Genomic DNA, 110243 nt, shown 5'->3' with positions numbered 1-110243 from the left:
TCAAAGGCGAGGGTTTTTCGAGGCGTCCAGCTTGTCGATCGCCTTGGCCTGTACGAGCCGCTCGCGGAACAGCCACACCGTGGTCGCATCGGGCACCCGGCCATCGAGCCCCAGTCCGAGGAACCGCTGGAACGACAGCCGGTCCTTGATCTGGAACTCGGTCGCCTCGTCTGACAGAGAGTAGAGCGCCTGAAGCACCAGGATTTTGAACATCATCACCGGATCGAACGGCGGCCGGCCGCCTTTGCCCAGATCGCTCCGCCTGAGCGCCACGATCAATGGCCCGCGGAACACCTCGAAATCGACCACCGCCGTCAACCGCTCCAGCGGATCACCCGCCGCACTCAGCGCCGCATACCGGTCCGACAGATCAAAGAAACCAGGCTGGCCAATCATCTTCGCCTCCGATCATCCGCAAAGGCAGTGAATCAGATCAACGCCTCAAAGGCGAGGGTTTTTCGAGGCGTCCAGTTTGCCGGGGTCACACTGCAGATCGTGCGCGACTGGGTCCTGCGCTTCAACGCGGACGGCCCTGAGGGTCTTGCGACCCGCAAAGCACCAGGGCGCGCATCGGTCCTGAACGAAGAGCAACGTGCCCGTCTGGCCGAAGTCGTCGAGACAGGGCCGATCCCTGCGGCGCATGGCGTGGTGCGCTGGCGGCTTGCCGAACTTGCCCAGTGGGTATGGGACGAGTTCTCGGTATCGATTACACGTCACACTCTGGGCCGCGAGCTGCGGGCAATGGGCTATCGCAAGCTCTCCGCGCGCCCGCGCCACCGCGGGCAGAAGGGCGACGATATAGCCATTTTTAAAAAGGCTTCGCCGCCCGTCTGGCGCAAATCCGCAAAGGCCTCCCCGAAGGAACGCCCATAGAGCTGTGGTGGCAGGATGAAGCCCGGATCGGCCAGCAGACCAAGCTCACCCGGCGCTGGGCCAAGCGCGGCACGCGTCCCTCGGCTCCTCGCGATCAGCGGCGGCGATCCTCGGCGTGGATCTTTGGTGCGATCTGTCCTGCCCAAGGCAAGGCTGCCGGTATCGTCATGCCCCGCTGCAACAGCGAGGCGATGAGCATGCATCTCGAAGAGATCGCCTTCCACGTGGCGCCCGGTGCCCATGCTGTCGTCATACTTGATCAGGCCGGATGGCACGGTTCTGCCGAACTGGTCGTGCCATCCAACATCACTCTGTTGCCGCTGCCGCCGCGATGCCCCGAACTCAACCCGGTCGAGAATGTCTGGCAGTTCATGCGCGATAACTGGCTGTCGAACAGGATCTTCAAATCCTACGACGACATCGTCGACCACTGCTGCTTCGCCTGGAACAACCTCGTCAATCAGCCGTGGCGTATCATGTCCATCGGCATGCGCCAGTGGGCGCATGGGTCATGATCAATGCGCATTGGTATTAGTCAGGGGCTTGGCTGGCCCAGGTGACGCAGGCGAGCACCCGCTCGGTCCATTCCGCGCGGCAGATCAGCAGATCGGGCATGAAGGTGTCAGCCCGGTTATAGACCAGCGGCGATCCGTCGATGCGCGAGCAATGCAACCCGTGGGCTGCGGCGACGGCGACGGGCGCGCAGCTGTCCCATTCATGCTGGCCGCCGGAGTGGAGGTAGACCTCGGCTTCTCCGCGCACCACAGCCATCGCCTTGGCGCCGGCGCTGCCCATCGGCACCAGCGTTCCGCCGAGCGCCTGCGCTACCGCCTGCGCTTCGGCAGCGGGGCGCGAGCGGCTGACGAGGAAGCGCGGGCTTTCTGCCATCGCGGGCAACGGCTTTGGACGATCGGAGCGCAGCACGACTCCGCCAGCAAGGCCCGGCAGTGCGACCGCGCCAACCACGGGAGCACCATCGACCGCCAGCGCTATATGCACCGCCCAGTCGCTGCGCCCTTCGCTGTATTCGCGGGTGCCATCGACCGGATCGATGATCCACACCCGCGACTTGGCGAGGCGCGCGGGATTGTCCTTTTCCTCTTCGGACAGCAGGCCATCATCGGGCCGCGCGGCGCGGATTGCTTCGCACAGGAAGCGGTTGGCATCGCTATCGCCCTTGTCGCCCAGCGCCTTGCCTGCAAGGCCCGATTCCTCGCGTGCAGCAGTCAACAGCCGCCCGGCTTCAAGCGCCAGCCTTGCGGCAAGCGCGGCATCATCAAGCGAGGAAAGGTTCATTTGAGCGGCAGAATCCTGTCAATGATCAAGCGTGCCGCCTGTTCGGAGGACATGTCCACCGTGTTGACCCGGATTTCCGCATTTTCGGGCGGCTCATAGGGGCTGTCGATCCCGGTTAAGTTCTTGAGCTTGCCCTCGCGCGCCTTGCGGTAGAGCCCCTTCACGTCGCGCGCTTCGGCCACATCAAGCGGCGTGTCGACGAAGATTTCGATGAACTCGCCCTCCGGCAGCATCTTGCGCACCATCTCGCGCTCGGCACGGAACGGGCTGATGAATGCGGTAAGCACAATGAGGCCAGCGTCCGCCATCAGCTTGGCGACCTCGCCGACCCGGCGGATGTTCTCGATCCGGTCGGCCTCGGTAAAGCCCAGATCGCGGTTGAGGCCGTGGCGGACATTGTCGCCATCCAGCAGAAAGGTGTGGCGGTTCATCATGAACAGCTGCTTTTCGACCTCGTTGGCGATGGTCGACTTGCCCGAGCCCGACAGGCCCGTGAACCACAGCACCCGCGCCTTCTGGTTCTTCATCGCCGCATGATCGTCACGCGTGATCGCGAGCGGCTGCCAGTGGACGTTCTCGGCCCGGCGCAGACTGAAGGCGATCATGCCCGCCGCCACCGTGGCATTGGTGTATTTGTCGATCAGGATGAACCCGCCGAGCTGCCGGTTGGCTTCATAGGACCCGAAGGTGATTGGCCGGTCGGTCGCAAACTCGGCGACGCCGATGCTGTTGAGGCTGAGCGTCTTGGCCGCAAGGTGCTCGCGGCTGTTGACGTCGATCTCGTATTTGGGCGGCTGGATCGTTGCGGTGACGGTCTGCGTGCCGAGTTTGAGCCAATAGCCGCGACCGGGCTTTAGCGCCTCTTCGTCCATCCACACCAAGGTGGCACAAAACTGGTCCGAGGCCTGCGGCGGATCGCCTGCGGCCGCGATTACATCGCCGCGGCTGCAATCGACTTCATCCGTCAGGCTGAGGGTGACCGATTGGCCCGCGACGGCCTCATCGAGCTCGCCATCGAAGGTTGTGATCGACTTGATCGTGCTGGTTTTGCCCGAGGGCACGATCCGCACCGGATCGCCGACCCGCACCGTACCGCTGGCAATCAGCCCGGCAAAGCCGCGGAAGTCGAGATTGGGACGATTGACCCACTGCACCGGCATCCGGAACGGTGCGGCTTGCGCGGCCGCATTGTCGACATCGACGGCCTCGAGGTGCTGGATCAGCGCCGGCCCGTCATACCACGGGGTATTCGCGGAAGGGGCGGCGGTGATATTGTCGCCCTTGAAGCCCGAAATCGGGATCGCGGTGAAATCGGTGATGCCGATCCCTTCCGCAAAGGCGCGGTAATCGGCAACGATCGCATCGAAAGTCGCCTTGTCATAGCCGACGAGATCCATCTTGTTCACCGCCAGCACCACGTGGCGGATGCCGATCAGGTGGACGAGCCAGGAATGGCGGCGGGTCTGCTGCAACACTCCCTTCCTCGCATCGACGAGGATGACGGCGAGATCTGCGGTCGAGGCGCCGGTCACCATGTTGCGGGTATATTGTTCGTGACCGGGCGTATCGGCGACGATGAACTTGCGCTTTTCCGTCGTGAAGAAGCGGTAGGCGACGTCGATCGTGATGCCTTGCTCGCGCTCGGCCGCGAGGCCATCCACCAGCAGCGCAAAGTCGATTTCCTCGCCTTGCGTGCCGTGCTTGATGCTGTCGCTTTCCAGCGCGGCCAACTGATCCTCGAAGATCATCTTGGAATCGTAGAGCAGCCGCCCGATCAGGGTGGACTTGCCGTCATCCACACTGCCGCAGGTGATGAAGCGCAGCAGGCTCTTGTGCTGGTGCGCGTGCAGATAGGCGTCGATATCCTCTGCGATCAGCGTATCGGTCTGGAAGGAAGATGGGGTGTTCATCAGAAATACCCCTCCTGCTTCTTGTCTTCCATCGACGCCAATTGTCCCTTGTCGATGGCGCGGCCCTGCCGTTCGGAGCTGGTGGCGAGCAGCATTTCCTGAATGATGTCGCTCATCGCGGTCGCCTCGCTCTCGGTGGCGCCAGTGAGCGGATAGCAGCCGAGCGTGCGGAACCGGACCGAACGCACCGCCGGCTCTTCGCCCGGTTCGAGGCGGAAGCGGTCATCGTCGACCACCAGGATCATCCCGTCGCGCTCCACGGTCGGGCGCGGCTGGGCGAAATAGAGTGGCACGATGTCGATATTCTCGAGCGCGATATACTGCCAGATGTCGAGCTCGGTCCAGTTGGAGAGCGGGAACACCCGGATGCTCTCTCCCTTGGCCTTCTTGGCGTTGTAGAGGTTCCACAACTCGGGCCGCTGGTTCTTGGGGTCCCAGCGATGCGCGGCGGTGCGGAAGCTGAAGATGCGCTCCTTGGCGCGGGCCTTCTCCTCGTCGCGCCGGCCACCGCCGAAGGCCGCGTCAAAACCATACGCGGTCAGCGCGCGCTTCAAAGGATCGGTGAGCTGGGCCTGACTATACAGTGCGCTGCCGGTATCGAAGGGGTTGATCCCCTGTTCTTCGGCCAGCTCGTTTTCGGCAATGATGAGCTTCAGTCCGTACTCGCGCACGGTCTTGTCGCGGTGGGCGATGAGATCGGCGAAATCCCAGCCGCTGGCCACATGCAGCATCGGGAAAGGCGGCGGCGCGGGATAAAAGGCCTTGCGCGCCAGATGCAGCATGACCGAGGAATCCTTGCCGACCGAATAGAGCATCACCGGATTTTCCGCCTCGGCGACAACCTCGCGGAAGATGTGGATGCTTTCGGCTTCGAGCCGTTCAAGATGGGTAAGAGATCGCATGGGCGTGCAGCTATACGCTGGCAACCGCGCGACAAGCAATTTTGCCTTTGCGCCGCGATGGTGTGGCTTGGGCAGCAGCGCAGGGGGACTGGCAATCTCGGGGCTTGCCCTTGGCATGGAGGCGCGCCAGACACTCCGCCAAAGGGAGAGATATATGAACCAGCCATCAGGGCCGCTGTCCGGCCTCCGGGTGATCGAATTCAGCGGCATCGGCCCGGGGCCGCACGTCGCAATGCTGCTCGCCGATCTGGGCGCCGAAGTGGTGCGGATCGACCGACCCGGCGCAGGGGTTTCCAATCCCGTGGTCGAACGGGCGCGCCACCGGCTGGCGCTCGATCTCAAGAGCGAGGAGGGCAAGGCCCTGTGCCGCGAAGCCGCGAGCAAGGCCGACGTTCTGATCGAAGGTTTCCGCCCGGGCGTGATGGAGCGGTTGGGGTTGGGGCCGGAAGAGCTGCTCACGCTCAACCCCGGCCTCGTCTATGCCCGCATGACCGGCTGGGGGCAGGACGGCCCGCTGGCCCACGCCGCAGGGCACGACATCAACTACATCGCCATCACCGGCGCGCTTGCGTCGGTCGGGAAGCGCGGCGAGACGGCGACCCCCCCGCAGAACCTGGTCGGCGATTTCGGCGGCGGGTCGATGTATTGCGCCTTCGGGATCCTCGCCGCGCTTTACGAGCGCGAGCGTTCGGGACGCGGGCAGGTCGTCGATGCTGCGATCGTCGATGGGGCAACCAGCCTGATGAGCTTCTTCTTCGGCGTGCGCCACCTGCCGCATCTGTCCACCGCGCGTGGGCGCGGCATGCTCGGCGGGGCGGCACATTTCTACCGCTGCTTTACCTGCGCAGACGGCAAGGAAATCTCGCTGGGTTCGATCGAGCCGCAGTTCTACGCCGAGTTGCTGGCCAAGAGCGGCGCGCCCGAAGAACTGGCGCAGGGCCAGATGAACCCTGCCAACTGGGACGATTACGCCGCAAAGCTGGCCGCCCTGTTCCTCAGGAAAACCCAGGCCGAATGGTGCGAACTGCTCGAAGGTTCAGACGCCTGTTTTGCCCCCGTGCTCGATCTGGAGGAAGCGCGCGAGCATCCGCACATGAAGGCGCGCGGCGCCTATGTCGAACACGACGGCGCCTGGCACACCGCTCCGGCACCGCGCTTCAGCCGCACGCCGGGGGCTGTGCGCTCCAGCACGGATGACGGCGCGGATGTGGTGGCGCGTTGGGCGGCAGGCGCCTGATGGCCGGTCGTTTCTTCGACGAATGGCAGGTGGGTGACCGGATCGAACACGAGATCCGGCGGACCGTCACCGAGACCGACAATCTGCTGTTCTCGACCATGACCCACAATCCGCAGCCCCTCCACCTTGATGTCGAGGCAGCCAAGGCGAGCGGCTTCGGGCAAATCCTCGTCAATTCGACCTTCACTTTCAGCCTGCTGGTCGGGCTGTCGGTGGGAGACACGACGCTGGGAACGCTGGTCGCCAATCTCGGCTTCGATAAGGTGGTGACCCCCAAGCCGGTGTTCATCGGTGACACCCTTCGGGCGGTAAGCGAGGTGAAGGAATTGCGTGCCAGCAATTCGCGGCCCGATGCGGGGATCGTCACCTTTATCCACGAGATGTGGAACCAGCGCGGGGAAGTGGTGTGCCGCTGCGAGCGGTCCGCCCTGCTTCAGCGCAAGTCACCGGCTTGACGAAGGCGCCGTGCTCCGCGCACAGTTCGAAGCGGGAGATTTAGGGAGGGCATCCATGCGCAAGACATGGACTGGGCTGGCTGCGGCGAGCCTGATGACGATTACAGCGGCAGGTTGCGGCGGCGAAATGACGCGCGATCCGGCGAAGACCGGTAATGGCGAAAACACGATCAAGCTCGCCGAATTTCCGGACAGGCCCTACTGGGGCGATACCCATCTCCACACCGACAACTCGGTCGATGCCTTTGGTTTTGGCGTGAGGCTCGGGCCGGAAGACGCGCTGCGCTTTGCCCGCGGCGAGGAAGTCACGGCGACGACCGGCGGCAAGGCGAAGCTTGAGCGGCCCCTCGATTTCCTCGTGATTGCCGACCATTCCGACGGCCTCGGTGCCACCCGGCGGCTGTTTGATGCCCCGCGCTGGTATGTGAAGTGGGTGATCGGCGACGAGACTGTGCTGCGCTGGTACGACATGATGCACGAAGGCCCGGAAGGCTCGCAGCGCGCTATGGCCGAACTGATCACCGCAGCGGCCAACAAGAGCCTGCCCGCAGCCTTCAGCGACCCCGAACAAGCCAAGAAGGCGACCGAGGACCTCTGGAACACACAGCTTGGCCTGCTCGATCGCTACAACGAACCCGGCGTGTTTTCGGCGATTGCCGGCTTTGAATGGACCCTCATGCCGGACGGCAACAATCTCCACCGCGTGGTGATGTTCCGCGATGGCAGCGATAAGACTGGCAAGACCCAGCCGATTCCCGGGATCGACACCACGGTGGAGCAGCTGTGGGACTACATGGACGCCTACGAGAAGAATACCGGCGGCAAGGTGCTTGCGATCCCGCATAATTCCAATCTCTCGAACGGCCTGATGTTCGAGATGACCATGGCGGATGGCTCGCCCATGACGGCGGCCTATGCCAAGCGCCGTGCGGCGGCCGAACCGGTGGTCGAAGCGACCCAGATCAAGGGTGACAGCGAAACCCACCCGTTCCTCTCGCCTAACGACGAGATGGCGGGCTTCGGGGTCAAGGGCTGGGAGCTGGGCAACCTGCCGCTCACCTCCCCGAGCACGCCCGACATGTATGGCGGCAACTACGTGCGCTCGGCCCTGCTGCGCGGTCTTTCGCTGGAGCAGCGCTTGGGTGTGAACCCCTATGCCTTCGGCCTGATCGGATCGACCGACAGCCATACCGGCCTCGCCACCGGGGACGAGGACAACTTCTTCGGCAAGCACACCGGCAACGAGCCGTCCTACAAGGACCGCGCCATGCAGCCGCAGAACCTCGGCACAAGGCAGGGGCGGTTCGGCTGGCATTACCTCGCCGGTGGCTATGCTGCAGCCTGGGCACGGGGCAATACCCGGGCCGAAATCTTCGATGCCTTCCGCCGCCGCGAGGTCTATGCCACCACCGGGCCGCGCATGACCGTGCGGATCTTCGGCGGGTTCGATTTCAGCTCTGCCGACTGGCAAGGTGACTGGGTGCGGGCTGGATATAGCCGCGGCGTGCCGATGGGCGGCGAACTGGCCGACAAGGGCAGCGCCCCCACCTTCCTGATCAGCGCGCTGAAGGACCCCGACGGCGCCAATCTTGACCGGGTGCAGGTGATCAAGGGCTGGGTCGACGCCAGCGGTGCGATGCAAGAGAAGGTCTATGACGTGGTGTGGAGCGACATGGACAAGCGCCCGCGCACTGCGAGGGGCCTGACCCCGGTTGGCGATACCGTGAACCGCAAGGACGCGACCTACACCAACACCATCGGCGCGGGCGAACTGCGCACCACCTGGACCGATCCCGATTACGCCAAGGGTCAGCGCGCGTTCTATTACGTGCGCGTGCTCGAAATTCCGACCCCACGCTGGACGCTGTTCGATGCGGTGCGCTTCGGGTTCGAACTGACGGGCGATGCGTTGAAGGATGCGGTCGCGCAGGAGCGGGCCTATACCTCGCCGATCTGGCTCAAGCCGCAAGGTAAGGGGACGACGTGACGCTTGCCGGCTGGACCCGCGAGCCGCTGGTCCATTTTCTCGGCCTTGGTGCGCTGCTCTATGTCGTGCTCACTTGGGGTGGGGCGCCACCTGATCCCGCTTCCCGGGTGATCAAGGTCGATGCAGCCCAGAAAGCGCAGCTGGCACTCGGGTTCGAGCGGGTGATGGGCCGCGCGCCGACCGATGCCGAACTCGACGAGCGGATCACGCGCTATGTGCGCGAGGAAGTGCTTTATCGCGAGGCGTTGCGGCTGGGGCTCGATCAGGACGATGCAGTGGTGCGCCAGCGCATGGTCGCCAAGATGGACCTCACCGCAGGCGGAGCAGCCGAGCTGGCCGAGCCTGACGAGGCAGCCTTGCAGGCTTTCTACAAGGCCAATCAGGCGCGCTATGCCAGAACCCCGCTGGTTAGCTTCGAGCAGAGGCTGTTTTCCGGCGAGGCGGCAGCGCGGGCTGCGCTTTCGGGCGCGGGCGGCACTGGCCAGCCGAGCAGCCTGCCCGCCAGCATGAACGAGACGTCGATGCCCGAGATCGCGGTGCGCTTCGGCCAGCAATTCGCCCAGGGGCTGGTGTCGCTTCCTGCGGACGGCGCATGGAAGGGCCCGATCCCCTCGGGCTTCGGCTGGCATATTGTCCGCGTGTCCGGGCGGGCCTCGGCCGAGCCCGATTTCGAAGCGCTGCGCCCGCGCCTCGCCAATGACTGGCGCGCGGACCAGATCGCGCAGCGCAAGCAACGGGCTTACGAGATCCTGCGCAGCGCCTACCGGGTCGACATTTCGCGGTGAGCCGACTTGTGCGCAGCCTGCTGGCGCTTTGCCTTGCATTGCTGGCCGCGCCGCTCAGCGCCGACGAGCTGCGCCCTGCGGTGATCGAGCTGATCGAGCGCGAGGGCGGGGTGTGGGTGATCGAATGGAAGCTGCCGGTCGCCGCATTGCGCGCGCAGGACGCGGTGCTGCTGGCTGAGCCGCTCCTCCCGGCCGTTTGCACCGCATCTGGCGCGCCGGTGCGCCGCGCCGCGCCGCTGGCTTTGCTGGGCCAGCAGGAATTGCGCTGCCGGGGCAACATGGCCGGACAAAGCTTCGGCCTTTCCGCATTGGCAGGGGGCACTGACGCGATCGCGCGTCTGATCCCGCGTGGAAAGCCGGCGCAGACCTTTCGCCTCACTCCCGAAGCGCCGACCGCGGTGATCGCCGCCGAGCCTTCTGCCATGCAGGTGCTGCGCGACTATCTGGTGATCGGCGCAGAGCACATCCTGTTCGGGTGGGATCACCTGCTGTTCGTGATCGCGCTGGTGCTACTGGTGCGCAGGCCATGGGCGGTGGTGAAGGCCGCCACCGCCTTTACCGTGGCGCATTCGCTGACGCTGGTGGCGACCAGCCTCGGCTATGCCGGGTTGCCAAGCCGCCCGGTCGAGGCGCTGATTGCGCTGTCGATCGTGTTCCTCGCGGTCGAGGTGGCGCTGGTGCTGCGCTCGCCCGAGCCCCGCACCTTTACCCGGCGCTTTCCCTGGGCGGTGGCCTTTGCCTTCGGGCTGTTCCACGGCTTCGGGTTTGCCGGAGCGCTGGCCGATATTGGCTTGCCGCAGGGGGAGGTCGTCACTGCCTTGCTCGCCTTCAACCTCGGGGTCGAGGCAGGACAGTTGTTGGTGATCGCCGGCGTGATCGCGCTGCTGGCAGCGATGATGCGCTTTGCGCCGCGGTTCGAGCGTCCCGTGCTCGGCGGCTCCACCTATGCAATCGGAGCGATCGGCAGTTTCTGGCTGATCGAGCGCGTGATCGGCTAGCGGCCCGCCGCGTCGCCGCCAAGCGCCCGCCACAGCACGACTCGCGCGCGCGATGCACGGCCGAGGGCTGCCGCCGCGCGTTCTCCACTGGCATCGGCTGCACGGCGGGCTTCGAGCACTTCGAGGAAGCTTGCAAGGCCGGCCCGATAGCGCGTTTCGGCAAGTCCGGCGGCACGCGCCAGCTGATCGCGCTCGGCCACGGAAAGCTTTGCCTCCGCATCCGCTGCGGCGACCACGCCATAGGCCGCCTCGGCATCGCCCAGTGCCTGGAACACCGCACCGCGATAGGCGGCAAAGGCGGCGCGCTTGTCTGCCGCTGCAGCGTCGATTCCTGCGCCCACCCGCCCGAAATCGAGCAGCGGTCCGGCGATCCCGGCAGTGAGCGATCCGACCAGCGAGTCCGTGTCGAGGAAATCGCCCGGGTTGAAGGCCAGCAGGCCGAGCACGCCTGACAGGGTAATGCGCGGGAAGCGGGCGCGGGCGGCGGCGGCAAGTTTGGCATCGCTGGCGGCAAGATTGGCAGCGGCCGCGGCGACATCGGGCCGGTTGACGAGCAGATCGGATGGCAGCCCGGCTGGAGCGGTAGCAGGTGCGAGGGCCGGCGCGGCCGTCGAAAGGGCAGAGCGAACAGTGGCTGCATCCTGTCCGGTCAGCGTCACGAGCCGTCCGATCAGGCGCGCCCGCTCGCTTTCAAGCGAGGCAAGGCGCACGGCCGAGGAACTGGCGGTCGCCTCGGCCCGCACGCGGTCAAAACCCGGCGCGATCCCGGCAACCTCCCGCGCCTTTGCGAGGCCTGCAAGTTGTGTTGCAGCGGCGGCATCGGCGCTGATGGCGGCGGCTCTCGCATCGAGCACGCGCCAGTCGGTAATGCTTGCGGCAATCTCGGACAGTAGCGCCAACCGCACGCCCTGCGCCTGCGCACTGGCGGCATCGATCCGGGCGAGCGCGGCGCGTTCCTGCGCTTTGAGGCGCCCGAAAATGTCGGGATCCCAGCTCGCGGTGATGTTCGCGCCGTAGGAGGTCTGTTCTTCGGGAATGAATCCCTGCTGGCCCGCTTGCCCGAACTGCGCAGGGTTGATGCGGTTGCGCCGGACGCTGCCATCGGCGGTGATGTTGGGCAGGCGTTCCGCACCGGCGCCGCGCGCTCCGGCGCGGGCGGCATCGATCCGCGCCATTGCCTCGGCAAGGTTCGGAGCGGCTGCAATCGCGGCCTGCGACAGCGCGCGATAGGCCGGATCATTCTCCGGCATCAGCGCGGCAAGGCCCGTCTTTGTCGCACCATCGGGCGCGAAGAAGAAGGCTTCGGGCAGGTCCGGGGTCGGCGTCGCGATTTCGGGCGCGGGCTGCATGGCGCAGGCGGCAAGCGCCAGCGGCATGAGCGCGGCCGCAGCGAGGAGCGGGCGGCGCATCGCCTCAGTCCCCCTTTTCGGCGGCGGCGGCCTTGGCCGGGATGAAGGCATCGATCTGCTGCCCCACGCGGAAGGCATCGCTCTTGGGCAGGGCGTAGATCAGCTGGAGCACGCGCACATCGACCCGCTCGGCCGCCGAATTGGTGAGCGAGCGCTTGGGAACCACTTGCGGTTCGGCGCGAACGAAGGTGGCCGAGACGTGCAGTTCGGCTGCGCCGCGCGGCGAGATGATCGCCGGCTTGCCCAGCGCCACACGCCCGACCTCGTTTTCGTCGACATCGACGCGCACATGCAGCGGATCGGTCTGACCCATCTGTATGAAGGGCTGGGCATTGCCGCCGCCCTGGGTGGCGACGAACTCGCCCGGGCGGATGTTGACCGCGAGAATTTCCCCCGCGATCGGGGCGCGCACGTTGAGGCGCTCGATCTCGGTACGTGCAGCTCCGGCGGCGGCCTGGGCTGCGGCAAGGCGGGCACGGGCGAGGCCGAGGCGGGTGCTGGCGGCGGCTTCCTCGCCCTCGGCGCGGATCACCTCGGCACGGCTGACTGCGGCGGGATCGGACAGCTGGCGATAGAGCGCGAGCTGTTCGCGCGCGGTCTTCTGCGCGGCTCCGGCCTCGGCGATGGCGGCGCGTGCTTCCTGAATTGCGGCGTCGGCCTGATCAAGCTGCGCCCTCGCGGCGCGGGCATCGACCGTGAAAAGCACCGCGCCCTTGGCCACGCGGTCACCCGGACGCACCAGCACATTGGTGACCAGCCCTGAGAGGGCCGAGCCGATGTCGATCACTTCGCTCGCCGGCTCGACAATCCCTGCGCCTGCCACGCGCGGTGCATCGGCGAGGTCGCCGACGGCCTTGGGCGGCTGCTCGGCCGGCTCCGAGGTCGAGCGATCGGGCAGGCCGACGACAATCAGATAGGCGGCAATCGCCACCCCGATCAGGGCTGCGATCGGCAGGATCTGGCGGGCAAAGCTCACATTACGAAGCATGGCGTCCTCGGGCGGTTCGAACAGAAGAAGGAGGGGAGGGCGGCATCAGTGATCATCGGGCATTTCCTTGCCGTCATGAGTGATGCGTCCGTCCTCGAGCACAATGATCCGGTCAGCCAGATCGAAGATGCGGTTGTCGTGGGTGACGATGATGCAGGCGCGATCGGGCGCGACCGCGACTTCGCGCAGCAGATCCATCACCCGCCGCCCCGAGCGCGCATCGAGCGCGGCGGTCGGCTCGTCGCAGACCACCAGACGCGGCTCGTGCACCAGTGCACGGGCGATGGCGACGCGCTGCTGCTGTCCGCCCGAAAGCTGGCGCGGAAGCTTGTCGGCCTGATTGCCGATGTTGAGCTTGTCGAGCAGCACCTTGGCCCGCTCGCGCGCTTCGTCGACCGGCATGCCCTTGGCGATCAGCGGCACGGCGGCGTTGGCGGCAGCGTCGATCGAGGGGATCAGGTTGTACTGCTGGAAGATGAAGCCGATGTTGTTGAGGCGGAAATTGACCAGTTCGGTGTCCGACAGCTTGTAGATGTCCGTGCCGAACACTTTCACCTCACCTTCCGTCGGCCACAGGATGCCGCACATGATCGAGATCAGGGTTGTCTTGCCCGAGCCGCTTTCGCCCACGACATAGGTCATCTCGCCGGGGCGGATGTCGGTGTCGATCCCGTGGAGCACACGGATGGTCGTTTGCCCGGCCTCGAAATCGCGCACGATGCCACGCGCGCAGATTGCCGCTTCGGGTGCGCAGCCGCCGATGGCTGTTGTGTCCATGATCTGCCCCTTGCTCACCGGAACACCGAGGCTGGCTCGGTATTGAGCACGCTGCGGATTGCGATCAGCCCGGTGATCGCAAGGATGATGATCACAGCCACCAGACTGATCAGCGGGATCTGCCAGGGGATGTAGAAGCCCTTGAAGAAGGGATTGGAGCTGAACCCGTAGATGAAGGCGACGGTGCCGATCACGCCGAGCGCATAGCCGATCATCCCGACGAGGCCGGCTTGCGCAGCGACCATGCGCACGATCTTTCCATTGGTCACGCCGATCGCCTTCAATGCACCGAACTGCTTGATGTTGTCGCGGATGAACAGGCTGAAGGTCAGGCCGACGATCGCCACGCCGACGACGAAGCCGAGGAACACGGTGATCCCGAAATTGGTCGGGATGCCGGTGTTCTCGATGATGAAGTTGACGCCGGCGCGGGCGAATTCCTTGCGGGTTTCCGCCTTGAGGCCGGTCTCCTTCTCGATCCGCGCTGCTACCGCGTCCGGACTCTGTCCCTCGCGCACGCCGACCAGCACGAAACTCAGGCGATTGCGCGTGCCGGGCACGAAGTTGAGCGCGTTCGAATAGCGGGTGTAGAGCACCACCGTGCTGGTGAAGCTCGGGATCGCATCGGAAATGCCGCGGATGACAGCGCGCTGATCATTGAGCTCCAGCCGCTCGCCCAGCGGGCTTGCTCCATTGGAGAAGAGGCGGGTCACGCCGACATCGTCGATCACCACGCTATCGGGGGCGAACAGCACCGACTTGTCGCCCGTCGCCATGCGCTTGGGCAGGCCGATCAAGGTCGCATCGTCGACGCCGACCACACCCACGCCTTCCAGATCGCCGTCCTTGGTGCGGACATTGGCGACAGCGCGCAGATGCGGCGCGGCCCATTCCACGCCGGGAACCGCGCGCACCTTGTCGAGGGCGGTGGAGGGCATGGCGTAGCTGACATCGGTGGTGCGGCTCACCGGATCCATCACCCAGACATCGGCTTCGGGCGCATTGTAAACGCCGCTTGCCCCGCGTTCGACCAGATTGACGAAGATCGTCATCTGCTGGGTGATCAGCAGGGTCGAGAATGCAATGCCGAACAGCAGCCCGTAGAACTTCTGGGCATCACCGGTGAGCATTCTGATCGCGATCCAGAGCACGGGGAGGGGACCTTTGCGCGCAGGGAGGGTTGCAACGACAGCCGAATCGAACCATTATTGAACGGTCGCGTTTAACTGAACGGAGCCGTTCATTTTGTCAACATGCGGTTCAATTGCCGCTGAAAATTGTTCCGGCCCCCGCAAGGCGGGTCGCCCCCTCGACGCGGCAAAGCGCCGCGCGATTGTCGATACGGCGGCACATCTGTTCTTCCATCACGGATATGCGGCGACCTCGATCGAGCAGGTGGCGGCCGCTGCCGGGGTCTCCAAGGTCACGATCTACAACCAGTTCGGCGAGAAGCGCGCGCTGTTTGCCGCGGCAGTGGAATGCGAATGCGAGAAGATGCGCGGGCATTTCTCGCTCGACGCCATGCCTGCGGGCACCATCCGCGAACGCCTGACCGCGATCGGCGAGGCGGTGTTCGACTTTCTGTTCCGTCCGGAAATGATCCAGTTCGAACGCCGCATCGCCGCTGAAACCGAGCATGATCCGGCGATCGGCTCGGCCTTTCTTGAAGCCGGGCCGCGGCGGATGAAGCACGGTTTTGCTGCCTGGCTGCGCCACGCCGAGAGCGCGGGCGATCTGCGCATCCCGGATGCCGAACTCGCAGCTGAGCAATTCGTGTCGATGTGCAAGGGCATGGGCGATCTGGAGCGGCGCTTCGGCGCCGAGGTGTCCGCAGAGGACCGTCATGCCCGGATCACCGGCGCGGTAGAGGTGTTCCTCGCGGCCTATGGAGCGGACGCCGACCATCGATAATCCGCATCATCGGTTTCGAAAAACGCTTCGGCGTCCCGGTATGTGCGTTATCTTGCCATTCACCGCCTGCATCCTACATTGGACAGGACGAAAGGAATCCAGCCGATGAGCGATAACGATCCCCAGCAGCAGCCGGACGGACCCAACCCTTGGGTCAGGCAGTTGATGATCTGGGGCGGCATTTTCCTTGCGTTGCTGCTGGTGGTGACGCTGTTCCAGGGTGCCGGGCAAACGCCTGGCACCGCGATCCGCTATTCCGATTTCCGCGACGCCGTGGCCGAAGGTCAGGTGCAGGATGTCCAGCTTGGCGAGGAACTGATCACCGGCACGCTCAAGAACGGCGATGCCTTCTCCACCGTGCCGGTTCCCAATGATATCGAGATCACCCGCCTGATGGAGCAGAACGGCGTGCGCTTCAGCGGCAAGCCGCGCGAACAGCAGTCGATGATCCTCTTCATCCTGCTCAATTCGCTGCCCTTCCTGTTGATCCTCGGGATTGCCTTCTTCGCTCTGCGCCAGATGCAGAAGGGCGGCGGCGGCGGCGCGATGGGCTTCGGCAAATCGAAGGCCAAGCTGCTGACCGAGCGTTCGGGGCGGGTCACCTTTGACGATGTCGCCGGCATTGATGAAGCGCGCGAGGAATTGCAGGAAATCGTCGAATTCCTGCGCGATCCGCAACGCTTCTCGAAGCTTGGCGGCCAGATTCCCAAGGGCGCGCTCCTGGTCGGCAGCCCCGGCACCGGCAAGACCCTGCTGGCTCGCGCCATCGCGGGCGAGGCGGGCGTGCCGTTCTTCACCATTTCGGGTTCGGACTTTGTCGAAATGTTCGTCGGCGTCGGCGCGAGCCGCGTGCGCGACATGTTCGAACAGGCCAAGAAGAACGCGCCCTGCATCGTCTTCATCGACGAAATCGACGCGGTCGGCCGTTCGCGCGGCAATGGCCTCGGCAATTCGAATGACGAGCGCGAGCAGACGCTGAACCAGCTGCTGGTCGAGATGGACGGCTTCGAAGCCAATGAAGGCATCATCATCATCGCGGCGACCAACCGCCCCGATGTGCTCGATCCGGCGCTGCTGCGTCCAGGCCGGTTCGACCGGCAGGTGGTGGTCCCCGTGCCCGATATCGACGGGCGCGAGAAGATCCTCGGCGTGCACATGAAGAAGGTGCCGCTGGCCCCCGACGTGAACCCCCGCGTCATCGCGCGCGGCACCCCGGGCTTTTCGGGCGCCGATCTTGCCAACCTCGTCAACGAAGCCGCCCTGCTGGCCGCACGCCGCAACAAGCGGCTGGTGGCGATGCAGGAATTCGAGGACGCCAAGGACAAGGTGATGATGGGCGCGGAACGCCGCTCGATGGTGATGACCGACGACGAGAAGAAGATGACCGCCTATCATGAGGCTGGCCACGCAATCGTCTCGGTGCACGAAGCTGCCTCCGATCCGATCCACAAGGCGACGATCATCCCGCGCGGCCGTGCGCTGGGCATGGTGATGCGCCTGCCGGAGCGGGACTCCTATTCCTATCACCGCGACAAGATGCACGCGAACCTCTCGGTCAGCATGGGCGGGCGCGTGGCGGAAGAGATCATCTTCGGCCACGACAAGGTCAGCTCGGGCGCATCGTCGGACATCCAGTATGCGACCGATCTGGCGCGCAACATGGTGACCCGTTGGGGCATGTCCGAAAAGCTTGGGCCCCTGCAGTACGAATCCAGCCAGGACGGCTATCTCGGCATGGGCCAGACGATGCGCACCATGGCTTCGGACGAGACCAACAAGCTGATCGATGCCGAGATCAAGTCGCTGGTCGAAGGTGCCCATGCCCGTGCCACCGACCTCCTCAAGACCCACGAGGACGAACTCCACCTGCTCGCCCAGGCGCTGCTCGAATACGAAACGCTGACCGGCGAGGAGATCAAGTCGCTGCTCGAAAATGGCAAGATCGATCGCCCTGATACCCCGCGCGGACCGGCTATTCCTGCCCCAGTGCGCGGTTCGGCCATTCCCAAGGCGGGCAAGCGCTTCGGCGGCACCAATGGCGAGGCACCGCAAGGCGCCTGAGCCGCCATGGCGGTGTGACAGCAATCAAATCACCAAGGGGGCGCCGGAAGCAATTCCGGCGCCCTTTTCAATGCCCTCCAACCGGCGCCGGCATGCTTGCCGTTTCCGCGATCAGGTCGAGCTTGCGCTCGATCCCACTCCACAGCCGCATGAAGGCCAGTGCCGCTGGCGAGCGCGGCGCGAAGGTGCCGACTGGACGGCGTTGCACGGCGCATTGTTCAAGGCTGCTGACCATCGGTATTGCCGGCCACGCGGGGTTGGCGGCCAGTGCCTCAAGGTGCAGCGAGCGGCGCCGGTCGATCATCGAATAGACCGGCAGGATCGGCGGCGGCCGCTTGGTGTGGCGGCGGATTTCCTCGACCACGTGGCCCAGCGCGCGGGCCGATAGCGGTGAGGGCGGCAGCGGCACGATCACCAGCGTGGCGGCGCGCATCACCTGGGCGCTGAGCTCGTTGAGCACCGGCGGGCAATCGAGAATCAGCCGGTCATAATTGCGCGCGAGTTGCTTGCTCAGCGCGGCGATGCGGTGCCTCTGGCCCATCCGCAGCAGCATCGAGTCAAGCTCGCGCAGGCTGCTGTCGGCGGGCAGCAGATCGAGCCCGGCAACCCCGGTCGGCTCGATCAGCGCATGGGCTGCAACGTCGCCCGCGAACAGGCTGCGCGCCTGCCGCTTGCGCTGCGCCTCGAGCGCGAACATGAAACCGGCACCGTCCGCCGGATCGAGATCCCACAGCAGCGTGCGCCGCGCCGAAAGCTCGGCCGCGCACCACCCCAGATTGGAGGCGATGGTCGTCTTCCCGACGCCGCCTTTCGAGCTGTAAACTGCCACGACTGCCATAGTTATGATGATACGCGCGAGACGCCGGATTTATTCCAAGTCGGCTTACGCCAGCCTCAGAAAGTGCCCAGAACGCCGAGAACCAGCAGGAACAGGGTGAGCACGATCTGGATCGCCATGAACAGCACACAGAACCGCCAGAAGGCGGAAAAGCGGGACAGGCCATAGGCATAGCGCAGCTGCTTGTAGAGATGCAGCGGCGCGCCGATCATGAACAGACCTATCGCCCATCCTGTTCCGCCCGGGATGGTCGAGAGGATCGACATGGCGATGAACAGCAACGACATGAAGCTCAGCGAATAGGTCACGAAAATGGCGTGATCATAGGCCTTGAACTGCCGTCGCCACGCGAACATCAGCCACATGAAGGGGAGCGACAGCGGGATCAGCAACCAGCTGAATTTGTAGCCGTTCGACTGGAGCTTGTAGAGCATCAGTCCCGGGTTCTTCTTCCATTTGTCCAGCAGGGTCTTGTCGAGCCAGCTGCTCCCGGTGTTGACGCTCATCTTTTCGCGTTGGGGCGCTTCCTTCTGCGCCTTGTCGAGCACGAGATTGAGGCCCTTCAGCTGCCGGTCGATCTCGGCCTTCCGGGCACTGCCCGAAGGCAGGCTGGTGCGCTCCTCTTCGAGCGTGTTGATCTCCTCGCGCAGCTTGTCCTCGAAGGGATTGTCCTCGCTGGTGGAGACGATCCCGGCGGGCAGATCGGTAGGCGCGGAGATGCCGACCATCTGGAACACCGCGAACATGGCAAAGACCGTGAACAGGAACATGGCCATCGGGCTGACGAACTTGGCCCGCTCGCCCGCGATGTAGCGGCGGGTGAGCTCGCCGGGCTTGAAGGTCAGCAGCGGCAAGGTCGCCCACAGCTTGCCGTCGAAGTGCAGCACGGCGTGCATGATGTCGTGGCCGATTTCGGCGAGGCTGCGGTGGATATGCGCCTTCTGGCCGCATTGGGGGCAGAAATGGCCGCGGAAGGTGGTGCCGCAATTGGCGCAGGTGACCGTTTCGGCATGGTCCAGCGCGGCTTCTCCGGCACCCGGTTCCACCGCCCGGCCGATGAGGCCGCCCTCGATCACTGTTCCGATGCTGTCGCCGAAATCGCCCATGGCTGCGCCCCTGTCTTGCGCCGGGTTATAGGCAGGAATGCCGCACGCGCAAAAGCGCCTATTTTTGCGCGAGTTTCCGCTCGATCGCGGTCCACAGCTGGGCAATCGCCCGGGCCGCCGGCGAGCGCGGAGCGAAGGCGCCGACGGGTTTGCGCTCCACCGCGCATTGCTCCACCGCGCTGGCGAGGGGGATTGCGGGCCATTTGGAGTTCGCCTCGCGCGCTTCCTTGTGCAAGGATCGGCGCAGGTCGACCATTGATAAGACAGGCAAAATCGGCGGATGACCCTTGCCGCTGCCGCGCACTTCATCGACCACCACCTCGAAGGCGCGGGCCGAGAGGGGGGAGGGGGGCAGGGGCACGATCACCAGATCGGCAGCGCGCATCACCTGGGCGCTCACCTCGTTGAGCACCGGGGGGCAATCGAAGATGATCCGGTCGTAATGCTTGGCCAGACCCTCGACCAGCTTCGCCAGCCGTTTCTTCTTGCCGATCCGGTCAAGCTGGCGGTCGAGCGTGCGGATGCTTTCATCGGCGGGCAGCAGATCGAGGTTGGCATAGCCCGTTGCCTGCACCAGCCGCAGCGGTTCGCTGCCATCGGCAAAGACACTGTCTGCGCTACGTTTTTTGCGCGGATCAACCCCGAGCAGAAAGCCCGAACCGTTCGATGCATCCAGATCCCACAGCAGCGTCTTGCGGCGCGAGATCGTGGCGGAGCACCACGCGAGGTTAACCGCCAGCGTCGTTTTGCCGACCCCGCCCTTGACGCTGTAGACCGCAATCGATGCCATGGTGAGGGCCGCCTGTCCGCTGTCCGACCGCTTTGATACGGTATTCCACGGATAGCGCGGCAAGCCCCGCTGGCAAGCGCCACTTCTGACCGGTCAAGAAGCGGTCAAGAAGTGGTCAACTGCGTGCCAACTGGGGGTCAAATCGAGGCTAAAGGGGGTCTAAAAACCCCTGAAAAACCCGTAAGTTACTGAAATTAAACGATCAGCCGTCGTAATCGCCGCCAAGCGACGTGGTCCGCGCCGGCGCCGAGGCGGTGATCCGCAGCGCTTCGGCCGACTGGCTGAGCGAGCCGATCTCGTCGGCCTCGTCCTCGTCATCGGGGAGGATCTTCTGGAGGCTCACCACCACGGCTTCGTGCAGATCGCGCGGCACGATGGTTTCCTCGGCGATTTCGCGCAGGGCGACGACCGGGTTCTTGTCGCGATCGCGATCAATGGTCAGCTCGCTACCACCCGAAATCTCGCGCGCACGCTGGGCGGCGAGCAGGACGAGGTCGAACCGGTTGGGAACCTTGTCGACGCAATCTTCAACGGTAACGCGTGCCATAGACGGCCTTTTCTCAGAATCGCGGAAAGTAGAGAAGGGGGCAGCTAGGCAGGAGGGGCCGCGAAGTCAAGAAAATGCAATCACCCGCCCCCTCTGGCCCTCCCGCGCCAAAGCGCTAGACTGTCCTGCATGGATGCCTCCGCGCCCCCACCTGCCACACCCTATGCCGATCCGGCCTCGTTCACGATTGCCGCGCAGGGGCATGAGTTTACCTTTCATCCCGGTGGGCAGGACCGGCTGCGGGCGCTGCTCGATCTGATCGGCACCGCGAAAGCCAGCCTCAGCGTCTTCTATTACCTGTTCGATAGCGACACATCCGGCACGATGGTGCGCGATGCGCTGGTGGCGGCGGCGCGGCGCGGGGTGGTGGTGGAGCTGATCGTCGATGATTTCGGCAATGATGCGGGCGCTGCCTTCTTTGCCCCCCTGGCCGAGGCGGGCGGGCACTTCGCGGTGTTCTCGCCCAAATGGGGCACGCGCTACCTGGTGCGCAACCACCAGAAATTCGCGATTGCCGATGGCGTGCGGGTGATGACCGGGGGCGCCAATGTCTCGGATCATTACTTCGATCCGCCCGCCAAGAACGGTTGGTGCGATCTGGCGGTGGTCATCGAAGGGCCGGTGGTGGAGCACTTCACCCGCTGGTTCGGTCTGCTCAGCAACTGGGTCGAGGGCGAGGCGGCCGGACGCGCGCGGCAGTTGCGCCGCTTGCGTGATATTGTGCGCCAGTGGGACGGGGGGGAGGGGCCGGTGCGCCTGCTCGTCGGCGGGCCGCTGGTCAGGCAGGGGCACTGGGCCTGGGTGTTCCGCCGCGATCTCGTGAGTGCGCGGCGGCTCGACACGGTCTCGGCCTATTTCTCCCCGCCGCGCAGCTTCCGCCGCCAGATCGGGCAGGTGGCGCGCCGCGGGGCTGTGCGGATGGTGATGGCGGGCAAATCCGATATCGACGCCGCGATCGACATGGCGCGGCTGCAATACCGCAAGCTGATGGCATCGGGGGCGGCGATCTTCGAGTTCCAGCCGTGCAAGCTCCACATGAAGCTGCTGGTGGCGGATGATGCGAGCTATGTCGGCAGCGCCAATCTCGACAAGCGGAGCTTGCGCATCAATGTCGAGCTGATGGTGCGGATCGAGGATGCGGAGGTGGCGGCGGCCCTGCGCGGTGTGATCGACCACATGGAGGCGGCGAGCGTGCCGGTGACGCGCGAATGGTATGCGCGTGAGGGCACGCTGATGAACCGGATCCGCTGGCGGCTGGCCTACTGGATGAGCCTTGCCGATTACCGCATCAGCAAGGCGGGCGCGGGTTAGGCGCGCGGAACTCACGCCATTAACGCCGGTTTTACGCGCTTTCCCTAGGATCGCGGGTATGACGGGGGCTTTCCAGACTTTGCGCGCAAGGATCGCGCCGCCCATTCCGGCGGCGATCCGGGATGATTTCACCATTCTGCGCGCCCGCCGGGTCGAGACGCAGACGCCGGTGATGTATGCGATGCTGCTCGCCACCACGCCGACGGCGGCCTGGGCGGGGGCGGCCGATCTCCACTGGGCGATCAAATACGGGATGCCGGTGCTGCTGGCGGTGCTGTGCGTGCTCGGCCTGATCGACAATCGCATCAGCCGCAAGCGCCATCTCAGCCTGCGCCGGGCAACGGTGATCGTGAAGAAGACCGCCGGCGTATCGGGCTGGGTGGGGGCGATGTGCAGCATCTGGGCGGTGGTGAACTGGCTCGCCTCGCCGCCTGACAACCACGCGAGCTTTGCGATGATCATCGCGATGGGCGCGCTGGCGACGGCCTATTGCCTCTCCGCGATCCGCTTTGCCGCGATCCTCAATCTGGTGATCGGGGTGGTGCCGATTTCGGCGCTGATGCTGGCATCGGGCCGCCCGGCGGAAATGGCGGCGGCGACCAGTCTGGTGCTGGCGACCGCGATCCTCGTGCGCTTCATCCTCGAAGGCCATGCGATGCTGGTCGATCTGTTGCAGTTGCAGCAGCAGACCCGCGACCTTGCCCACTCCGATCCGCTTACCGGCCTTGCCAACCGCCGCGCGCTCGACGAGCGCATCGCCGCGCTGCTGCGCAAGGGCAAGGCGGCGGAGCCGTTCCGGCTGGCGCTGGTCGATCTTGACGGGTTCAAGCCGGTGAACGACCGCTTCGGCCACGGTTTTGGCGACAAGCTGCTGTGCGCCGTGGCGCAGCGGCTGCGCGAGACGATTGGCGATGACGGGCTGGTGGTGCGGCAGGGCGGCGACGAGTTTGCCGTGCTGATCCCGCCGGGCTCGCCTCTGATCGCTGCCCCGCTGGGCGAGCGCATCCTGATCGCGCTGGTGCGCCCGCATGTGATCGACGGCATCGCCTTGCAGGTGGGCGCGAGCATCGGCGTGGCGCAGTGGCCCGGGCATGGCGATGATGCCGACGCGCTGTTCGAATTTGCCGACCGCGCGCTCTATCAGGCCAAGGCCGAAGCCCGCGCCGCGCGCGGCGTGGCGGTGCCTGAACCGGTCGCAATCAGCGCCTAGACGAATTCCGGCACAAGCATCGGCGTCGCAATGCCGAGGGCTTGCATATCGAGGAAGCCCGGCGCGGCATTGTCTGCGGCGACGAGGCCAGCGCCCTCCGCCAGTTCGCCCGCGCCTTGGCTCGGCTGGGGGAACCACCCCGCCCAGGTGTCCGGTCCGAAGCCGTTGGCGGTGAGGTAGTCGATTACCTCCTGCTGGCTCTGGTAGTTGGCGTAGCGGATGTTTCCATCGGCGTGCATCAGCGCACGCAGATAGGCCGTGCCATCGGTGAGGGCGAAGTAGACCTCCTGAATGCCGTCACGGTTGTAGTCGTTCGCGCCCAGCACGCGGTTGATGTTCTCGATGAAGAGATCGTTCTGGAAGCGGCGCTGGCTGTCCTGATCGCTTCCCGCGACGACGATGCCCGCTTCCACCAGCGGATCGATATAGATGCCCGCCACCCGCGTCTCGCCCGCCCAGCCGTGGTCATTGAAATAGACCAGGCCGTCCGGCGCGGTCCCGACTGTCGCGAAGCGACCGATGGTGCGGTTCACAAGGATCTGGTCGATATCGCCGTCGCCGTTGACGTCGGCTTGCCCCATCCGCAGCCAGCCGCCGTTTCCGCCGAGCGCATTGCCGTCGAAGTCGCGGATGTCGTTCATCGCGGTCTGGTAGACGGTGCGGTCTGCGGTGTTGAAGTTGACGGTGACGCCGGTGCCGGGGCGCAGGCGGATGGTCTGGTCGTCGAATTGCAGGAACTCGATCGCGGTGAGCGTGTCCGTCCCGTCCGGGCCGGTCACCTGGAACACGCCGGTCGCAGTCTGGGTCACCGTATATTGCGAGCGGGTGCCGCGCACGATGGCGAAATCGACGTTCGATCCGCCGTCGAGCGTATCGTTCCCTATGCCGCCGGTGAGGGTGTCGCCGCCGTCGCCGCCGCGCAGGGTGTCATTGCCTGCCTCGCCGCGCAGATCGTCATTCCCGCCGCGCCCCTCGATCGTGTCATTGTCGCGGCTGCCGTAGAGCCGGTCGTCGCGATCGAGCCCGTAGAGCGTTGCGCCCACGCCCGCCGGGCGGGTCCAGCGGAAGGCCTCCATCGTCGGGGTGCCTTCAACCTCGATCACCAGCTCGCCCTGCGCCGTCATCACCGAGACGACCGTCATCGCGATCGAGAAGATCCCGGCCCCGCCGGATTCGATCCGCCGCGTATATTCGCCGAGGGTGAAATACTGCACGTCGAGCGCGCTCACGTCGATCACATCATTGGCGTTTTCGAAGAAGAACAGGATGTCCGCCCCGCCGCGCCGGGATTCGGCGAACGCATTGTAGACGGAGGTCTGGTTGCCGATGTTCATGTAGATCGTATCGACGCCGAGACCGCCGATGATGGTGTTATTGCCTCCGCCGCCCCGCAGCGTGTTGTTGCCCGCATTGCCGAACAGGATGTTGTCGAATTCGTTGCCGCTGAGGAAGCCGTCGAAGCTGCCTGTCAGCCGTCCGATCTCGACATAGGTCGGCAGGATCAGGCCGAATGCGGTGAGCACCTCGTCGATCCCGCCATCGGCCGTCTCGACAATCAGATCGCCGCTGTTGTCGTGGATGAAAATGTCGTTGCCCGCGCCGCCATAGAGCGTGTCGGCCCCGCCTTCGCCGTCGAGCACATCATTGCCGGTCGAGCCGAACAGCGCATCATTGCCCTCGCCGGCGATGAGAGTGCTGCCGCTGAGCACGGCCATGAGCAGATCATTATTGCCGGTGCCCACCACCATGGCGGACGGGGGCTGGGTGATCACATCGGCGGCGGAAATTGCGCCTGTCACCAGCACTTCGAGCGTGCCCCCCGGCGTGACCGCGCGCAGGATGGTGTTGCCGCCGCTGGGGGTAAGGGTGAAGCTGGTCACGCCCAGTGCGCTGATGTCGATCCGGTCGATGCCCGACTGGAAATCGGTGATCGTGTCGCGCTGGCTGGCGGTGGAATCGCTGGCGCTGCGATAGGAGAAAACGTCCGCGCCGCTGCCGCCGGTCAGCCGGTCGGCCCCGCCGCCCCCTGCGAGCCAGTCCTGCCCGTCATCGCCGGCAAACTGCTCGGCCCCGTCGCCGCCCTGGAAGGCATCATTGCCCGTCCCGCCCGAGACCAGGCCCGACACGGTGCCGCCCGGCGCGCTGCGATAGAAATCATTCCCGCCGCGCAGCGCGATGGTGCCGAGGATCACGCCCGAATTCTCGACCAGATCGGGGGTTTCGAAGGCGAGGGTCCAGTTGCCGTACCACCGCCCGGAATTGGTGATCTGGTTGACCCCGCGATCCAGCTCCAGCGTGCCTTCGATATGGCCGGAGTTGTTGAGGTAGGTCGAGGTCTGGAACCCGTCGAGCGCGATGATCGCCCGGTCGGCCACGATCGTCCCGCTGTTGTTGACGATGTTCGGGCTGTAGATGTTGGTGGAATTGGGGAAGAAGCGGAACCCCACCGAGCGCACCAGCGGCGTATTGGACACGACATGCACCGTGCCGGAATTGTTCACGATATCCGTGCCGCCCGAACGATAGCCGATGATGCCGAACGGATCATTGGGGATGGCCGCAGTATAGCTCGCCCCGCCTTCGACATAGATGAAGCCGGTATTGGTGAAATTGTTGCCCAGAAACTGGAACACGCCGATGGCATCGAAGGTCGAGATCGCCTCGATCAGACCGGTGTTGCGCGACACCCCGTCCCAGCCGCGCGCCGCGCCGGGAAAGCGCTCGCTGTTATATCCGCCGGTGAAGATCGCCGAGGCAACGCCGTGGTTCTCGCCGTAAGCCCCCACCGCCGAAGCGCCCGAGGTCTGAAAGCGCGCGCTGCTGGCGGTGATCCGCCCGAAGTTGAAGGTCTGCCCGAGCGGCGGCGTCGGCGCGACAGCGACCGCGCCCTCGGCGGTATCTCCGGCGACCAGCGAGATCGAGCCTAAATTGGTGAAGGTCCAGCGCGGATCCGTCTCGAAGGACAGCATCTGGCGATAGCCTTCGGCATTGGTGAAGCGGATCAGCCCGTCACGTGCGAGGGTGAAATCCTGCCCGATCTCGACCGGGGCGGTGAGGGTGGTCATCACCTGCCCCGGCTCGTTCACCCCGTTGATCGCGACGTTCACCGCCAGCGTCTGTTCGACCCCGCCCAGCCGGAAGGTGACGACGAAGCGGTCAATCGCCTGATCGCCGGTCGCCAGCAGATCGGTGTCGCGATCATTATTGTCGAGGACATAGGTGTAGGACCCGTCGGCATTGACCTGCAGCGTGCCGAAGATGCCGCGAAAGGCCTGCCCGACATTGCCCGTCTGGCGACCGGCAAAGTTGACGCCGGTCACCTGCATGCCCGCCCGGTTGCCCGTATCGAGCCGTCCGGTGAGCGTGGTGGTCGCGTCAAAATTGCTTTCGGTCAGGGTGCCGAGCCGCGTCGTCATGCCGCCATGTCTCCAGATTTGCCCACCCGCCACGCGTTCGCCAGCGGCAGAAGGGGGCCGGGGAGATAGGTGTAAGTCATTGACCTCGCTTGCACAAGGGCGCGGGTGCAGCGATCAGCCGTAGAACTCCGACTGGATATCCGATGCGGCGAAGACGAGGGAACCGAGATTAACGAGGCCTGGGGTGGCGGTGTCATCGGCAAGCACGAGGCCAGCGTCCGCTGCCAGTTCGCCCGCGCCTTGGCTCGGCTGGGGGAACCACCCCGCCCAGGTGTCCGGCCCGAAGCCGTTGGCGGTGAGGTAGTCGATCACCTCCTGCTGGCTCTGGTAGTTGGCGTAGCGGATGTTTCCATCGGCATGCATCAGGGCGCGCAGGTAGGCCGTGCCGTCGGTCAGCGCGAAATAGACCTCCTGAATCCCGTCGCGGTTGTAGTCGTTGGCGCCCAGCACGCGGTTGATGTTCTCGATCTGGAGATCGTTTTGGAAGCGGCGCTGGCTGTCCTGATCGCTGCCGGGGGCGACGATGCCGGCCTCCACCAGAGGGTCGATGTAAATCCCGGCGACGCGGGTCTCGCCGGCCCAGCCGTGGTCATTGAAATAGACCAGGCCGTCAGGTGCTGTACCCACCGTCGCGAAGCGCCCGATGCTGCGGTTGACGAGGATCTGGTCGATGTCGCCGTCCCCGTTCACATCCGCCTGCCCGATGCGCAGCCAACCGCCATTGCCGCCCAATGCGTTCCCGTCGAAGTCGCGGATGTCGTTCATCGCGGTCTGGTAGACGCTGCGGTCGACGGTGTTGAAATTGACGCTGACCCCGCTGCCCCGCAGCAGGCGGATGGTCTGGTCGTCGAACTGCACGAACTCGACCCCTTCCATGATCGCGCCGATATCCGGCGTGTCGGGGCCAAACGTTGTCCGGCGGATAATGAAGCCCCCGAGCACCGGCTGGAAAATGTCGAAATCGGCACGGTTGCCGAAGATGATCGTCGTATCGACATTCGCGCCGCCGATGAGATTGTCTTCACCCGCGCCGCCGATCAGGATGTCGGCTCCGTCCCCGCCGTCCAGCGTATCGTTGTCGTCCCCGCCAAACAGTTGGTCGTTCCCGCCAAAGCCCTGAAGGTAGTCGACGCCATCATCGCCGAAAAACACATTGTCGATATCGCCGCCAATGATGTGATCATTCCCTGCCCCGCCGCGCAGGTGGGTGTGCAGCGGATTGTCGAGCACGTCGTCGCGGATCGTGCCCAGCCCGGTATCGGCCAGCACCGCCAGATCGAGGTCGCCGATGGTGTAGGCATAGCCGCGATAGAACACGACGCCGTTCATCAGCCCGGTCAGCGGGTCGCTGCTCGTGCCGGGGAAGGCGTTGGTGTTGCCATAATGCGTGTAGTTGCCCCGCGTCAGTTCGAGATCGGTGCCCAGCAGGGCCTGCAAATTGGGCCCGCGCAGGAAATCCTCGCCGCCAATATCCACGCGCCGCAAGTCATAGGTCGTCGCAAAGCTGCCCTGTTCGTTGATGCTGGTGTTCCAGAAGCCGGTGAAGCCCAGCGCATGGCCGATCTCGTGCAGCAGCACGCTCAGGCCATCAGTCCGGTCTGCGGGAATGTCGTTGCGGGTCTGCGGCGTCGGATCGAGAAACATCTCGTTGAGCAGGTAATTGCGGCTTATCCGGATCAGGATGTCGTGCTGGTTGTCGGGCACGTTCTGGCCCGTCTGGAGCTCGCGCGCAGCCGCGCCGACGAGCAGGTTCACTCCGTTGATCCGGCCGATATTGGTGCCGTTGCCCCAGGTCGCCTCGGCGCGCCCGGCGCCGGAGGTTTCGACCAGTTCGATCCGCACCGACAGGTTGGCATTGCCCGCGAGCACGCTGCCCCACATCCGGAAGGCCTCGTCCGCTAGGCCGAGCAGAAGATCGATGGTGCTTTGCGTGATGCCCGCGAGATTGACGACATTATAGGTCGGAATAAGCGCCATCGGCACGCGGCCCCTCTTGGAAATTCAGTCGGCAATTCAGATTAATAACCGACATTTCCGGGTGGGCAAGATGCTTTGCGGCGGAGCTCCCTACTCGAACCCGTCGTCCGAATAGTACATGAACAGCGGCGGGACGTTGCCGGCCGGGCCGCGGCGCTGCGTGCGTTGATCGGCCAGAGCGAAGCCGCTAGCCTGTTTCGCCAGCCCAAGAAGGCGGCTGGTTGCGGGGGCTTCATGCGGGCAGGAATAGTGGTGGTAGGTCTGGCGATGTTCGTCGCCCCGGTCGTGGCACGCGCCGACGAGGGAACTCTGGTGATCGTCGGCGGCGGGCTTGACTGGAGCAACGCCGAGGTCTTTTCGGCCCTGCTGGAAGCGCGCCCAGCCGATGCACCCGCCATCGCCATCATCCCCGCAGCCACGCAAGGTATCGCCGGTTCGACCCGTGCGATGACCGCAGCGCTCGTCCGGCACGGGGCGAGGCCCGAAGATGTCGCCGTGGTGCGCCTTGCCCTTGCCGACGATCCCGCGACGCGCGAGGTGGACGAGAGCACCTGGCGCGGCAATGCGCATGATCCGGCCGAGATCGCGAAGGTCGCCCGCGCCGGTGCGATCTGGTTCGTTGGTGGCGATCAGCAAAACATCACTGCCGTGCTGCGTGAGGCCGATGGGCGCGACACCCCGATGGCCGCCGCGATCCGCCGCCGCCTTGCCGAAGGCGCGGTGGTGGGAGGCACCTCGGCAGGGGGCATGGTGATGGGCGCGGATATGATCATGGAGGGCCAAAGCCTAGGCCCGCCGCTTGTCGCCGGGGGCGGCGATCCGCTTGTGCTGGGGGCGGGGCTCGGTTTTCTCGAGCGCGTCCTGATCCACGTGCATTTTGGCGAGCGAGGGCATCTCGGGTTGCTCGCTGCGGCTGTGACCGATCCCGGTCGGCCGGTCCGTCTCGGGCTCGGGATCGACGAGGACACCGCGCTGGTGGTGAAGCCCGGCAGCGGCACGGCGCGCGTTGTGGGGACCGGCTATGTGACCCTGCTCGATGCCCGCGCGGCGCAGCGCAAGGTGGGGCGGCGCACCGCGATCACCGGCCTTTCCCCTGGCCTCGCCGCAGCCGGTGACAGCATCGATCTTGCCACCTGGCAGGTCACCCCGGCGTCCGCCCGCCGTGCCGTGACCACGCGCGCACCGGAGGAGGCCCCGCTCCTGCCCGGCGGCGGGATGGCCTATGGCGATCAGCGCCTTGCCGCAGTGGCTGGCGAGGCGCTGCTCTAAGGCGGGGTTGCCACAGTCGAGCGCCATTCCTTCGCCGGATCCGAGGGCGTGACCTACCGCTTCACCGCCACCCCCGCGAGCGCCGGCTGGTGGAGCCGCGATGGCCGCGGACGCGGGCGTTACACCATCGCGGGTGTCGGCTTCGATATTCTGCCGATCACGGTCGAGGTTACTCCCGCCGAGTAGTGCCTACTCGAACCCGTAGTCTGAATAGTCCTTGAAGTTGGGCGAGGTGAACTTGGTGATGTCGCTCTGGAAGTGGAGCGGGACATTGCCGGTCGAGCCGTGGCGCTGCTTGGCCACGATCAGCGTCGCCTTGCCCACCAGCGCTTCGTATTTCTCTTCCCAGGCGCGGTATTTTTCCTGCTCGTCGGGGGTGGATGAGCCGTCGGGCGTGTCGGGCTTCACCAGCATGTGGTAATAGTCCGAGCGGAAGATGAACCACACCATGTCCGCGTCCTGCTCGATCGAGCCGGATTCGCGAAGGTCGGAAAGCTGCGGGCGCTTGTCCTCGCGCTGTTCGACCGCGCGGGAGAGCTGCGACAGGGCGATCACCGGAACCTGAAGCTCTTTCGCCAGCGTCTTCAACCCGCGGCTGATTTCCGAGATTTCGTTGACGCGGTTGTCGTTCGCCCGGCCCGAGCCTTGCAGCAGCTGGAGATAGTCGACCACGATCAGGCCGATATCATGCCGCCGCTTCAGCCGCCGCGCGCGGGTGCGCAGTGCGGCGATGGTGAGCGCAGGCGTATCGTCGATATAGAGCGGCAGTTCGGCGAGGCGCTGGCTGGCGAAGGAGAGCTTCTGGAAATCCTCGCGGCTGAGTTTCCCGCTGCGCAGGGCTTCGGAGGAAATCTCCGCCTGTTCGGCAAGGATACGCGTGGCCAGCTGGTCGGCGCTCATTTCGAGGCTGAAGAAGGCGACCGGCGCGCCGTAGTTGAACTCGCCGCCTTCGCGCTGGAAGGCGAGGTGGGCTTCGGCGCAGTTGAAGGCGATGTTGGTGGCAAGCGAGGTCTTGCCCATGCCGGGGCGTCCGGCGAGGATGATGAGGTCGGAATTGTGGAGGCCGGAGGTCTTGCGGTCGATCGAATCGAGGCCCGAGGTCTTGCCCGACAGGCCGCCGCCCGAATTCATCGCCGCTTCGGCCATCTTGATCGCGGTCAGCGCGGCATCGCGGAAGGTCGCTGCCTCGCGCCCGGTCGCCGCGCCCTCGGCCACCTTGAACAGATCGGCTTCGGCCTGGGAGATGCGTTCGAGCGGGGAGGTGTCTTCCGAAGTATCGAGCGCGCCTTCGACGAGACCGCGCCCGACGCTCACCAGCTGGCGCAGCAGGGCAAGGTCATAGATCTGCTGGGACAACTCGCGCGGCAGCAGCAGGCCTGCGCCATTGGCGGTCAGCTGGGCGAGGTAGGAGGTGCCGCCGAGCTCGCGCAGGGCCTCGTCGGCTTCGAAGAAAGGGCGCAGGGTGACGGGCGAGGCCGTGGCATTGCGCTCAATCAGGGTCAGCACGCGCTCGTAGATGCGCTGGTGCAGCGGCTCGAAGAAGTGATCGGGGCGGATCGGAACCTGCAATTCCTCGATCACCCGGTTGTCGATCAGCACTGCGCCCAGAAACGCGGCTTCCGCGTCGAGATTGGACGGCAGCTTGCGCAGCGGCGCATCGGCTGCGGGCAGGGCAGCGTTGATCGGAGTGACTTTTTCAGGTTCGGCCATGGGCGCCTGATGCTCATGTCCGGGCCGTGCGCGCAAGGGGCAGCGGGCCCAATATTTTTTTCCGATGCTGTGGATAGCGGGGAGATTTGATCGAAGTGCTTGAAGTGCGGCCCCTCCATCTGCGAAGGCAGCGGGCATGGCCGATACGCCGCCCGATTCCCTGCCTGTTTCGCCCGCCCCCGGAGGTTCGGGCGCGCATCGCATTGCCCAGGTCACGCTTGATGAAGCCACGATCCTGTGGCGCAATGCCGATGTCGAGCAGGAACGGCGGGTGGCGATCTATGATCTGATCGAGGAAAACACCTTCAAGCCGTTGCGCTCTGTCGAGCGCGGGGCGAAGGGCCCGTTCCACCTCCACCTGTCGGTGACCGACGGGCGGCTGGCGATGGATATCAGCGACGAGGCCGGCCAGCTGCTCGAAACCCTGCTGATCGGCATGGCCCGTTTCCGCCGCCCGATCCGCGAATATTTCGCGATCTGCGATTCCTATTATCAGGCGATCCGCAAGGCGACCCCGGCCGAGATCGAGACGATCGACATGGCCCGCCGCGGGATCCACAACAACGCTGCCGAGCTGCTGCTGGAACGGCTGGAGGGCAAGGTCGATACCGATTTCGCCACCGCCCGCCGCCTGTTCACGCTGATCTGCGTGCTCCACATCAAGGGCTGACGGCATGGCACGCGGTCGCAAGTCATCGGCGCGCCGGGCGCCGCGGCGCTGGATCATGCGCGGGATTGCGCTGGTGGTGCTGGTCGCCATCGCCTTTGCCGGCTGGCTGTGGTGGGACATGCGCGAATGGCGTCCGGACGAGGCGCTCTATCCCGAACAGGGCGCGCTCGTGCCGGCAGAGGGCCCGGCGCCGGTGCGGTTCGAGACGCTGAAGGCGATCGGCGCGCAGTTCGTCTATCTGCCGCTGACCCAGAGCCCCAAGGATTTTGCCGTCCGCTTTGCCGCCGCGCGCGCGGCGGGTCTGAAGGTCGGCGTGATGCTCGATTTCGATCCCTGCCTTGGCGCGGACCGGCAGAGCGGGCTGTTCACCCAGATGGTGCCGCGCGATGCCGCCCTGCTGCCGCCCGCGATCAGCCTCACCCGCCTGTCGGATGGCTGCACCCCCAAGGTCAGCGATGCCGCGACCGAGAGCGAGCTGATGACCCTGATCAACCAGATCGAGATCCATAGCGGCGAGCCGGTGATCCTGCGCCTGTCGCCCGGTTTCGAGGAGCGCCACAACACTGCGACGGCCCTGTCGCGCGATCTGTGGCTGATGCGCGACCGCGCGCGGCCCGACTATGCGCCGCGCCCGTGGCTGCTATGGAGTGCCAACAGTCGGCTCGTCACCGATGCCGCCGAGGAGCCGATCGAATGGGTGGTGGTGCAGAAGTAGTCGCTGCAAACTCCACACCCCGTTCGCCCTGAGCTTGTCGAAGGGCCGTTTTTCTTCTTTTCTGTGGCCACCAAAGCAAGTGCGGTGCTTCGACAAGCTCAGCACGAACGGAGTTTTGATCTTGGACAGGCAGACCGAACAGGCCCTCATCGCCGCCGCCTATGCCGCAGCCGAAAACGCCTATGCGCCCTATTCGGACTATCCGGTGGGCGCGGCGCTGTTGTTCGATGATGGCGCAGTCATCACCGGCTGCAATGTCGAGAATGCGAGCTACGGCCTTGCCCTGTGTGCCGAGACCGTGGCGGTCGCCAAGGCATTGGGCGAAGGCAGGCGCGGGGGCCTTGCGGCGGTGGCCGTGGTGGGCCTCAAGGCGGACAGCGCGCCGATCACGCCTTGCGGACGCTGCCGCCAGGTGCTCAATGAAGTCGCCGCGCTCGGCGATACCGATCCGCTGGTGCTGTGCGTCAGCAAGGATGACGTGCGGCGCGTGACGCTATCCGCGCTGCTGCCGCACGCCTTCGGGCCTTCGCATTTGGGTTAGGCCTCGCGCCCTTCCAGCCACTCGACCAGCGCGGCCATGCATTCGCGGCCCAGCAGCTTGCAGCGCTCCGGTGACCAGCCCTGTTCGGGCTCGGGGAAATCGGCGAGGTCCTTGTAGGGCATCTCCAGCGTCATCGCGACCGCGCCGAAGCGTTCGGCGACCTGATTGGTGCTCATCGACAGGTTGGCCCTTCCGGCTGCCGCCTTGGGATAGCCGAGCTTGGTCTGGAAATCGGGCGTGCGGCGATCGAGGATGCGCTCGTAGCGGTAATAGCCCTCGCCCTGCTCGGTGGTCCACGAAGGGATGCCTTCAAAGCCTGCGAGGAACACCGCCGGGATTGCCTCATCGGCATGGACATCCATCGCGAAGTCGACGCCGGTCTGGTCCATCCGGTTCCGGATCGCCAGCACTTCGGGCGACTTTCCGGGGGTCGGCTCGGCCCATTCGCGGTTAAGATTGGTGCCAACCGCATTGGTTCGCAAATGCCCACGCCGCGAACCATCGGGGTTACAATTGGGCACGATATGGATGCGGCACTTGGCCCTCAGCGCACGCGCCACCGGATCGGCCGGATCGGTCAGGCAGTCGATCGCGCCTTCCATCCACCATTCGGCCTGGGTCTCGCCCGGGTGCTGGCGGGCATAGAGCCACACCTTCGTGGAGCCTTCGCCCATTTCGAGGCAGTCGATCGGCTGGCCGTCCAGCGTGGTGCCGAGCCGGACATAGTCCACGCCCTCGCAGGAGGCGGCATCGGCGACGAGATCGTGGTGCCGCTCCATCGAGTAGGGCGCGAAATAGGCGCACCAGAAGATGTCGGAGGCGGGCAGATAGCGGATCGTCAGCGTGCCGCCGTCCTCGTCCTTGTCATAGCTGGAGGACGCGCGCGTCCAGTAATCGCGGTCTTCGGAAACGCAGGCGTCATAGTCGGGCCAACCGCCGGGATAGGCGCTGGCATTGAGGCCGGTGAGCTTGAGCACGACTTCCTGCCCCGCCGTCGCCGCGACGCGGAAGTGGAACCACTGGAAGAATTCCGAGGCATTGTCGCGCCGGATCGCGAGGCGCGCGGTGGTGCCGTCGATGGCCAGAACTTCGATATTGCCGCTGTCGAACCCGGCATCGATGGAAAGAGAGGTCATTTGTTTCCTTGCAGCTTCTTGACGCTGATTGTCACGGTCTCGCCATTGCCACCCGGAAAGTCCTTGAACAAGCCCGCCGCCAGCGTGCGCGCGCTGACTGCGACCGGGGAATAGGGCGACTTCACTCCAGTGGCGATCTGCGCGCGGCCTTCCCACAAGGTGGTGCCATCCGCGCCGGTGATGCGCACGGAAAGTTCGCTCATCACGCTCGCGCTTTCACGCCCGCCGCCAAGGTTGATGCCGACGCCCATGCCGAAGCCCGATCCGAAGCTGCCGGTCTGCCCGCCGATGCCGACGCTGACCGGGCCGGAGCGGTCTTCGATCGCGGCGATGGGATTGCGGGTGGTGCGGACCGCGGCGACCTGAATGCCTGCGCCTTCCTGCGCCACAATGGTGTAGCCGAGCTTGCGCAGTTCATCCTCGATCGCGGTCTTGAAGGCGGCGCGCGCGACCTGATTGGAAACTTCGTCGGGGAAGTAGACGACAATCGGCCCCTGTCCGAGCCCCGCCGGGTTCTGTGCGACGAAGCGCGTCACCTCGACCGGCCCGGTAAAGGGCGTGGTGGCGCATGCCGACAGCGCGAGGGTGGCAGCGCAAAGCGCGGGGGCGAGCAGGCGGAGGGAAGGCATGAGCGGGGAACTCCTGTGCTGGGTCATGCCGTTATACGGCGCGCGCGCGGCTGTGCACAGGGCCAGCATTGCACCGCACAAGGTTGACGTTTTCTAAGCGGATTTCGTGCTAGGGGCAGGCCCATGACCTTGGACAGCAAACCTTCCGTGCTCGTCACCGGCGGCGCGGGCTATATCGGCAGCCATGCGGTGCTCGCGCTGAAGGACGCGGGCTGGCGCGTGGCGGTGATCGACAATCTCACCACCGGCTTTCGCTTTGCCGTGCCGGACGGCGTGCCGCTTTATGAAGGTGATATCGAGGATGCCGCCCTGCTGGCGCGGATCTTTGCCGAACAGCAGACGCGCGCGATCATGCATTTTGCAGGGTCCATCGTGGTGCCCGAAAGCGTCGCCGATCCGCTCAAATATTATCACAACAACACCGCCAAGACCCGCGCACTGATCGAGGCGGCGGTGAAGGCGGGCGTGCCGCATTTCATCTTCTCCTCCACCGCAGCGACCTATGGCATCCCCGATGTTGCCGCCGTGCGCGAGGATACGCCGCAGCGGCCGATCAATCCCTATGGCTGGTCCAAGCTCATGACCGAGCAGATGCTGGCCGATGTCGCCGCCGCCCATCCGCTGAATTACGGCGTGCTGCGCTATTTCAATGTCGCGGGCGCCGATCCGCTGGCGCGCAGCGGGCAATCGACCGCAGGCGCGACGCATCTCATCAAGGTGGCGATCGAGGCGGCGCTGGGGAGCCGCGAATCGGTGAGCGTGTTCGGCACGGATTACGCCACGCCCGATGGCACCGGCGTGCGCGACTATATCCATGTCAGCGATCTCGCCGCCGCCCATGTGCTGACGCTGGAGGCGCTGATGGCAGAACCCGCTCGCTCGCTCACCATGAACTGCGGTTATGGCCGGGGCTTCTCGGTGAACGAGGTGCTCGACGCGGTCGACCGGGTGACGAATCGCCAGCTCGATCGCCGCATCGAAGGCCGCCGTGCGGGCGATCCCGATTCGCTGATTGCCGATTCGCGCCGCCTTCGCGAAACGCTCGGATGGGTGCCGGCGTACGGCGAACTCGACACGATCATCGCTCATGCCCTGCAATGGGAGCGAAAACTGGCCGGTTTGCGAGGCTCTGCGTGACGCAAGCGCATTGACGGCGCTGCGCGGCGGCGCTAACGGCCCATCCAGATTTCCGCGCGTCGGACCGGTTCCGGCGCGCTTGTCATTTTGAAAGACCAGTCATGAAGATCGTCAACAGCCTCAAGTCGCTGAAGGGCCGCCACCGCGATAACCGCGTGATCCGTCGTCGTGGCCGGACCTACGTCATCAACAAGACCAACCGTCGTTTCAAGGCCCGCCAGGGCTGATCCGGCGCGGCTGCCCGATGGGCGGCTGGTGACATTTGCGGCCCGCCTCCTCACCGGAGCGCGGGCCGAAATCATTTGAGGAGCAAGGCGGCGTGGCGCAGGCGCAAGTGCAAGCGGTGGTGTTCGATATCGGGCGGGTGCTGTTCCACTGGCAGCTTTCCGCGCTGTTCGAAAAGCTGATTGCCGACGAGCAGGAGCTGGCTTGGTTCCTCGAACACGTCGTGACCGAGGAATGGCATTTCGAGCATGATCGCGGGCGCGCGCTGGCCGACATGGTGCCCGAGCGGATTGCGCTCTACCCGCAATACGAAGCCCATATCCGCGCCTATGCGACGCGCTTCAACGAGACCATTCCCGGCCCGGTCGAGGGTTCGCACGAGCTGGTGGCGCGGCTTGCGGAGCGCGGAGTGCCGCTCTACTGCCTCACCAATTTCGGCGACGAGTTCTTCGCCGCCTTCCGCCCGACGAAAGCCGTGTTCGATCACTTTGCCGACATCATCGTCTCAGGGGTGGAGAAGGTCGCCAAGCCCGATGCGCGGATCTACGAGATTGTCGAGCAGCGCAGCGGCCTTTCCGGCGCGCAGCTGTTCTTCACCGACGACAACGCCGCCAACATCGCCGCCGCCCGCGCGCGTGGCTGGAACGCGCATCTGTTCACCGATGCGATGGGGCTTGAGGCCGCGCTAACCGACGCCGGATTGTTGTAAGGGCTATAGCTCCCCATTCCGTTCGCCCTGAGCCTGTCGAAGGGCCGTATTTCTTCGCAGTCTTTGGCGAGCGGTCAAAGTAAAAGCAGCCCTTCGACAGGCTCAGGGCTAGCGGATTTAGAAACAACACCAAAAAACAAAACCCCCGGAGCGCAGCGTCGGGGGGAGACGGCGGTCCGGGGGTCGAGGCTCTGACCAGCTAGAGAGGGTGCCGGTCAGAGAGGGACATCGTGGTCAGCGCCGATCAGGCGTTGCACTTGGCCAGTTCTTCAGCCGGGATCGCCTGGCCGAGCACCTTGAAGGTGGCGACTTCGCCGAACTTGCGATTCAGGCCGCGGCAGATGCGCAGCGGACGGGCGCTGGCCTTGCCCGCGACGCAGGTGCTGCCTTCGCACGACCAGGCCACACCGCCGGCCACTGCGGTCTCGTCACCCGCGGGAGCGGCCAGCGTGGCGCTGTAATAGGGGGTGCCGGCAGCGTTGGCGGGAGCGGTCGAGGTGACCACGCCAAAGGTCATCGCGGTGTAGAGGACCGCCGAAGCGAGGACAGCGAACTTGCCGGTGCGGGGGAGGGAGAGGGTGTTGATCATCGCGATATTCCTTTTTTTATCTCGGTTTGGGAACGGGGCCCATCTACGGTCTCAGTCACATTTTGCAACGCAACATTTCGATTCGAAACCAGTTGCTATTCGCTACCTACATATCTAGGTTGCGAGTTGCAACTGAAAACTGAAATTTTTTGTGACGCTGTGCAAAAGCGGTTACAAACGTCCCGATCTGGGGAAGGAAACACGAATGGGTGATCTGAGAGAGCCGCTGAAGGATCTGATCGAATGCGGCCTGCCGCAGGCGCTCGAAGTGATGGGGGAGCGCTGGTCCTTCATGATCCTGCGGGCGAGCTTCAACGGCCTCAAGCACTTCGAGGAATTCCTCAGCGAACTCGGCATTGCCCGCAATATCCTCTCGAATCGCCTCGCCAAGCTGGTCGAGCACGGCATCCTCAAGCGCGAGCCCTGCGCCGATGATCGCCGCAAGATCGAATACCGCCTGACCGAGAAGGGCTTCGATCTGCTCCCCGCGATGCTGGCCCTGCGCCAGTGGGGCCAGAAATACGGCACCGAACAGGTGGTCGAGGATCCCGTGCTGGTGGACGAGCTTGATCGCCTGCCGATCGGCCCGGTCTCGATCCTGGCCCATGATGGCCGCATCCTTGGTCCGCATGATCTGTGGCTGGTGCGCCCTGCCAACCTCGGCAAGCGCGCCGATGGCACGATTGCCAGCCCCGGCACCGGCCTCGGCCTCGGCGATATCGTCGATCTCGAAGCGGCCAAGCAGGCCATCGCAAGATAAGCCGTCGATAGCCCATCGCGCGCGGGTGCCTTGCTGAGAAACAATCGGCTAGGGCGGCGGCGATGCATGCCCCGCTTGCCCCCGAAATCCATGATATTCTGCGCCGCACCTTCGGCTATGCCGGGTTTCGCGGTCAGCAGGAGGCGGTGATTGCCCGCGTCATGGCCGGCCAGCACGCGCTGGCGCTGATGCCGACAGGGGCGGGCAAGAGCCTGTGCTACCAGATCCCCGCGCTCGCCAGAGCAGGCACGGCGATCGTCATCTCCCCGCTGATCGCGCTGATGCACGACCAGATCCGCTCGGCCGAGGCGGCGGGCATCCGCGCGGCTTCGATGACCTCGGCCGATAGCGACAATGCCGCCACCGCTGCGGCCCTGCGCGAAGGGGCGCTCGACCTCCTCTACGTGGCGCCCGAGCGGGCCTCGACCCCCGGCTTTCAGGCGCTGCTGGAGCGCACGCAGATCTCGCTCTTCGCCATCGACGAGGCGCATTGCGTGTCCGAATGGGGCCATGATTTCCGCCCCGATTACCGCGCCCTTCGTCCGGTTCTCGATCGCTTTGCCGGTGTGCCGCGCCTCGCGCTCACCGCCACCGCCGATCCGGCGACGCGGGCGGATATCCTCAGGCAGCTCGGCATCCCCGAAGAGGGCATGATCATCGCCGGGTTCGACCGGCCCAATATCCGCTACGCCATTGTTCCGCGCGATTCGGGCGCGAAACAGATCATCGAACTGCTGGGGCGGCTGGAGGGGGCGGGGATCGTCTATGCGCCCAGCCGCAAGCAGGCCGAGGACCTCGCCGCCGCCATCACCCGTTCGGGCCGCGAGGCAGCGTTCTATCACGCGGGGCTGGAGCCGGAACGCCGCGCGCGGGTGCAGGCGGAATTCGTCGCTTCGGAAAGCATGGTGATGGTCGCGACCATCGCTTTCGGCATGGGGATCGACAAGCCGGATGTGCGCTTTGTCATTCACGCGGGCCTGCCCAAATCGGTCGAGGCCTATTATCAGGAGACCGGCCGCGCAGGCCGTGACGGCGATCCGGCCGAGGCGCATATGTTCTGGGGCACCAGCGATTTCGCCCGCGCGCGCCAGTGGCTGGCCGAGGTCGAGCCCGATCGGCTCCCGGCAGAACAGGCGCGCCTGAATTCGCTGGCCGCGCTGGTCGAGGCGCCCACCTGCCGCCGTGCGATCCTGCTGCGGCATTTCGGCGAGCACCCGCCCGAGGCCTGCGGCAATTGCGACAACTGCCTCGAACCACCGGGCATGATCGATGCGAGCGAGCTGGCGATGAAGCTCCTCTCGGCGGTCTATCGCACCGGGCAGAGCTACGGCCTTGCCCATATCGAGAAGGTGCTGACCGGCATCAGCGACGAGCGCACCCAATCGCGCGGGCATGACCGGCTCTCGGTGTTCGGCATTGTCGGGCGCGAAGAGGCCGCGCTGCTGCGCCCGCTTGCGCGCACGCTGGTGGCGAGGGGCATGCTGGCGGCGACCGAACATGGCGGGCTGATGCTCGGTCCGGCAGCGCGCCCGGTTCTCAAGGGCGAGGAGGGCGTGACCATCGCCGAGCCGCCCGTCCGCCAGCCGCGCCAGCGTCGCGCGCGCGGCGGCGGCGGGGCGAACTCTGCGCCCAATCCGGTCGGCAATCCGCTGTTCGAGGCGCTGCGGGCCAAGCGCAAGGCGCTCGCCGCCGAGCATGGCCTGCCCGCCTATGTCATCTTCCATGATTCGGTGCTGCGCGACATGGCACACCAATGCCCCGAGACGCTGGCCGAACTCGGCACGATCTCAGGCGTGGGCGCCAAGAAGTGCGAGACCTGGGGGCCGGATTTCCTCGCCGTGGTGAAGGATCACCTGAGGGGTTAGGTGGCCTTGGCGGGGCGTGCGGCCCGCGCTCCAGCTTCAACGCGGCGCGCGGCTTTGCGAGTAGGTGATCCTGATCTGCACCCAGGTGCCGAACTGTTCGCGCCCGCCGAGCCGGGCCGGACGCACGCGGAACTGCCAGGCGGCGGCCATGACCGCGCGGCCAAGCCCTGCGCCCTGCGGACTCTCGCCGAGCAGCACGCAATCCTCGACATAATAGCCCGCCACGGTCCTGCACGCGATCAGCGCCACGCCGGGGCTGGTGGCGGTGGAGAGATAGCCCGCCAGCTCCTGGTGCGTCGGCTCGCGATACCATTTGGCGGCGTAGAGCGGCTCGCCATTGGGCGCGGTGCCGATCGGCTGGCTGTCCATGCTGGAGCGCACCGGACCGCTGTCGGCCGGGCCATAATTGCGATTGGGATTGATCCGCGCGCCGATGGTGGGCGCGGGCTTGGGCGCGCTAGGGGCCGCCTGCGCGGGCGGGGGCGGCGGGGGCGCTGGCGCAGGGTTCGCGGTGATCGGCACGCGCGGCTGTTCGGGCAGATCGAGCGGGCTGGGCCGGTCGGGCACGGGCGGCACATCGACCGGCGGAGTGGTGCTGTCGGGCGGTGTTTCGGGCGCCTCTTCGGCCTCCGGTTCGGCGGCTTCGCTGTAATCGCTCGCAGCGAATTCGGTCACCGTCTCCTTGCCATCCTTGCGGCCCGCGATCCCGAAACTGAGGGTCAACAGCAGCAGCACCAGCAGCGCCTCGATCACGAGTGCGATGACGAGGCTCAGCGCCTTGCGCTGGCGCACACCGCTGAGCAGCGCAGCAAGGCCGCGCGGGGGCAGGTCCGCCAAAGCTGTGGTCTCGTCCGGTGGTGTCACGGCGCCCTTGTTCGCGCCGGGGGGGAGAGAACAGCCGGCCTCGGCGCGCCCCTTAACCTGTCATCAGCCGATAGGATAGCGCCTCGGCAATATGGGCGCGGCCGACAGTCTGTGCGCCGGCGAGATCGGCGATGGTGCGGGCGACCCTGAGCATGCGGGTATAGCCGCGCGCGGAGAGGCGCAGCTTCTCGGCCGCCTGCATCAAGAGCTTGCGCCCGGCTTCGTCGGGAGTGGCGTGCAGTTCCAGCCGCTCGCCCTCAAGCTCGGCATTGGAGCGCACGCCCCTGTCGGTCTGGAGCAGGCGGGCGGCAGCGACGCGGGCGGCGACTTCGGCGCTGCCCTCGGCCGGCGGGGGCAGGGCCATGTCGAGCGCGCTGACCGCGCCGACATGGACGTGGAGATCGATGCGGTCGAGCAAGGGGCCGGACAGCCGCGCCTGATAATCGCCGACGCAGCGCGGATACTTGTTGCAGTTCCTTGCCGGATCGCCCGCATAGCCACATCGGCAGGGGTTCATCGCCGCGACCAGCTGCACCCGCGCGGGGAAGGTGACATGGGCATTGGCGCCGGCAACATCGACTTGCCCCGTCTCCAGCGGCTGGCGCAGCGAATCGAGCACCGGGCGCTGGAATTCGGGCAATTCGTCGAGGAACAGCACGCCCAGATGCGCAAGGCTGACCTCGCCCGGGCGCACCTTGAGCCCGCCGCCTGTGAGCGCGGCCATGCTGGCCGAATGGTGGGGGGCGCGGAAGGGGCGCGCGCGGCTGATTCTCCCGCCTTCCAGCGTCCCGGCGACCGATTGCACCATCGACACTTCGAGCGCCTCGGGCGGGGTCAGATCGGGGAGGATTCCGGGCAGGCAGCTTGCCAGCAGGCTCTTGCCCGAACCCGGCGGGCCGACCATCAGCAGGTTGTGACCGCCGGCGGCCGCGATTTCGAGCGCGCGCTTGGCGGTTTCCTGCCCTTTCACCTGCTTCAGATCATTGCCCGATGCCGCTTCGGCCACGCCGCCGCGCGGAGGTTCGCTGAGCACCAGCGAGCCCTTCAGATGCCCCAGCAGGCTGACCAGATCGCGCGGGGCAAGCACCGGAACGCCGCTCGCCCAGCGCGCTTCGGGGCCTTGCTCTGCGGGGCAGATCAGGCCGGTGCCCACTTCGCTGGCATGGATCGCCGCGATCAGCACCCCGGGGCTGGCGACCACGCGGCCATCGAGCGCGAGTTCGCCCACCGCGATCCAGTCGCCCAGCTGCTCGGCATCGGTCACGTTCATTGCGGCCAGCAGCGCGAGCGCGATCGGCAGGTCGTAATGCGAGCCGTCCTTGGGCAGGTCTGCGGGCGAGAGGTTAATGGTGATCCGCTTGGGCGGGAGCGCCAGACCCATCGCGGCGAGCGCCGATTGCACCCGCTCGCGGCTCTCGCTCACCGCCTTGTCGGGCAGGCCGACCACGGTGAAGCGCGGCATGCCGGGAGCGACCTGGCACTGCACCTCGACGCTGCGTGCCTCCAGCCCGAGATAGGCAACGGTTCTGACCAGTGCGACCATCTGCACCCCCCACATCCGATCCCGATAGCGATTGTGCAGGGTTAAGAGACACTTGTCGAGCACCTTGGGGCAGACGCTAAGGGTTTTTTAAAGCATAAATCTTGGCGATTTCGGAAGGCGTGCGGGCCGATTGTGGCAGGCATGAAACGCGCCCTGTCCCTTCTGCTTGCCGCGCTCGCGCTGGTGCTGCCCGGTCTCCCGGCGCTGGCGCAGGCGACCGGCAGTATGGGCGGCTACCCGGCGGGCCATTCGGGCGCGCGGGTGGTGGCCAAGGTCACCTGGGTCGAGGAATGGGACCCCGCCAGCCAGCAATGGGTGCGCGTCGAGGACAGCCCGGCCAGCATCGCGCCTGCCGCCTACGAGTCCGCGGTTCACGCGCCTGTCGCCTCATCCACCACCGTCTCCGTGGTGGGCGGGGCGACAGTGACCGAAACCGTGATCGAAGAGCCGGTGCGCTTCATCACCCGTCCTGCCGCACTTGTGGCGGGGATGGGGCCGGGGATGGGGGGCGATTCGCAATTCGGCCCGTTCCGCGTGCTGGATGGCAAGCGCGCAGCATTGGTCGGCGCGACCGACGTGACGAGCCCGGCGGCCTTCCGTGCGATGATGGCGGCCTATCCGGGGCTGGAGGTGATCGAGTTCCTCGACGCGCCGGGCACCAGCAACGACATCGCGAATCTCGCTCTGGGCCGGGCGATCCGGGCGGCGGGCCTTGCGACCCATGTGCCCGATGGCGGATCGGCGCGCTCGGGTGCGGTGGAGCTGTTTCTGGCCGGCACCCGCCGCACGGTGGACGCAGGCGCGCTGTTTGCGGTCCATTCGTGGCGCGATGCGCTGGGGCGCGAGCCCGATGATTTCGGCCCCGACGCCCCGGAAAACCGGCTCTATCTCGATTACTATGCCGAGATGGGCATGACGGCCGATGAGGCGCGGGCCTTCTATGCCATGACCAATTCGGTCCCGCACGAGCGGGCGCTGTGGCTGCGTGGCAGTGACATGGCGCAATGGATCGCGCCCGAAGGCGATGCGGCGCGGGAGCGGGTCATCGATGCTTCGCTTGCAGGCGCGCTGCGGCAGGCGCTGCTGCGTTCGGGCAATGTCCTGGCAGAGGCCCTGAAGGCTGCGCCCTGGCGCGCGCCGACGGCGTCTGCGGCGGCACCGCGTCTGGCCTATGCCGACACGGGCGCGGGTTTGCTTGACTCGCCCACCGCTTTCCCATAACGGCCCCGGTCTGTCTTGCGGCTCGCCTTGCGGCGGCCCCGGCCCGTTTGCCGGTCAGCTTTTCGAGGATGATATGAAGCGTACGTTCCAGCCCAGCAATCTCGTGCGTGCCCGTCGCCACGGTTTCTTCGCCCGCAAGGCGACCCCGGGTGGCCGCAAGGTGCTCCGCGCCCGCCGCAACCGCGGCCGCAAGAAGCTCTGCGCGTGATTTTTGGCGCACCCGCCTCCGCGGGTGCGACTTCCTCGCTCACGGGACCTGAAGGTCCCGTCGCTGCGGGCGGCCGGTCGGCCTTGCGGGTCCCCCATCGGGGACCCGATTGCGTTTCCGACCTTGCTGGATAGAATTCCTCGGACCGCATCTGCGGTCCGCAAGCGCGACTGCGCGCCGCGGCTTATGCCGCGAAAGCCAAGGCGGACGGATGTCCGCCGCCCGGCGTTTGAGGGCGCAAACAAATGACTCAGGCGGCCAGCTCCAATTCTCCGTTAAAGACGCTCACCAAGCGCGCCGATTTTCTCAGCGCCAATTCGGGGCTGCGCAATGCGCGCGCCGGGTTTGTGCTGCTGACCCGCCCGAACGAGGGGCAGGGCATCCGCTTCGGGATCACCGTCACCAAGAAGATCGGCAACGCGGTGGTGCGCAATCGCATGAAGCGGCGCTTCCGCGAATTGCTTCGGGCGGCCTTGCCCGCGCAGGGCCTGCCGGACCACGACCATGTGCTGATCGGCCGTGCCGGCGGGATCGAGCGCGATTTCCACCTGATGGCCGAAGAGCTTTCCAAAGCTCTCGCACGCGCGGCACAAGGACAGAGCGATCCATCGGGCGGGCGCCGTCCGCGAAAGGGGAACCGCCGCAAGTGAAGCAGGTCCTGATCCTTATCGCGCGCGGCTGGCAGCTCGGCCCTTCGCGCCTTCTGCCGCCCACCTGCCGCTATGCACCATCGTGCAGCGAATATGCCATTCAGGCGATCGGCAAGTATGGCGCTCTCAAGGGTGGATGGATGGCGTTTAAGCGGCTAATGCGCTGCCACCCATGGGGCGGTCATGGCCATGATCCGGTGCCCTAGGGTTTAAACGGACCGTTCTAATCCTATAATACACCTGACGTCGCATTCTCGGGATACAGACTTGGACAATCGCAATCTTCTGCTCGCTGTCGTGCTTTCGGGCCTGCTCATTCTGGGCTGGGATCTGGGCATGCGCTATTTCTATCCCGAGGCCGATGCGGCGGTGACGGCGACAGCCGCAAAGCCGGCCGCAGCTGCCAGCGGCGCCGCAGCGACGGCGCCCGCGGCAGGGACCGGCGATCTCGGTGCCGATGCAGCGACGCGCAAGGTCGATTTGAAGGCCGCGCTCGCCAGCGGCAGCCGCGTCGCGATCGATACCCCGCGCATCGCCGGGTCGATCAACCTCGTCGGCGCGCGCGTCGATGACATCGTGCTCAAGGATTACCGCGAGACGGTGAAGAAGAATTCCGGCCCGGTCCGCCTGTTCGCGCCGGAAGGCACGCCGGGCCAGTATTTCGCCGAGTTCGGCTTTGTCGCAGGCGGCGTGCGCCAGCCCTCCAATCTGGTGTGGCAGGCCGATGGCGCCAAGCTGACGCCCGAGACCCCTGTCACTCTGAGCCGCACCGATGCCGCGGGGGTCACCTATCGGATCCGCTTCGCGATCGACAAGAATTACATGATCACCGCCGAGCAGACCGCCAGCAATGCCGGCCCGGCTGCTGCGGTCATCCAGCCTTTCGCGCTGATCAAGCGCACCAGCAAGAACGCCACGCTCGATCAGTTTGTTGCCCATGCCGGGCCGGTCGGGGTGTTCGGCGGGACGCTGTGGGACCCCCATTCCTATGACGAGCTGGCCGAGCTGGGCGGCGAACAGCCCGAGGGCGCGGCCAGCTGGCTCGGCTTTACCGACCAGTACTGGCTTGGCGCGCTGGTGCCCGGCAAGGGCACGACCGACAGCGCCGGATTCCGTTCGCTGGGTGACACGCTGTTCCGCACCGATCTGCTCTACGCCGCCGCCACCGTGCCGGCCGGGGGCAAGCTGACCCAGCAGACCCGGCTCTATGCCGGCGCCAAGGACAGCCGCATCCTCGACCAGTACGAAGACAGCGGCATCACCTATTTCGGCAAGGCGATCAGCTGGGGCTGGTTCGAAATCATCGAAAAGCCGATCCTGTGGCTGTTGCGCACGCTCAACGGGGCGGTCGGCAATTTCGGGGTGGCGATCATCCTGCTCACCGTCATCATCCGCGGCATGATGTTCCCGATCGCGCAGAAGCAGTTCGCTTCGATGGCGGCGATGAAGGCCGTGCAGCCGAAGATGAAGGAGATCCAGGAGCGCTTCAAGGACGACAAGCAGCGCCAGCAGCAGGAGATCATGCAGCTCTACAAGGACGAGAAGGTGAACCCGCTCGCGGGCTGTCTGCCGCTCGTCCTCCAGATCCCGATCTTCTTTGCGCTCTACAAGGTGCTGGTGCTGGCGATCGAGATGCGCCACGAGCCCTTCATCCTGTGGATCCGCGACCTTTCGGCCCCCGATCCGGCGCATATCCTCAACCTGTTCGGCCTCTTGCCCTTTGCCGTGCCCGAAGCGAGCTTCCTTGCCATCGGGCCGCTCGCGGTGCTGCTGGGCATCACCATGTGGCTGACCTTCAAGCTCAACCCGACCGCGACCGACCCGGTGCAGGCGCAGATGTTCGCGATCATGCCGTGGATCCTGATGTTCGTGATGGCGCCCTTTGCTGCGGGTCTGCTGCTCTACTGGGTGACCTCGAACCTGCTCACTCTGGCGCAGCAGAGCTATCTCTATTCCAAGCACCCGCAATTGAAGGCGGCGGCGGCGAAGGAGAAGGCCGCCAAGGCCTAGGACGATGACCGATCCAGACATCCAGGCAGCCGCAGAGGAAGCCGCATCGAAGCTCTTTTCCGGGCCGGTCGACTTCCTGCGTTCCGCGCCGCAGCTGCAATTCCTGCCCGAGCCGCTGGTGCCGGAGATCGCCTTCTGCGGGCGCTCGAACGTGGGCAAGTCCTCGCTGCTCAACGCGCTGACGGGGCGCAAGGCGATCGCGCGCGCATCGGTGACGCCCGGGCGCACGCAGGAGCTCAATTTCTTCGATGTCGGGCGGCCTCAGGACGAGGGCGCGCTACCGCTGTTCCGCTTGGTCGACATGCCGGGCTATGGCTTTGCCAAGGCGCCGGTGAAGGTGGTCGAGAAGTGGAAGGCGCTGGTCAACTCATACCTGCGCGGGCGGCAGGTGCTGGCCCGCACACTGGTGCTGGTCGACAGCCGCCACGGCATCAAGGAGGTTGACCGCGAGATGATGACGATGCTGGACAAGGCCGCCGCTTCCTACCGCATCGTCCTCACCAAGACCGACAAGATCAAGGCGAGCGAGCTGGCGGTGGTGGCTGAAAAGACCGCAGCCGAAGCCAAGAAGCATGTCGCCGCGCACCCCGAAATCCACCTTACCAGCAGCGAGAAGGGCATGGGCATCGAGCGCTTGCGCGCTGCCGTGGTGACTGATGCCCTAGGCGAGGGCTGGGCGGGCTGAGGCAGCCCCGCCTGCCTGCCTATTCCTTCGACCGGCGATAGCCTGCCGCGAGCGCTGCACTTTCGGTGCAGAACAGGGCTTCGGGGCGGGTCGCTTCGTAATATTTCTGGCCGGGCAGGTGGTAGATCCACTCGCCCCGGCGGCTGTGATTGCCCTTGATCGCGCAGCCCAGCGCATTGGTGAAGCGCTGCTCGCGCCCCGCGCCCGAGCGGCTGGCCGCAGGGGCGACGCGCGCAGGCTCTGCCCGAGCGACGCGCGCGGGGGCAGCAGAGCGCGGGTTGGCGCGGCGCCAATCGGCAGGGTGCTGGAACTCGCCCGCCCATAGGCCGTGCGCATATTGCCGGGCGATGGCACTGACGGCGGCGTAGTCCTCCGGCGCATCGCTGCTGGGCACAGCCATCCCGCGCCGCACCATCTCGCGCCCGATATCGAACACTGCATTCTGGCAGGTAGCCAGCGTGCGGCCATAGACATCCGTCCCCGTCGCCGTGCAGGTGACATGGCCGTTGGCGATGATCTCGCCGAGGGCAGTGGTCGCCTCGGTCCCGCAGGCCCAGGCTTGTCCGCCGCGCGAGCACGACTGTCCACGTTCGGGCGCGTCGATCCCGAGGATGCGAATGCGGGTGCCGGTCATGTCGATGGTGTCGCCATCGATGACGGTGGCTGGCCCGGTGATGATGTTCGCCTTCGCAGGGGCGCAGACGAACGCCGAGAAGGCCGCAAGCGCGGCGAGGACAGAGGTCTTGTGCATGATCCCGTTCTAGAATCACGACGTTAAGCGAATGTCACTCCCGGCCTTGCCCCTATCACTTCCACCGCTGGGGAAATCTGCGCGGGGCTGGCACTTTTGCATCCGGAGAACAGCACGCAGGGAGAGCGGGGATATGGCAGGCGCACTGGCCGGAAAGGCCGCAATCGTGACCGGCGCGGCACGCGGACAGGGACGGGCGATTGCGCTCGCGCTGGCCGAGGCGGGGGCGGACGTGGCGATCTGCGATGTCGGCGATGCGGCGATGCCGACAGTCGGCTACGCGCTGGGCGGCGCGCTCGACGAGGTGGTCCGCGCGATCGAGGCCCACGGGGTCAGGGCGCTGGCGATGGCCTGCGATGTGCGGGATACCGCGCAGGTCGATGCCTTTGTCGCAGGCGCGCTGGCGGCGTTCGGACGGCTCGACATTCTCGTCAACAATGCGGGCATCCTGACCGGCGGCAAGCCTGCGCATGAACTCGACGAGGCGACCTGGGCCACGATGATCGACATCAACCTCACAGGCGCTTGGCGCATGGTGCGCGCGGTGGTGCCCCATATGATCGCGCGCGGGGAAGGCGGGCGGATTGTCCATGTCGCTTCGGTCGCGGGCCATGTCGGCACGCCCGGCTATGCCCATTACTGTGCTTCCAAGCACGGGATGATGGGACTTACCCGGGCGATGGCGGGGGAGCTTGCCCCGCACCAGATCACCGTCAACGCGCTGTGCCCGGGTCTCGTCGATACCGCGATGGTGAGCCACGCGACCGACGAGGTGGCGGCGGCACACGGGCTTTCGGTGGAAGAAGCCTACGAGCTGCAACTCACCCCGCATCTCATCAAGGAGAAGATCAGCTCCGAACAATCGGCGGCTGCGGTGATGTATCTGGTGAGCGAGGCGGCGCGGGTGGTGACGGGATCGGCCCTGATGATCGATGCCGGCTGGTCGGCCACGTGATTGACCCGATGCCCGAAGGGCTCCATCACACAGCCTGTCATGCCATGGTGATCTCGATGGGGGGAATGTGAAAGTCCTGCGCACTCCGGATGCGGCCTTTGCCGCGATCAGCGACTTTCCCTTCGCTCCGCATTACCGCGAGATCATCGATGCGAAGAGCGGGGCGCGCCTGCGCATCCATTTCATCGACGAAGGCCCGCGCGATGCCCCGGTGGTACTGATGATGCATGGCGAGCCTTCGTGGTCCTATCTCTATCGCCACATGATCGGCCCCGTGGTGGAGGCGGGCTTTCGCGTGATCGCCCCCGATCTTGTCGGCTTCGGCAAGTCCGACAAACCGGCGGCCAAATCGGACTATTCCTACGCCGCCCATGTCCGCTGGATGCGCCAGTGGCTGGAAGCGCTCGATCTGACGCGGATCACGCTCGCTTGTCAGGACTGGGGCTCGCTGGTGGGCCTCAGGCTGGTGGCCGAGATGCCCGAGCGCTTTTCGGGCGTGGTGCTCTCCAATGGCGGCTTGCCAGAAGGCGGCCCGGCGCCGCGCGCCTTTGCGATCTGGCGTGCCTTTTCGAAATGGAGCCCGCTCTTCCCGATCGGCAAGATCATCAGCAAGGGCACCAAGCGCGGTCTCGGTCCGCAAGAGATCGCTGCCTATGACGCGCCCTTCCCCGATGCCAGCTACAAGGCCGGGGCGCGCATCTTCCCGAGCTTCGTGCCGTTTGAAGGCAATGTCGCGGTGCCCGATCAGAAGCGCGCCTGGGAGGTGTTCGATCGCTGGGACAAGCCCTTCCTGTGCGCCTTCAGCGACGGCGATCCGATCACGCGCGGCGGGGAGAGCCGCTGGATCGGCCGGGTGCCGGGCACGGCGGGCCAACCGCATTGCACGCTTCGCGGCGGGCATTTCATTCAGGAGGACGACCCTGAAGGCTTCGTCGCCGCGATCCTTGCGGTGACGGGTTCAGCGCGGGGTTGAAAAGGGGCTAATATCGCTCGCGCCCGGGCGGGCGGCGGTGGCCTCGACAGTTTCGGCATACATCGCGCGGATCACCGGCAGATCGGGATAGATCTCGGTCATGAAGCCCAAGAGCGGGCGGGTGTCGACATAGCAGATCCGGCGGCCCGCAAAGCCGAACTCGCTCACTACCGGATAGCCTTGCGCAACCAGATGATCGCGCGTGCCCTCGTAATCGGCGGCGAAGGTGGCGCAGTGGTGCAGCACCGGCTGGCCGTCAGCGCGAAGCATCTCGTGAAAGGCGGAAGGCGCATCGGAGACGACCTCGATCACCTCGACGTTGATGGTGCCGGTCTGCACGAAGACGCCGCGGATGCGGATCGGGTCGGCAGGCGTGCCGCGATAGACATGGTCTGCCAGCACCCCCTCCGTGCCGCCGAGGAACGGCCCCCAGCCATAGGCGCGATTGAGTGCCTCGCAGCCTTCTTCGAGGCTCGGCACCAGAAAGGCCATCTGGACGAGGGTGACGGGCAGGATGCTCACGCGCGTGCATCCAGCCAAGCGCGCGATGTGCGCGCACATTCGCGGGCGCGTTCGGTCAGATCCGGGAAGTTGTCGCGCAGGGCGGCGGAGCGTTCCTCCACCGCCAGCGGCAGGTGCGCAGGCAGGGCTTCGACCATCGCGGCGAGCGGAAGGCCCCCGGTGCCCAGCGCCATGCGGCGGTTGATCGCATCGTCGATGATCGCATCGAAACTGGCAAGGTCAGGCCCCTGCGCGGGCGCATCGCAGGGCTGGCAATAGGACAGCCACTCGCGCGGGATGCTGGCGAGTTCCTCCGACGTCCCGCCCGAACGCGCCCAGTGCAGCGTATCGACCAGCAGCGCCTTGGCCTCGCCCTCGACAGCTTCGAGCACAGCGCGGGCCACGGCCAGCGTCTTTACCTCGGTGAAAATTCCGAATTCGAGATTGACCCTGACCCCGGTGCCCTTGGCCGCATCGACCATCGCCTGGAACTTGGCGGTGGTGGCGGCCATGTCGGGATCGCTGGAGACGCACAGGAGGTTCCTCGCGCCAAGCTCGGCAGCGATATGGACCAGCTCTGTGAGCCACGGATCGGGCGCGCCCGGCATGATCCACGCGACTTCGAGATCGAGCAGTTCCACACCCGCATCGCGCGCCTGTGCGCGAATGGCGCGCGTGGTGGCTGGGGTCCATGTCTCGCGCTCGGCCCACATGCCGCCGAAGTCGAAATCGGATGCGGCGGCGCATTCGACGAGCTGGGCGGGGGTGGCTTCCGGCATGATCCCGGCAGCGAGCGAGATCAGGCGGCGGGTCACAGCGTTTGGCCGTCGTCGAGCACGAAGTCCGTGCCGGTCACGAACTCCGAAGCGTCGGAGCACAGGAACAGGATCATCGCGTCCAGCCCCTCCTCGCCCATCAACCGGCGCTTGGGGAACTTCGCGATCTGCCGCTGGCCGCCATCGGTATCGAACCACGCGTCGTTGATCGCGGTGCGGATATAGCCGGGCGAGACGGTGTTGACGTTGATCCCGCTGCGCGCCCACTCGCGCGCCAAGGTGCGACCCGCCTGCACCACACCCGCCTTGGAGGCGGCATAGGCGACAAGACCGGGCGAAGGCTCGAAGGCGGTGATCGAGGCGATCAGCACGATCCGCCCCTTCGTGACCCCGTGGGCCATCATCCGCTTGGCGCCTTCGCGCGCGGTCAGGATTGCGCCCTTCAAATTGATCGCCAGCGTCTGCTCGATCTCTTCCTCGGAGATGGTGGTTGCCATCCCTGCGCCGTCCACCCCGGCATTCGCGATCACGGTGTCGATGGGGCCGAAAGCCGCTTCCGCCGCATCGAAACCGGCAATGATGTCGGCCTCGCGCGCGACATCCATCTGCACGGCTGCCGCCGCCGGTCCGATCTCGGCTGCGAGCGCTGCAAGCCGGTCCGCCCGCCGCGCGCCCAAGGCGACCTTTGCCCCGCTCGCGGCGAGAATGCGCCCGAAGCGCGTGCCCAGGCCCGAGGATGCACCGGTGACGAGCGCCTTGCGCCCGGTCAGTTCGAAGGAAAAGCCCATGGCGCCGTTCACTTTGCCGCGGGCAGTTCCCCGTTCACATATTTCATCAGCGTGGTCTGGAAATGGCGCACGCGGCTGTCCTGATAATGGCCCAGCTCCATCATCCCGTCCTTCATCGCCTTCATGCCTTCCTGCACATAGGGAAGGTTGGCCATGTCCTGATCGAACACCTGGGCCAGGCCTGCGCCCATCACGTCGGTCGCCCAGGCGAAGGGTTCGTCATCGGGGATCTTCGTCATCGCCACTGCTCGCGGGCGCGGCTCGCCCTTGGGGGTGGGAAACAGCAGGCGGATTTCCATCGTGCACCAGTCGGGCGTGTCGCCTGGCAGCCAGCGGTACACCAGTGTCGGCAGGAAGCCGATCCACGGCGAGAAATTGGGGAAGATGTTGTAGGTGAAGTTGTCGAGGATCTCGGTGTCCGAGGCGTCCGAGTAGTCATAGCCGTACTGTTCGGCAAAGCCCTTGCGGCCCGCATCGGCCAGCACCTTGCGTGCGCCGAGCGGATCGTCGGCGACATAATCTTCGGTGCCGCCGCTGGCATTGAAGCGGCGGTTGGTGCTGGCATCGCTGCCGCCCGAAAACTCGTTCATCTTTTCGAGAACGTAGTCCGAATTCTTGCCCTTCACGTGCGGGCTGAGCACGCCCGAAGGTGTGATCGCGCGATTGAAGTGATCGCCGATCAGATCGTAGCGGGTGTTGGCGTCGCCAAGGAAGGGCAGCAACTGCGGGTGGGTGGTGATCGAGTGCCAGGCTTCCATGAAGGCCTCGGCGGTCGCCTTCCAGTTGGCCGGAATGCGCTTGTGCACCCACATGCCGGTGTAGCGGTTCTCGAAATCATACTTCTCGTAATGCGAAGCCGCCGGGCCAAGCCAGGTCTTGAAATCGGGCAGGCTATGGTTCTCGGTGATCATCACGAAGCCCTGCCACAGCTCGACGCGCGCCTGCGGCAGTTCCATGTCCTTGCCTTCGAGGTGCTTGAAGTCCCACGAGCAGGGGATTTCCTTCAGCGAGCCGTCATTGCGCCAGGTGAAGCCGTGGAACGGGCAGCGCAGTTGCACCGACTGGCCGCCCTCGGTGCGCAGCTTGCGGCCGCGGTGGAGGCAGGCGTTGTAGAAGGCCTTCACCCCGCCGTCCTTCTGGCGGATCAGCAGGAAGCTCTTGCCGGCGATGTCGAACACCACGGTGTCGCCGGGATCGGGCATCTCGTCCTCGCGCGCGGCGAAGAGCCACACGTTGGGCCACATTGTCTCGCGCTCGAGACGGGCAAATTCTTCCGAGATATAGGGCGCGACCGAAAGCGGCTCGTCCCCCATTTCGATGGTGGTTTCCTCGAACAGGTAATCGGGCGGACGGCGGGTGTCGCCGTTGAGCATGTCGGTGTAGCTGATCCCCGGGCAGCGATCGGCGCGGGCAATATCCTTGATCTCGTTCATCGGGCTTTTCCGGTCCTCATCGGGGCGAACCCCGCCTCTCGTCCTCGCACTTTGTGCAGTGTCTTGAGGACAGAATATCACACAGCTTGGGACAGGGGTCACCCTATCGGATTGGAGAGGAAGATGGGCCTTTCGGGAAAGATCGCCGCGCTGGGCGACATCATGCAGCTGGCCTTCGTGCCGCAGGATTTCGACGCCGCGGTGAAGCACTGGACGCAGGTGATGGGAGTGGGCCCGTTTTACCTTATCGAGGGTATCCACCTCGACGGGATGAAGTATCGCGGCGAGCCGACCGATGCGGTGTTCGACCTCGCGCTGGCCTATTGGGGCGATTTGCAGATCGAGCTGATCCGCCCGCGCGACAATCACCCCTCCGTCTACACCGGCGAATACGGGGCGACCGGCAACGGCCTGCACCATGTGTGCATTCTGGTCGACGACATCGACCATGCGCGCAGCGTTTGCGAGGCCGAAGGCGCCGAGGTGATGATCGAGGGCACCTTTGGCACCAGCAAGGCGATCTATGTCGATGCCGGTGGCGGGCCGGGGACGCTGGTCGAGATTCTCCAGCAGGCCAAGGACGGGCCGGACCTGTTCGGGATGATCAAGGCGGCTGGCGTGGCCTGGGACGGCTCGGAGCCGCTCAGGAGGTTGGGCTAAATAGTTTCGTCATTGCGAGCGAAGCGAAGCAATCCATGGCCAGCTTCGCTTCCTCGCTCCCCTCCCGCAAGCGGGAGGGGATTAAGCGTCAATCAGACGCCCCCAGATACCCCAATTGCCCCGCCTTGAAGATCGTCTGCGCCCGGTTCACCGAGTCCAGCTTCTCGCCCGCGCGGTGGATGTGGTAGCGGATCGTGGCGTGCGACCGGTTGAGGATCATGCTGATCTCCTTGTCGGTCTTGCCGATCGCGGCCCAGCGCAGGCATTCGACTTCGCGCTTGGAGAGCACGCAGTCCGAAGGGATGCGCCGCTTGGTGCGGTTGGCCTGCACATAGCCCGCCACAAAGCGCCGAGCGAGCAGCGCCAGCAGCGTGCCGGATTCGGCGAATTCCTGCGACAGGTCTTCCTTCTGCCGATCGACGCTGGTGAAGCTGTTGGCTGAAATCTGTCCGAACGGCAGGTGCACCGGCACCACAATCGCGGCCTTGCAAAGAGCGCGGCGTTCAAAATCGGCGAGATCGATTTCATCCAGATAGTGGTTGCGCCAGCGGGTGTTGAACCCGTGGCGGTTGACCCAGAAGGGCTCGCTTTCATAGCGACAGGCGCGCGGCAGCGGCGAATGCAGCGCAAGGCGGTGATCTTCCCACCAGCGCACGCCATCATCCAGCCAGCGGAAAATATCGGCATTGAGGATCGTGCCATCGACATCGACCATAGGTTCCTTGGAAGAAATGTCGTCGCACACTCCGATCTGCATCCCGCGCTCCTTGGCTACGCGGGCGAGGTTGACTGCGGCATCGTGAATGTCTTCCAGGCAGGTGATGGTGACCGATTCGAGCAATTGGTCCAGCGATTCGCGACCTTGCGGCGTGCGCAACTCGACAACATTGGTAGCCATTATCCGGCTTGCTCCTCTCTTTGTTCTCCGAGTCGTGAGACTAGCGCAATTTTTGGCGATGTCCTCATTATTTACGTAGGGGAAAGAGATGGGCGCGGGGGCTAGCGAAAATGGCAAAGGGAGTGATGCGCAAATGACCTTCGCGGGTGCGAATTTCGGGATTGTTCTGAAGGCTCTGGCGGCGGCCATTCCGCCCGAACGCCCGGCGCTGGTGCATGGGGAGCGGGTGGTGGGCTGGGGCGAGCTCGACGCGCTGACCGACCGGATCGCGGCGGGCCTTGCCGCGCGTGGCCTCAAGCCCGGCGACATTGCCGGACAGATGCTGCGCAACACGCCCGATTACCTCCTAGCCTATTTCGGCTGCATCAAGGCGGGCGTGGTGCCGGTCAATGTGAACTACCACTACAAGACGCGCGAGCTGGCCGACATCTTTGTCCGCTTCGGGCTGAAGGCGCTGTTCACCGAAAGCGATTTTGTCGCGACCGCGCGCGAAGCCATGCCCCAAGGCACGCTGACAGTGGATGTGGGCGCGGCCGAGTGGGGCGAGCTGTGCGAGACACCCCTTCCGCCAAGCTTTGCCCTGCATGATGACGCACAAGCCCTGTTCCTCACCGCCACCGGCGGCACCACGGGGATGCCCAAGGCGGTGATGTGGCCGATGGATCAGGCTTGGGGCGCCTTCAGCATCGGGGTGTGGCAGCGCGGCCCGGGCACGCCGCCGCTCGTGACCGGCTCGCTGGAGGAGCAGGTGGCCGCCGCGCTCCACAATGGCCCGGACAATCCGGCCAGCAATTCGCCGCTGCTGCTGCTGTCCCCGCTGATGCACGGAGCGGGGCAGTTCACCGGGGTGATCCAGATCCTGAAGGGCGGCACGCTGGCATTGCTCCCCGCGCCCAAGTTCGACGCCGATACCGCGCTCGACGAGATCAAGCGCATCGGCGCACGCGGGGTATTCATCGTTGGCGATGCCTTCGCCCTGCCGCTGGCCGACCGGCTCGATGCGCGGGGCGATGGGGGCGAGGTGCTGGCGAGCCTGCGCAGCATTACCTCCTCAGGCGCGGTGTTCTCGCCCGTATTGAAGCAGCGTCTGATCGCGCATCACCCCTCGCTGATGATCGTCGATGCGCTTGGCTCCTCGGAAAGCTCGGGCACCGGCATCGTCATCACCACCGCGGCGGGCAGCAGCGGCGGGGGCAAGTTCCAGCCGCTACCCGGCCCGGGCCGCGAGACCCGGCTGTTCGACGAAAACTTCCGCGAAATCCCGCCCGGCAGCGATGGTGTGGGCATTGTCGCGCGCACCGGCCCGCTGCCGCTGGGCTATCTCGGCGAGGACGAAAAGAACGCGCAGACCTTCCCCGTGATTGGCGGCAAGCGCTGGCTGATGACCGGCGACCGCGCGCGCTGGGCGGCGGACGGGACGCTCGAATTCATCGGCCGTGACAACATGTGCATCAACACCGGCGGCGAGAAGGTCTTCCCCGAAGAGGTCGAGGCGGTGCTGCTCGAACATCCCGGCGTCAAGGACGTGCGGGTGGTCAGCCTTCCCGATCCGCGCTTCGGGCGCAAGGTGGTGGCGGTGGTGCAGGGCGATGGCGCGCTCGACGAGGCGGCGCTGGATGCCTGCGCGCGCGAGGGATTGGCGGGCTACAAGATCCCGCGGCTCTATGTCTTCACGCAAGGCTCGCTGCGGCTCAACAACGGCAAGCCCGATTACAAGACCGCGCAGGCACTGGCGGACGCGGCGGAAAGCTAGGCTATTTCGCGAAGAGCTTACCGATATCGGCGAAGGCCTTGAATTCGAGCGCATTGCCGGCCGGATCGCGCAGGAACATGGTCGCCTGTTCACCTGGCTGGCCCTTGAAGCGGATGGTCGGCTCGATCACGAAGGGCGTGCCCGCCGCGCGCAGGCGGTCGGCCAACGCCTCCCATTCGGCCATGGACAGCACGAGGCCGAAATGCGGCACCGGCACACCGTGGCCATCGACATGGTTGCTCGCGCGGTCGCCGGCCTGCCCCGGCGCGAGGTGGGCGACGATCTGGTGGCCATGGAAGTCGAAATCGATCCACTCGTCGGACGAACGCCCCTCCGCACAGCCCATCGCCTCGCCGTAGAAACGCCGAGCTGCGGCGAGATCATCGACCGGGAAGGCGAGGTGGAACGGGGGCAGGGACATGGGCGGCTCCTTGACGGGCTGGGGGCGGCTTCGTTCAGCCTCGACAGCACCAGTATGAATATCTAGGGCGAGCGGCAAGCAGTCTTGCAGGTGGAGCAGGCGACCCAATGAAACTCATCATCGGCAACAAGAACTATTCGAGCTGGTCCCTGCGCGGTTGGCTCGCGGTCAAGCAGTCGGGCCTCCATTTCGAGGAGCTCACCGTGCCGATCATGGGCGAGGAATGGGACCGGCTGAAGCAGGATATGGGCGAAGTGCAGCCCTCCAGCGGCAAGGTGCCGATCCTGTGGGATGGCGACGCCGTGGTGTGGGATAGCCTCGCGATCATGGAATACCTTGCCGACAAGGTCGGGCGCGAGCGGTTCTGGCCAAAGGATGACGCTGCGCGCGCGATGGCCCGCGCCATGGTGGCGGAGATGCATTCCTCCTACCAGTCCCTGCGCAAGGAACTGCCGATGAACATCCGCCGCCGCGTGCCGTTGGACGGTGTGAGCGAGCAGACCCGCCACGATATCGTGCGCATTCTCGGGCTGTGGGCCGAAGCGCGGGCGCGCCATGGCAGCGCGGGCCCCTATCTGTTCGGCACCTTCGGCGCGGCGGACATCTTCTACGCGCCGATTGTCACCCGCTTCGTCACCTACGGGGTCGGCGTGCCGGGCTTCGCGCAAGCCTATATGCAGGCGATCCTCGAGCACGAATGGATGCGCGAATGGGCAGGCGCGGCCGAGGAAGAGCAGTGGGTGATTGAACAATACGAGGTGCCCGCGTGATACGTGCGCTTCTTGCCGCGTTTGCCGCTCTGCTGGCGCTGCTGCCAGCGCCGGTGCTGGCGTGGGGCGACTACGCCCACCGCCAGACCGCGCGGGTGGCCGAGGCCAATGTCTCGCCGCAGGTGCGCGCCAGGGTGCGCGCACTGCTCGCCCGCGAGAAGGATCTCGGCACCCCCCGATGCCCTTTGACGACGCTGGAGGGCGCTTCGGTCTGGGCCGATTGCGTGCGCTCGGAAGGCTGGCGCTGGGGCTATACTGCCGCGTGGCATTATCGCACCGCGCCGATTTGCGAGGCCTTCAATGCGCGCGGTAACTGCCCGGGCGGCAATTGCGTCACCGCGCAGATCGCCCGCGCACATCGTATCCTTGCCGACGAGCGTCTGCCTGCGCCTGTGCGACTGGAAGCGCTGGCCTTCATGGTCCACTTTGCGGGCGACGTGCACATGCCGCTCCATTCGGGCGACAACGAGGATCGCGGCGGCAATGATCGTGAGGCCGATTACGGGATCAAGCCCGGCCTCAACCTCCATTCGATCTGGGACGGGCCGCTGGCCGAGCGCGCGATCAGCGATCCTGCGGATCCGGTGGTGCGCCGCTATTCGGCGGCCGAGCGCGCGGACCTTTCCGGCGGCAAGCCCGACGACTGGGGTCGCGAAAGCTGGGAGATTGCGAGGAGCTTCGTCTACCCCACCGCCTTCGACAGCGACAATGTTTGCGCTGCGCCGCTGCCGGAAAAGACCGCGCTGTCGCAGGACGACATTGCCCGCGGTGTGCCGATTGCGCGGCGGCGGGTGGTGCAGGCGGGGCTTCGGATCGCCGATCTGCTGGACAGTGCCTTCGCCCCCGGCCCGCTGGTGCCGGACGAACCCCGCCGCCGCAGAGAGTAGGGTGGCTTGCGCTTGCCCATGGGGCTGCTAACCCTTGCTGCGCCCATGGATGATGTTCTTGATCTTGCCCGCCGCCTGATTGCCGCCCCCAGCGTTACGCCCGCTTGCGGGCCGGTGTTCGACGCGCTCGAAGCGATGCTGGTGCCTCTGGGCTTTGCAGTGCACCGCTTCACGCGCGGCGATGGCCCGGAAGGCTCGGACGAGGCGCCGGTCGAAAACCTCTTCGCCGTTCGCACTGGCCCGGCAGGCTCGCGGCATTTCGCCTTTGCAGGCCACCTCGATGTCGTGCCGCCGGGGGAGGGCTGGGCCTCCGATCCCTTCGATCCGCAAGTGCGCGGCGAATTGCTGCACGGGCGCGGCGCGGTCGACATGAAGGGCGCGATTGCCGCAATGGTTGCAGCTGTCGCTGACGTTCCGGCCGAGGCGGGCACGATCAGCTTCATCATCACCGGCGACGAGGAAGGCCCCGCGCTCCACGGCACCCGCGCGCTGATCGATTTCATGCGCGCGAATGGCCACCAGCCCGATCTGTGTCTGGTGGGCGAGCCGACCTCGGTGCATCGCCTCGGCGACATGGTGAAGATCGGCCGCAGGGGCTCGGTCAATATCTTCATCACTGCCGAGGGCACGCAGGGCCACGTCGCCTATCCGCATCTGGCCGACAATCCGCTGCCGCGGCTGGTGGCGATCCTCGCCGAGCTCGACGCGCTCCAGCTCGATACCGGCACCGCGTGGTTCCAGCCATCGAACCTCGAAATCACCGACATCAATGTCGGCAACCGCGCCCACAACGTGATCCCCGCCGCCGGCAGCGCGCGCATCTCGATCCGCTTCAACGATCTGCACACGGGTCACAGCCTGTCCGAGCGGGTCATGGCGATTGCCGAAAAGCACGGCGGGAAAGCGCGGCCGGTGATTTCGGGCGAGCCTTTCATCACCGAGCCGGGCGCCTTTTCGGCGCTGGTGGCAACAGCGGTGGAGGCCGAGACCGGGATTGCGCCCGAACTCTCGACCACCGGCGGCACGTCGGACGCGCGCTTCCTGCGCGCCGTGTGTCCGGTGATCGAATTCGGGCTGTGCAACGCGACGATGCACAAGCGTGACGAGGCGGTGGCGATCCCCGATCTGGCGGTGCTCGCCCGGATCTATGCGCGGATTGCTGCTGCGGCGCTGGCACTGACGGACGAATAGGGCCGGCTCTCCGGCACAGAGAAAGAACGGGACATGGATCGCAAGCTTACCCTCTACATCCTCCTTGGCATGGTGCTGGGCGTGATTGTCGGCCAGACGCTCAACCAGATGGTGCCGGCCGAGGTGATCAAGGAATCGATCGCCCCGTGGTTCAAGCTGCTCTCCGACATCTTCCTCAATCTCATCAAGATGCTGGTGGCGCCTCTTGTGCTCTCGACTATCGTCGTCGGCATCGCCCATATGGGCGACAGCGCGGCGCTAGGGCGGATCGGTGTGAGAGCGCTCACATGGTTCATCACGGCCAGCCTCGTGTCGATCGGCCTCGGCCTCGTGATGGTCAATCTGTTCCAGCCCGGTGTGGGTGCGCCGATCCCCGATGTCGCCGAAGCCGCCGCTGCGGTGGGCGAGGTCAAGGAATTGAAGGCGACCGAGTTCATCCTGTCGATCTTCCCCAAGAACGCGGTCGATGCGCTGGCGACCAACAACATTCTCCAGATCCTCGTCTTCTCGATCTTCGCAGGCGTGGCCCTGTCGGCCATCGGCAAGCGCGGCGAGGCGCTGGTGAAGGGCGCCGATGCGCTGGCGGAAATGATGCTGCAGGTGACCGGCTACGTGATGCGCTATGCGCCGATCGCGGTGTTCGGCGCGCTCGCCAATGTCGTGTCAGCCAGCGGTCTGGCGATCCTCGGCACCTATCTGGAGCTGCTGATCGAGTTCTATTTCTCGCTGGTGCTGCTGTGGGTGATCCTGCTGTCTGCGGGGGCGGTGTTCCTCGGCGGACGCATATGGCTGCTGATCCGCTATATCCGTCAGCCGCTTATGATCGCTTTCTCGACAGCGTCTTCGGAAGCCGCGCTGCCCAAGCTGTTCGAGCAGCTCGACCGCTTCGGCGTGCCGCGTCGCATCTCGGGCTTCATGCTGCCGCTGGGCTATTCCTTCAATCTCGACGGCTCGATGATGTACATGAGCTTTGCGACGATCTTTATCGCGCAGGCTTACGGAATGGATCTCAGCATCGCGACGCAGGTGATGATCCTGCTGACGCTGATGATCTCGTCCAAGGGCATCGCCGCCGTGCCGCGCGCTTCGCTGGTGGTGATTACCGGCACGCTCGCCATGTTCGGCCTGCCGGTCGAGGGCGTGGCGATCATCCTGGCGATCGACCAGTTCCTCGACATGGGCCGCACCGCCACCAACGTGGTCGGCAATGCGGTGGCGACGGCGGTCATCACCAAGTGGGAAGGGATGCTGGAAGCGCCCGAGCCCGATTTTGTCGAGCACCCCCACGCCCCCGCCCACACCGCCGCCGATGGCCGCGCGGGGCTGGAACTGGATCAGAGCAACTTCGACAAGGAAGGGTGAAGGGTTTTCGCCCTTACTCCTTCGCTCCGCGATCATACTCCACCGGCACGAAGGCGCCGAGACTGCAGCCTGCGCCCTGCCGTGGCATCCCGCCGATATTCTGCAGGGTGTAGATGATCTGCGGCGAGCACAACTGGTCGATCGAGGTGTTGTAGGTGATCGCGCGGTCCATCCCGAGGCCGGGGCAATTGGACTTCAGGACGTTGCGATAGACCTTGCCGCCCTGCATCTCGAAATCGATCACGCGGTCGGAACGCACCACGGTGTTGCGTATCTGCGAGCGGTTGATGCAGCTCTGGGCCTCACCCGTCACCTTGACGGCCGGGGCGCCGGCGGTGGGATTGGCGTCGGTCGGGCGTTCCCGATCGCTCATGCAAGCGCCAAGCGTCATGGGGGCCAGCAGCACAAGTGCCAGCGCGGGAAGCGGGGTGCGGATAGCAGGTCGGATGGTCATGGCGTGGTTCCTCCACTGGCGATCATAGCATTTTCGCCTGCGTGCTTGAACCACGGCTTAATCTGCGGCGGCGGGCGCTTCGGCGCGTCCCTTGGGGGCTTCGAGCACTTTCTTGCGGAAGCTGCACAGGTCAGAAACCTTGCAGCGCCAGCACTCCGGCGTCCGCGCCTTGCAGACATAACGACCATGCAGGATCAGCCAGTGGTGGGCGTGGAGGCGAAAGGGCTGGGGCACGCGCTTTTCCAGCTTGGCTTCGACATGGTCCGGGGTCTTGCCCTTGGCCATGCCGGTGCGGTTGCCGACCCGGAAGATGTGCGTATCGACCGCAAAGGTCTCCTGCCCGAACCAGCAATTGAGCACGACATTGGCGGTCTTGCGACCGACACCGGGCAGGCGGACCAGATCCTCGCGGGTATCGGGCACCTCGCCGCCATATTCGTCCACCAGCAGCTGCGACAGCGCGATGACATTTTTGGCCTTGGAATTGAACAGCCCGATGGTCTTGATGTGCTCGCGCAGGCCCTCTTCCCCGAGATCGAGCATTTCCTGCGGGGTCTTCACCTTGGCGAACAGCGCGCGGGTGGCCTTGTTCACGCCGACATCGGTCGCCTGCGCCGACAGCGCCACGGCGACGACCAGCTGATAGGCATTGCCATATTCCAGCTCGGTCTGCGGCGCGGGGTCATCCTCCGCAAGCCGGCGGAAGAATTCGAAGATCTGGTCTCTGGTCATGTCCCTCGGGTCATTTGTTCGCCGGATGCGCTGCCTTCCACTCCATGGCTCGCAAGGCGCGTTTCTCTACCGAAGGGTGGGTGTAGAACAGCGCCTCTTCGAGCGCGGAGGGGCGCGGGTAGCGGTATTCGGCGGTCTTCACCAGCGCGGTGGCAAGTGCATCGGGTTCGTTCACGGTCATCAGCGAATAGCGGTCGGCCTCGGTCTCACCGATGCGGGTGAGGGTGTTGGTGAGCGGGGTCACCAGCAGGCCGAGCACCGATCCCACCACGGCAAAGACCGGGAGCCCGCGCGGCTCGTCCAGTTTCGCATCGCTCCCCAGCAGGCGCGCGGTCGGCGCGAACAGGCGGTTGAGGAGAAAGAAGAACGCCATCGCCAGCACCGGAAAGATCACAGCGTAGCGCCAGATGTGGCCGAGCTTGTAATGCCCCGCCTCGTGCCCCGTCACCGCGCGAACCTCGGCGATGCTCGCCTGCTTCAGCGCGACATCGGAAATCGCGATCCGCGCGGTCGGGCCGATGCCGGAGACATTGGCGGTAAAGCGATCGGACTGGCGCGAACCGTCATACATGAAGATCCGGTCGTGCGGGATGTCGACATCGTCGGCGATGGCTTCCAGCGCGGTGCGCACTTCGCCCGGCGGCACGGGCTTGTATTCGTTGAACAGCGGTTCGATCAGCGCCGGGCCGATCAGCAGGCCGAGCAGCGTGACGATGCCGGCAAACCCGCCGCTCCACAGCCACCAGCGCTGCCCGGCGCGGCGGATCAGGGCATAGACCCCGGCCAGAAACAGCCCGCCCAGTGTCATGCTGATCGCCTCGCCAATTGCCATCTGGCCGAGGAAATCGCCCAGCGGCTGGCTGGAAAGGCCATAGGCCCGTTCACGGTACCAATCGGTGTAGAGTTCCCAGGGCAGGGCGAGCACGCCGGAAATCAGCAGGAAAGCCGTGCCTACCGTGAAGGACGCAAGGACGCGCCGCTGATCGCCAAAGCGCGCCGCGATCCGGTCCAGTAGCCTGAGGCGTACCATGACCAGCGCCACCAGCAGCGACACGCCGAGGTTGATCAGCAGCACCCAGTGATTGCCGGTGGTGTAGGCCTGTGCCTGTGCCAGTGCATCAGGCCCGAGAGTGTCGACCAGCCGCGCGGCTTCCTGCGCGGGGGTGAGAGTGGCGGTCATGTCGAAGGCTCCCAAGTGTGTTACCTATGCAATACACTGCACTGCATCGCGGTCAACCCAGGCCGAGCACGTCGTTCATGCCGTAGCGGCCCGCAGGCTTGCCGGTGAGCCATTCGGCCGCCTTCACCGCGCCGCGCGCGAAGATCATGCGGTTTTCGGCCGAGTGCGAGAGGGTCAGGCGCTCCTCGCTGCCGGCGAAGATCACCGAATGCTCGCCCGCCACTGTGCCGCCGCGCAAAGTGGCAAAGCCGATAGCACCCTGCGCCCGCGCGCCGGTCATGCCGTGGCGGCCGCTCTCCATATTGTCCGACAGCACGATCCCGCGTCCGGCTGCGGCCGCTTCGCCGAGCAGCTTGGCGGTGCCCGAAGGCGCGTCGACCTTCATGCGGTGATGCATCTCCAGCACCTCGATGTCCCAGTCCGGCCCGAGCCGCTCAGCGGCCTCGCGCACCAGATGGGCCATCAGCGTGACGCCGAGCGAGAAATTGCCCGATTGCAGCACCGGCACGGCGCGCGCGGCTTCGGCAAGCATCACGAAATGCGGCTCTTCGAGGCCCGTGGTGCCGATCACGATCGGCTTGCCCGCCACCCGCGCTGCGCCGATATTGGCGCCAAGCGCGTCAGGCGCGGAGAAATCGATCAGCACATCGCACTGGCTGGCAAAGGGTCCGATGCTCCCGCCGGCATCAACGCCTGCGAAGAGGGTGTGCCCGGCATCGACAATCGCCGCCTCCAGCGCCTGCCCCATGCGGCCCTTGTGCCCGATCACTCCGAATTGCAGCTGTGCCATTGCCTTGCCTCTGCCGAACATGCTTGAAGGTGTCATGGCAGAGTTCGAACGCATCGTCATCCTCACCGGCGCAGGGATTTCAGCCGAGAGCGGCATCGATACCTTCCGCTCCGCTGGAGGCCTGTGGGAGCAGCACCGGGTGGAGGATGTGGCCACGCCTGAAGGCTTTGCCCGCAACCCCAATCTCGTGCTCAATTTCTACGACATGCGCCGCGCCGCACTCGCCAATGTCGCGCCCAATCCGGCGCATATGGCGCTGGCGCGGCTGGAGCGCGAGTTTTCGGGCGAGCTGCTGCTGGTAACGCAGAATGTCGATGACCTGCACGAACGCGGCGGCTGTGCGCGGGTGCTGCATATGCATGGCGAGCTGAAGAGCGCGCTGTGCACCTCCTGCGAGACGCGCTCGCCGTGGCTGGCGACGATGATCGAGCGCCCGCCATGCCCGGTGTGCCGCGCGCCCAGCTTGCGCCCCGATGTCGTGTGGTTCGGCGAGATGCCCTACCAGATGGGCCGGATCTATCAGGCGATCGAGACCTGCGACCTGTTCGTCAGCATCGGCACGAGCGGTGCGGTATACCCAGCTGCAGGCTTCGTGCAGGAGGCGCGGGCGAACGGGGCGCACACGCTCGAACTCAATCTCGAACCCAGCGAAGGCTCGCGCCACTTCCACGAATCGCGGCTCGGCCCGGCGAGCGCGGTCGTGCCGCAATGGGTGGAGGAAGCGCTAGGCGGCTGAGCCGCAGGTCTTGCAGCCGGGGTCCTTGGCGATCCGGATCGTCCGCATGCCGGGCTCCAGTCCGTCGAGGACGTGGAGCTTGCCCCAGCCCGGATCGCCAAGCGCGGCGGTGCCTGCCAGCACGACCTTGATCGCCTGAAGTGCGGCGAAGGAGCCGGTCCATCCCGCCATCGCGCCCAGCATGCCGTCGTCCGCGCAAGTATCGCAGTCCTCGGCATCGAAGGCATCGCCGACGAAACAGCGGTAGCAGGCCTGATCGGGCAAGTGTCCTGCAAAGGCCCCGACCTGCCCCTGAAACCGGCCGACAGCCGCCGAGAGCAGCGGAATGCCTGCCGCCACGCAGGCATCCGAGACCGCGAGGCGGGTCGCGAAATTGTCGGTGCCATCGAGCACCACGTCAGCCCCGGCGATCAGGCTCGGAGCATTCTCGGGCGTGATCCGCGCGTCGGACACGTCGATCACCAGCGAATCGTCGAAATTGGCGAGCCAGCGCCGCGCCGAGACCGCCTTGCCGTGGCCAACATCGCGGGTGGTGAAGATCGTCTGGCGTTGGAGGTTCGACACATCGACCACATCGTCATCGACCAGCGCCAGCTGTCCGATACCGCTCGCAGCGAGATATTGCAGCGCTGGTGACCCAATCCCGCCGAGCCCGATCACCGCCACGCGTGCCTCTGCCAGCCGCACCTGCCCCGCGCCGCCGACTTCTGGCAGCACGATATGGCGGGCAAAACGATCGAGCCGGGCAGACGAAAGACTCATTCGCGCGGCTCCTCGCGCGCGCGCCGCTCCTGCTTGAAGGCGCCGATGCCGTGCCACCACAGAAAGGCGATCACCGCGCCCTTGGTCGGCTGGAGCATTGCCAGCAGCATCGCCACCGCAACCGGCAGAAGGATGGCGAGGGTCAGCCATGCGGACACACCGCCGGAGATCATCGCGATCACCACCGGTGCGAGCAGGTGGCCGACCACGAAGATACCAATGTAAGCCGGAAAATCATCGGCCTGCTGCATCGACCAGTCCTGCTTGCAATGTGCACAGCGCTCAACGGGCTTGAGCCATTTGCGGAACAGGTTTGCCTCGCCGCAACGCGGGCAGCAGCCCTTTGCGCCCCTGACGAGGGCGGGGATCCACCCGCCGGGCAGGTCGATCAGGTCGGGAGAAAGGCGCTGAAAAGGCATGGGCAGGCTGTTTACAGCCTGCGCACAGCCTGTCGACAGGCCTGTGGATGGGCCTGTCGATAGGGCAGTGCAAAGGTGGTGCAGATTGAGTGCGAATTAACTCTCGCGCCGGTCAGCTTTCGAGCTGGCGGAGCAGGCTGCGCACATCGCCGTCCATATCAGCATCGCGCTGGCGCAGATCCTCGATCAGGCGCACGGCATGGATCACGGTCGAGTGATCGCGCCCGCCGAACTTGCGCCCGATTTCGGGGTAGGAACGCGGGGTGAGCACCTTCGAGAGATACATCGCCACCTGCCGCGGACGCACCACCGCACGCGCGCGGCGCTTGGAGCTCATCTCCGCGCGGTCGATGCGGTAGAACTGGCACACCGTGCGCTGGATCTCGTCGATCGTGATGCGGCGGCGGTTGGCGCTCAGGATGTCGGTCAACTGCTCTTCGGCGAGCTGGAGCGAGACATCCTGCCCGGTGAGCTGGGCATAGGCGATCAGCTTGTTGAGGCCGCCGACCAGCTCGCGCACATTGCGGGTGATGGTGCGGGCGAGGAAATCGACCACATCTTCCGGCACCGCGAGCGGCGCGAATCGGGCGAGCTTGGAGACGAGGATCTTCTTGCGCAGCTCGATATCGGCAGGCTGGATGTCCGCGACGAGGCCCATCGACAGGCGGCTGAGCAGGCGCGGCTCGACCCCGTCCAGCGCCTGCGGGGCGCGGTCGGCGGCGAAGACCAGCCGCTTGCCTTCGGCCAGCAGCGCGTCGATCGTGTAGAGCAGTTCTTCCTGTGCGCTCGCCTTGCCGATGATGAACTGGATATCGTCCACCAGCAGCAGATCGAAGGAGCGAAGGCGTGCCTTGAACTCGATCGTCTGGCTCGCCTTCAGCGCCTGCACGAATTCGACCATGAAGCGCTCGGCCGAGCAGTAGAAGATGCGCGCGCGCGGGTGGGCCTGAAGATAGCCGTGGCCGATCGCGTGGAGCAGGTGGGTCTTGCCCTGGCCGGTCGCCGCCTTGAGATAGAGCGGCGAGAACTGCGGCTGTTCAAGTGCGGCCATGCGCTGGGCGGCATTGCAGGCCAGGATATTGGCCTCGCCCGTCACGAAGGCGGCGAAGGTCAGCGACGGATCGAGGCCCACCGAAGAGGTGAAGGTCGAATCCGACATGCTGCCGGCGGCAACCGCAATCGCGCTCGCGCCGTCATTGGCGGGGCGGCGACCATCGTCGAGTCGCAGATCGGGCAGCTGGCGGCGGCCCGGATGGACCATAATGTTGACCTTGCGCACTTCGCTGCGTGCAATCTTCCAGGCCAGCTGCAGCCGGTCGTGGAAGCGGTCGCGAACCCAGTTGGCCGAGAACTCGGTCGGCAGATAGAGATCGAGCGCGCCGGTCTCGCGGTTGAGGCTGCCCAGCTGGATCGGCTTGATCCACTGGCTGTGCAGCTGGTGCCCGAGGTCCTTGCGAAGGCCCTGGCTGATATCAGACCAGTCGGCGGCGAGATTCACGGCTTCGGCGTCTTCCATCAAATCATCATCCGCCGGACGGCGCGGGCTGCGCGCCTTGTCGATCCTGTGCACAAGCGTATCCCCAATTTCCTCAGGCCTGCGGAGCCGTGTCCCGCAGGCGACTTCATCTTATTGCAACAGGCAAAGTCCATCCCACTCCGGAAACGCGTGTTCCCGGGGTGCCCCCCTGTCGACCAGTTTGTTAAAACCCAGGCTGTCCCGCCCCGGGTGAGAGGCGAATAAAGAACTCTCGGAGACTTTGCGCAAGCACGGAGATTTAAAAAAAGTGAAATAATCCTGTTGACTCGCCTCTACCCCGCAGGCTTGCGTTCATCCTGTTGTTTTTCCACAATTATCACCCAAAACAACATGCGAATCGCGGAGAATCCTAGGTTTCGGCGGAATTGCACTGCTCGCAACGGTCACAAACGAAAGAGGCCGCGCTGAAACAGCGCGGCCTCTTTGTGATTCTCGGCTCTGCGCAACCCGGAAACACCCGCTAGGGGATTGTCCGGATCACCAGAAAAACGAATCAGAGCGTGGCGACTCGGCGCGTCAGGCGCGAGAGCTTGCGGGCCACGGTGTTCTTGTGCAGCACGCCGCGAGCGACGCCGCGGGCCATTTCCGGCTGGGCAGCCTTGAGCGCGGCAGCGGCGGCTTCCTTGTCGCCGGCTTCACAGGCCGATTCGACCTTCTTGATGAAGCTGCGGATGCGGCTGATGCGCGCGCCGTTGATTTCGGCACGGGCTGCGTTGCGACGGATGCGCTTCTTGGCTTGCGGCGTATTGGCCATAATTCGTGTCTGTCTCGCGTTTGGTTCAGGCCGCGGTGGGCAGCCGGGAAAACTGTGTCGGGTTGCTCGAAAATGGGCGAGCGGACCCATGGGTCTCCCGCCGGAAAGCAGCGCCCTTAGTAAGAACTGCCCGCAAGGTCAACGATTCTCCCTCACTTCTGGCACACCGGGCAATACCATGTGCTCCGGCCGCCTTGCGCGATGCGGCGAATCTGCCCGCCATCCTTGCGCCGACAGGCCTCGTTCTCGCGCCCGTAGACGTCGAAAGAGCTGGCGAAATAGCCCAGCTCGCCATCGGGCCGCGCATAGTCGCGCAAGGTCGAACCGCCGTCACGGATCGAGGCTTCCAGCACGTCGATGATCGCTGGCACCAGCCGCGCCAGCTGCGGGCCTGTGACCTTGCCAGCGGGTTTGGTCGGGCGGATGCCGGCGCGCCACAAGGCCTCGCAGACATAGATATTGCCGAGGCCTGCAACGATCCGCTGATCGAGCAGGCACAGCTTGATCGACTGGGTCTTGCCCGCCAGCGCCGCCTTGAGGTGCGCTGCGGTGAGACCCGGGCCGAGCGGCTCTGGGCCGAGGGCTGCGAATTGCGGCCATGCTTCCAGCGCGGCCGTCTCCACCAGATCGACCGAGCCAAAGCGTCGCGGATCGCACAGGGCAAAGCGGTTGCTCGCGGTCTCCAGCAGCAGGTGATCGTGCGTGTCGGGCACCTCGGGATCGATCCGCCAGCGCCCGCTCATGCCGAGATGGAAGATCATCGTCGCCCCGCGATCGAGATGCATGAGGCCATATTTCGCCCGCCGCGAGAGCGCGCTGACGGTGGCCCCCGTCATAACCTGCACCAGATCGGCCGGAAAAGGCCGGCGCAGATCGGCGCGGTTCAGTTGGACGCGCGTGATCCGCTCGCCTTCGAGAAAGCGTGCAAGTCCGCGCACGGTGGTTTCGACTTCGGGAAGTTCAGGCATTTCGTTTTGTGTTCGCTTTCGCTCGCGACTGACGCAACAGATGGTGCCTCTAACACCCTTTGCGCCCGGCTCAATTCCCTCTAGGGAACCCGGCATGAGCGAAACTACCGACGAAACCGTGTCCTTCGGCTACGAGCAGGTCACCCCGCAGGAAAAGACCCGCAAGGTAGGCGAGGTCTTCTCCAGCGTCGCACGCAAATACGACATCATGAATGATGCCATGTCGGGCGGGATGCACCGGCTTTGGAAGGACCGCTTCGTGCGCCGCGTGAAGCCGCGCGAAGGGGAGCAGATCCTCGACATGGCCGGCGGCACGGGCGACATCGCCTTCCGCATGGCGGCGCACGGCGCCCACATCACGGTTGCCGACATCAATCAGGACATGCTCGATGTCGGCGCCGAGCGCGCGCTGGAGCGGGGCTTTGCGGAAGAGGACGGCGCGCTCGTCTTCACCTGCCAGAACGCGGAAAGCGTGAGCTTTGCCTCCAACTCCTTTGATGCCTACACCATCGCCTTCGGCATCCGGAACGTGACGCACATCGACCGCGCGCTGAAAGAAGCGCTGCGGGTGCTGCGCCCCGGTGGCCGGTTCTTCTGCCTCGAATTCTCGACGGTCGAATGGTCGGGCCTCAAGGAGGCCTACGATATCTATTCCGAGCACCTCCTGCCGCGCATGGGGCAGGCGATTGCGGGGGACGCGGATTCCTATCGCTACCTTGCCGAATCGATCCGCAAGTTCCCGCCGATGCCCGCCTTCGAGCAGATGATCCGGCAGGCGGGTTTCGCCAATACCAAGGTCGAGCCGATCATGGGCGGGCTGGTGGCGATCCATTCGGGGTGGAAGATCTAGATCAGTGCCCACGCCCGCAACGCATTTGTTCCGCCTCGCCCGCTGGGGCGTGACGCTGGCTCGCCGCCGCGCACTGGTGGGGATCGAGAATGATCCCAACGCGCCAGCCGCCGTACGGCAGCTGGTGCGCATTGCGCGCCTCGCCACGCTGACCGGCAAGCGCGGCAAGCCCGATTACGCGGGCGCCTTCCGCGCCATCGGTCCGGCAGCGATCAAGCTCGGGCAATCGCTCGCCACCCGCCCCGATCTGGTGGGCGAGGAAGCGGCGAACAACCTGCTTTCGCTTCAGGACAGCCTGCCCCCGGTGCCCTTCGCCCAGATCCGCGCGGTAATCGAGAGCAGCTTTGGCCAGCCGATCGAGGCGCTGTTCGCCGAGATCGACCCTGAGCCTGTCGGCGCAGCCTCGATCGCGCAGGTCCACAAGGCGGTTACCACTGATGGCCGCAAGGTCGCGGTCAAGGTGCTGCGCCCGGGCATCCGCGAAAAGTTCGCGCAGGACATCCAGACCTATGAATGGGCCGCCGCTCATGTCGAGGCGATGGGCGGCGAGGCCGAGCGCCTGCGCCCGCGCCTCACCATCGCCAATTTCAAGCGCTGGACCAATTCAGAGCTCGACCTGCGGCGCGAGGCGGCCTCGGCGAGCGAGCTTGCCGAGCAGATGGCGGGCGTGCCGGGCTACCGCATCCCCGCAGTCGACTGGGACCGCACCAATGGCCGCGTGATGACGATCGAGTGGATCGACGGGATCAAGATCAGCCGCGTCGACGAACTACGCGCACGCGGGCATGATCTCGCGGCGATCTCGGAGAAGCTGGTGATCAGCTTCCTCACTCAGGCGATCAGCACCGGATTCTTCCATGCCGACATGCATCAGGGCAACCTGTTCGTGGAGGACGATGGCACCATCGTTGCCATCGATTTCGGGATCATGGGCCGGATCGATCGCCGTGCGCGCCAGTGGCTGGCGGAGATCCTCTACGGGCTGACCACCGGCAACTACCAACGCGTCGCCGAAATCCATTTCGAGGCGCAATATGTGCCTTCCTACCATTCGATCGGCGAATTCGCGACCGCGCTGCGCGCCGTGGGCGAGCCGATGCGGGGCAAGCCGGTGAAGGAATTGAGCGTCGGCCAGATGCTCGACGGGCTGTTCGCGATCACCCGCGATTTCGACATGCAGACCCAGCCGCACCTGCTGCTGCTGCAAAAGACCATGGTGATGGTCGAAGGCATTGCCACCCAGCTCAATCCCGACATCAACATGTGGGACACCGCAGCCCCCTATGTGCGCGAGTGGATCCGTGACGAATTGGGGCCGGAAGCCGCGCTGGCGGATCGCCTCAAGCAGGATGCCGAAACCCTGCTGCGCCTGCCCGGTCTTGTCCGGCGGGTGGAGGAGATGTTCCCGCCCAAGGGCGGCGCGCCCGAGGCCCCGCCGCTGCCGCATATTCCGCTCCTCACCGACAAGCGCGAGGGGCGCGGCGTGCTGGGTTATCTCATCGCTGTGGCTGTGGGCGCCGGCGCTGTCTGGGGCGCGCTCGCGGCCGGCTGGATCGGATGACCGGCGGCCCCTCGCTGCTGGCGCGGTGGGAGGCAGTCGGGCGGCCCTTCGCACACCTGCCGCACTGGGCGGCGGGCCTCGTGCTGGCGCTGCTGGCGGCGGCGATGATCTGGAGTGCGGCGGCCAGCGTGCAGGTTGACCGGACTGAACGCGCCGCCAATCCCGTCGCTGCGAAACTCGCATCCAAACCGCCCAGCACGGCCATCTCCGATCTCAAGGACGGCGATTTCGCGCTCTATGCCCGCATCGCCGCACGCGTGACCGGGGGCGAGGATTACTATGGGGCCGCCCTCGACGAGCAGCGGCGCGACAATTATCCGACCCGGCCGTTCGTCGCGGTGCGCCAGCCGACCCTTGCTTGGCTGCAGGCGAGCATCGGCATCAATGGCGTGCGGCTGATCGAGGCGGCGCTGGCGCTGGCCTGCCTTGTCGCACTGCAATTGCGGCTCGGCCCGCTGGTGTCGCTGCCCGAGCGGCTCGCCGGAATCGTGATCCTCACTCTCGGCGGTGCAGCGGTGGCGGCGCCGATTGCCGGGCTGGTGCACGAGCTTTGGGCGGGCCTGTGGCTGACGCTGGCGCTGCTGATCTATCGCCCCGAACGCTGGTGGCCCGCGCTGATCGCGGCGGCCATGGCGCTGGCGGTGCGCGAACTGGCGGTGCCTTTCGTCCTGCTGTGGCTGGCCGTTGCGCTGGTGACCCGGCGCTGGGCCGAGGCGGGGGCGCTGACGGCGCTGCTCGCGCTCTTTGCCGGCGGCATGGGGCTGCACTATCTCGCGGTCTCGGCCGAGGGGCTCCCGGGGGACCGCGCCTCGCAGGGCTGGGACGGGCTGGCGGGCTATGGTCTGCCGCTGATGGCGCTGTGCCGCCTGACGGGGCTGGTCTTCCTGCCGATGATGATCGCTGCGCCGCTGGCGATCCTGCCGCTGGTCGGCTGGGCCTCGCTCGGCGGGCGGATCGGCCTGTTTGCGCCCATGTGGTTCGCGGGGCTGTTCACCATGGTCGCGCTGTTTGCGCGGCCGGAGAATTTCTACTGGGTGCAAATCGGCCTGCCCGCCTACGGGATCGGCCTTGCCTTTGCTCCGCGCGCGCTGTTCGAGCTTGGACGCAGCTTCGCGGGCCGGAGCTAGCCCGCCGCCGGCCCCTTGCCGAGCACTCGGGCACCGACCAGCGCCAGCGTCAAGGCAAACGCCTCTATGAGCATGGGCTGGAAAGCGCCCGGATAGGTGCCATCAACCAGCAGGCTGATTATCCGTCCGGTGAGCGTGACGCCGACCAGCGAGGCGGCCACCAGCAACAGTCCGGCGTGATTGCGCAATCCGCCCAGCGCCATCGATATCCCGCCCACCCAGAAGAAGGAGGTGAAATCCCCGCGGATGGTCGAAAGGCCCTGCGCGCCATTGGCCGCAACCCCCAGAGCTTCGCCGAGCCGCACAGGCGCGAGCAAAAAGCCGGTGCCGATGGTGAAGAACAGCACGCCGACCACAAGCAAGGCGATGCGCAGGATAGTTGTCATGTCCGATCCCCCGGATAAGTCTGCTAACGGGTCTGGCGCAGCGCAGGGCGCAGCTCAAGTCGCCGGCACGCCAAATCGGCGCAAAACCTGTTGCGCCTTTTTAAGTGCAATCTTAACCACAGCGCGCCCAATCTGCGCGCCAAGACTGTATCCCGCGCGGCTTGGCGCTGGCGCGGGCAGCGTCTAGGAAGCATTGGCGGCTGCGCATCGCGCGGCGCACGGGAGTTGATCGGGACCGATGGCATTGATCGGCAAGCAAAGCGGAAGCAAGCGATGACGGGCAAGGCTCCGCGCATCCTGCTGGTCGTGGGCGGCGGCATCGCGGCCTACAAGGCCTGCGAGCTGGTGCGCCTGATCCGCAAGGGCGGCGGGGAGGTGACCTGCGTCGTCACCAAGGGCGGACAGCAGTTCGTCACCCCCATGGCGCTCGCGGCCCTGTCCGAAAATCAGGTCTACACCAATCTCTTCGACCTCAAGAACGAGGCCGAGATGGGCCACATCCAGCTCTCGCGCGAGGCCGATCTGGTGGTTGTGTGTCCCGCCACGGCCGATCTGCTGGCCAAGATGGCTGCAGGCATTGCCGATGATCTGGCCACCACGCTGATTCTCGCCACCGACAAGCCGGTGATGGCCGTGCCTGCCATGAACGTGCGGATGTGGGAGCACGAGGCAACCCAGCGCAATGTCGAGCTGCTGACATCGGCTGGTGTCACTGTGCTGCACCCCGATGAAGGCCCGATGGCTTGCGGCGAGTTCGGCTACGGTCGCCTGCCGGAGCCCGAGGTGATCTGGCGCAATATCGCCGCCTATTTCGGCATCGACGTGCCCGAGCCTGCGCCCGCACGCATCCCCGCCAATGATCGCGCGGGGATCGAAGTCGAGGCGATCGAACCCGAGGATGAGGGTGACGGCGAAGCTGCCGGGCTCGGCAGTGGTCTTGGCGGCCTGCTCTCGCGCATCATCCCGCGCTCCACCGCCAAGCGGAGCCACGAGGATATCGAGGCCGAGTATCAGGATCTGCCCGAGACCGAGGATGTCGAGGCGCTGCTGCCGGAAGAACCTGCGCCTGAAGCCGAACCCGACTTTGCCCCCGATTTCGGCGGCCCGCTGCTCGCCCGGAAGGGCAGCGCCAGCGCTGCGCCGCCGATCGATGCAGCCGCGATCAATCACAAGGTCGATCCGCGCAAGCTTCCGCCCGAAGTGCCCGATGAGGTTGCTGCCGATCTTGGGGAAGTGACTGAGGGCGAGGATTTCGGCGTCGTCGAGGGGCATCGCCCGCTCTATGGCCGCCACGTGCTGGTGACCGCCGGGCCGACCTGGGAAGCGATCGATCCGGTGCGCTACATCGCCAACCGTTCGAGCGGGAAACAGGGCTTTGCCATCGCCGCCGCTGCTGCTGCGCTGGGCGCCAAGGTGACGCTGGTCGCAGGCCCGGTCTCGCTCAAAACGCCTGCAGGCGTGAACCGTATCGATGTTGAAAGCGCCGAGGATATGTCCAACGCCGTGCGCGCGGCGCTGCCCGCCGATGTGGCGGTGATGGTGGCTGCGGTGGCCGACTGGCGGCCCAAGGAATACCGCGGCGAGAAGATCAAGAAGCGCGGCTCGGCCCCGCCGGCGCTGATGCTGACCGAGAACCCCGACATTCTCACCAATCTCGCAGGCGGGGCGGGTCGCCCCGAACTGGTGATCGGCTTTGCGGCCGAGACCGAGGACGTGATCGAGAATGCCAAGGCTAAGCGCAAGCGCAAGGTGGTCGACTGGATTGTCGCCAATGACGTTAGCGGCGATGTGATGGGCGGCGATCGCAACCGTGTCCACATCGTCACCAGCTCCGGCATCGAGACGCTGGACGAGATGCCCAAGAGCGCGGTGGCGATGGCACTGGCCGAACGCATCGCAGCCAGCCTCAAGGCGGAAGCGGCGGAATGACCCATCCGGTCGCTGTGCAAGTCAAGCGCCTCGCGCATGGTGCAGGCCTGCCGCTGCCGGCCTATGCCACCATCGGCGCAGCGGGCATGGACGTGGTGAGCGCCGAGGATGCCACCGTCGCGCCCGGAGAGCGGCATGCGGTGGCGACGGGCTTGGCGCTGGCGATTCCGCAGGGCTACGAAATTCAGGTGCGCCCCCGCTCCGGCCTCGCGCTGAAGCACGGCATCACCGTCCCCAACACCCCCGGCACGATCGACAGCGACTATCGGGGCGAACTCAAGGTGATCCTGATCAACTTGGGGCAAGAGCCCTTCGTCATCCAGCGCGGCGATCGCGTCGCCCAGCTGGTGCTCGCGCCTGTCGTGCAGGCGGCATGGGACGAAGTTGCCGAACTGGACGCCACGGAAAGAGGCGAGGGCGGCTTCGGCTCAACCGGAGGCCACGCCAAACTTTGAGCCGAGAGAATCCGGTGATTTGCGCCGGAAAATGCGGCCTGCCTTGATTCAAAAACAAAAAAGGCGGCGCCGATCCCCTGGCGCCGCCTCTCTTTTCCCGTCCAAGGGTTTGTTGAGCTCGTTCCTACACCATCAGTCGGCGGGGCGCACGGTTTTTTCGTCGTCGCGGATGGTGATGCGCATCGTTTCGCCCGAGTTGCCGGGGAAGTCGGTGAACAGCGCATCGACGAGGTTCGGCACCAGGCGCGGCAGGCGGTTGGTGCGCGACACCGCTTCGGCCTTGCCTTCGAACAGGCGCTGACCATCGGCGCGGCGATCAATCTTCAGGTCGATTGCGCTGGTGTAGATGGTGTAGCTGCGCACGTTCGGTGCGCCGCCAAGCCACGGATCGTTGAAGCCGAGGCCCCACGGACCAAAGCCGCCGCCCCAGGCGCCCCAACGGCCCCAGGGGCCACCGGCAAAGCCTGCGCCGTTGAGATCGGTGCGCACCCGTTCACGCCCGCCATCGACGCGGTAATCGAAACGCACCAGCATGTCGGCGCTCTCCGGCGATGCGGCGCGGGCGTAGCCCAGCTGCGTCATCTCGGCCGCGACGGCATTGGCATAGGTGGCGAATTCCAGACCGCCGGCGAGCTTGGGATCCTCCGCCACGACCGCGAAGGTCTGGCCCGCAGGCGCGGGCAACGGCACGGCAAAGCGCGAGACATCGGCCTTGAAGGCAGGCGTCGTGGAACAAGCGGCAAGACCGGCAGCCAGAGCCAGCGGCAGTGCGATGCGGCGAAGCGATTTGATCGAGGACATAGCGGTCGTCATGACACATCCCTTGTGTGGTCACCAGTGCGATGATGGCAATGGTGCTTGCGCGCGATATTCTATCTCACCGGCATGAACAGCGATTGAATAGCGGCGATAGGCGATTACGCGTGCCTCACCAGCCCCAGCGCCTTGTAGGTCGCATCGAGCGTCGGCGTGCCCCGTTCACGCGCCTTGGCGGCGCCGCGCGCGAGGATCGCGTCCAATGCCTCGTGATCGTCCTTCAGCGCCACGAACCGCTCGCGGATCGGGCCGAGCCTGTCGACCAGCAGATCGGCCAGCGCGGGCTTGAACGCGCCGAAGCCCTGTCCGCCGAACTGGGCCAGCACCCCGCCCACCGACTGCCCGGCGAGCGCGGCATAGATGCCCACGAGGTTCTTCGCCTCGGGACGCTCGGCAAGGCCTGCTTCTTCCGAGGGCAGGGCCTCGGGGTCGGTCTTTGCCTTCTTGATCTTCTGCGCCATGGTGTCGGCATCGTCCGAAAGGTTGATGCGGCTCATGTCGGACGGATCCGATTTCGACATCTTCGCCGAGCCATCGCGTAAGGACATGATGCGCGCGGCCTCGGCAGGGATGATCGGCTCGGGCAGGGTGAAGATCGGCGCTTCTTCCGTCCCGAAATCATTGTTGAACTTCTGCGCTATGTCGCGTGCGAGTTCGAGATGCTGCTTCTGGTCTTCGCCCACCGGCACGTGGGTGGCCTGATAGAGCAGCACGTCGGCCGCCTGCAGCACGGGGTAGGTGAAGAGCGCGACCGACTGGCCCTCGCGGTTCTTGCCGGCCTTGTCCTTCCACTGGGTCATGCGGTTGAGCCAGCCCATCCGCGCGGTGCCGTTGAGCAGCCATTGCAGTTCGGGATGCTGCGGCACCTGCGCCTGATTGAACAGGATCGCCTTGTCCGGATCGAGCCCGCAGGCCACCAGCGTCGCCACCAGTTCCAGCGTCGAGGAGCGCAGTTCGGCCGGATCATGCGGCATCGAGAGCGCGTGGAGATCGGCGATGAAGATCAGGCACTCGCCGCCCGCCGCATGGGCATCGTCCTGCAGCTTCACGTAATTGCGGATCGCACCGAGGTAGTTGCCGAGGTGGGGTTTGCCGGTGGGCTGGATGCCGGAGACGACGCGCATGACTGGTCCTGTTGCTTAGCTTTGGCGGCGCATTAGGCGCTGCACCGTGGCCTTGTCGAGGACTCCGAGCAGAACGGTGCCTGCGCCATAGGTGACAAGGCTCACCACCATGATCGCGCCCACTGCCAGCAGCCGCATGGTGAAGGGCCCGTCGAGCCACGGGGTGATGACCTGCATCAGGGCCCACAGGCTGGCTCCCATCAGGCCCGAGGCAAGCGCAATCCGTCCAATCCGCCCGAGCACCCGCCCCGGAATGCGGAAGTATCCGCGCCGTGCGAGAACCGCGCCGAGCAGTGCGATATTGACCCATGCGCCCACCGCGCCAGCCAGCGCAAGGCCAACCACGCCAAGCAGCGGCACCAGCACCAGATTGAGCCCCACCGTCACCACCAGCGAGGCAGCGGCGGTGTAAACCGGCGTCTTGGTGTCGCGGCGCGCAAAGAAATTGGGGGTCAGCACCTTGACCAGCACATAGGCGGGCAAGCCCACGACCAGCGCCGAGGTGACCATGCCGGTCACCCGCGCATCTTCAGCCGTAAAGGCTTGGCCCTCCATGAAGGCTTTCACAAAAGCAAAGCCGGTGATGAACAGCGCCACTGCGCAGGGCAGGGTGAGCAGCATCGCGAGTTCGATCGCGTTCGCTTGCAGGCGGACTGCCTCCTCGTCCTCGGAGCGGCTGATATAGCGTGACAGGGCGGGCAGGATCGCCGTTCCCAGCGCAATGCCGATAATGCCGAGCGGCAGCTGGTTCCAGCGATCGGCCATCGCCATGTAGGTCAGGCTGCCATCGGGCAGTCCGCGGATGAAGGCGAGATCGATGAAGCGGCTGATCTGGTAAACGCCCGCGCCGAACACCGCAGGCACGATCAGAACGCCCATTTCCTTGACGCGGCTGGTGATGCGCGGGCGCTCGCGCGGGAGGCGGAAGCCCGCTCGCCGCATGAACCAGTAAAGCCACAGCAGTTGCAGCAGCCCGCTGACGGATACCGCGATTGCAAGTCCAATGCCTGTCGCTGCACGGGTCGCCTCGCCTGCCGGCTGGAGCGCGCCCCACACCAGCGCGGACAGCAGGCAGATATTGAGCAGGATCGGCGCGGCCGCCGCTGCCGCAAAGCGCGAGAGCGAGTTGAGGATCGCCGCCACCAGCGTGGCAAGGCTCATGAACATGAGGTAGGGAAAGGCGATCCGCCCCATGCTGACCGCCAGCGCATAGATGCGCGCATCACCGCGCAGGTCTTCGTTGGCAAAGCCCCAAAGCACCCACGGCATGGCGAGCATCATCAGCGCGCCGAACACCACGAGGATCGGCATGAGCACGGCCAGGACTTCGCCGGCGAAGCGCTTCGCCTCGCTCTCGTCCTCGGCCATGTAGCGGTTGAACAGCGGCACGAAGGCGGATGCGAAGGCCCCTTCGGCGAAGAGGCGGCGAAACAGGTTCGGCAGCTGGAAGGCGAGCTGCCACGCATCGGCCACTCCGCCCGCGCCGAGCACGCGGGCGAGCAGGATGTCGCGGGCAAAGCCGAAGATGCGGCTGATCAGCGTCAGCCCGCCGATCGTGCCGACATTCCTGAGCAGGCTCATGCTGCGGTGCCCCCGCGCGTCGTGAGGATCAGGCGTTGCCCGTGACCGGCGCGATCGGCTCGCCGCCGGCGGCTTCCTCGGCACGGCGGGCCTGGAGGCGCTGGATGTAAAGCCCGTTGAAGTCGATCGGATCGAGCATCAGCGGCGGGAAACCGGCATCGCGCACCGCATCGGCCACCACGCGGCGGGCGAAGGGGAACAGCAAACGCGGCGCTTCGGCATAAAGGAAGGCGTGGCCCTGCTCCTCGGGCACGTTGCGCATGCCCACGAGGCCGCAATAGGCGAGATCGACGATATAGGCCTTGCCGCGCGGAGCGGTGGCGGTGATCGTCATCTTGAGGATCACTTCGTGCACATCCGGGCCGACCGGCTCTGCGCCGATGTTGAACTGCACATCAAGCTGCGGCGGCTCGGCCCACTGGAACACGTCCGGAGCGTTCGGGTTCTCGACCGACATGTCCTTCACATATTGCGTGATCAGGCCGATCGCGGGCTGGGTATCGGCACCGTTCGGCTTGGGCTCGCCGGTGTTGTCGAGATTGGTGAGCACGCCTTCTTCGTCGGCCATCGGTCTGGTATCTTTCAAATCGTGTAACAGGAATTGCGCCGGACGCATCGAAGCGAGCGTTGCCGGCATGTGCCCGGCGCGCCTAGCAGGCGCAGGCGCGGGCCGCAACCGCGTGGCTGTGCATGGCGCCGGCGCGACAATTCCTTTCGGGCTGCAACCTATCGGGCGTTGGCGAATTGTAATCAGTGCCTATTTAAGGCAGGGTGCTGTTCCTCGGGAGGTCGTCCGGCCCGCACGCCGGCGGCGGCCCTACGTTGATCGGATATGTCTAGTGCTTGAAATCGTTCTCCTCGCCATGGTCGCCGCCTTTCTGGGCCTGCGCCTTTACTCGGTGCTTGGCCGCCGGGCGGAGCATGAGGAGGAGGTGGTGCCGCAGCGCTTCGATTCGGACGACAAGCCCGCCGGTATCGCGCGTCCTGCGCCGGTTGCTCCGGTCGCGCCTGCCCGCCCGGTCGAACTCGAAGGAGTGATGCCCGCAGTCGAACGCGGCATCCGCGAGATTGCATCGGCTGACAGCAAGTTCAGCCTCGCCCAGTTCCTCGAAGGCGCGCGCGGGGCCTATCGCATGGTGCTCGAAGCCTTCTGGGCGGGCGACCGCGAAACCTTGCGCGAGCTGTGCGACGATGACGTCTATGGCGGTTTCATCGCTGCCCTCGATGCGCGCGAGGCAGCGGGCGAAACGCTCGACAACACGCTGATCCGGATCGAGGAAACCCGCATCCATTCGGCTTCGCTCGATGGCCGCATGGCGCGCATCGCGGTGCTGTTCGTGGCCGATATCGCCGCCGTCACCCGCGACAAGGACGGGAACGTCATTGCCGGATCGCTCGACGATGCGATCGAAAGCCGCGATGTCTGGACCTTCTCGCGCAACACCTCGGCGCGCGATCCCAATTGGCTGCTCGACGAAACCGACGAGGGGTAAGCAGTCACAGGCTGGCCGCTGCCATCCGCTGTGGCGGGACGTTTGCGATAGAGGGAGCAGGTGATGCGCGCGGCTCTGGCGCTTGGTCTGATGCTGGTGCTCGCGGCTTGTGGCCGGATCATCCCGCAAGGTTCCATCCCCCCGCCCGTGGTCACCGCGCGCCCGGTCGCTCCTGCTCCGGTCGTTCCTCCTCCGGTTGTCTCCATACTGCCCGCCAATGCCCTGCTGGCCGGCGTGGGGCTCGGCCCCGCGCTTGCGAGCCTTGCGCTCGATGATCGCGACGCCGCCAGCGCACTGGCGAGTTTCGTCGAATCCTGCCCCAAACTGCTCGCCCGCGAGGATGGCAGCGGCCTGACCCGCCCCGAGGACTGGCGCGAGCCATGTGCGGCGGCGCGCGGCTGGAGCGGAGCGAGCGCCCGCGCGTTCTTTACGCAGACCTTCACGCCGGTACAGGTGGGCGACGGCAAGGCCTTCGCCACCGGCTATTTCGAGCCCGAAATCGCCGGTAGCCGCACCCGCAGGCCGGGCTTCGCAGTGCCGGTCTACGCCATGCCAACCGATCTGGTGCGCGCCAAGCCCGGCGAATTCCCCGCTGATATGCCCGAAGACCAGCGCACCGGCCGCCCGCCGCTCGGCCGCTATGACGATGAGGGCCGCTTCGTGCTCTATCATGACCGCGCCGAAATCGAGGACGGAGCGCTCGCAGGCAAGGCGCAGGTGATCGCGTGGGCAGCCGATCCCGTGGAGCTCTTCTTCCTCCAGATTCAAGGCTCCGGTCGCCTCATCACGCCTGAAGGCGAGGTGATCCGCATCGGCTATGCCGGGCAGAATGGGCGCGAATATACCGGCATCGGCGGCGTGATGCGCACGCGCGGCCTGCTGGGCGAGGGGCCGGGCAAATATCCCGGCTCGATGCAGGGGATCATGGCCTATATTCGCGAGAACCCCGCAGAAGGCCGCGATCTGATGCGGCTCAACAAGAGCTGGATCTTCTTCACCGAACTGAAGGGCGACGGCCCCCTAGGCGCATTGGGCGTGCCGGTGCGGCGCGAGTCTTCGGTGGCGGTGGACCCCTTCTATGTCCCGCTCGGCGCGCCGGTGTGGCTGGCGATGGACCGGCGCGAGGCCTCGGGCCTTTGGGTGGCGCAGGATACCGGCGGGGCGATCAAGGGCCCCAACCGCTTCGACACCTTCTGGGGCGCGGGCGAGGATGCGCGAGCGATTGCGGGCGGGATGAGCGGGCGGGGACAGGCCTATGTCCTGCTGCCAAAGCCTGCCGCCGCCCGGCTCGCGGGCGCACCATGAGAGCGCCGCGGGGGCTGACCACCGGTGAACAGGCCGCCTGGGCGCACCTTGCCGCAAGCGTGAAGCCGCTGCCGGGCAAGAAACGGCCCGCGCCGCCCGCTGCGCCCAAGCCCGATGCGCCTGTGCCCGCCAAACCGGCTGCACCGCCCAAGCCCGCCATGCCGCAGCCGCGCACCCCGCAGCACCGGCCGCTCCCGGCGCCCCCGCCGCGCCCGCCCGCCATTCCCGGCGCGCTCGATTCGCATTGGGAACGGCGCATGAAGGGCGGGCGGCTTGATCCCGATCTGACGCTCGATCTCCACGGCCACACGCTCGATACCGCCTATGACCGGGTGATGAGCGCGCTCGATCAGGCCCGCGCGATGAATGCGCGGGTGGTGCTGGTGGTGGCAGGGCGCGAGCGACCGGTCGATCCGGCTGACCGGATGGAGCGGCGCGGGGCAATCCGGGCCAAGCTGCTCGACTGGCTCGCCGCCAGCCGCCACGCAGGGTCGATTGCCGCCGTACGCCGCGCCCACATCCGCCACGGCGGCGAAGGCGCGCTCTACCTGATCCTCAAACGCCGCGGCTGAGCCGCTCCAACCCGCCACCTAACCGCATTTGTCATGCCCCTGACATGGCTTGTCAGTGGGCGCTGCTCTCTGCCTGCGTCATTGCTTCTCCTGACAAAAACGATGCTGGGGGCTGGCTGTCCCCCGTCAGCACCAATGGCACAGATTTGAGGTTGTGATTTAAGGAGGGTTGGGGCTTCGTCGTAGTGACGAAGGAACGAAGATGAAGACCCAATCCTCCTTGAAAAAATCGGCACCCAAAAAGCCCCCCGCTGAGCGGGTTGTGAAGGACATCCGGCGGCAGACCTGTCGTCATTTCTCGGCTGAAGACAAGATCCGGATCGTGCTCGATGGGCTACGCGGTGAAGACAGCATCGCCGAGCTCTGCCGCAAGGAAGGCATCGCCCAGAGCTTGTATTACACCTGGTCGAAGGAGTTCATGGAAGCGGGCAAGCGCCGACTTGCCGGTGATACTGCTCGTGCCGCAACCACCGGCGAAGTGCAGGATCTGCGCCGCGAGGCCCGTGCCCTCAAAGAATGCGTTGCGGACCTGACGCTCGAAAACCGTCTGCTGAAAAAAAGCATGATCGCGGATGGGGAGGGCGAAGAATGAGGTATCCCGCATCCGAGAAGCTTGAGATCATCAGGGTCGTCGAGCAGTCCCACCTGCCCGCCAAGCGGACGCTCGACAAGCTGGGCATCGCCCGTCGGACCTTCTACCGCTGGTATGACCGCTATCTCGAGGGCGGGCCGGAGGCGCTGGAAGATCGCCCTCCGCGCCGAGCCGGGTGTGGAACCGCATCGCGCCTGAGGTGCAGGATCAGATCGTCGGACTCGCGCTGGATTACAGCGAGCTGTCCCCACGCGAACTGGCCGTGCGATTTACCGATGAACGCCAATACTTTGTGTCCGAAGCCACGGTTTACCGCCTGCTGAAAGCACACGACCTAATCACCAGCCCGGCCTATGTCGTGGTGAAAGCGGCTGATGCGTTCCATACCAAGACCACCCGGCCAAACGAGATGTGGCAGACCGATTTTACCTACTTCAAGATCATCGGGTGGGGCTGGATGTATCTCTCCACCGTGCTCGACGACTTCTCGCGCTATATCATCGCCTGGAAGCTGTGCACCAACATGCGGGCCGAGGATGTGACCGACACGCTGGACCTCGCCCTGGCAGCTTCCGGCTGCGACAGCGCCACGGTGCTGCACAAGCCAAGGCTGCTCAGCGATAATGGTCCCAGTTACATCGCGGGAGAACTGGCGGAATACATCGAGGCCAACAAGATGAGCCACGTGCGCGGCGCCCCGATGCACCCGCAAACCCAGGGCAAGATCGAGCGCTGGCACCAGACCCTGAAAAACCGCATCCTGCTGGAGAACTACTTCCTGCCCGGCGACCTCGAGGCCCAGATCGAGGCCTTCGTCGAGCACTATAACCACCAGCGTTATCACGAAGCGCTGTCCAACGTGACACCCGCCGACGCCTACTTCGGCAGGGCCCCAGCCATCATCAAACAGCGTGAAAGGATCAAGCGACAGACCATCGAACATCGGCGCTTGCAACACCGCAACCTCGCCGCGTAACATCAACCCCCGGACGAGGCCCGCACTCCGCTAATTTACGCCCCGTGTTGTGCCGAATGTTCTGACGACGGACAAGCCCGCTGGCTGGCGGCACCTTGCAGGGCAGGGCGACGATCACGCAGGGTTTCGATGCGCTCGGCGCTACGCAGCTCGGCGATCCGCTTGCGTCGGGCCTCGATGCGCCGCCCGGCTTCACCACGCTGTCGTGGTGGCTGAACTGGCGCCGCAGTCTTGCTGCGCGCGTGAGCCTGTCGCTCGCGGCGAACGGCCAATTCTCCACCGATCCTCTGCTGATCGGCGAAAACTTCGTGCTCGGCGGCAATGCCTTCCTGCGCGGCTATGACTTTGCCCAGCGGGTGGGCGATCAGGGCGTCGCGGGCGTGGGCGAGCTGCGTTACGACTGGCCCAAGGCATTGGGCGCGGTCGATCACCTGCAACTCTACGCCTTTGCCGATGGCGGCATGGTGCGCAATCTTGATGGCGGCTTTGGTGACGGATCGCTCGCATCGAGCGGCGCGGGCCTGCGGGCGGATGTCACCGGCAATCTCGATTTCGATCTCGAAGTCGCCGTGCCGCTCACCGAGCCGCGCTACGACACCGGCGACAAGCAGCCGCGCATCAATCTCAGGGTCAGCCAGTCGTTCTGAGCGGGGAGGCGACCGCAGTCTGCCACGATTGCGCCAGAGCGGCGGGATCATCGCCGCTTGCGAAGACGAAGCGATCGGGCCGCACCACCACCGCCTCAGCCCCGTGGGCATCGAGCCAGCCGCCAAGCATCGCGGCAAAGGGTGCGAATTCTTCGCCCGCCAGCGCCGCGCGGGTGATCAGCCATGCCTCCGGCCCCAGCACATCGTCGAGCCGCTCGCCCGCGGCGCCAAGGGCTTGCGGGAAATAGCTGCCCGCTCCCGGTGATCCGGCAAGGATCGCTCCGGCGCCGAGCGGCGGATAGGCAGGCGGGCCGTCGGGCAGCTTGCCCAGTATGCGGGCCAGCGCAAACTTGGCATCGCGCACAGCTGCGCCAAAGCGGCTGGTGATGCACACCATCCGGCCCATCATGATCGCCATGTCGATCGTGGCGCGCAGATTGGGTGCGCGTTCGGGCTGGTAGCTATCCAGCAAGTCCTCGCGCGCCTCGCCCCGCGACACCGCCGCCAGCTTCCATGCGAGATTACCCGCGTCCCTCAGTCCCGAACACATCCCTTGCCCGGCAAAGGGCGGGGTCTGATGCGCGGCGTCCCCCGCCAGCAGCACGCGGCCCTTGCGCCATTCCTCGGCGATGCGGGCGCGGAAGGTGTAGACGGCCTTGCGCTCGATCCGGACCGCGCCTGCGACATTCCAGGGGCCAAGCAGCCGCTCCACCGAGGCGTCGCTGCTCAGTTCTTCCGGGTTTTCGCCGGGCAGGATCATGAACTCCCAGCGGTGCCGGCCTTCGCCCATCAGCACGCAGGTGGTGGGGCGCGCGGGGTCGCAGATCTGCAGGTTGGCGGTGGGCAGGCGCGAGGGATCATCGACCAGCACGTCGACCACCAGCCACGGCTCCTCGAAGCCCAGATCCTCGAAGGTGATCCCGCAGGCCTTGCGCACCGGACTGCGCGCGCCATCCGCGCCGACCAGCCAGCGCGCGCGGACGGAACGCTCGCCTTCCGGAGTGGCGAAATGCGCGGTGACACCCTCTTTGTCTTCGCTGAAGGACAGCATCTCCCACCCGCTGCGCAGCGCATCCGGGGCCCGCTCGGACAGGGCATGGCGCAGGGCCGCCTCGACCGAGGGCTGGTGGATCATGTTGGCGATCGGCCAGCCGCCCGGGCCGATATTCTGCGCGCCGTTGAAGGCCATCAGCATGCGACCACGCGCATTGCGAAACTCGTAAGCGTCAGCGCGGCGGCTGGTCGCCATCACCGCTTCTGCCGCGCCCGCTTCCTGCAGGATGCGCATGCCTTCGTGATCGATATGCGCCGCGCGGGGGAGGGGGAATATCTCCGCCTCCTTCTCCGCCACGATCACCCGCACACCGCGCAGTGCGAGCAGCGAGGCCAGCGTCACGCCCGTCGGCCCGCCGCCGATGATCAGGACGTCGCAGGCGCTTGGGCAGGCGAAGGCGGGCTGCTGCGGCATTATCAAAAGCCCCCCGGCTTGGCCCCCGTCTGCCCCAGCGGCAGGGCGAGGCCGACCCGCTTTCGTGAAAACGGCCCGTTGGCTCCAAGATTGTCGAGGATGACCCGGGCGGCATCCTCATAGGTCACGATCATTTCGGGCATGCGCTGCTTGAAGGTCTTGAGGATGCGAACCGTCTTGAACAGTCCGCCCGGAGCAGGGCCTTCCACCGGCCAGCAGTCGGCACTGACCCTTAGCCCCTCGCATGGCTGGCATGACTGCGCCGAAACCATGGGGCCGGGGCAGAGCATCGACCAGTCCAGCGCGGTTGCCGAAACGCGCGCCAGGGTGTGGATGTGCTGCTTGTAGACTTTCGGGATCACCGGCAGGTCGGCCGCCCGCACCTCAAAGCCCGGCACGTCGAGCGCAGCCGCCCCGCCGAACAGCCAGAGCCGCCCGCCAGCGCCCAGCGCCGCTTCGGCATCGCCAATCAGAGACTGAACCATCGGCACGTAGTCCGGATCGGTCGTGGCATTCCCGGCGGCGTTGATGACCGCGCCCTGCCCCGCCATTGCATCGGCCAGCGCGGCGTGATCATCAAGGGTGCCGGTCCGTATGGTCAGCCCCGGAACAGCTTGTGCGCCCAGCAGGGACTGCAGCTTTTCGGCACTGCGAACATAGGCGGTGACCTGATGCCCGCGCGCCAGCGCCACTTTCGTCAGTGCCAGCCCACTGTTGCCGGATGTCCCGATGATCAGAAGCCGCATAGCCTCAGCCTTCCGCTACCATCGTGCCCTCGATATGGCCTATCCCGTCGATCTCCGTGCCCACGACGTCGCCGTCCTTGAGGAACTGGCGCGGGTCCATCGCCGCGCCGATGCCGCCGGGCGTGCCGGTGAACAGGCAATCACCCGGCTCCAGCGTCATGCCGACCGAAAGGTGCTCGACCTGCTGCCACACATTGTAGACGAGGTGCTTCGTGTTCGAATTCTGCCGCTCCTCGCCATTTACAAAGCAGCGGATGCCGAGATCGTGGGGATCGCCAATTTCATCGGCCGTGACGATCCAAGGGCCCATCGGCGCGTGGGTATCGAAGCTCTTGCCGAGCGCCCATTGCGGCACGGCGTGCTGCCACATGCGCTCGGTGACATCATTGCCAACGCAATAGCCGAAGATCGCGGCGGGCGCGTCGGCCGCGGCGATGTGCTTGCCGCCCTTGCCGATCACCGCGACCAGTTCCGCCTCGTAATCCGGCGTCATGGTGCCGCGCGCGATCAGGATCGGGTCGTAGGGCGCGTTCACGGATGTCTGCGCCTTGGTGAACCACACCTGCCGCTCGGGCGTGCCAAGACCGCTTTCGGCGATGTGATCGGCATAGTTGAGGCCGATCGCGAAAATCTTGCCCGGACGCTGGACCGGCGCTTCGAGCTTGACCTCGGCAAGCGGGATGCCTTCGCCGGTCGCCGCCTTGGCTTCGAGGCCGGGCTTCAGCGCGTCCCAGTCGCGGATCAGTTCGATCATCGTACCAGCAACGCCGGTTTCGACCACGGTATCGCCGACGATGATGCCGGTGCGGGTCTTGCCGCCATGCGTGAAGGTGCAGAGTTTCATGGGTTCAGACTTCCTTGGGTGTGCGTGAAAAGAGCCGCTTGATGCGCAGCTGCATTGCGGTGACGAAGGCGACGAGGCCAGGGGGCGGGGCCATCTTTCCGGCGAACATCGGGTGGTGACTGCCCCATTGCACCGCGAGCAGCGCCTGCATGGTCTGCTTGGCGGGCGGATCGGCGGCGGTGAACAGATCGCCGTCGGTCCAGTGTTCCAGCTCGTTGCCGAAGGGGTCCTTCCAGTAATCGAAGATCTGGCTGCCCATGATGTGCCGGCCCACGCCCCATGCGGCCTCGCGCTCACGGGATTTCAGATATTCGTGGCCAAGCATCAGGTCATCGAGGCTCTCGACCTCGAAGGCGGCGTGGAGCAGGCCAAGCGCACCCGGCAGCTGGGCGAGAAAGACGGTGTGGTGATCGGAGGGCACATCGCCCCGATCGCAGCGCATGAAGGCGCCCAGCGCGACATTCGGGGCGGCTTCGATCTCGTCGGAGGTGAGGAAGCCGAACCGCTCTTTCCACCACCGCTCCGAGGCGTGGAAATCGCTGACCTTGAGCACCGCATGGCCGATGCGGCGGACATGGGCGGGTGCGGGTTCGAGGCGGATGGTCTTGCGCTGGCGCGGCTTGTCGGCGGCGGAGTTGAACTGCGGGGCGGGGACGGGGGCGGGGGCTTCGGTGCTCTGTCCGGCGACCACCTCGACATGGTAGCCGTCGGGATCGGTCAGGCGCACGACCATGCCGCCGCCGGGCTCGCTCAGGGGTTCCACCGCCACGCCTTCATGCGCGGCGAGCTTTTCAAGATCGGCGATGCTGGCCGCCCGCAGGCCCACGCCAAGGAACTTCGCTTCGCCAGTCTCGGTGGCATGGACGAAGGGGCGCCCGTCGCTGCCCTTGCCGTAGAGCCTGCCGCTGTCCTCGAAACAGGTGAGGCCGAAGTCCTCCAGAAAGCTGCGCATCAGCGCGAGGTCGGGCGCGGCAAAGCGGACATGCGCGATGTCTTCGACCTTGATGATCGCCATGATCCCACCCCCCACCAGCGCCTCCCGACGGGCGCGATTCGTTTCTGACTATTTGGTCAATGTGCTTGAAACTGACCGAATGGTCAAGTATGCATGCATCATGGCCACTCAGGCAGCCCCTTCGCCCCGCATCCGCCGCACCCGCGCCGCGCTGATCGCCGCCGGGCTCGATCTGCTGGTGGAGCGCCCGATCGACGCGATCGCGATCGACGAACTGGTCGCCCGCGCAGGCGTGGCCAAGGGAAGCTTCTTCAACCACTTCGAGGGCAAGCACGATTTCGCCGCCGCCGTCGCGGCCGAGGTGCGGCTGGAGGTGGAGGCCGGGGTGACCCGCGCCAATGCCGGGGTTGCCGATCCGGTCGCGCGGATTGCCGGAGGGATGGCGGTCGGGGCTGACTTTGCGCTCAGCCAGCCGCGCCGTGCGCTGGTGCTGCTGCGCTCGCAGGTGCCGGCCACACGCCAGACCCACCCGCTCAACCGCGGGCTGAAGGAAGATGTCGCCGCCGCGCTCGCTGCCGGACAGCTGCGGCCCGAGGCGGCTGAGGCGGGCGTGGTCTACTGGCTTGGCCTGTGCCAGGTGCTGATGATCAATCTGATCGAAACCGCCCCAACCCGCGCCGAGGCTGCCTTGCGGCTGCGCGAGATGCTGGTGATGGGACTATCCGGCCTCGGCGTGCCAGAACAGCGCGTCAACGCGGTGGCGGAGCTGATCGGGGAGCGCTGGTAAGCCCGGCGCTGGCGGCAGAATTGTGGCGGAGACGGAGGGATTCGAACCCTCGGTACCCTGATAGAGTACGGTTCCTTAGCAGGGAACTGGTTTCAGCCACTCACCCACGTCTCCGGGCACATCGCTTGGCTGTGAGGGGGGCGCTATAATGGGCATGAGCGCTAGCGGCAAGGGAGCTTGCGAGAAAAACCGCACCCCGCCTTTTTGCGCGCCTTTCACGCGGGCGAACAGGCGGTTCGGCAGCGGTTCAGCCAGTCCGATCTAGCCGGGACACGTCTCGTCGCAATTCCGATTCGCTCCGGCGATGCGCGACTTGCGGCGGACGGGAATCTGGCTTCTTGTCCCATTGTTGAGGCACTGCGCGTGCCAACGGAAAGGCAAACCCATGTCGAGGCTGTTCGCACGCTCCTCCACCTTTCACCGCCGCATCGCCGGCCTTGGCGCAGGACTGCTCGCCGCAGTCGCGCTGGCGGGGCAAGCAGCCGCGCAGGAGCTGGAACGGCTCGATCCCGACCAGGCCTTTAGCCAGCAGGGCAGCGTCGACGGCGATCTGGTAGCTCCAGCCCAGCAGGGCGCGCCGGCCGCACAGCCTGATTTCGACCAGTCCTTCCCCGATGCCGGCGAAACAGCGACCACGACCGCGCCTGCGGACCCCACGCTTGCTCCCCCCGCTACCGCGACCGAGGCCGCGCCGGGGACGACCTATGGCGAGGATGATCTGATCGGTGCGGCTGAAGGCGTGTTCGGCAAGGGCGCGGAAGGCCTTGCGCGGATGATCGAGGATCTGCTCGCCAAGCAGGGCAAGCCCAATGCCTATATCGTCGGGCGCGAGGCGGGCGGGGCCTTCATCATCGGTGCGCGCTATGGTTCGGGCACGCTGCACCACAAGATCGAAGGCGATCAACCGGTCTACTGGACCGGCCCCTCGATCGGCTTCGATGCCGGCGCCAATGCCGCCAACACCTTCGTGCTGGTCTACAACCTCAACGACACCGAAGACCTGTTCAAGCGCTTCCCCGCGGGCGAGGGGCAGGCCTATTTCATCGGGGGCCTGCATGCCAGCTACCTGCGCTGGGGCGATGTGGTGCTGATCCCGATCCGCATGGGCGCGGGCCTCAGGCTCGGGGTCAATGCGGGCTACATGAAGTTTTCCAAGAAGCAGCGCTGGTTGCCGTTCTAGAAAATTGCGCGAAAAGCCGGTTGCGGTGCGCGTCCATGCGCGCCAAAGCCCCGCCCATGATGCTTGAACGACTCAGCCCCCAGGCGCCCGATGCGCTGCTCGCCCTGATCCGTCTCTATGCTGCCGATCCGCGGGCCGACAAGATCGACCTTGGCGTCGGCGTCTATCGCACCGAAGATGGCGCAACGCCCGTCTTCGCCGCGGTCAAGGCGGCCGAGCAGGTGCTGGTCGATACGCAGGACAGCAAATCCTACCTTGGCCCCGAAGGCGACATGGGCATGGTCACAGCGCTGATGCCCTATGTCTTCGGCGCGGGCGATCCCAGCATGGGCGGGCGCATCCAGGGCATGCAGACCCCGGGCGGCACGGGCGCGGTGCGGCTCGCACTGGCGCTGGCGCAGAAGGCGGGCATCACGCGCGTCTGCATGGGCGTGCCGAGCTGGCCGAACCACGCCCAGATCCTTGCCGATCTCGGGCTCGAGCTTGTCACCTTCCCGCATGCCCGCCACGATGGCACCGCCGATCTCGACGCGGTGCTCGATGCGATCGAGCAGAACGGGCCGGATACCGCCGTGCTGATCCACGGCTGCTGCCACAACCCGACCGGCATCGACTACACGCCCGAGGACTGGGACGTGATCGCCGATGCCTTCGCCAGCAGCAGCACTTTCCCGATCATCGACACCGCCTATCAGGGCCTCGGTCACGGGATGGAGGAAGACGCTGCCGGCATGCGCAAGGTGCTGGCGAAAGTGCCCGAGGCCTTCGTCGCCTATTCCTGCGACAAGAATTTCGGCCAGTACCGGGACCGCGTCGGCGCATTCTACATCCTCGGTCAGGATCAGGCCTCGCTCGACACCGCCTTCTCCAACGCCAATGCGCTGGCGCGCGCGGCATGGTCGATGCCGCCCGATCACGGCGGCGCGGTGGTGCGGATCATTCTGAACGATGCGGGCATGACCGCGCAGTGGCTCGCCGAGCTCGATGACATGCGCGCCCGGATGCGCGGCGTGCGCGATGCGCTGGCCAGCGCTGGCACGGCGGGGCGGATCGATCTCACCCCGCTCGGCAGCCAGAACGGCCTGTTCGCGACGCTCCCTGTGACCAAGGAAGAGGTCGCCCAGCTGCGCGAGGATCACGCGATCTACATGGCCGCCTCGGGCCGCATCAACATCGCCGGTCTGACGAACGCCAACCTGCCCAAGTTCATCGCTGCCCTCGCGGCAGTGGCGCAGTAAGACGCGCGCAGTGCTCGACCGCCAGCCGGTGCTGGAGGACGAGCGCCTGCGCTTGCGCCCGCTGCGGCCTGACGATTGGGACGCGCTCTTCGCGGTCGCCTCCGATCCGCTGATCTGGGCCCAGCACCCCGCGCATGACCGCTGGCAGGAGCCGGTATTCCGCGCCTTCTTCGAGGACGCGCTGGCGAACGCGGGCGCGCTGGTGGTGATCGACAAGTCCAGCGGCCCAAATGCTGAACGCATCATCGGCTCCTCGCGCTTTCAAGGGCTGGAAGAGGCCGATGGCGGCTCGGTCGAGATCGGCTGGACGTTTCTGGCGCGCAGCCATTGGGGCGGCACCTTCAACCACGCCATGAAGCGGCTGATGCTCGCCCATGCGCTCGCACACGTCGCCGAGGTGCGCTTTATGGTCGGCGAGACCAACACCCGCTCGAGCACCGCAATGGCGCGGATCGGCGCAAGGCTCACCGACAGGCGAGAGGAGCGCATCATGGCGGGCGGGGAAGTGATCCCGCACCTCACCTATGTCATCACCCGCGAGAGTTTTGCGAGCGGGCCGCTGGCTGCCTGATCTAGGCCGACAGCACCGCCCGCGCGACGCTGTGCCACCATGGCGTATCCCACAGCACCAGCATGGTGATCTGGGTCGGCAGGATGATCGCCAGCCACACCCAATAGGCGCGGTGGACATAGCCGTTGCGCAGCAGATCCCGCGCGAACATCGGCACAGCGAGCAGCAGGATGTAAAGCTCGGTGCTGATCGGTGAATGCGGCGCGCTGGTCGGCAGCCCCGGCACCCGGGCAATTGCCGCGCCCATGACGCTCGCGGTGCCGAGGATCATCATGCGCTTGTGAAAGCCCGGGTCCGAATGGCGCGCGAGCATGGCCAGCGCGATGAACAGCGGGAACAGCAGCCCTGCACGCAGCTGGCTGAGAAGAATGTTCTCCTTGCGCAGCACCGTCGCCTCGGCGGAGGCGCGCAGATCGGGGGCGGCGCTGGTGGCGACCTCGGCGACCTGACGGTAGCTTTCGGCGGCCAGCATGGTGCCCACGATCACCAGCGCAGGCACCAGCACCAACGCGGTCAGCCCCAATTGCATGTGCCCCTTGATCCGCCCCGTCGCGGCGAGCCATGTCTGGGCGAGGAGGAGCAGCAGAAAACTGCCCATCAGCACGGCGTGAAGGTGCAGAACCGTTGTCATGGGCGGGTGGGTTCCGTCCTTCACGGCAGCGACCATCTCGAAGGAATCCGGCACGAAACCGGCAAGGGTTATCGCCAGAAATCCGCCCGCCATTGCGACATAGATCCAGCGATCGATTGCGTCGGCGCGCGGTGTGCCGCTGAAATAATCGATGCGCCCGCCCGCCTGCGCGAGCCCAGCTGCATTTCCCATCCGGTTTCCCCCCTCGATTGTGGTTGCCGGATATCACCAATCGGCGGGAGAGAAAATCGCGGTTTTGCCCGCTGACCTAGCCCCCGCTCACCCCTTTGCGGCGAGGCTCTGCATGCGCTTCAGATAGCGCGCCAGCACGTCGATCTCGAGGTTGACCTGATCGCCTTCCTTGAGCGCGCCCAGCGTCGTCACCTCGGCGGTGTGGGGGATGATGTTGAGCCGCATGTCGCAGGTGCCATCGGGCCGGTCGCGCACGTCGTTGACTGTGAGCGACACGCCGTTGACCGTGATCGAGCCCTTCTCCGCGATGAAGGGGCTCATTTCGGCTCGCGCGCGGATCGCCACTTTCCAGCTGCCGCCTTCCTGCGCCACCAGCACCACCTCGCCCACCGAATCGACATGGCCGGTGACGATATGGCCGCCCAGCTCGTCGCCGAGGCGCAGGGAGGGTTCGAGATTGAGGCGCGCGCCCTGCTCCCACATGGCGGGCACGGTGCGGCTGATGGTCTCGCCCGAGACATCGACCTCGAACCACGCATCGCCCGCCGTCCCGCCGCGTTCGACCACGGTGAGGCACACGCCCGAGCACGCGATCGAAGCGCCGATATCGATCCGCGCCGGATCGAGCGGGGCGGTGATCTTGAGGCGCATGTCGCCGCGCTGGTGGACGCTGGCGATGGTGCCGATGGCGGTGACGATACCGGTGAACATGGTGGGCAAGTCCTTGCTAGCTGCGGCGGCGGAGATAGGCGGTGAATTCATCGCTGCCAAGCTGGCGGTGCTCTGACGCGTGCCAGCGGCCATGGGCGGCATCGAGGCTGGCAAGGCCGAGCGCGCCCAACGCCCGCTTGCCGTCACCGATTAGGATCGGCGCGCGGTAGAGGTGCAACTCGTCGACCAGATCGGCCGCAAGAAAGGCCGCCGCCGTCTCTGCGCCGCCTTCGACATAGAGATATTGTACGCCCTCAAGACTGGCGATGGCTTGGGGGCTGGCGATGGCGGTGACGCCTGCGGGTGCGTCTCCCCGTGTCAGCACCACGCGGGCGGGCGAGCGCGCCTCCAGCCCCGGCAGGCGCACATCAAGGCGCGGAGCGTCGGTGCGCCATGTTCCGCCGCCGACCAGAATCGCGTCATGCTGCGCGCGGCGGGCGTGGACATGGGCGCGCGCCGCCTCTCCGGTGATCCAGCGGCTGGTCCCATCGGCAAGCGCGATGCAGCCGTCCAATGAGGTGGCGAGCTTCAAGGTCACCCACGGGCGGCCGAGCGTCTCGCGCGCGAGAAAGCCCGCAAGGCTGGCGGCCGAGGCGGCATCATCGAGCAGGGTGGTGGCAATACCCGCCGCCTCCAGCCGCGCGCGGCCCTTGCCTGCGGTGCGCGGATCAGGATCGTGCTGGCCGATGACGACGCGGGCAGGGCGGGCGGCGACGATCAGATCGGCGCAGGCAGGCCCGCGCTCAGAAGGGTGGGCGCAGGGTTCAAGCGTGACGTAGAGCGTTGCGTCGGCCAGCACTTGCGGCGCGAGGCCTGCCAGCGCGGCGGCTTCAGCATGAGGGCGTCCGCCTTGAGCCGTCCACCCGCGCGCGATGACGCGGCCATCGCGCACCACCAGCGCGGCGACGCCCGGATTGGGGCTCGACAGCGGGCGGGCGCGCAAGGCGAGCCGCGCCGCGGCGGCCATCCAGTCGTGATCGGTAGGCGCGAGGCTGGCTATTGGCCCTGGTCCCTGGCAGCGCCGAACAGTTCGGCCCGGCGCTTCTCCTCGGCGGCCGCTTCGGCAGCGCGCTCGGCTTCGGCCTTGGCTTCGATGGCATCGACATCCATGCCCGCCGCCGCGCCCAGCGCCTTGTACATGTTGCGCTTGCGCTCGGCGATGTCCGCCTCGGCAGCCTCGCGCAGCTCCTTCACCTCCTGATTGGCGCGGTTGCTGGCGATGATCTCCGCGTCGCTGCGATCAGGGGCGAAGCTGGTGATATAGTCGATCTGCGGCCGCTCGGGCGCCTTGTATTCGACTTGGCTCACCGCCCACCACAGGATCCCCGCCACCGGCAGCACCGAGGCGGCAAGGAAGGTCCAGCGATAAGGGCGCGGCCGACGGATCTCGTTCCACAGATCGAGAAAGCCCGGCGCGGGGTTGAAGCGGGACTTGGACAGCATGGCCCCTCTATAGGGCGTGGGGGCTGCGCGCTCTAGCCGAAACTTGCATAGAGGCCGCGCCCGTGTTCGCGCAGCCACTGGTCGGCGCTGCGGATGTCGCCTTCGTAGATCCGGCCGAGCAGGGCGTGGAAGGCGGGGCTGTGATCGAAATGGACGAGATGCGCGACCTCATGCGCCACCACCGAGCGGCGCACGAAATCGGGGGCCTGCACCAGCCGCCAGTTGATGCGGATGCGGCTCTTGTCGGAGCACGAGCCCCAGCGGCGTTGCGCGCGGGTGAGGCCGACCGGCACCGGATCGAGCCCGGCGGCGGCGCAATAGTCGCGCATGTCATCCTCGCACAGCCGCAGCGCCTCGGCCTCGAGCCAGCGGCGCAGGCGGGTTTCGAGGCCGGCTTCCGGCCCGCCGAGCCGCAAGGCCTCGTCCGCAAGCGCCGGACGGCGGGGCGCGCGGGCCTCCCATTCCAGCCTGAGCGCCGCGCCGCGATAATGCACCGCGCCGCCCGGCACCGGCGCCGCGCGCGCGGGCAGGCGGGCGAGCTGCTGCGCCAGCCAGTCGGCGCGGGCATGGGCAAAGGCAATCGCCTCGCGCGCCTCGGCCCAGGCGGGCAGGCTGATGCGCACCTCGCTGCCATCGGGCGCCAGCCGCAGCGTCAACCGCCGTGCATGGCGCATCCGGCGCAGCACGATCGGCACGGTTTGTCCGGCCAGCTCCAGCTCGGGTTCGAGCGGCGGGCGGCGCAGCCAGTCGATCATTCCGCCTCCTCCCCGTCCGCCGTGAGCCGGTAGGTCTTGGGGGAGGGCCATTCGACGATGTGATGTTCGAGCGGCCCGGCATCGGTCTCACTCACCACCCGGCCCACCACCGATACGCCCGCCCGCCGCACCGCATCGCGATCACCGCTGACGAGGTAATGCCAGCCTGGCAGCGGACGGCCATCGGCGCGCAGGCGGTAGGCGCAGGTCGAGGGCAGCCAGCTGACCTGCTCGACGATCCTGAGCGTCAGGCGCAGGCAATCGGGGACGAAGGCCTTGCGATTCTTGTAATCGCTGCACTGCGCGGTGCCGGTGTCGAGCAGGCGGCAGGCGATGTTGGTGTCGAGAATCTCGCCGGTATCGGCATCCTCTATCTTGTGCAGGCAGCAGCGCCCGCAGCCGTCGCACAGCGCCTCCCATTCGGCGCGGGTCAGCGCGCCCAGTTCCAGCTCCCAGAAGCGGTCCCTCAGTTCACCCACTTATCGAGTTCCGCCGCCACTGCGTCCGCGCCCTGGTCCACCGGCAGGGTTGCCAGCGGTTCGCCCGCGGGGCCGAACAGGTAGACGATGTTCGAATGATCGACGAGATAGCCTCCGCCCGGCACCGCCTCGCCCTTGGCATAGAACACCTTGAACGCCTTGGCCGTCGCCGCGATCTGATCGGGCGTGCCGGTGAGGCCAATGATGTCGGGCGAGAAGGCGGCGGCGAATTCGCCCACCACTTCGCGGGAGTCGCGCTCGGGATCGATGGTGATGAAGATCGGCTGGATCTTTGCCGCCTTGTCGGGATCCTGCCCTTTCAGCACCTTCAGCCCCTGCGCCACGCGCTGCATGTCGGTGGGGCAGATATCGGGGCAGAAGGCATAGCCGAAATAGACCACGCGGTACTTGCCCGCGAAATCGGCCCAGCGGACGGTCTCGCCCTTGCTGCCTGTCAGCGCGAAGTCCCCGCCGATCGCCGCGCCCGCCAGCGGCGGCTCGGCCGCAGGCGCGCCGCTCCCGCAGGCGCTGAGCGTCAGGGCAGCAGCGGCGGCGGCAAGGAGGAGGGTGATGCGGTGCGTGGGCTTGGTCTGGGGCTTGTTGATGCGGTTCATGGTCTGCTAACCGGGGGCTTGCGAAAGGCTGCGCATCGCGCGGCGGAGGATGGCATTGGCACTCCCATAGGGGGCCATGTTACAGTGGAATGCGAAAGGATCACACCTTGGGCTTGGATGTTTTGCGCAAGTTAGGAAGCCGGGCGGGGATTGCCAGTGCTCTTCTGGCGTTGGTGCTGGCCGTGCCTGCGGCTGCGCAGTTCCAGTCGGAAGGCTACCAGTTCCTCGAAGCGGTGAAGGAGCGGGACGGCGACAAGGCCACCGACATGCTCAACAAGCCGGGCACCACCATCGTCAACACCCGCGACATTTCCAACGGCGACACGGGTCTCCACATCGTCGTGGCACGGCGTGATGTGCTGTGGATCCGCTTTCTCACCCAGCGCGGGGCCGATCCCAATATCCGCAACAAGAAGGGCGTCACCCCGATCCAGCTCGCCACCTCGATGGGCTTCATCGACGGGGTCGAGGCGCTCATCAAGGCCGGGGCCGATGTCAACGTTGCCGATCAGACCGGCGAAACCCCGCTGATCGCCGCCGTGCACCAGCGCAATCCCGAGCTTGCGCGCGTGCTGCTGGCCAAGGGCGCAGACCCCGAACATAATGACAATTCGGGCCGTTCGGCGCGCCAGTACATGGAACTAATGAGCGGCAATGCGCTTTTGAAACAGGTCTTCGCCGAAGCCGATGCCAAGCGCGCCGGCAAGCAACCCGAACGCCGATACGGACCTTCCTTCTGACATGACCATGACTGCCCCCGCCGATTTTGCCGACATGACGCTCGACGAGCTGCGCATCGCGCTCGCCCCCGATATCGCGGCCAGCGCGATTTTTGACGGGTGGAACGAGACCGCGCTCACCGCAGCGGCGGAAATGGCGGGCTGCGATCTCGATGTGGCCCGGCTCGCCTTTCCGGGCGCAAAGCCGATGGACATGATCGCGGCGTGGATCGCCAGCGTCGATGCGGCGATGGAGGCCGAATGGCCGGCAGAGCGGCTCGCGACGCTGAAAATCCGTGAGCGCATCCGCACGCTGGTGGCCTTCCGGCTCGATGCCGTGGCCGATGTGGACGAGGCCGTGCGCCGCGCGCTCGCGGTGATGGCCCAGCCGCAGAACGCAGCAACCGGCCTGAGGCTCGGCTGGCATTCGGCCGACATCATGTGGCGGCTCGCGGGTGATACGGCGACCGATTACAACCACTACACCAAGCGCGCTATTCTGGCCGGCATCTACTCGGCGACGCTGGCGGTGTTCGTGAATGACGAGAGCGAGGGCAAGGCCGATACCCACGCCTTCCTCGAACGGCGCATTGATGGCGTGATGAAGTTCGAAAAGGTGAAGGCCCAGCTGATCGGCAAGGACCGCGAACTGCCGAGCCTGACGCGGTTTCTGGGGCGCCTGCGCTATCCGGCGCGTTGAGTCGGGGATTAGCCGCCGGCCCCGGTCGCACTGCCCCTGAAGGTCGCCTATTGCCCGACTCGGATTCGGAGCGCATCTTGGCGCTCACGTGGTCAAGACATTGACGGGAAGGGTATTTCGATGGCGGGTTCGCTCAACAAGGTCATGCTGATCGGCAATCTGGGCGCCGATCCGGAGGTTCGCAGCTTCCAGAACGGCGGCAAGGTCTGCAACCTGCGCATCGCCACCACTGAAAGCTGGAAGGACCGCAATTCGGGCGAAAAGCAGGAGCGCACCGAGTGGCACACCGTGGCGATCTTTAACGAAGGTCTGGCGGGCGTTGCCGAGCGGTTCCTTAAGAAGGGCTCGAAGGTCTATATCGAAGGCCAGCTCCAGACCCGCAAGTGGCAGGACCAGAACGGCAATGACCGCTATTCGACCGAAGTCGTGCTGCGCGGACCGAACTCGGTGATGACCATGCTCGACGGTGCTGGCGGTGGCGGTATGGGCGGCGGCGGTGGCCGTTCGGGCGGCGGCAGCTACGGCGGCGGCGGTGGCGGCGGCTGGGATCAGGGCGGCGGCTCGTCGGGCGGCGGCGGCGGCGGATTTGGGGGCGGCGGCGCGCCTGCTGGCGGCGGCTACGACGATCTCGATGACGATATTCCGTTTTGACAGAGCGGCTTAGGCGCAGCTAGACAGGCAGTGCGGGCATCGCGGCCTCGCGGGAGTTGCCGATATGCCAGCCAGCGTTGTTGCCCTGTCACTCCTGCTCGCAGCCGCGCCGCAGGACATGCCGCCTCCCATACAGGTGTTGCCGGCAGGGCCAGTTGAACGGCAAGTGCTCGATTGGCAGCCGGGCGCGGTGACCTGCGGCGATTCGGGCGATCGGCCCGCGAACATTGCCGCTCTCGATCTGGTCGCCCCCTATCCGCAGGCTCTTGCCCTCGCGGTGCCGCCTGCGCCGATGATCGTCAGTTTCGATATCGCGGCCGACGGGCGCGCGTTCAACATCCGGCCTGCCGCAGGCCAGCGATCGCGCTTCGATACGCGTGACATCATGCCTGCGCTGCGGGCCAGCCGCTTTGCCACGGGCGCGGAGCAGCGCGGTTGCCGCATCACCTATACGCCGCAGCTGCAACCGCTCGCCACAGCCGATCTGCGAACCATTGCGCGGCTTGGTGCCAGTCCGGGCAACCGGCTTGATAAGGCTGGATGGCAGCAGATCGCGCCGGGCAATTGCCGCGAGCAGCCGAGCGCAGCGCCCCTGCTGCGCGCCTATCCGGATCGCCGCAAACTCACCCCGATCGCAGGCGACCGGGTGTGGACCTATGTGCGCTACGACATTGATGCTGGCGGAAAGCCGGTTGGGATTGCCACGGCGATCAGCTCCGGAGATGCGGCGCTCGATGCCGAGGTGCGCACGGCTGTGTCAAAGGGACGCTTTGCGGGCGGGCCGCGCACCGGCTGCGGCATTTCATGGCGGACCGCGCCAGCATCGGTGGCCGCCCCGCCGCTCCCGGAAGGCAGCGAGAGCGCTGGCAACACGGCCTGCGAAATCCCCGATCGCTGGGAGCGCAAGCCGGTGCTGACCTATCCCGAACCCTATCGCCAGCGCGCCATCGAAGGCTGGGCGGTGGTGCGCTATGATGTCGCGCCGTGGGGGGAGCTGGGCGAAATCAAGGTGCTTGCCGCTGAACCCAGCAGCGACTTCGGCGAAGCGGCTGTCAATGTGTTGCGCCGCGCACGCTTCAAGCCACCGGCGGCGGGGCTGACCGGCTGTGTCGACCGTGTCCGCTTTGCGATCCGCGCAGACGAGGGTGATGCGCCTGCGGACGATGATGCTACGGTGGCAGACTAGTCCTTTTTCAGCCCTGCCAGCAGCGCGGCGAGCGGGCCTTCCTGCTCGCCTTCCTGCACGATCCCAGCAGCCTTTCGTGCGGCATCGGCGCCTGGCCCTTCGGCATAGGGATCGATCGCAAGGCCCAGCGTCTGCGCCACGGCCTCACCCAGATCGAACATGTCGCCGGCATAGTCGATCTCGTCGCAATCATCAGATTCCAGTTCGAGTTCGATCTCCGCATCCTCGGCAATCGGGCGGGGGTTTTCCTCGATGAACCTCAAGTCGATGGGTTCGTCGATGGTAACGGGGAAGTCCTCTCCGCTGACGGCGCAGGGCTGCATGATCGCGGCCTTGAGCCGCCCGCTCGCACGGATAGCGCGGGGCTTCTGTTCGAGCGATATTTCGGCCCGCAGGCTCTCCACCGCGCCGAGACCAAACCGCGCGGCCAGCGCGGCGCGCTCTTCGGGAGAAGCCTCGATCACCACCGCCTCGCCCGGCAGGGGGCGGGCCTTGATCATGCGCGTGAGTTCGGAGGCACCGCTGCTCACCAGATCGCACTCGCTTTCAGCATTTCCGCATCGGAAAAGCGTCCCAGTCGCTCGGACAGCTTGAGCAACCGCTCGGCCACGGCCTTGGCGCTGGCGGTTTCATCGGCCCCTTCGGCAAAGGTGACATTGCGCGCCACAGCGCCGGTCAGCTTGTCGAGATCGCCGGTGTTGAGCGCCACGCGATAGGCACCGAGCCGGCCGCCGAGCACGCTCATCAGCTTGCCGATGCGCTTGCCCACGACGACGTCATTGACCCCGAATTCCCTGAGCTGGCCGTCCATGTCCTCGACGAAGAGTTCGGCCAGGAGGGCGCTTTCGGCGCGCATATCCGAAGCCTCGACCCGCACCATCACCGCGCTCAGCACGGCGGTGATGAGATCGAAGCGCCCGGCAATCGAATCCGCGACGCCGCACTCGGTGTAATAGGCCGGATCACGCGCCAGCTCGATCACGCGGTGCCACAAGGGGCGCACTTCTTCGCGCGGATCTGGAGCGGTGCCGAGCAGACGGGAGAGGAACGACATGGCCGGGGGTTCGCCTTTTGCAATCTTCGGTTGTGTCCGCACCTACGCGCAGCGGAGGCGGGTGGATGCGTTCAAGCCGGGTTCAACCCCGCTTGCTAGGCAGTCTCACGCGCATCTGCCCACAGATGGTGCGTTGCAAGCTTGTGCCTAGCGGCTTAAAGCCCCAGACCCAAGGGATATGAGACAGCCGCCGCGCGCGGACGAGATGACGGGACAGACTGGTTTGACGCAGATGGCGAAAAAGACACCCGATGGAGCCTTCCGCAAGGTGGCGATGCGCGGGGCCGTGATCCTCGGCGTTGCTGCGCTGCTGCCGGCCTGCACCCCGATCCGCGAATCACGCGGCTACATCACCGATCCGCTGCTGACCGACGTGGTGCAGCCCGGGATCGACAACCAGCGTTCGGTCGAAGGGGCGCTGGGCCGTCCGACCTTCACCAGCCAGTTCGGCGCGCCGACGTGGTATTACGTCTCCAGCCTCACCGATCAGCGGCCTTTCACCCGGCCCAAGATCAAGATCCACTCGGTGCTGGCCGTGCGTTTCGATGCGGCGGGCAAGGTGGTGAATGTCGAGCGTAGCGGCGTAGACAAGCTCGCCTATCTCGACCCCGATGGCAACAAGACCCCGACCCTCGGGCGGGAGCGCGGCTTCCTTGAAGACCTGTTCGGGAATATCGGTCAGGTCGGCGGGGCTGGCGTCGGCGGGGCGCCGGGCGGCGGACCCAACGGGCAGTAACCAGCTTGAACGCCTTGTCTCGTTCTCCATATTGGCGGCATGAGCAGCGATCCTTCAGCCCACGGCCTCGTGCAATGGCACGGCACAACCATCATCGGCGTCCGCCGCGGCGGCACCACTGTCATCGCGGGTGACGGGCAGGTGTCGATGGGCAACACCGTGATGAAGCCCAATGCGAGGAAGGTGCGCCGGATCGGCGATGGCTCGGTGATCGCAGGCTTTGCCGGGGCGACCGCGGATGCCTTCACCCTGTTCGAACGGCTGGAAAAGAAGCTCGAACAATATTCCGGCCAGCTGATGCGCGCGAGTGTGGAGCTCGCCAAGGACTGGCGCACCGACAAGTATCTGCGCAACCTCGAAGCCCTGATGATCGTGGCCGACAAGGACACCCTGCTGGTGCTGACCGGCAATGGCGATGTGCTGGAGCCGGTGGGCGATATTGCCGCGATCGGATCAGGCGGGAACTACGCGCTCGCCGCCGCCCGGGCGCTCGCCGATTACGAGCATGATGCCGAGACCATCGCGAGGAAAGCGATGGCGGTGGCGGCCGAGATCTGCGTCTTTACCAACGGCAATTTGACGGTCGAAACCGTTTCGTCCTAACGCACGCGGCGCGCGCGGCCCTGCAAGGGCGGCGGCGCGCTGACGGGAGCGGGACTATCACCGAGACACAACGCCAGATGCCGGACGGCAAGATCGTGGCGATCCAGCTGCTGCGCGCGCTTGCCGCGGTGATGGTGGCGGCCGGGCACATCGCCTGGGCCTTCGCCAATTACCTGCCCGGCGGGCTCGGCATCGAATGGCGCGCGGAGGTTTCCGGCCAGCTTGCGGTGATGGTGTTCTTCATCCTGTCCGGCACGGTGATGGTGATGGCGGCCGAGCGCCAGTTCGGCCAGCGGCAAGCCCGCTCGCTGTTCTGGCGGCGGCGCTTCATCCGCATCATGCCGCCCTACTGGATCGCCAGCATCCTCCTTGCGGTGACCTATATCGGCCTGTTCGATACCCCCGTGAACGCGGAGAAATTCGCCAAGTCCATGGCGCTGATCCCCTATCCGCAGGGCAATGGCCACCTGCGCTCGATGCCCTTCCTTTGGGTCGGCTGGACGCTGTTCTACGAGATGGTGTTCTACTTCATCTTCGGCCTGTTCCTGTCGTGGAAGCGCGGGGCGGCGATTGCCGGGGTGAGCGCGGTGCTGGCGGTGCTGGTGATCGCTGGCACATGGATCGGGCCGGGCAATGCCCCGCTCTACACGCTGACCCGCCCGGTATCGGTGATGTTTGCTGCCGGCATGTATATCGCCCTGTGGCGCGCGCACGGGGGCGAGGCGCCCGCATGGCTGCGCTGGCTGGTGCTGGGGGCAAGCGCACTGGGGCTGTGGCTGCTGCCCATGCCGGAGCAATCGCCGGCGATGGGCTGGGACTATCTGCTGTGGGCCGGCCTTCCGGCGCTGGGGATCGCCTTTGCCGCGCTTGCCGGACCCTTCCGCCTGCCCGCCACTGCGGCGGTCAACCGGGCGGGCGACATTTCCTATGCGATCTATCTGTTCCACGTGCCGATGGCGTGGCTGTGGCTGTGGTTCTGGGGCCGCCTGCCGTTTTTCGATCCCGCGCCATGGGACTATTTCGTCTCCGCCCTGATCGCCTCAATCGTCTTCGGCTGGGTGTTCTACACTGTCATCGAGCGGCCGATGACGCTGGCCTTGAACCGGCGCTTTGCCGCGCCACATAGCGGTGACGAAGCCTCTGGAAAGCCCGCATGACCACCTCCTCCCTCTCCGAAGCCCTGACCCCCAAGGCGATCGTCGCTGCGCTCGACCAGCACATCATCGGTCAGGCCGATGCCAAGCGCGCGGTCGCCGTGGCGCTGCGCAATCGCTGGCGGCGCCAGCGGCTCGGCGCGGATCTGCGCGACGAGGTGACCCCCAAGAACATCCTGATGATCGGTCCCACGGGCTGCGGCAAGACCGAGATCAGCCGGCGCCTCGCCAAGCTTGCCGAAGCGCCTTTCGTCAAGGTCGAGGCGACCAAGTTCACCGAGGTCGGCTATGTCGGGCGCGATGTCGAACAGATCGCCCGCGATCTCGTCGAGGAAGCGATCCGGCTGGAGAAGGAGCGCCGCCGCGACAAGGTGCGCGAAGCCGCCTCCGAGGCCGCGATGGCGCGCCTGCTCCATGCGCTGGTGGGCGACAACGCCTCCGAGGCGACCCGCGCCGCCTTCCGCCAGCGCATTGTCGAGAACGCGATGAATGATGTCGAGGTGGAGGTCGAGGTGGCCGACACCCCGTCTGCGCCCTTCGACATGGGCAACATGGGTGGTTCGATGCAGATGATCGACCTCTCCGACATGATGGGCAAGGCGCTGGGCCGGAAGAACACCCGCCGCCAGAAGCTGCGCGTGCCCGATGCGTGGGACCGGCTGGTGGACGAGGAGGCGGACAAGCGCCTCGATCAGGACGACGTCGCGCGCACCGCGCTTGCAAACGCCGAGACCAACGGGATCGTGTTCCTCGACGAGATCGACAAGATCGCGGTTTCCGACGTGCGCGGCGGCTCGGTCAGCCGCGAGGGTGTGCAGCGCGATCTCCTGCCGCTGATAGAGGGCACGACTGTCGCCACCAAGTATGGGCCGATGAAGACCGACCATGTGCTGTTCATCGCCAGCGGCGCGTTTCATGTGGCCAAGCCCTCCGACATGCTGCCCGAACTGCAGGGTCGCCTGCCGATCCGCGTGGAACTTTCCGCGCTGACCGAGGGCGATTTCGTGCGCATCCTCTCCGAAACGCGGGCCAATCTGGTCGCGCAATACAAGGCGCTGCTGGGGACGGAATCGGTGACGCTCGACTTCACCGATGATGCGATCGCGGCGATTGCGCGGATTGCGGCTCAGGTGAACGGCACGGTCGAGAATATCGGCGCGCGGCGTTTGCAGACGGTGATGGAGCGGCTGCTCGAAGAGATCAGTTTCACGGCCGAGGATCATGCCGGCGAGACGATCATCATCGATGCCGCTTACGTCGAGGCGCGGCTGGCGGGGCTGGCCGGCAACACCGACCTCAGCAAGTATATCCTCTGATGACGGGCGCGGGGGCGGTCAGCGCGCTCGGCGCGATGCTGGCGCAGATGGCCCCGGCGCTCGATCACCGGGCGTGGTTCTTCGAAGTGGTGGAGGGCGATGCCCCGCCCGATGCCTTCGCGCTGATCCGCGAGGACGAAGGCACCACCGCGATACTTGCCGGAGAGCGGGCAGGCACGCCCTTCGCCCGCATCACACTCACGGTCCATTCCGCGCTCGAAGGGGTGGGTCTGACGGCAGCCGTATCAGGCGCACTGGCTGAGGCCGGGATCGCCTGCAATGTCGTGGCGGGGTTCCACCACGATCACATCTTCGTGCCGTGGGCGCGCAGGGACGAGGCGCTGGCTATCCTCCAGCGCCTCGCTGCAATCGGATAGCTATTTCTCCAGCAGATGCTTCTCCCAGAACACCAGCTGGGCAAGGAAGCTGTATTCGGAATTGGCCTTCTTGCGGAAGCCGTGGCCTTCGTCGGCGGCGATAAGGTGCCATGCCTCGCCGCCGTTCTTCCGGATCGCGGCGACCATCTGGTCGGCCTCGGACTTGGGCACGCGCGGATCATTGGCGCCGGTGATGACGAACATCGGCTTGGTGATCTCGGCCACGCGGGTGAGCGGGCTGATCTCGGTCAGCTTGGCGCGCTGTTCGGGCACACGCTCGTCGCCATATTCGACGCGCCGCAGATCCTGCCGGTAGGGGTTGGTATTTTCGAGGAAGCTGACGAAGTTGCTGATCGCCACGGTGCACTGGGTCGCGGCCAGTTTCTCCTTCAGCTGCACCGCCGCCGCGTAGCACATGTAGCCGCCGTATGATCCGCCGGTAAGGCCGATGCTGCTGGCATCGACTGCCGGGTCCTTGCCCGCGGCATCGATCAGCGCGGCCATGTCCTTCACGGAATCCTCGCGCTTGAACGGGCCGTTGTCGAGGCTGACGAAGGTCTTGCCGTAGCCGGTCGAGCCGCGCACGTTGGGCAGGAAAATGCCGACGCCGAGTTCGTTGAGGAAGTAATTGTCCGGCCCCATGAAGCCCGCGGTGCTCTGCCCTTCGGGGCCGCCGTGGATATCGACGATCAGCGGACGCTTGCCCGGAAACTTCGCCGGATCGGGCAGGTAGAGCAGCCCTGAGACCTCCAGCCCGTCAAAGCTCTTCGTGGTGAGGATGCGCGGCTCGACATTGACATTGGGATCGAGCCCGCCGGTCTCGCTCTGGGTCCAGCGGGTGAGTTTCATCGACTTGGGATCCAGTGACCAGACATCCGACGCGCTCCGGGCGCCGTTGAAGGAAAAGCCGATCTCGCCCCAGGGCGCGATTTCCAGCCCGCCGATATTGCCCGCAGGGAGATTGTCGACCCGCTTCACCTTGCCGCTCGCGACATCGAGAATGCGCAGACGGTCAAAGCCCGCCTCGTTGACGACATAGGCGATGGTCTTGCCATCATCCGACAGATCGAACCCGTCGACATCCCACTTTTCGCGGGAGACCGGGGTGAAGCTGCCGGTGAAAGGATCGATCCGCCCGAGTTGCTGGAAGTCCGAACCCTCGTCGCTGGTCGCCCACAGCGTGCCGTCGGGGGCGACGGCAAAGCCGGTATAGGCAATCTCCTTGGTCCGGTCGCCGATCGCGGCCATCTTTCCGCTGGCGATATCGAGCATGTAGAGATCGACGTCCTGCACCGAGCGGTAGTCGGCGAGGTAGGCGGTGCGCTTGTCGGGCGAAAAGCCGGTCACCGCCCAGCCGCCGCCCTGGCTTTCGTGCACCATCCGTGCGCTCGCCGGATCGCGCGGGTCCATGACATAGATGTCCGAATCCACCCCGTTGCGGCGGGTCGAGGTAAAGCCGATCAGCTGCCCGTCGCTGCTCCAGCTGTTGAGCTGGTTGCGGCTCTTGCCGTCGGTCAGGAGGGTGAGGCGGCCGTCCTTCAGCGCGTGGAGCTGGTAATACTCATCCCCGCCGCGATCCTTGGAGACGACGATCACATCGCCCTTGCCCGGCGAATAGCCGCCCGAGACCGGCTCGGCCTCGAAGCTCAACTGCGTGCGCGCGCCCATAGGCATGGCGACGCGGTGAAGCTGGCTGACATTGGCAAAGCGGGTGCTGATGAGGACGGCGCGGGTGTTCGGATCCCATCCGGCAAAGCCCGCACCGCGCGATTCGAGATAGGGGCGCACGCGGGCGGCCAGCTCCAGCGGAACCGGCGGCATGGCCTCGGCGGTGAGTGCGGCCGGGACCGGCACGGCAGGGGCGGGAGGTGATGCCGGCGGTTCGGCGGGATTCTGGGCGCCAAGCGGGGCGGCGGCGGTGGCAAGCAGCAGGGCAATCAGGCGGGCATGGCGCATCGGACAGGCTCTCTCTCTCGTGACGGCAGGCCCCCGGCAGACAGGGGCGAGCACACAGGAGTAACCAGCCGCTCCGGCAGGGGCAATCCCCGCGCCGGTTGCTATTCCGCCGCCTCGGCGGGCGCGATCTCGCCGCGCTGTTCGGCCGCCTGGCGCGACCACATCTCGGCATAGAGCCCGCCCTTGGCGAGCAGGCCCGCATGGGTCCCGCTCTCGGCCAGCCTGCCGTGATCGAGCACGAGGATGTTGTCGGCATCGGCAATGGTCGAAAGGCGGTGCGCGATGGCGATGGTGGTGCGCCCTTCCTCCAGCCGCTTCAGCGTGCCGAGGATCTCCTGCTCGGTGCGGGTGTCGAGCGCACTCGTCGCCTCGTCGAGCAGCAGGATCGGCGGGTTCTTCACCAGCGTGCGGGCGATGGCGACGCGCTGCTTCTCCCCGCCCGAAAGCTTGAGCCCGCGTTCGCCCACCATGGTGGCAAAGCCTTCGGGCAGGCGGCCGATCAGCGGCATCAGCGCGGCATCGCGCGCGGCCTGTTCGATCGCCGCCTGATCCGCGCCCTCGGCTCCGTAGGCGATATTATAGGCGAGGGTCTCGTTGAACAGCACTGAATCCTGCGGCACGATCCCGATCGCGGCGCGCACCGATACCTGCGAGACCCCTGCGATATCCTCGCCGCCCACCAGCACCCGCCCGTCCTGCGGATCATAGAAGCGGAACAGCAGGCGCGCGATGGTGCTCTTGCCCGCGCCCGAGGGGCCGACAATCGCGGTGGTGCTGCCGGCCGGAACCTCGAAGCTGAGGCCATTGAGGATCGTGCGCCCCGGCTCGTAACCGAAGGTGACATTGTCGAAGGCAATCGTCGGCGTGCGCACGATCAGTGCCGGCGCGCCGGGGACGTCCTGCACCTCGATTTCGGTGTCGATCAGACGGAACATCTCGGCCATGTCGACCAGTCCCTGCCGGATCGTGCGATAGACCCAGCCCAGCACATCCAGTGGGCGGAACAGCTGGATCAGGTAGGTGTTTACCAGCACCAGATCGCCGACAGTGAGCTGGCCCTTGCTCCAGCCCCACACGGTATAGGCCATCGCGCCCGCCACCAGCGCATTGGTGATGACCGATTGCGCCATGTTGAGCAGGCCGACCGAATTCTCCGACTTGATCGCGGCCTCGGCATAGGCGCGCGCGGCGCGGGAATAGCGTTCCTCCTCGCGGCGCTCGGCCCCGAAGTACTTCACCGTCTCGTAGTTCAGCAGCGAATCCACCGCGCGGTGCAGTGCCTCGCCGTCGAGATCGTTCATCTCGCGCCGCAGCTTGGTGCGCCATTCGGTGATCCAGCGGGTGACCAAGACATAGGCCACCACCGTCACCGCGGTCGCAGCCACCAGGGTC

The 110243-nt window shown here is 66.0% G+C and carries 111 protein-coding genes, 1 tRNA gene and 4 pseudogenes (1 of these 116 only partly in view); 59 read left to right on the top strand and 57 right to left on the bottom strand.

Going from position 1 to position 110243, the window contains the following annotated elements; genetic code table 11:
- Nucleotides 1–27: 27 nt before the first annotated feature.
- Nucleotides 28–396, bottom strand: a pseudogene (locus RSE14_RS07880) (transposase); the annotation flags it as partial.
- A 27-nt stretch (nucleotides 397–423) separates the two neighbouring features.
- Here RSE14_RS07880 and RSE14_RS14840 point away from each other — a divergent pair.
- Nucleotides 424–537 (top strand): annotated as a pseudogene (locus RSE14_RS14840) (IS630 family transposase); the annotation flags it as partial.
- Nucleotides 511–1388 (top strand): annotated as a pseudogene (locus RSE14_RS07875) (IS630 family transposase). The pseudogenes RSE14_RS14840 and RSE14_RS07875, both read left to right, overlap by 27 nt.
- Nucleotides 1389–1404: 16 nt before the next feature.
- Here the strand turns inward: RSE14_RS07875 and RSE14_RS07870 are convergent.
- From RSE14_RS07870 to cysD, 3 genes are read right to left on the bottom strand one after another with little or no spacing between them, the layout of a single operon-like run.
- Nucleotides 1405–2169 carry a 3'(2'),5'-bisphosphate nucleotidase CysQ gene (locus tag RSE14_RS07870; protein ID WP_324072480.1) on the bottom strand — a complete coding sequence of 255 codons (765 nt, stop codon included), beginning with the start codon at nucleotides 2167–2169 and terminating at the stop codon, nucleotides 1405–1407.
- Nucleotides 2166–4079 (bottom strand): sulfate adenylyltransferase subunit CysN, encoded by a 1914-nt coding sequence (gene cysN, locus RSE14_RS07865; RefSeq protein WP_324072479.1) that lies wholly within the window; start codon nucleotides 4077–4079, stop codon nucleotides 2166–2168. The genes RSE14_RS07870 and cysN overlap by 4 nt, the downstream gene beginning before the upstream one ends.
- On the bottom strand, nucleotides 4079–4981 hold the full coding sequence (cysD, locus tag RSE14_RS07860; RefSeq protein ID WP_324072478.1) for a sulfate adenylyltransferase subunit CysD: 903 nt from the start codon (nucleotides 4979–4981) through the stop codon (nucleotides 4079–4081). The genes cysN and cysD overlap by 1 nt, the downstream gene beginning before the upstream one ends.
- A gap of 154 nt (nucleotides 4982–5135) precedes the next feature.
- Between cysD and RSE14_RS07855 the strand changes: the two genes are divergently transcribed.
- The 5 genes from RSE14_RS07855 to RSE14_RS07835 are packed head-to-tail and all read left to right on the top strand — an operon-like array spanning nucleotide 5136 to nucleotide 10443.
- Nucleotides 5136–6218: a CaiB/BaiF CoA transferase family protein gene (locus RSE14_RS07855; protein WP_324072477.1), complete on the top strand. Its 1083-nt coding sequence runs from the start codon at nucleotides 5136–5138 to the stop codon at nucleotides 6216–6218.
- Nucleotides 6218–6673 (top strand): MaoC family dehydratase, encoded by a 456-nt coding sequence (locus tag RSE14_RS07850; RefSeq protein WP_324072476.1) that lies wholly within the window; start codon nucleotides 6218–6220, stop codon nucleotides 6671–6673. The genes RSE14_RS07855 and RSE14_RS07850 overlap by 1 nt, the downstream gene beginning before the upstream one ends.
- A 55-nt stretch (nucleotides 6674–6728) precedes the next feature.
- Entirely contained in the window at nucleotides 6729–8660 is a 1932-nt protein-coding gene (locus tag RSE14_RS07845) for a DUF3604 domain-containing protein (RefSeq protein WP_324072474.1), read from the top strand.
- Complete coding sequence (locus tag RSE14_RS07840; protein ID WP_324072472.1) at nucleotides 8657–9445, top strand: peptidylprolyl isomerase; 789 nt, start codon at nucleotides 8657–8659, stop codon at nucleotides 9443–9445. Before RSE14_RS07845 ends, RSE14_RS07840 begins: the two co-directional genes overlap by 4 nt.
- Nucleotides 9442–10443: a HupE/UreJ family protein gene (locus RSE14_RS07835; RefSeq protein WP_324072470.1), complete on the top strand. Its 1002-nt coding sequence runs from the start codon at nucleotides 9442–9444 to the stop codon at nucleotides 10441–10443. Before RSE14_RS07840 ends, RSE14_RS07835 begins: the two co-directional genes overlap by 4 nt.
- Here the strand turns inward: RSE14_RS07835 and RSE14_RS07830 are convergent.
- The 4 genes from RSE14_RS07830 to RSE14_RS07815 are packed head-to-tail and all read right to left on the bottom strand — an operon-like array spanning nucleotide 10440 to nucleotide 14747.
- A complete protein-coding gene (locus tag RSE14_RS07830) occupies nucleotides 10440–11852 on the bottom strand; it encodes an efflux transporter outer membrane subunit (protein WP_324072468.1) in 1413 nt (470 codons plus the stop codon). The genes RSE14_RS07835 and RSE14_RS07830 overlap by 4 nt on opposite strands.
- A gap of 4 nt (nucleotides 11853–11856) precedes the next feature.
- The gene (locus tag RSE14_RS07825; RefSeq protein ID WP_324072465.1) at nucleotides 11857–12840 is read right to left on the bottom strand and encodes an efflux RND transporter periplasmic adaptor subunit; all 984 of its coding nucleotides are present in this window, start codon (nucleotides 12838–12840) and stop codon (nucleotides 11857–11859) included.
- Between the two features lie 45 nt (nucleotides 12841–12885).
- Nucleotides 12886–13617, bottom strand: a complete 732-nt coding sequence (locus RSE14_RS07820; protein WP_324072463.1) for an ABC transporter ATP-binding protein — start codon at nucleotides 13615–13617, stop codon at nucleotides 12886–12888.
- Between the two features lie 14 nt (nucleotides 13618–13631).
- Nucleotides 13632–14747, bottom strand: a complete 1116-nt coding sequence (locus RSE14_RS07815) for an ABC transporter permease (RefSeq protein WP_324072461.1) — start codon at nucleotides 14745–14747, stop codon at nucleotides 13632–13634.
- A gap of 115 nt (nucleotides 14748–14862) precedes the next feature.
- Between RSE14_RS07815 and RSE14_RS07810 the strand changes: the two genes are divergently transcribed.
- Nucleotides 14863–15528: a TetR/AcrR family transcriptional regulator gene (locus RSE14_RS07810; protein ID WP_324072459.1), complete on the top strand. Its 666-nt coding sequence runs from the start codon at nucleotides 14863–14865 to the stop codon at nucleotides 15526–15528.
- A 105-nt stretch (nucleotides 15529–15633) separates the two neighbouring features.
- Entirely contained in the window at nucleotides 15634–17589 is a 1956-nt protein-coding gene (gene ftsH / locus RSE14_RS07805) for an ATP-dependent zinc metalloprotease FtsH (RefSeq protein ID WP_324072457.1), read from the top strand.
- A gap of 67 nt (nucleotides 17590–17656) precedes the next feature.
- Here ftsH and RSE14_RS07800 read toward each other — a convergent pair whose 3' ends face one another.
- The 4 genes from RSE14_RS07800 to rpoZ form a co-directional block, all read right to left on the bottom strand.
- Nucleotides 17657–18427, bottom strand: a complete 771-nt coding sequence (locus tag RSE14_RS07800; RefSeq protein WP_324072455.1) for a ParA family protein — start codon at nucleotides 18425–18427, stop codon at nucleotides 17657–17659.
- A gap of 56 nt (nucleotides 18428–18483) precedes the next feature.
- The gene (locus RSE14_RS07795) at nucleotides 18484–19533 is read right to left on the bottom strand and encodes a DUF3667 domain-containing protein (RefSeq protein WP_324072453.1); all 1050 of its coding nucleotides are present in this window, start codon (nucleotides 19531–19533) and stop codon (nucleotides 18484–18486) included.
- A 58-nt stretch (nucleotides 19534–19591) separates the two neighbouring features.
- Nucleotides 19592–20323, bottom strand: coding sequence for a ParA family protein (locus RSE14_RS07790; protein ID WP_324072451.1), 732 nt, complete (start codon nucleotides 20321–20323; stop codon nucleotides 19592–19594).
- Between the two features lie 202 nt (nucleotides 20324–20525).
- Nucleotides 20526–20870: a DNA-directed RNA polymerase subunit omega gene (rpoZ, locus tag RSE14_RS07785; protein WP_324072449.1), complete on the bottom strand. Its 345-nt coding sequence runs from the start codon at nucleotides 20868–20870 to the stop codon at nucleotides 20526–20528.
- A gap of 129 nt (nucleotides 20871–20999) precedes the next feature.
- Here rpoZ and RSE14_RS07780 point away from each other — a divergent pair, with 129 nt between their 5' ends.
- Together RSE14_RS07780 and RSE14_RS07775 are read left to right on the top strand one after the other, a co-directional pair.
- Entirely contained in the window at nucleotides 21000–22181 is a 1182-nt protein-coding gene (locus RSE14_RS07780) for a phospholipase D-like domain-containing protein (RefSeq protein WP_324072447.1), read from the top strand.
- A 58-nt stretch (nucleotides 22182–22239) separates the two neighbouring features.
- A complete protein-coding gene (locus tag RSE14_RS07775; RefSeq protein ID WP_324072444.1) occupies nucleotides 22240–23391 on the top strand; it encodes a GGDEF domain-containing protein in 1152 nt (383 codons plus the stop codon).
- Here RSE14_RS07775 and RSE14_RS07770 read toward each other — a convergent pair.
- Both RSE14_RS07770 and RSE14_RS07765 read right to left on the bottom strand, forming a co-directional pair.
- The gene (locus RSE14_RS07770) at nucleotides 23388–26807 is read right to left on the bottom strand and encodes a M10 family metallopeptidase C-terminal domain-containing protein (protein ID WP_324072442.1); all 3420 of its coding nucleotides are present in this window, start codon (nucleotides 26805–26807) and stop codon (nucleotides 23388–23390) included. The genes RSE14_RS07775 and RSE14_RS07770 overlap by 4 nt on opposite strands.
- 114 nt (nucleotides 26808–26921) lie before the next feature.
- A complete protein-coding gene (locus RSE14_RS07765) occupies nucleotides 26922–28784 on the bottom strand; it encodes a calcium-binding protein (RefSeq protein WP_324072441.1) in 1863 nt (620 codons plus the stop codon).
- A gap of 234 nt (nucleotides 28785–29018) precedes the next feature.
- Here RSE14_RS07765 and RSE14_RS07760 point away from each other — a divergent pair, with 234 nt between their 5' ends.
- Entirely contained in the window at nucleotides 29019–30053 is a 1035-nt protein-coding gene (locus tag RSE14_RS07760; protein ID WP_324072439.1) for a cyanophycinase, read from the top strand.
- Nucleotides 30054–30101: 48 nt separating this feature from the next.
- Nucleotides 30102–30239 carry a hypothetical protein gene (locus RSE14_RS07755; RefSeq protein WP_324072437.1) on the top strand — a complete coding sequence of 46 codons (138 nt, stop codon included), beginning with the start codon at nucleotides 30102–30104 and terminating at the stop codon, nucleotides 30237–30239.
- Between the two features lie 3 nt (nucleotides 30240–30242).
- On the opposite strand, the gene RSE14_RS07750 is transcribed toward RSE14_RS07755, so the two are convergent.
- Nucleotides 30243–31763: a replicative DNA helicase gene (locus RSE14_RS07750; protein ID WP_324072435.1), complete on the bottom strand. Its 1521-nt coding sequence runs from the start codon at nucleotides 31761–31763 to the stop codon at nucleotides 30243–30245.
- A 136-nt stretch (nucleotides 31764–31899) separates the two neighbouring features.
- Here RSE14_RS07750 and RSE14_RS07745 point away from each other — a divergent pair, with 136 nt between their 5' ends.
- From RSE14_RS07745 to RSE14_RS07735, 3 genes are all read left to right on the top strand, one after another.
- Nucleotides 31900–32433, top strand: a complete 534-nt coding sequence (locus RSE14_RS07745; protein WP_324072431.1) for a UPF0262 family protein — start codon at nucleotides 31900–31902, stop codon at nucleotides 32431–32433.
- A 4-nt stretch (nucleotides 32434–32437) separates the two neighbouring features.
- The gene (locus tag RSE14_RS07740) at nucleotides 32438–33148 is read left to right on the top strand and encodes a glycoside hydrolase family 25 protein (protein ID WP_324072429.1); all 711 of its coding nucleotides are present in this window, start codon (nucleotides 32438–32440) and stop codon (nucleotides 33146–33148) included.
- Between the two features lie 121 nt (nucleotides 33149–33269).
- Complete coding sequence (locus RSE14_RS07735) at nucleotides 33270–33689, top strand: cytidine deaminase (RefSeq protein WP_324072428.1); 420 nt, start codon at nucleotides 33270–33272, stop codon at nucleotides 33687–33689.
- Here RSE14_RS07735 and RSE14_RS07730 read toward each other — a convergent pair.
- Nucleotides 33686–34825, bottom strand: a complete 1140-nt coding sequence (locus RSE14_RS07730; RefSeq protein WP_324072426.1) for a M14 family metallopeptidase — start codon at nucleotides 34823–34825, stop codon at nucleotides 33686–33688. The two genes, RSE14_RS07735 and RSE14_RS07730, sit on opposite strands and share 4 nt — an antisense overlap.
- A complete protein-coding gene (locus tag RSE14_RS07725) occupies nucleotides 34822–35454 on the bottom strand; it encodes a DUF4136 domain-containing protein (RefSeq protein WP_324072424.1) in 633 nt (210 codons plus the stop codon). The genes RSE14_RS07730 and RSE14_RS07725 overlap by 4 nt, the downstream gene beginning before the upstream one ends.
- 123 nt (nucleotides 35455–35577) lie before the next feature.
- Between RSE14_RS07725 and galE the strand changes: the two genes are divergently transcribed.
- The 3 genes from galE (at nucleotide 35578) to RSE14_RS07710 (ending at nucleotide 37525) form a co-directional block, all read left to right on the top strand.
- Nucleotides 35578–36591, top strand: a complete 1014-nt coding sequence (galE, locus tag RSE14_RS07720; RefSeq protein ID WP_324072422.1) for a UDP-glucose 4-epimerase GalE — start codon at nucleotides 35578–35580, stop codon at nucleotides 36589–36591.
- A 101-nt stretch (nucleotides 36592–36692) separates the two neighbouring features.
- The gene (gene ykgO, locus RSE14_RS07715) at nucleotides 36693–36818 is read left to right on the top strand and encodes a type B 50S ribosomal protein L36 (protein ID WP_029724010.1); all 126 of its coding nucleotides are present in this window, start codon (nucleotides 36693–36695) and stop codon (nucleotides 36816–36818) included.
- A gap of 92 nt (nucleotides 36819–36910) precedes the next feature.
- On the top strand, nucleotides 36911–37525 hold the full coding sequence (locus RSE14_RS07710) for an HAD-IA family hydrolase (protein ID WP_324072413.1): 615 nt from the start codon (nucleotides 36911–36913) through the stop codon (nucleotides 37523–37525).
- A gap of 244 nt (nucleotides 37526–37769) precedes the next feature.
- Here RSE14_RS07710 and RSE14_RS07705 read toward each other — a convergent pair whose 3' ends face one another.
- Entirely contained in the window at nucleotides 37770–38114 is a 345-nt protein-coding gene (locus RSE14_RS07705; RefSeq protein ID WP_324072410.1) for a DUF8200 family protein, read from the bottom strand.
- Between the two features lie 205 nt (nucleotides 38115–38319).
- Here RSE14_RS07705 and RSE14_RS07700 point away from each other — a divergent pair, with 205 nt between their 5' ends.
- Nucleotides 38320–38874, top strand: coding sequence for a winged helix-turn-helix transcriptional regulator (locus RSE14_RS07700; protein ID WP_324072407.1), 555 nt, complete (start codon nucleotides 38320–38322; stop codon nucleotides 38872–38874).
- 62 nt (nucleotides 38875–38936) lie between these two features.
- Nucleotides 38937–40739 carry a DNA helicase RecQ gene (gene recQ, locus RSE14_RS07695; protein ID WP_324072405.1) on the top strand — a complete coding sequence of 601 codons (1803 nt, stop codon included), beginning with the start codon at nucleotides 38937–38939 and terminating at the stop codon, nucleotides 40737–40739.
- A gap of 36 nt (nucleotides 40740–40775) precedes the next feature.
- On the opposite strand, the gene RSE14_RS07690 is transcribed toward recQ, so the two are convergent.
- Together RSE14_RS07690 and RSE14_RS07685 are read right to left on the bottom strand one after the other, a co-directional pair.
- Nucleotides 40776–41603 (bottom strand): hypothetical protein, encoded by an 828-nt coding sequence (locus RSE14_RS07690; RefSeq protein WP_324072403.1) that lies wholly within the window; start codon nucleotides 41601–41603, stop codon nucleotides 40776–40778.
- Between the two features lie 52 nt (nucleotides 41604–41655).
- Entirely contained in the window at nucleotides 41656–43146 is a 1491-nt protein-coding gene (locus tag RSE14_RS07685) for a YifB family Mg chelatase-like AAA ATPase (protein WP_324076872.1), read from the bottom strand.
- A gap of 141 nt (nucleotides 43147–43287) precedes the next feature.
- Between RSE14_RS07685 and RSE14_RS07680 the strand changes: the two genes are divergently transcribed.
- The 6 genes from RSE14_RS07680 (at nucleotide 43288) to yihA (ending at nucleotide 47920) form a co-directional block, all read left to right on the top strand.
- Nucleotides 43288–44367 (top strand): hypothetical protein, encoded by a 1080-nt coding sequence (locus RSE14_RS07680; RefSeq protein WP_324076788.1) that lies wholly within the window; start codon nucleotides 43288–43290, stop codon nucleotides 44365–44367.
- 73 nt (nucleotides 44368–44440) lie between these two features.
- Nucleotides 44441–44575 (top strand): 50S ribosomal protein L34, encoded by a 135-nt coding sequence (gene rpmH / locus RSE14_RS07675; protein ID WP_036801591.1) that lies wholly within the window; start codon nucleotides 44441–44443, stop codon nucleotides 44573–44575.
- Nucleotides 44576–44820: 245 nt separating this feature from the next.
- Nucleotides 44821–45225 (top strand): ribonuclease P protein component, encoded by a 405-nt coding sequence (rnpA, locus tag RSE14_RS07670; protein WP_324076785.1) that lies wholly within the window; start codon nucleotides 44821–44823, stop codon nucleotides 45223–45225.
- Entirely contained in the window at nucleotides 45222–45431 is a 210-nt protein-coding gene (gene yidD / locus RSE14_RS07665; protein WP_324076784.1) for a membrane protein insertion efficiency factor YidD, read from the top strand. The genes rnpA and yidD overlap by 4 nt, the downstream gene beginning before the upstream one ends.
- Nucleotides 45432–45492: 61 nt before the next feature.
- Nucleotides 45493–47235, top strand: coding sequence for a membrane protein insertase YidC (yidC, locus tag RSE14_RS07660; RefSeq protein WP_324076781.1), 1743 nt, complete (start codon nucleotides 45493–45495; stop codon nucleotides 47233–47235).
- 4 nt (nucleotides 47236–47239) lie between these two features.
- Nucleotides 47240–47920, top strand: a complete 681-nt coding sequence (gene yihA, locus RSE14_RS07655; protein WP_324076780.1) for a ribosome biogenesis GTP-binding protein YihA/YsxC — start codon at nucleotides 47240–47242, stop codon at nucleotides 47918–47920.
- Between the two features lie 19 nt (nucleotides 47921–47939).
- Here the strand turns inward: yihA and RSE14_RS07650 are convergent, their stop codons facing one another.
- A complete protein-coding gene (locus RSE14_RS07650) occupies nucleotides 47940–48671 on the bottom strand; it encodes a thermonuclease family protein (protein WP_324076778.1) in 732 nt (243 codons plus the stop codon).
- Nucleotides 48672–48804: 133 nt separating this feature from the next.
- Here RSE14_RS07650 and RSE14_RS07645 point away from each other — a divergent pair, with 133 nt between their 5' ends.
- Both RSE14_RS07645 and RSE14_RS07640 read left to right on the top strand, forming a co-directional pair.
- Nucleotides 48805–49626, top strand: coding sequence for an SDR family NAD(P)-dependent oxidoreductase (locus RSE14_RS07645; RefSeq protein ID WP_324076775.1), 822 nt, complete (start codon nucleotides 48805–48807; stop codon nucleotides 49624–49626).
- Nucleotides 49627–49693: 67 nt separating this feature from the next.
- A complete protein-coding gene (locus tag RSE14_RS07640) occupies nucleotides 49694–50599 on the top strand; it encodes a haloalkane dehalogenase (RefSeq protein WP_324076773.1) in 906 nt (301 codons plus the stop codon).
- On the opposite strand, the gene RSE14_RS07635 is transcribed toward RSE14_RS07640, so the two are convergent.
- Genes RSE14_RS07635 through RSE14_RS07620 form a run of 4 tightly spaced genes read right to left on the bottom strand, consistent with a single transcriptional unit; the run spans nucleotide 50585 to nucleotide 54097 of the window.
- Complete coding sequence (locus tag RSE14_RS07635; protein ID WP_324076770.1) at nucleotides 50585–51121, bottom strand: VOC family protein; 537 nt, start codon at nucleotides 51119–51121, stop codon at nucleotides 50585–50587. The two genes, RSE14_RS07640 and RSE14_RS07635, sit on opposite strands and share 15 nt — an antisense overlap.
- Nucleotides 51118–51915 (bottom strand): sugar phosphate isomerase/epimerase family protein, encoded by a 798-nt coding sequence (locus RSE14_RS07630; protein ID WP_324076768.1) that lies wholly within the window; start codon nucleotides 51913–51915, stop codon nucleotides 51118–51120. The genes RSE14_RS07635 and RSE14_RS07630 overlap by 4 nt, the downstream gene beginning before the upstream one ends.
- Nucleotides 51912–52664, bottom strand: a complete 753-nt coding sequence (locus RSE14_RS07625; RefSeq protein ID WP_324076766.1) for an SDR family NAD(P)-dependent oxidoreductase — start codon at nucleotides 52662–52664, stop codon at nucleotides 51912–51914. Before RSE14_RS07625 ends, RSE14_RS07630 begins: the two co-directional genes overlap by 4 nt.
- 8 nt (nucleotides 52665–52672) lie before the next feature.
- Nucleotides 52673–54097 carry an aromatic ring-hydroxylating oxygenase subunit alpha gene (locus tag RSE14_RS07620; protein ID WP_324076764.1) on the bottom strand — a complete coding sequence of 475 codons (1425 nt, stop codon included), beginning with the start codon at nucleotides 54095–54097 and terminating at the stop codon, nucleotides 52673–52675.
- A gap of 123 nt (nucleotides 54098–54220) precedes the next feature.
- Between RSE14_RS07620 and RSE14_RS07615 the strand changes: the two genes are divergently transcribed.
- Complete coding sequence (locus tag RSE14_RS07615) at nucleotides 54221–54757, top strand: VOC family protein (RefSeq protein WP_324076762.1); 537 nt, start codon at nucleotides 54221–54223, stop codon at nucleotides 54755–54757.
- An 88-nt stretch (nucleotides 54758–54845) separates the two neighbouring features.
- On the opposite strand, the gene RSE14_RS07610 is transcribed toward RSE14_RS07615, so the two are convergent.
- Nucleotides 54846–55655: a helix-turn-helix transcriptional regulator gene (locus RSE14_RS07610; protein ID WP_324076760.1), complete on the bottom strand. Its 810-nt coding sequence runs from the start codon at nucleotides 55653–55655 to the stop codon at nucleotides 54846–54848.
- Nucleotides 55656–55788: 133 nt separating this feature from the next.
- Between RSE14_RS07610 and RSE14_RS07605 the strand changes: the two genes are divergently transcribed.
- Nucleotides 55789–57408: an AMP-binding protein gene (locus RSE14_RS07605; RefSeq protein ID WP_324076758.1), complete on the top strand. Its 1620-nt coding sequence runs from the start codon at nucleotides 55789–55791 to the stop codon at nucleotides 57406–57408.
- 1 nt (nucleotide 57409) lies between these two features.
- On the opposite strand, the gene RSE14_RS07600 is transcribed toward RSE14_RS07605, so the two are convergent.
- On the bottom strand, nucleotides 57410–57829 hold the full coding sequence (locus RSE14_RS07600; protein ID WP_324076756.1) for a VOC family protein: 420 nt from the start codon (nucleotides 57827–57829) through the stop codon (nucleotides 57410–57412).
- A 107-nt stretch (nucleotides 57830–57936) separates the two neighbouring features.
- Between RSE14_RS07600 and RSE14_RS07595 the strand changes: the two genes are divergently transcribed.
- Genes RSE14_RS07595 through RSE14_RS07580 form a run of 4 tightly spaced genes read left to right on the top strand, consistent with a single transcriptional unit; the run spans nucleotide 57937 to nucleotide 62039 of the window.
- On the top strand, nucleotides 57937–58599 hold the full coding sequence (locus RSE14_RS07595; protein ID WP_324076754.1) for a glutathione S-transferase family protein: 663 nt from the start codon (nucleotides 57937–57939) through the stop codon (nucleotides 58597–58599).
- Nucleotides 58599–59486 (top strand): S1/P1 nuclease, encoded by an 888-nt coding sequence (locus RSE14_RS07590; protein WP_324076870.1) that lies wholly within the window; start codon nucleotides 58599–58601, stop codon nucleotides 59484–59486. Before RSE14_RS07595 ends, RSE14_RS07590 begins: the two co-directional genes overlap by 1 nt.
- Before the next feature lie 45 nt (nucleotides 59487–59531).
- The gene (gene dapE / locus RSE14_RS07585; protein ID WP_324076753.1) at nucleotides 59532–60677 is read left to right on the top strand and encodes a succinyl-diaminopimelate desuccinylase; all 1146 of its coding nucleotides are present in this window, start codon (nucleotides 59532–59534) and stop codon (nucleotides 60675–60677) included.
- Between the two features lie 33 nt (nucleotides 60678–60710).
- Nucleotides 60711–62039 carry a dicarboxylate/amino acid:cation symporter gene (locus RSE14_RS07580; RefSeq protein ID WP_324076752.1) on the top strand — a complete coding sequence of 443 codons (1329 nt, stop codon included), beginning with the start codon at nucleotides 60711–60713 and terminating at the stop codon, nucleotides 62037–62039.
- A gap of 13 nt (nucleotides 62040–62052) precedes the next feature.
- On the opposite strand, the gene RSE14_RS07575 is transcribed toward RSE14_RS07580, so the two are convergent.
- From RSE14_RS07575 to dapB, 4 genes are read right to left on the bottom strand one after another with little or no spacing between them, the layout of a single operon-like run.
- On the bottom strand, nucleotides 62053–62493 hold the full coding sequence (locus RSE14_RS07575; protein ID WP_324076750.1) for a hypothetical protein: 441 nt from the start codon (nucleotides 62491–62493) through the stop codon (nucleotides 62053–62055).
- A 57-nt stretch (nucleotides 62494–62550) separates the two neighbouring features.
- A complete protein-coding gene (gene nth / locus RSE14_RS07570) occupies nucleotides 62551–63225 on the bottom strand; it encodes an endonuclease III (RefSeq protein WP_324076749.1) in 675 nt (224 codons plus the stop codon).
- Between the two features lie 10 nt (nucleotides 63226–63235).
- Nucleotides 63236–64405: a M48 family metallopeptidase gene (locus RSE14_RS07565; RefSeq protein WP_324076747.1), complete on the bottom strand. Its 1170-nt coding sequence runs from the start codon at nucleotides 64403–64405 to the stop codon at nucleotides 63236–63238.
- A 52-nt stretch (nucleotides 64406–64457) separates the two neighbouring features.
- On the bottom strand, nucleotides 64458–65195 hold the full coding sequence (gene dapB / locus RSE14_RS07560; protein ID WP_324076745.1) for a 4-hydroxy-tetrahydrodipicolinate reductase: 738 nt from the start codon (nucleotides 65193–65195) through the stop codon (nucleotides 64458–64460).
- 34 nt (nucleotides 65196–65229) lie between these two features.
- Between dapB and RSE14_RS07555 the strand changes: the two genes are divergently transcribed.
- Nucleotides 65230–65931: an NAD-dependent deacylase gene (locus RSE14_RS07555; RefSeq protein WP_324076744.1), complete on the top strand. Its 702-nt coding sequence runs from the start codon at nucleotides 65230–65232 to the stop codon at nucleotides 65929–65931.
- Here the strand turns inward: RSE14_RS07555 and RSE14_RS07550 are convergent.
- The 5 genes from RSE14_RS07550 to mutM all read right to left on the bottom strand — a co-directional run bounded on the left by RSE14_RS07550 (nucleotide 65920) and on the right by mutM (nucleotide 70371).
- Nucleotides 65920–66693 (bottom strand): HesA/MoeB/ThiF family protein, encoded by a 774-nt coding sequence (locus tag RSE14_RS07550; RefSeq protein WP_324076742.1) that lies wholly within the window; start codon nucleotides 66691–66693, stop codon nucleotides 65920–65922. The genes RSE14_RS07555 and RSE14_RS07550 overlap by 12 nt on opposite strands.
- Nucleotides 66690–67112, bottom strand: coding sequence for a DUF983 domain-containing protein (locus tag RSE14_RS07545; protein WP_324076741.1), 423 nt, complete (start codon nucleotides 67110–67112; stop codon nucleotides 66690–66692). Before RSE14_RS07545 ends, RSE14_RS07550 begins: the two co-directional genes overlap by 4 nt.
- A gap of 112 nt (nucleotides 67113–67224) precedes the next feature.
- Entirely contained in the window at nucleotides 67225–68628 is a 1404-nt protein-coding gene (dnaA, locus tag RSE14_RS07540; protein WP_324076868.1) for a chromosomal replication initiator protein DnaA, read from the bottom strand.
- Between the two features lie 514 nt (nucleotides 68629–69142).
- Nucleotides 69143–69403, bottom strand: a complete 261-nt coding sequence (gene rpsT / locus RSE14_RS07535; protein ID WP_324076740.1) for a 30S ribosomal protein S20 — start codon at nucleotides 69401–69403, stop codon at nucleotides 69143–69145.
- A 152-nt stretch (nucleotides 69404–69555) separates the two neighbouring features.
- Nucleotides 69556–70371, bottom strand: coding sequence for a bifunctional DNA-formamidopyrimidine glycosylase/DNA-(apurinic or apyrimidinic site) lyase (mutM, locus tag RSE14_RS07530; protein WP_324076739.1), 816 nt, complete (start codon nucleotides 70369–70371; stop codon nucleotides 69556–69558).
- Between the two features lie 94 nt (nucleotides 70372–70465).
- Here mutM and RSE14_RS07525 point away from each other — a divergent pair, with 94 nt between their 5' ends.
- Genes RSE14_RS07525 through RSE14_RS07515 form a run of 3 tightly spaced genes read left to right on the top strand, consistent with a single transcriptional unit; the run spans nucleotide 70466 to nucleotide 73909 of the window.
- The gene (locus tag RSE14_RS07525) at nucleotides 70466–71221 is read left to right on the top strand and encodes a class I SAM-dependent methyltransferase (protein ID WP_324076738.1); all 756 of its coding nucleotides are present in this window, start codon (nucleotides 70466–70468) and stop codon (nucleotides 71219–71221) included.
- 4 nt (nucleotides 71222–71225) lie between these two features.
- Complete coding sequence (gene ubiB, locus RSE14_RS07520) at nucleotides 71226–72782, top strand: 2-polyprenylphenol 6-hydroxylase (RefSeq protein ID WP_324076736.1); 1557 nt, start codon at nucleotides 71226–71228, stop codon at nucleotides 72780–72782.
- Nucleotides 72779–73909, top strand: a complete 1131-nt coding sequence (locus RSE14_RS07515; protein WP_324076734.1) for a hypothetical protein — start codon at nucleotides 72779–72781, stop codon at nucleotides 73907–73909. Before ubiB ends, RSE14_RS07515 begins: the two co-directional genes overlap by 4 nt.
- Here RSE14_RS07515 and RSE14_RS07510 read toward each other — a convergent pair.
- Nucleotides 73906–74295, bottom strand: a complete 390-nt coding sequence (locus RSE14_RS07510) for a hypothetical protein (protein WP_324076731.1) — start codon at nucleotides 74293–74295, stop codon at nucleotides 73906–73908. The two genes, RSE14_RS07515 and RSE14_RS07510, sit on opposite strands and share 4 nt — an antisense overlap.
- Nucleotides 74296–74568: 273 nt before the next feature.
- On the opposite strand from RSE14_RS07510, the gene RSE14_RS07505 reads away from it, so the two are divergent.
- Together RSE14_RS07505 and dut are read left to right on the top strand one after the other, a co-directional pair.
- Nucleotides 74569–76224: a bifunctional phosphopantothenoylcysteine decarboxylase/phosphopantothenate synthase gene (locus tag RSE14_RS07505; RefSeq protein WP_324076729.1), complete on the top strand. Its 1656-nt coding sequence runs from the start codon at nucleotides 74569–74571 to the stop codon at nucleotides 76222–76224.
- Nucleotides 76221–76679: a dUTP diphosphatase gene (gene dut, locus RSE14_RS07500; RefSeq protein WP_324076727.1), complete on the top strand. Its 459-nt coding sequence runs from the start codon at nucleotides 76221–76223 to the stop codon at nucleotides 76677–76679. The genes RSE14_RS07505 and dut overlap by 4 nt, the downstream gene beginning before the upstream one ends.
- A gap of 132 nt (nucleotides 76680–76811) precedes the next feature.
- Here the strand turns inward: dut and RSE14_RS07495 are convergent, their stop codons facing one another.
- The 4 genes from RSE14_RS07495 to secB all read right to left on the bottom strand — a co-directional run bounded on the left by RSE14_RS07495 (nucleotide 76812) and on the right by secB (nucleotide 80768).
- Entirely contained in the window at nucleotides 76812–77492 is a 681-nt protein-coding gene (locus RSE14_RS07495; RefSeq protein WP_416379369.1) for a DUF4136 domain-containing protein, read from the bottom strand.
- A gap of 104 nt (nucleotides 77493–77596) precedes the next feature.
- A complete protein-coding gene (gene trpS, locus RSE14_RS07490) occupies nucleotides 77597–78619 on the bottom strand; it encodes a tryptophan--tRNA ligase (RefSeq protein WP_324076725.1) in 1023 nt (340 codons plus the stop codon).
- Nucleotides 78620–78634: 15 nt separating this feature from the next.
- On the bottom strand, nucleotides 78635–80200 hold the full coding sequence (murJ, locus tag RSE14_RS07485; RefSeq protein WP_324076723.1) for a murein biosynthesis integral membrane protein MurJ: 1566 nt from the start codon (nucleotides 80198–80200) through the stop codon (nucleotides 78635–78637).
- A gap of 28 nt (nucleotides 80201–80228) precedes the next feature.
- Nucleotides 80229–80768 carry a protein-export chaperone SecB gene (secB, locus tag RSE14_RS07480; RefSeq protein ID WP_324076721.1) on the bottom strand — a complete coding sequence of 180 codons (540 nt, stop codon included), beginning with the start codon at nucleotides 80766–80768 and terminating at the stop codon, nucleotides 80229–80231.
- Nucleotides 80769–81039: 271 nt separating this feature from the next.
- Between secB and RSE14_RS07475 the strand changes: the two genes are divergently transcribed.
- The 5 genes and pseudogenes from RSE14_RS07475 to RSE14_RS07455 all read left to right on the top strand — a co-directional run bounded on the left by RSE14_RS07475 (nucleotide 81040) and on the right by RSE14_RS07455 (nucleotide 85785).
- Complete coding sequence (locus tag RSE14_RS07475; RefSeq protein WP_416379368.1) at nucleotides 81040–81693, top strand: Tim44/TimA family putative adaptor protein; 654 nt, start codon at nucleotides 81040–81042, stop codon at nucleotides 81691–81693.
- 63 nt (nucleotides 81694–81756) lie between these two features.
- Complete coding sequence (locus tag RSE14_RS07470; RefSeq protein ID WP_324076720.1) at nucleotides 81757–82998, top strand: murein transglycosylase A; 1242 nt, start codon at nucleotides 81757–81759, stop codon at nucleotides 82996–82998.
- Nucleotides 82995–83570 carry a Smr/MutS family protein gene (locus tag RSE14_RS07465; protein ID WP_324076718.1) on the top strand — a complete coding sequence of 192 codons (576 nt, stop codon included), beginning with the start codon at nucleotides 82995–82997 and terminating at the stop codon, nucleotides 83568–83570. The genes RSE14_RS07470 and RSE14_RS07465 overlap by 4 nt, the downstream gene beginning before the upstream one ends.
- Nucleotides 83571–83772: 202 nt before the next feature.
- A pseudogene (locus RSE14_RS07460) lies at nucleotides 83773–85138 on the top strand (IS3 family transposase).
- A gap of 80 nt (nucleotides 85139–85218) precedes the next feature.
- The gene (locus RSE14_RS07455; RefSeq protein WP_324076860.1) at nucleotides 85219–85785 is read left to right on the top strand and encodes a ShlB/FhaC/HecB family hemolysin secretion/activation protein; all 567 of its coding nucleotides are present in this window, start codon (nucleotides 85219–85221) and stop codon (nucleotides 85783–85785) included.
- Here the strand turns inward: RSE14_RS07455 and RSE14_RS07450 are convergent.
- Genes RSE14_RS07450 through RSE14_RS07435 form a run of 4 tightly spaced genes read right to left on the bottom strand, consistent with a single transcriptional unit; the run spans nucleotide 85769 to nucleotide 89858 of the window.
- Complete coding sequence (locus RSE14_RS07450; protein ID WP_324076716.1) at nucleotides 85769–87253, bottom strand: bifunctional 3-(3-hydroxy-phenyl)propionate/3-hydroxycinnamic acid hydroxylase MhpA; 1485 nt, start codon at nucleotides 87251–87253, stop codon at nucleotides 85769–85771. The genes RSE14_RS07455 and RSE14_RS07450 overlap by 17 nt on opposite strands.
- A gap of 2 nt (nucleotides 87254–87255) precedes the next feature.
- Nucleotides 87256–87999: an NAD(P)-dependent oxidoreductase gene (locus RSE14_RS07445; protein WP_324076714.1), complete on the bottom strand. Its 744-nt coding sequence runs from the start codon at nucleotides 87997–87999 to the stop codon at nucleotides 87256–87258.
- A 4-nt stretch (nucleotides 88000–88003) separates the two neighbouring features.
- Nucleotides 88004–88843: a fumarylacetoacetate hydrolase family protein gene (locus tag RSE14_RS07440; protein ID WP_324076713.1), complete on the bottom strand. Its 840-nt coding sequence runs from the start codon at nucleotides 88841–88843 to the stop codon at nucleotides 88004–88006.
- Between the two features lie 4 nt (nucleotides 88844–88847).
- Nucleotides 88848–89858: a VOC family protein gene (locus tag RSE14_RS07435; RefSeq protein ID WP_324076712.1), complete on the bottom strand. Its 1011-nt coding sequence runs from the start codon at nucleotides 89856–89858 to the stop codon at nucleotides 88848–88850.
- Between the two features lie 100 nt (nucleotides 89859–89958).
- On the opposite strand from RSE14_RS07435, the gene RSE14_RS07430 reads away from it, so the two are divergent.
- On the top strand, nucleotides 89959–90585 hold the full coding sequence (locus RSE14_RS07430; RefSeq protein WP_324076711.1) for a TetR/AcrR family transcriptional regulator: 627 nt from the start codon (nucleotides 89959–89961) through the stop codon (nucleotides 90583–90585).
- A gap of 23 nt (nucleotides 90586–90608) precedes the next feature.
- Here the strand turns inward: RSE14_RS07430 and RSE14_RS07425 are convergent.
- Nucleotides 90609–90699: transfer RNA gene (locus tag RSE14_RS07425), tRNA-Ser, on the bottom strand.
- 271 nt (nucleotides 90700–90970) lie between these two features.
- Between RSE14_RS07425 and RSE14_RS07420 the strand changes: the two genes are divergently transcribed.
- Genes RSE14_RS07420 through RSE14_RS07410 form a run of 3 tightly spaced genes read left to right on the top strand, consistent with a single transcriptional unit; the run spans nucleotide 90971 to nucleotide 93574 of the window.
- A complete protein-coding gene (locus RSE14_RS07420) occupies nucleotides 90971–91765 on the top strand; it encodes a DUF1134 domain-containing protein (protein WP_324076709.1) in 795 nt (264 codons plus the stop codon).
- Between the two features lie 59 nt (nucleotides 91766–91824).
- Entirely contained in the window at nucleotides 91825–93003 is a 1179-nt protein-coding gene (locus RSE14_RS07415) for an amino acid aminotransferase (RefSeq protein ID WP_324076858.1), read from the top strand.
- Between the two features lie 10 nt (nucleotides 93004–93013).
- Nucleotides 93014–93574, top strand: coding sequence for a GNAT family N-acetyltransferase (locus tag RSE14_RS07410; RefSeq protein WP_324076707.1), 561 nt, complete (start codon nucleotides 93014–93016; stop codon nucleotides 93572–93574).
- Nucleotide 93575: 1 nt separating this feature from the next.
- Here the strand turns inward: RSE14_RS07410 and RSE14_RS07405 are convergent, their stop codons facing one another.
- From RSE14_RS07405 to RSE14_RS07375, 7 genes are all read right to left on the bottom strand, one after another.
- Nucleotides 93576–94397, bottom strand: coding sequence for a hypothetical protein (locus tag RSE14_RS07405; RefSeq protein WP_324076705.1), 822 nt, complete (start codon nucleotides 94395–94397; stop codon nucleotides 93576–93578).
- Nucleotides 94398–94484: 87 nt separating this feature from the next.
- Entirely contained in the window at nucleotides 94485–95108 is a 624-nt protein-coding gene (locus RSE14_RS07400) for a riboflavin synthase (protein WP_324076704.1), read from the bottom strand.
- Nucleotides 95109–95124: 16 nt separating this feature from the next.
- Nucleotides 95125–96108 (bottom strand): bifunctional diaminohydroxyphosphoribosylaminopyrimidine deaminase/5-amino-6-(5-phosphoribosylamino)uracil reductase RibD, encoded by a 984-nt coding sequence (gene ribD / locus RSE14_RS07395; RefSeq protein WP_324076856.1) that lies wholly within the window; start codon nucleotides 96106–96108, stop codon nucleotides 95125–95127.
- Nucleotides 96105–96551: a hypothetical protein gene (locus RSE14_RS07390; RefSeq protein WP_324076703.1), complete on the bottom strand. Its 447-nt coding sequence runs from the start codon at nucleotides 96549–96551 to the stop codon at nucleotides 96105–96107. The genes ribD and RSE14_RS07390 overlap by 4 nt, the downstream gene beginning before the upstream one ends.
- A 32-nt stretch (nucleotides 96552–96583) precedes the next feature.
- Entirely contained in the window at nucleotides 96584–97306 is a 723-nt protein-coding gene (locus tag RSE14_RS07385; protein WP_324076702.1) for a M48 family metallopeptidase, read from the bottom strand.
- On the bottom strand, nucleotides 97303–97785 hold the full coding sequence (locus RSE14_RS07380) for a YcgN family cysteine cluster protein (protein WP_324076701.1): 483 nt from the start codon (nucleotides 97783–97785) through the stop codon (nucleotides 97303–97305). Before RSE14_RS07380 ends, RSE14_RS07385 begins: the two co-directional genes overlap by 4 nt.
- A complete protein-coding gene (locus RSE14_RS07375) occupies nucleotides 97773–98399 on the bottom strand; it encodes an SCO family protein (RefSeq protein WP_324076699.1) in 627 nt (208 codons plus the stop codon). Before RSE14_RS07375 ends, RSE14_RS07380 begins: the two co-directional genes overlap by 13 nt.
- Before the next feature lie 107 nt (nucleotides 98400–98506).
- Here RSE14_RS07375 and RSE14_RS07370 point away from each other — a divergent pair, with 107 nt between their 5' ends.
- The 4 genes from RSE14_RS07370 to RSE14_RS07355 all read left to right on the top strand — a co-directional run bounded on the left by RSE14_RS07370 (nucleotide 98507) and on the right by RSE14_RS07355 (nucleotide 101655).
- A complete protein-coding gene (locus tag RSE14_RS07370; protein ID WP_324076698.1) occupies nucleotides 98507–99139 on the top strand; it encodes an ankyrin repeat domain-containing protein in 633 nt (210 codons plus the stop codon).
- Nucleotide 99140: 1 nt separating this feature from the next.
- Nucleotides 99141–99818, top strand: coding sequence for a COQ9 family protein (locus RSE14_RS07365; RefSeq protein ID WP_324076696.1), 678 nt, complete (start codon nucleotides 99141–99143; stop codon nucleotides 99816–99818).
- 120 nt (nucleotides 99819–99938) lie between these two features.
- Nucleotides 99939–100469 (top strand): single-stranded DNA-binding protein, encoded by a 531-nt coding sequence (gene ssb / locus RSE14_RS07360; RefSeq protein WP_324076694.1) that lies wholly within the window; start codon nucleotides 99939–99941, stop codon nucleotides 100467–100469.
- Nucleotides 100470–100635: 166 nt separating this feature from the next.
- Entirely contained in the window at nucleotides 100636–101655 is a 1020-nt protein-coding gene (locus RSE14_RS07355) for a TonB family protein (protein ID WP_324076692.1), read from the top strand.
- Here RSE14_RS07355 and RSE14_RS07350 read toward each other — a convergent pair.
- Together RSE14_RS07350 and RSE14_RS07345 are read right to left on the bottom strand one after the other, a co-directional pair.
- Entirely contained in the window at nucleotides 101652–102185 is a 534-nt protein-coding gene (locus RSE14_RS07350) for a YceD family protein (RefSeq protein ID WP_324076689.1), read from the bottom strand. The genes RSE14_RS07355 and RSE14_RS07350 overlap by 4 nt on opposite strands.
- Nucleotides 102182–102709, bottom strand: a complete 528-nt coding sequence (locus RSE14_RS07345; RefSeq protein WP_324076687.1) for a ubiquinol-cytochrome C chaperone family protein — start codon at nucleotides 102707–102709, stop codon at nucleotides 102182–102184. Before RSE14_RS07345 ends, RSE14_RS07350 begins: the two co-directional genes overlap by 4 nt.
- 274 nt (nucleotides 102710–102983) lie before the next feature.
- Between RSE14_RS07345 and RSE14_RS07340 the strand changes: the two genes are divergently transcribed.
- The 5 genes from RSE14_RS07340 to RSE14_RS07320 all read left to right on the top strand — a co-directional run bounded on the left by RSE14_RS07340 (nucleotide 102984) and on the right by RSE14_RS07320 (nucleotide 106895).
- Nucleotides 102984–103445, top strand: a complete 462-nt coding sequence (locus RSE14_RS07340) for an outer membrane protein assembly factor BamE (RefSeq protein WP_324076855.1) — start codon at nucleotides 102984–102986, stop codon at nucleotides 103443–103445.
- Between the two features lie 39 nt (nucleotides 103446–103484).
- Nucleotides 103485–104048, top strand: coding sequence for an ATP-dependent protease subunit HslV (gene hslV / locus RSE14_RS07335; RefSeq protein WP_324076686.1), 564 nt, complete (start codon nucleotides 103485–103487; stop codon nucleotides 104046–104048).
- Between the two features lie 77 nt (nucleotides 104049–104125).
- Nucleotides 104126–105205, top strand: a complete 1080-nt coding sequence (locus RSE14_RS07330; protein ID WP_324076683.1) for an acyltransferase family protein — start codon at nucleotides 104126–104128, stop codon at nucleotides 105203–105205.
- Complete coding sequence (gene hslU / locus RSE14_RS07325) at nucleotides 105202–106518, top strand: ATP-dependent protease ATPase subunit HslU (RefSeq protein WP_324076681.1); 1317 nt, start codon at nucleotides 105202–105204, stop codon at nucleotides 106516–106518. The genes RSE14_RS07330 and hslU overlap by 4 nt, the downstream gene beginning before the upstream one ends.
- A complete protein-coding gene (locus RSE14_RS07320) occupies nucleotides 106518–106895 on the top strand; it encodes an ACT domain-containing protein (protein WP_324076679.1) in 378 nt (125 codons plus the stop codon). The genes hslU and RSE14_RS07320 overlap by 1 nt, the downstream gene beginning before the upstream one ends.
- On the opposite strand, the gene RSE14_RS07315 is transcribed toward RSE14_RS07320, so the two are convergent.
- On the bottom strand, nucleotides 106896–108851 hold the full coding sequence (locus RSE14_RS07315; protein WP_324076678.1) for a S9 family peptidase: 1956 nt from the start codon (nucleotides 108849–108851) through the stop codon (nucleotides 106896–106898). It lies immediately after the preceding gene.
- A 101-nt stretch (nucleotides 108852–108952) separates the two neighbouring features.
- A protein-coding gene (locus tag RSE14_RS07310; RefSeq protein WP_324076676.1) for an ABCB family ABC transporter ATP-binding protein/permease crosses the window boundary here: on the bottom strand, nucleotides 108953–110243 show its 3' portion. The gene runs 557 nt beyond the window's last position; 1291 of the gene's 1848 nt are visible here — the last part of the coding sequence; its start codon lies beyond the right edge, outside the window; it ends in the stop codon at nucleotides 108953–108955.

Source organism: Erythrobacter sp. (genome assembly GCF_035194505.1).
Classification (GTDB): Bacteria; Pseudomonadota; Alphaproteobacteria; order Sphingomonadales; family Sphingomonadaceae; genus Erythrobacter.
The sequence above is the reverse complement of the archived record's forward strand: the minus strand, read 5'-3'. Positions and strand labels throughout refer to the sequence as shown.

What these genes read in the sequence shown, in the direction of transcription:
- RSE14_RS07725 (WP_324072424.1), bottom strand. Translation starts at nt 35,454, where the DNA reads ATGCCTTCCCTCCGCCTGCTCGCCCCCGCGCTTTGCGCTGCCACCCTC.
- rpsT (WP_324076740.1), bottom strand. Translation starts at nt 69,403, where the DNA reads ATGGCCAATACGCCGCAAGCCAAGAAGCGCATCCGTCGCAACGCAGCC.
- ykgO (WP_029724010.1), top strand. Translation starts at nt 36,693, where the DNA reads ATGAAGATCGTCAACAGCCTCAAGTCGCTGAAGGGCCGCCACCGCGAT.
- RSE14_RS07750 (WP_324072435.1), bottom strand. Translation starts at nt 31,763, where the DNA reads ATGGCCGAACCTGAAAAAGTCACTCCGATCAACGCTGCCCTGCCCGCA.
- RSE14_RS07595 (WP_324076754.1), top strand. Translation starts at nt 57,937, where the DNA reads ATGAAACTCATCATCGGCAACAAGAACTATTCGAGCTGGTCCCTGCGC.
- RSE14_RS07550 (WP_324076742.1), bottom strand. Translation starts at nt 66,693, where the DNA reads ATGAGTCTTTCGTCTGCCCGGCTCGATCGTTTTGCCCGCCATATCGTG.
- rpmH (WP_036801591.1), top strand. Translation starts at nt 44,441, where the DNA reads ATGAAGCGTACGTTCCAGCCCAGCAATCTCGTGCGTGCCCGTCGCCAC.
- RSE14_RS07830 (WP_324072468.1), bottom strand. Translation starts at nt 11,852, where the DNA reads ATGCGCCGCCCGCTCCTCGCTGCGGCCGCGCTCATGCCGCTGGCGCTT.
- RSE14_RS07405 (WP_324076705.1), bottom strand. Translation starts at nt 94,397, where the DNA reads ATGGGAAATGCAGCTGGGCTCGCGCAGGCGGGCGGGCGCATCGATTAT.
- RSE14_RS07650 (WP_324076778.1), bottom strand. Translation starts at nt 48,671, where the DNA reads ATGCACAAGACCTCTGTCCTCGCCGCGCTTGCGGCCTTCTCGGCGTTC.
- RSE14_RS07615 (WP_324076762.1), top strand. Translation starts at nt 54,221, where the DNA reads ATGGGCCTTTCGGGAAAGATCGCCGCGCTGGGCGACATCATGCAGCTG.
- cysD (WP_324072478.1), bottom strand. Translation starts at nt 4,981, where the DNA reads ATGCGATCTCTTACCCATCTTGAACGGCTCGAAGCCGAAAGCATCCAC.
- hslU (WP_324076681.1), top strand. Translation starts at nt 105,202, where the DNA reads ATGACCACCTCCTCCCTCTCCGAAGCCCTGACCCCCAAGGCGATCGTC.
- dut (WP_324076727.1), top strand. Translation starts at nt 76,221, where the DNA reads ATGACCCATCCGGTCGCTGTGCAAGTCAAGCGCCTCGCGCATGGTGCA.
- ftsH (WP_324072457.1), top strand. Translation starts at nt 15,634, where the DNA reads ATGAGCGATAACGATCCCCAGCAGCAGCCGGACGGACCCAACCCTTGG.
- RSE14_RS07430 (WP_324076711.1), top strand. Translation starts at nt 89,959, where the DNA reads ATGGCCACTCAGGCAGCCCCTTCGCCCCGCATCCGCCGCACCCGCGCC.
- RSE14_RS07420 (WP_324076709.1), top strand. Translation starts at nt 90,971, where the DNA reads ATGTCGAGGCTGTTCGCACGCTCCTCCACCTTTCACCGCCGCATCGCC.
- RSE14_RS07605 (WP_324076758.1), top strand. Translation starts at nt 55,789, where the DNA reads ATGACCTTCGCGGGTGCGAATTTCGGGATTGTTCTGAAGGCTCTGGCG.
- RSE14_RS07505 (WP_324076729.1), top strand. Translation starts at nt 74,569, where the DNA reads ATGACGGGCAAGGCTCCGCGCATCCTGCTGGTCGTGGGCGGCGGCATC.
- RSE14_RS07400 (WP_324076704.1), bottom strand. Translation starts at nt 95,108, where the DNA reads ATGTTCACCGGTATCGTCACCGCCATCGGCACCATCGCCAGCGTCCAC.
- RSE14_RS07870 (WP_324072480.1), bottom strand. Translation starts at nt 2,169, where the DNA reads ATGAACCTTTCCTCGCTTGATGATGCCGCGCTTGCCGCAAGGCTGGCG.
- ssb (WP_324076694.1), top strand. Translation starts at nt 99,939, where the DNA reads ATGGCGGGTTCGCTCAACAAGGTCATGCTGATCGGCAATCTGGGCGCC.
- RSE14_RS07565 (WP_324076747.1), bottom strand. Translation starts at nt 64,405, where the DNA reads ATGACCGCCACTCTCACCCCCGCGCAGGAAGCCGCGCGGCTGGTCGAC.
- RSE14_RS07510 (WP_324076731.1), bottom strand. Translation starts at nt 74,295, where the DNA reads ATGACAACTATCCTGCGCATCGCCTTGCTTGTGGTCGGCGTGCTGTTC.
- RSE14_RS07465 (WP_324076718.1), top strand. Translation starts at nt 82,995, where the DNA reads ATGAGAGCGCCGCGGGGGCTGACCACCGGTGAACAGGCCGCCTGGGCG.
- RSE14_RS07855 (WP_324072477.1), top strand. Translation starts at nt 5,136, where the DNA reads ATGAACCAGCCATCAGGGCCGCTGTCCGGCCTCCGGGTGATCGAATTC.
- secB (WP_324076721.1), bottom strand. Translation starts at nt 80,768, where the DNA reads ATGGCCGACGAAGAAGGCGTGCTCACCAATCTCGACAACACCGGCGAG.
- RSE14_RS07700 (WP_324072407.1), top strand. Translation starts at nt 38,320, where the DNA reads ATGGGTGATCTGAGAGAGCCGCTGAAGGATCTGATCGAATGCGGCCTG.
- nth (WP_324076749.1), bottom strand. Translation starts at nt 63,225, where the DNA reads ATGACCAGAGACCAGATCTTCGAATTCTTCCGCCGGCTTGCGGAGGAT.
- RSE14_RS07525 (WP_324076738.1), top strand. Translation starts at nt 70,466, where the DNA reads ATGAGCGAAACTACCGACGAAACCGTGTCCTTCGGCTACGAGCAGGTC.
- mutM (WP_324076739.1), bottom strand. Translation starts at nt 70,371, where the DNA reads ATGCCTGAACTTCCCGAAGTCGAAACCACCGTGCGCGGACTTGCACGC.
- RSE14_RS07385 (WP_324076702.1), bottom strand. Translation starts at nt 97,306, where the DNA reads ATGATCGACTGGCTGCGCCGCCCGCCGCTCGAACCCGAGCTGGAGCTG.
- RSE14_RS07745 (WP_324072431.1), top strand. Translation starts at nt 31,900, where the DNA reads ATGGCCGATACGCCGCCCGATTCCCTGCCTGTTTCGCCCGCCCCCGGA.
- RSE14_RS07820 (WP_324072463.1), bottom strand. Translation starts at nt 13,617, where the DNA reads ATGGACACAACAGCCATCGGCGGCTGCGCACCCGAAGCGGCAATCTGC.
- RSE14_RS07415 (WP_324076858.1), top strand. Translation starts at nt 91,825, where the DNA reads ATGCTTGAACGACTCAGCCCCCAGGCGCCCGATGCGCTGCTCGCCCTG.
- RSE14_RS07845 (WP_324072474.1), top strand. Translation starts at nt 6,729, where the DNA reads ATGCGCAAGACATGGACTGGGCTGGCTGCGGCGAGCCTGATGACGATT.
- rpoZ (WP_324072449.1), bottom strand. Translation starts at nt 20,870, where the DNA reads ATGGCACGCGTTACCGTTGAAGATTGCGTCGACAAGGTTCCCAACCGG.
- RSE14_RS07730 (WP_324072426.1), bottom strand. Translation starts at nt 34,825, where the DNA reads ATGACCTCTCTTTCCATCGATGCCGGGTTCGACAGCGGCAATATCGAA.
- RSE14_RS07470 (WP_324076720.1), top strand. Translation starts at nt 81,757, where the DNA reads ATGCGCGCGGCTCTGGCGCTTGGTCTGATGCTGGTGCTCGCGGCTTGT.
- galE (WP_324072422.1), top strand. Translation starts at nt 35,578, where the DNA reads ATGACCTTGGACAGCAAACCTTCCGTGCTCGTCACCGGCGGCGCGGGC.
- recQ (WP_324072405.1), top strand. Translation starts at nt 38,937, where the DNA reads ATGCATGCCCCGCTTGCCCCCGAAATCCATGATATTCTGCGCCGCACC.
- murJ (WP_324076723.1), bottom strand. Translation starts at nt 80,200, where the DNA reads ATGAGCCTGCTCAGGAATGTCGGCACGATCGGCGGGCTGACGCTGATC.
- RSE14_RS07740 (WP_324072429.1), top strand. Translation starts at nt 32,438, where the DNA reads ATGGCACGCGGTCGCAAGTCATCGGCGCGCCGGGCGCCGCGGCGCTGG.
- RSE14_RS07790 (WP_324072451.1), bottom strand. Translation starts at nt 20,323, where the DNA reads ATGGCATCGATTGCGGTCTACAGCGTCAAGGGCGGGGTCGGCAAAACG.
- dapE (WP_324076753.1), top strand. Translation starts at nt 59,532, where the DNA reads ATGGATGATGTTCTTGATCTTGCCCGCCGCCTGATTGCCGCCCCCAGC.
- RSE14_RS07800 (WP_324072455.1), bottom strand. Translation starts at nt 18,427, where the DNA reads ATGGCAGTCGTGGCAGTTTACAGCTCGAAAGGCGGCGTCGGGAAGACG.
- RSE14_RS07815 (WP_324072461.1), bottom strand. Translation starts at nt 14,747, where the DNA reads ATGCTCACCGGTGATGCCCAGAAGTTCTACGGGCTGCTGTTCGGCATT.
- RSE14_RS07620 (WP_324076764.1), bottom strand. Translation starts at nt 54,097, where the DNA reads ATGAACGAGATCAAGGATATTGCCCGCGCCGATCGCTGCCCGGGGATC.
- RSE14_RS07445 (WP_324076714.1), bottom strand. Translation starts at nt 87,999, where the DNA reads ATGCGGCTTCTGATCATCGGGACATCCGGCAACAGTGGGCTGGCACTG.
- RSE14_RS07685 (WP_324076872.1), bottom strand. Translation starts at nt 43,146, where the DNA reads ATGGTCGCACTGGTCAGAACCGTTGCCTATCTCGGGCTGGAGGCACGC.
- RSE14_RS07345 (WP_324076687.1), bottom strand. Translation starts at nt 102,709, where the DNA reads ATGTCGTTCCTCTCCCGTCTGCTCGGCACCGCTCCAGATCCGCGCGAA.
- RSE14_RS07450 (WP_324076716.1), bottom strand. Translation starts at nt 87,253, where the DNA reads ATGCCGCAGCAGCCCGCCTTCGCCTGCCCAAGCGCCTGCGACGTCCTG.
- RSE14_RS07555 (WP_324076744.1), top strand. Translation starts at nt 65,230, where the DNA reads ATGGCAGAGTTCGAACGCATCGTCATCCTCACCGGCGCAGGGATTTCA.
- RSE14_RS07765 (WP_324072441.1), bottom strand. Translation starts at nt 28,784, where the DNA reads ATGGCGCTTATTCCGACCTATAATGTCGTCAATCTCGCGGGCATCACG.
- RSE14_RS07315 (WP_324076678.1), bottom strand. Translation starts at nt 108,851, where the DNA reads ATGCGCCATGCCCGCCTGATTGCCCTGCTGCTTGCCACCGCCGCCGCC.
- RSE14_RS07320 (WP_324076679.1), top strand. Translation starts at nt 106,518, where the DNA reads ATGACGGGCGCGGGGGCGGTCAGCGCGCTCGGCGCGATGCTGGCGCAG.
- RSE14_RS07365 (WP_324076696.1), top strand. Translation starts at nt 99,141, where the DNA reads ATGACCATGACTGCCCCCGCCGATTTTGCCGACATGACGCTCGACGAG.
- RSE14_RS07680 (WP_324076788.1), top strand. Translation starts at nt 43,288, where the DNA reads ATGAAACGCGCCCTGTCCCTTCTGCTTGCCGCGCTCGCGCTGGTGCTG.
- RSE14_RS07545 (WP_324076741.1), bottom strand. Translation starts at nt 67,112, where the DNA reads ATGCCTTTTCAGCGCCTTTCTCCCGACCTGATCGACCTGCCCGGCGGG.
- RSE14_RS07610 (WP_324076760.1), bottom strand. Translation starts at nt 55,655, where the DNA reads ATGGCTACCAATGTTGTCGAGTTGCGCACGCCGCAAGGTCGCGAATCG.
- RSE14_RS07825 (WP_324072465.1), bottom strand. Translation starts at nt 12,840, where the DNA reads ATGCTTCGTAATGTGAGCTTTGCCCGCCAGATCCTGCCGATCGCAGCC.
- cysN (WP_324072479.1), bottom strand. Translation starts at nt 4,079, where the DNA reads ATGAACACCCCATCTTCCTTCCAGACCGATACGCTGATCGCAGAGGAT.
- RSE14_RS07770 (WP_324072442.1), bottom strand. Translation starts at nt 26,807, where the DNA reads ATGACGACGCGGCTCGGCACCCTGACCGAAAGCAATTTTGACGCGACC.
- RSE14_RS07575 (WP_324076750.1), bottom strand. Translation starts at nt 62,493, where the DNA reads ATGACCATCCGACCTGCTATCCGCACCCCGCTTCCCGCGCTGGCACTT.
- dapB (WP_324076745.1), bottom strand. Translation starts at nt 65,195, where the DNA reads ATGGCACAGCTGCAATTCGGAGTGATCGGGCACAAGGGCCGCATGGGG.
- RSE14_RS07495 (WP_416379369.1), bottom strand. Translation starts at nt 77,492, where the DNA reads ATGACGACCGCTATGTCCTCGATCAAATCGCTTCGCCGCATCGCACTG.
- RSE14_RS07780 (WP_324072447.1), top strand. Translation starts at nt 21,000, where the DNA reads ATGGATGCCTCCGCGCCCCCACCTGCCACACCCTATGCCGATCCGGCC.
- yihA (WP_324076780.1), top strand. Translation starts at nt 47,240, where the DNA reads ATGACCGATCCAGACATCCAGGCAGCCGCAGAGGAAGCCGCATCGAAG.
- RSE14_RS07375 (WP_324076699.1), bottom strand. Translation starts at nt 98,399, where the DNA reads ATGAACCGCATCAACAAGCCCCAGACCAAGCCCACGCACCGCATCACC.
- trpS (WP_324076725.1), bottom strand. Translation starts at nt 78,619, where the DNA reads ATGCGCGTCGTCTCCGGCATCCAGCCCACCGGCAAACCCCACCTCGGC.
- hslV (WP_324076686.1), top strand. Translation starts at nt 103,485, where the DNA reads ATGAGCAGCGATCCTTCAGCCCACGGCCTCGTGCAATGGCACGGCACA.
- RSE14_RS07760 (WP_324072439.1), top strand. Translation starts at nt 29,019, where the DNA reads ATGCGGGCAGGAATAGTGGTGGTAGGTCTGGCGATGTTCGTCGCCCCG.
- RSE14_RS07850 (WP_324072476.1), top strand. Translation starts at nt 6,218, where the DNA reads ATGGCCGGTCGTTTCTTCGACGAATGGCAGGTGGGTGACCGGATCGAA.
- RSE14_RS07440 (WP_324076713.1), bottom strand. Translation starts at nt 88,843, where the DNA reads ATGAAACTCTGCACCTTCACGCATGGCGGCAAGACCCGCACCGGCATC.
- RSE14_RS07600 (WP_324076756.1), bottom strand. Translation starts at nt 57,829, where the DNA reads ATGTCCCTGCCCCCGTTCCACCTCGCCTTCCCGGTCGATGATCTCGCC.
- RSE14_RS07330 (WP_324076683.1), top strand. Translation starts at nt 104,126, where the DNA reads ATGCCGGACGGCAAGATCGTGGCGATCCAGCTGCTGCGCGCGCTTGCC.
- RSE14_RS07795 (WP_324072453.1), bottom strand. Translation starts at nt 19,533, where the DNA reads ATGGGCGATTTCGGCGACAGCATCGGAACAGTGATCGAGGGCGGCCTC.
- RSE14_RS07390 (WP_324076703.1), bottom strand. Translation starts at nt 96,551, where the DNA reads ATGCTGTCCAAGTCCCGCTTCAACCCCGCGCCGGGCTTTCTCGATCTG.
- RSE14_RS07775 (WP_324072444.1), top strand. Translation starts at nt 22,240, where the DNA reads ATGACGGGGGCTTTCCAGACTTTGCGCGCAAGGATCGCGCCGCCCATT.
- rnpA (WP_324076785.1), top strand. Translation starts at nt 44,821, where the DNA reads ATGACTCAGGCGGCCAGCTCCAATTCTCCGTTAAAGACGCTCACCAAG.
- RSE14_RS07705 (WP_324072410.1), bottom strand. Translation starts at nt 38,114, where the DNA reads ATGATCAACACCCTCTCCCTCCCCCGCACCGGCAAGTTCGCTGTCCTC.
- RSE14_RS07625 (WP_324076766.1), bottom strand. Translation starts at nt 52,664, where the DNA reads ATGGGCTTTTCCTTCGAACTGACCGGGCGCAAGGCGCTCGTCACCGGT.
- RSE14_RS07340 (WP_324076855.1), top strand. Translation starts at nt 102,984, where the DNA reads ATGCGCGGGGCCGTGATCCTCGGCGTTGCTGCGCTGCTGCCGGCCTGC.
- dnaA (WP_324076868.1), bottom strand. Translation starts at nt 68,628, where the DNA reads ATGGAAGACGCCGAAGCCGTGAATCTCGCCGCCGACTGGTCTGATATC.
- RSE14_RS07435 (WP_324076712.1), bottom strand. Translation starts at nt 89,858, where the DNA reads ATGGCGATCATCAAGGTCGAAGACATCGCGCATGTCCGCTTTGCCGCG.
- RSE14_RS07580 (WP_324076752.1), top strand. Translation starts at nt 60,711, where the DNA reads ATGGATCGCAAGCTTACCCTCTACATCCTCCTTGGCATGGTGCTGGGC.
- RSE14_RS07645 (WP_324076775.1), top strand. Translation starts at nt 48,805, where the DNA reads ATGGCAGGCGCACTGGCCGGAAAGGCCGCAATCGTGACCGGCGCGGCA.
- RSE14_RS07515 (WP_324076734.1), top strand. Translation starts at nt 72,779, where the DNA reads ATGACCGGCGGCCCCTCGCTGCTGGCGCGGTGGGAGGCAGTCGGGCGG.